The sequence below is a fragment of the Rheinheimera lutimaris genome (assembly GCF_013283795.1).
Lineage (GTDB): Bacteria > Pseudomonadota > Gammaproteobacteria > Enterobacterales > Alteromonadaceae > Alishewanella > Alishewanella lutimaris.
The window spans coordinates 55,828-171,170 of sequence record NZ_JABSOD010000006.1; the positions used below are offsets into that span (position 1 = coordinate 55,828).

Sequence of the window (115,343 nt, forward strand, 5' to 3'; positions counted from 1 at the left end):
ACACATTAGTGCGTTCTTGTTGCTCTAACACATAAATATTGCCGTTATTACCGCCGTGCAGGAGGACAGATTGGTTGGAATAGGCAGCTGCGATGACACCGGGAACCGCTTGCACCGCATCCAGTTGCCGGTTGAGTAATTCTTCCAGTGCCGGATAAACCCGTAATGCTGCAGTAGTAGGTTTAAGTTGTACCAGCAGAGTATTGTCCAGATCCAATCCGGTGGGTTGATTGAGTTGCTGCTGAGTTTGTTGTGCCAGCAGCAAGCTGTTTAGCAGTAGCGCCAGCGTCATGGCCAGTTGAAGTAACAACAGGGCTGTTACTACTTTACGGCTGAACAACACTTTACACAGTAAATATAATGACATAGCTATTATTCCTTAAGCTGCTGATTTAAAGTACCAAAAGAGGCGCGAAGCGACGGGTACAGCGTAACCAGGTAGCTGCAGATAAAAGCGACAGCCAGTAAGCTCAGTAACAGCGGCAGGTCCCACGAAGAGAACAGGCTGTTACGCGGCAACAGATGGTTCATCAGTTTTATACCGGCATAGCCGGTCAGCAGCGCGCCGGCGATAGTGAACACTGCCATCAATAATACGTCGGCCAGCATTTGCAACTGCAACTGACCGCGACTTGCACCCAAAGCGCGGCGCAGGCTAAATTCATACTGATTACCTAAATAGCGGTTTAAAGACAAATGGCTGGCATTAAATAAACACACCAGTAAAAACAACAATGTGACCAACGCGAAAGCTTTGATGTCGCTGCTTTCGCCGCCAAAATAGTTAACAATATTACGCATTGCTACTAACTGGTTATTGGGTTCCGACGGATGGCGACCGGCAACCTTTTCATCCTGTGCCAAATTGGCCATAAACTGCTTGTAAGCTTGTTGGGCGGTCGGGGTGTCCAGTTGCACCCAGTATTGCAGTTGGTTCAGAGCACCGGTGCGTCCCTGAGTACTTAACTTGCGGTAATCGGTATCATCAAAGGTTTGCGACTGCGTATTAGACAGATAATTCATGTCGTAACCGGTTTCCAATGGCAGGTAAATATCATCCGCAGGGCTCAAATGGTTACGGTTATTGGCGTCGTATAACCGCGGCAGCATTTGCCAGTCATCCAACACGGCCGTCACCGTTAAATGGCGGTCATCCAGTAACAGCTTTTCACCTACAGCATCGGTACGGCCAAAGAGTTTTTCAGCTGTGGCTTTGCTCAGAATGATTTCAAGCCTGGCACTGTTATCCGGCCAAACACTGCCATGCAGCAACGGTACGTCAAACATACTGAAAAAATCGCGCTGCGTAATGCGGATATTAACCGGCATAGGGGTCTGTTCAGCATTTTTGCGCAGATAACCATCGGCACTGTACATTGCTGTTTTGGCTGAGGGGATATCGCTCTGGCTGAGTTTTTCTATATTACTGTAACTAAGCACCGCGGGTGGTTTGCAGTCTGTGCACTCGTAAGGTGCCAACAGCATCATCGGGAAAAACAATTTACTGCTTTTATGCGGCAGCGGATCGGAATTCAGTTGGTAGTAAAACGTCGCATTGGCAAAAAAAATACCCAAGCCCACACTCAGAATAAAAATGGTTAAAGCATAGGGGAGTGGTGCACGCTTAATGCTGACAAAGCTGACTTTAAGATAGTAGATAAACTGTTCCATGCTCAGCTCCTTAAGCGCTCTGTGCCGCCAGGGGGTCGTATAACACCGCGTCACTTAGTTGGCCATCGATGATCTGAATATGTCGTCCGGCGCGGCGCGCCTGATCCGGATCATGCGTAACCATTAAAATGGTGCAGCCTTGCTGGTTTATCTGCTCCAGCAGTTCCATTACCTGGCGGGCCATCAATGAGTCGAGGTTACCGGTAGGTTCATCGGCGAGCAGAATACGCGGCTGACCGGCAATAGCTCGGGCGATAGCCACCCGCTGTTGTTGGCCGCCGGATAATTGCCCCGGCAGATAGTCGCGCCTGGCATGCAGGCCCACCAGCTCCAGCGCATGTTCAATGCGCTGTTTGCGCTCACTGGCTTTTAAACCACGATAGCGCAGTGGCAGCTCGATATTGTCATAAATGCTGAAATCTTTTATCAGGTTAAAACTTTGAAAGATAAAACCGATTTTTTCATTACGTAGTTTAGACAGCGCGGCATCTGATAAACCTTTTACCGATATGCCATCGAGCAGATAATCGCCGGCATCAAAGTTTTCCAGAGTGCCGAGAATATTCAGAAGCGTTGACTTACCTGAGCCGGACGGCCCGGTTAATGCAGCAAACTCACCTTCATTTACCTGCAGATTAATATCGCGCAGGGCATGAGTTTCAATTAACTCGGTGCGAAATATCTTGCTTAAATTAGTTAGCGTTATCATCTTCTTGTCCTTATTTTTATCCAATTAGTTCAAATTTACCCTGCTGTGATCTTCAAAATCACTGAGGTTGGAAATTACCCACTGCTCGCCTTCGGTAGCTCCGCTAAGTATTTCTACCCACTGCACCGACAGCGCACCCAGCTCGACATTTTTACGCAGCGCCTGATTATCCAACACCTGATAGGCCTGGCGGCCGCCGCCGGAACTGACAAAATCACCACGGGCAATTTTCAGTACATTTTCTTTGTGTTCCAGAATAACGCGGGCGGTTAAGCGTTGGCTTTGGCGCAACTGTGTGTTATCGGCCTGAACAAAACGTACCCGTGCGCTAACCTGGTTATTGCGCACTTCCGGAGCGATATAACTAATGGTGCCACTTAGTAGCTGGCTACCCAGGTTAACTTCTACCTGTTGGCCCGGCTGTAAATCACGGGCGTAACTTTCCGGCACCGCCAGTTCTGCTTCGTATTGGCTTAAATCGATTACGGTTAACAGCGCCTGGCCCGGCAACACATGGCTTTGTTGCTCTACCAACCAGTTGCCCAGTTGGCCGGTTACCGGGGCGGTGATATTTAACGCTGTAACTTTACGTTGCAGCTCATCGACCACTAATTGCTGACGGTGGATATCTTGCTTGCGCGAACTTTGTTCAAAGCTCAGCTTATCTTTTGCCAGCTCTACCTTGCGCTTGGCATGGTCAAACTCCAGCTCAGCTTTGGTCAGGTTGTCTGTTGCAATGTCAAAGTCCAGCTTGCGGATCACGCCCAGTTCAATGGACTGTGTGGCACGTTGCAGCTCGCGCCGCGCTGCCAATAAGTTAACCTGAGCTGCGTTCATAACTTGCTCCATATCCAGTTGTTGTTCGCGGGCATCCAATTCGGCGCGTTCAGCTTCGCTTTGCATGCCTGCTAACACCGCTTGTTGCTGTTGCAGGTCGTTTTGCAAGGCCGGGCTGGTAATGGTGGCCAGCAAATCACCCAGAGTTACCGCTTCGCCAGGTTGTTTAAACAGCTGCACCTGGCCGGTTTCCTGGCTATACAGGGTAGGGGCATTGGCTGCGACAATACGGCCCTGCACCGCGACATCACGCACTAAATCACCGCGTTGCACGGTAGCAAACTGCATTTGATTTCGTGGTAGAACCAGAGCGGCGCTTTCACCGACAGATTGGAAAAACGCTGCAGCCAGCAGCGAGATAAGGCCTGCCGTAGCAATGCCCGGCAGATAGCGGCGTAATGCATTTTTTTGTGGTCGTTGAATAATATTGTCTTGCTGCGCTGTACCCTGGATCATCTGAAGTCCCTGTTTATTGCTTGTATAACGTCATAGCAGCTTTAATGCCAACTATTAAGTTGTTGAAATAAAACAACTAAATATATCACTGCTGGTGGGGTGAGTGTCCGCGGACAATTTAACTGTCCGCGGCAAGGTTGCGGACAACTATTGCTAAAACAACTGCTTAACGTAGAATCGGCATAGAGAGAAAGCAGCCGGTAAACTAAAAATGGATGTATCAGCAGGGCAGTGTGATAACTGCTACACCCCGTTGCAAGGGGACTTTTGCCATCAGTGTGGCCAGGAAAAAAAGAGCTATATCCGCAATGTCAGCGGTGTGGTTACTGAATTTTTTGGCGAGTTCAGCAACTGGGATACCCGCGTTTGGCGCACGCTGCTGCCGCTGTGGTTCCGGCCCGGCTTTTTAAGCCGCCGTTATGTCGATGGCCACCGCGTACCTTATGTACCGCCGTTGCGGTTGTATTTGTTTACCTCGATTATCGCTTTTTTAATCTTCGCCAGGCTGCTGCCTGATACCAAGGTTAATACCATGATGCCGGAAGCTTCTGTAGTGCAACCCGGACAGCCGACGGAGCAAGGCCGGAAAATTTGGTCGGATGTAATAACAGAGGTTCAGCGGGACATAGAGCAAGAGCAACAGCAAACGCCGTTCGACAGTAAGCTATCTTTCTTGTCTGATCAGGGGCAAAAAGAGTTTGATGCTAAGCTGGACGCTATTATCGCTAATCCGAAATTGGCTATAAATAAGTTTTTCAGTCTGGCGCCGCAAATGATGTTTTTGTTGCTGCCATTGTTTGCTTTGCTATTAAAGCTGCTGTATATCCGCTCAAACCGCTACTACATGGAGCATTTAATTGTCGCATTGCACAGCCACAGTTTTATTCTGCAAATGTCGGTGTTTTATCTGGCCTTGTCGCTACTTCCTGCTTATATCAACTGGCCGAGGTTGGCAACAATAGTCAGCCGCCTGGCGGAGGTCGCGTTTTTATGGATGCCGTTGTATTTATTGTTATGCCAGAAATTTTACTATCGTCAGAGCTGGGGGAAAACGCTGCTTAAGTTCTGGTTAACCAGTTCGTTGTATATGGTGCTGGCAATGTCTGCTTTTACCGGTTTAATTATTCTCAGTATATTGTGGGCTTGACCAACAGTTATTAATTGACGTTACAATACAGGCAAAAACCGGCTTGCAGATAGTATAACAATGACTTCAGCATGCTTATTTTAAGCTGCTGAGATTGCAAAAGCAGTACTTTCTGGTTAGATTGATTAACAACGCAAGTGAACAAACAGGAAGTCATAATGAAAAAGTGGGCAAGTGCAGTGATTGCTGCAGCAGTGTTTTCAACCTCAGCTGCTGCCGATACACAGGATTATAAATTGGTAACCGTTGCCGGCTACCTGAACTTTTATTTACTTAATCTGAATGCCTGTGAAGATTTTCACCCGACAGTTCGCGCTGCAGCTTATGATGCTGAGAAAACCTTATATCCGTATTTAGATAAGCTATATAGCAAAATGGGTGGCGTTAAAGGCGAAAACCAGAAAATGGTGGCTGATATTGTGATGAAGCGCCGTAATATGCTCAATACGCAGATTGCTGAAGGCGATTTTACCATTGAACATTGCGAAGCTATCGTAAAAATTCTGAAAGAAGACGGGCTGGATAAAACGTTAATCAGTGCCTTAGATTAACAGCTAAGGTTTTTTAGCTTCGAACACGCCGGCGTAAGCCGGCGTTTTCATTTTGCTGCCCGAAATCTTTTTCTGTTACACTTGCCGGCGCTGAGGTGCGGGTGTATGCCCGCTGAAAAGGGAAGCAGGTTAAATGCCTGCACTGTACCCGCAACTGTAAAAAGTGCTGCAATCATTAACCACTGGCGATGTTATGCCGGGAAGGGGATTGTGGGTTATCACTTTAAGTCAGGAGACCTGCCTGAGCCTTATTACGCCTGCGTGCGGGAGTTCACAGCAGCGGGGTTCCCCCATTTACCGGCGGGCCTGCTGCATTTGTCAGGAGTGGGTTTTGCTTAAGCTTTCAGCCGTTTCATTGCAGCTTGGTACACAAACTGTGCTGCATAACATCAGCTTTTCCCAACAGCATGACGAGTTTATCGGCATTATCGGGCCTAATGGCGCCGGTAAGAGCTCATTGCTGCGGCTTATTCAGCGTGAATTGGCGCCCGATAGTGGCAATATTATGCTGCGCCAGCGGGCATTAGCACGCTATAGCAACCTGGAGTTGGCAAAAAGCCTGGCCGTGGTCAGCCAAACAGCGCCGCCTTTATTTAGTTTAACAGTAGAGCAAGTCGCTACGATGGGCTTATTACCGCATAAAAGCTGGTTTGAGCTGAGTAACAGCCATGATAAGCATCAGGTTGCGTTAGCCCTGCAACAGGTTGGCTTACTGCATAAGGCATCACAGCTTACGGATACGTTATCCGGCGGAGAATTGCAGCGGTTGTACATCGCCCGCGCCCTGGTCCAGCAACCGGCGTTGTTATTGCTGGACGAACCCACTAACCATTTGGATGTACAGTATCAGCATCAGATATTGCAGCTGACACGCAGTTTGGCTATTCCGGTACTGGCGTGTTTGCATGACTTAAATCTTGCTGCAATGTATTGTGACAAAATCTTGTTGCTGAATAAGGGTCGGCAGTGTGCATTTGGTGCGCCTGCTGAAGTGCTGCGACCCGATATGTTGCAGGAGGTATTTGGTCTGCCGTGTGAAGTGAATATGCAAAGCCGGCTACGAAAGTTGCAAGTTACGTTTATGCCGGAGCCGGTATGTTAAAAAAGCATTATGCCCTGGCAATGTTGTTGGCGGTGCTGTTACTGCTGTTTAGTATGCTGTTAAGCCTGAACGTCGGCAGTGCAACGCTTAGTGTCAGTGATATTGTTAAAGTATTAAGCGGGCAGGTGCCGCAATCTGCACTGGCAGAAACGATTATCTGGCAAATCCGTTTACCACGTTTGCTTTGTGCTGTGCTTGTTGGTGCCGGGTTGGCAATCAGCGGCGCTATTTTGCAAAATGCCAGCCGCAATCCACTGGCCGACCCTTATCTTTTTGGTCTAATGGCAGGCGCCGGACTGGGGGCGACCTTAGTCAGTGTGGTGCTGCCGCCTCAGATGGTAAGTATGGCGTTGGGCGCATTTTGCGGCGCTTTGTTTGCCGTAGCGCTGGTGTTTATGGTGTGTGCGGGGCAAAACTGGCGCAGGATAGAAATCACCTTACTTGCCGGGGTTGCAGTGTCTTTTATGCTCAGCGCAATCAGCAGCTTTATCTTATATTTTGCCGAGCCTTTTGCCGCTAACAGGGTGATTTTCTGGTTAATGGGTAGTTTAAGCCCAGTCAATTGGCACAGCGTATTGTTGCTGGCGCCGGTTACGCTTTTGGTATTGCTGCTGGCGTTGGCTTTGCGCCGGCAACTCGATGCATTATTACTCAGTGACGACAGTGCCCGTACTTTAGGTGTTAATACGCAACGTTTGCGGCTGGTGTTATTGCTGGCTACGGCGTTGCTTACGGCATGTATTGTTTCACAATGCGGCGGCATTGCTTTTGTCGGGTTAATGATCCCGCATATCGTGCGGCACTTTTTCGGTGTGACCTCAGTACGCTTATTGCTGGGGTGTGCTGTTGTTGGCGCGTTGTTTATGATCTGGGTAGATAATCTTGCCCGTACTGTGCTGCCGCAACAGGAAATTCCGCTGGGAGTGATTACGTCGTTGGCCGGCAGTATATTTTTCCTTTTAATTATGCGCCGGCAACGGCTATAGCGGTAGTTATGACAACAGATGAACAAAAGCAACAGCGTCACAAAGAGCGTCAGCAGCGTTTAAAAACTCAGGTTGATTCGGCAGTCGCTGCGGCAGTGGATGAAAAAGGTTTGCTGCTGGTGATCACCGGTAACGGTAAAGGTAAGTCGACTTCGGGTTTTGGTACTGTAGCCAGAGCGGTAGGCCATGGTTTACGTGCAGCGGTGGTGCAGTTTATTAAAGGTGGCTGGGACTGCGGCGAGCGTAATTTACTGCAGCAGCATGGCGTGCAGTTTGCGGTTATGGCCACCGGTTTTACCTGGGATACGCAAGATAAAGCCGCAGATATAGCTGCTGCTGAGCTGGTATGGCAGCAGGCTGAGCAATTTCTGGCTGACCCGGCTATCGATCTGGTGTTACTGGATGAACTGACGTACATGCTCAGTTACCATTATTTGCCGTTACAGCGTATTGAACAGGCGTTGCTGCAACGGCCGGCGACACAACATGTGGTGATCACCGGCCGCGCTTGTCACCGGCGCTTGATTGAGCTGGCGGACACGGTCAGTGAAGTACAAAATGTTAAACATGCGTTTGATAACGGTATTAAGGCACAGAGGGGGATTGATTGGTGAGATATGTACCGCTGTGCACGTTGTTACTGTTAGTGCTCTGCTGTTGTAAGGCAGTGCAGGCTGCACCACAGCGTATTGTTGCGCTGGCACCACATATCACAGAAATGTTGTTCGCTATCGGTGCCGGCGACCGGGTCGTCGGCGTTAGTGATTACAGTGATTATCCGGCTGAGGCGGCTGAGTTACCACGCATAGCCAGCTATGCAGCTATTAACCTGGAAGCGGTGCTGGCGTTACAACCGGATCTGGTTATTGCCTGGCGTAGCGGCAACCCTGCGTCAGACATCCTCCGTCTGCAGCAATTTGGTATCAATGTGGTATTTTCCGACCCGCTGCTGCTGGAAGATATCGCCAAAGAATTACGCTTACTGGGGCAGCTGACCGGTCAGGATAATCAAGCCAACGCGCTGGCTGCAGATTTCTCACAGCAATTGCAACAATTACGGGCTGAATATCAGCATAAGCGACAGGTGCCGGTGTTTTTCGCCATGGGTACCTTGCCCTTAAGCACCGTGGCAAATAATGCCTGGCCTCAGCAAATGTTAACCTTATGCGCAGCAGCCAACCCCTTTGCCGGTGCCAAAGGTGATTACCCGCAAGTAGGTATTGAGCAGGTTATAGCGGCGGCACCACAAGTGATTATCCAGCCGGTACGCACCGATTTTGTTGCAGATTTCAGTTATTGGCAGCGCTTTGATGCACTGCCGGCCGTAAAGAAAAAACAGTATTTAGCAGTGAACGCGGATCACTTATATCGTACTACACCACGCACATTATCGGGTATCAGACAGCTGTGCGAGGGAGTAGAGCGCTATCGTTAATCAGCTGTTTATACTGCTCATCAGCTCATTGGCGCGGCGCATCAAACGCTCTGCTGTACGTACCTGGTTCGTTTTTAACAATTCACCGGAAATACTCAGGTACTTATCAGCCAGTTTGCGCCGCATTGCCGAATGTAAGACAAAATCTGCCGGCACTAAAGCGTTGTAGTGCTGTAGCTTATCGTACACCGCATCAACTTCTGCTACTTCAGTGCTGCTGGCCAATTGTTGTTCCAACAGATTAAAGCTGTGTTGATAAAATAACTCTGCCGCCTGGTACGGAAAGGGCGCGTCAGCATTTTCTGCCGCTGCAGTGCTGTAGTCTGTCATGGCATCTACCGCAGCAGCCAACTGCCGGCCATGGGCAACTAACTCTGCTGTGTCGCTGTGCCTGGCAAAAATAAGTTGCCCGACATTAATAAGCTGCTGCAACTGTGGGGCGTTATTTTCCGCTACCGCTTGCTCAAAGGCAGCGACAAAAGCTGCTGTTTCGGCGCTGTCCGGTTGAGCTACATATTGAGCGTCGATACGCTGCAGCTCTGCAACAATTTTATACGGGTCCAGCGTGTCGCCTTGCAACCGCTGGTATTGGCGGTTTAATAACAATTGGTTCAATCTTGAACGCAGTACCTCGATCGCGGTTTGCTTGCTGCGCAGCATATTGCTGCGTATTTCTGCCAGGTAGTGCGAGTCAGGGTAGAGTGCCGAGGCCGTGGCCAGCAATTGCTCAATTTGCGGATAGTTTGGATAGTTAAAACTACGATCACTGATAATTTGATCAATTTGCTGCTCAAAATGTTGCAGTACGCTGTCCTGACGTAAGCGCAACAAAGCTTCGCGTTGCAGCGAGCCTTGCTCATCTGCACTCAAAGCACCAAGCAGGTCGGCAGGTGCTGCTTCCGCCAACTGTTGATACTGTTGTTGCTGTGCTGAGACAGCCTCCGCTTTTTGCTGCAGCGCCAGTAGTGCGGTTTGTTGCTGTTGTTGGTAATGCCAGCCACCCCAAGCCAGAGCAATCACTGCCGCTGTGGCCGCCACCGGCTGCCATACCGGTTGATTAAACCGCTTGATCAGCGCACTGATACTGGTTTTGCGCAAGTTATGGTCAAATTGCAAAGCTTGTTGCAGCGCGCGCCATTGCAACACATTTAAATGTGCTGGCTTAGCTGCCTGTTTCTTTTGCTGCGCAGCCTTATCTGCCGGTAGCCGTTCGAACGGATGTTTACTGGTCAGTAGCTCATAGCTGAGGCAGGCAAAAGAAAATACATCATCGGCGACACAGGGGGGGGCACCGGCCAGTAATTGCGGGCTGGCGTAAGCAGGCGTATAGCCACTTAACGGTGCCGTTTGGCTATGCGTTTCTGCAGCGTATATATCGTGGTTTAACTGTAGTTTTTGCGATACACCAAAATCCAGTACTTTAACGTCGCCGGCACGGTTTACCATAATATTTGCCGGTTTAAGATCGGCATGAACAATGCCGGTGCGGTGTGCAAAGTCTAATGCATCAGCAATTTGTTGCAGTAGTTTCAACGCTGATTTTAGCGGTAAACCTTTGGGTTTATAGCGCTTTATCACCTGCTCCAGGCTTTCACCATCAAGAAACTCCATCACAATAAAGTAATGCTGTTGATCAACATCAACGTCAAACACCCTGACGATATTCGGGTGTGACAGCAGTTGAGTTTTATGCGCTTCCTGCAGCAGCAACTGTAACGCTTCCGGTTGACTGACAAATTGCTGTTGCAATACTTTTATTGCCACAGTGTTATTAGCAACGCCGGCATCACGTAAAAAGATATCAGTTGCACGATATATGTCACTCATGCCGCCGGAGCCAATTTTGCTCTCCAGCAGGTAGCGTTCTTTGATCAGCATACCTTCTTGTATAGCAGGCACTGTTGCTGTGTTAGCCGCCGTAGCGGAGGGTTTTACCGCATAACGCGTTTTATCTGCATCAATAGCAGTATCGCTGGTTACGCCGCTAACGCCCGTGCTGTCCTGAACTGCCATAATTCACTCCTTGTTAATCAGGTACTGATCTTCGCCGCACTGGTATTTATAAACAAAACGCCGGCCAAATGTTAAATTAACGCGATTATTCCACATATTTTAGCTGCAGTCATCATCGCATTTTGCTTAGTTGTTAACTTATGCGCTATTGACGCAACAATAAATTTAACTTAATCTTTTGCGTCGATTTAAGGTAAATAAATTGTATTTTTAGTGTCAGGAACGGGAAGCGGGACGAAGGGATATGTTACTTGAGTTATCAGTACTGAGTTATCACAGGCTATCACCCCGACAGGTTGCCGTAAAACGCTTTGACAGCAGTGGCGGTACCTTGGGCCGCTCAGAGCAAGCTGATTGGTATCTGCCAGACCCGGAACGGGTAGTGTCATCAGAGCATGCCGTTATCCGTCATCAAGACGGCACCTTTATTATCACCGATAAATCAACCAACGGATTGTTTGTAAACCGCGCGGTGGACGCACTTGGCCAGGGTAACAGCCATACGCTGAAAAACGGCGATTTGCTCTGCATGGGTGATTACGAAATTCAGGTCGCGCTGATAGATGAATTGCAAACTGTTGCCGACTTGCAGCCAAAGCCATCGGCGATACCGGGCACTACTCCGGTAATGAGCCAATCGCAAAATATCACAGCGTCTGCCGGCAATGGCATGCTGATTTCTGATGTGTCTGCCAATAGCTTTAACGGACGCTCTGCCGATATGGCGCCACCACAACATCAAGCCGGTGCTGAGTTAGTAATGGATGACCATTTCTTAGCGCCTGCGGCATTAATACCGGATGACTGGGCATCAGCCTGGCAAACTAATGATAACGCCGTTGCAACACCGGCGGCTCCGGTTGCGGCCGCATTGCAAAGCAGCCACAAAGCGGTTGTGGATAAACCGGTAAAACAAAACATGCCGGCTGAAGAGCAGTCCTGCTTACAGGCCTTTCTCAAGGGATTAGGTGTTTCTGAAGCGAATCTGCAAGCCGCCGACTCTGCCGCCTGGTGGGAGCAATTGGGGCAGGCATTGCAACAGTCCTTACAGGGCGTGGTTAGCGTTATGCATGCGCGCTCGGAAGTAAAAAACAGTTTTCGGGTTAATCAAACTACTTTCCAGCAGCGGGAAAATAACCCGCTGAAATTTTCCGCCAATATCGATGACGCCTTTCATAACTTATTTAACCGCCGCGGCTCCAGTTTTATGCCGCCACGCCAGGCGATAGCCGAGGCGTTTGCCGATATCAGCCGGCATGAATCGGCCATTATTGCCGGTGCAGGTGGCGCTATGGCCGGCTTACTGACGCAGTTGGCGCCGCAACGAATAGAAGCCGGTGATTTTGGTGGCAGCTTTGTTGACAAGTTAAATCCGGCACAGCGCCAGGCACGGTTGTGGGCACGCTACAAAGCCTTGCATGCTGAGCTGGCAGCAGAACTGAATAATAAAGATAAACAGGGCGTTAATGATGATTTTATCAGCGCCTATGAAGCCTTTTTACGCAAAAAATAAACAGGTTGCGGTAGCTGTTTTAACGATACCTTAAGGAGTGGTAGAGATGAAAACAATAAAAATGCTGGTAGTGCTGTGGTTAAGCGTTAGCGTATTGGCAGGTTGTCAGGCGGTGTATGCAACGTTTCCGCCATCCACCAAGCTGCATTTTCGTGTGGCACAGGATATTAATCCGGATCTTGACGGTCGCCCGTCTCCGGTAATCATCAAGGTATACGAGTTGGCATCAAAAACGGTATTTGAAAATCAGGACTTTTTTGCCTTGTATGATAATCCGGACGCTATTTTACGCACCGACTTGCTGAAAAAAGATGAGCTGGTATTTGAACCGGGCCAACGCAGTGAGTACCGGATGGCGTTACAGCCGGCTACCCGTGCCGTGGCAGTGGTGGTTGCTTATCGCGACATTGAAGGTGCCAGGTGGCGTGCAGTGGTTGATGTAAAGCCCACCGGCTACGACGACTTTTATGTCTATGTTGATAAACTGGCGGTGTATATCCGTGAGCATGATTTAGAACGTAAGCGTTAAACTGTCTGCCCCGGAGATTTACAGCATGAGTGATTTTAGTCGTATCGCCTGGTCTGAGGGCTTGTTTCTCAGGCCGCAGCATTTTCAGCAGCAGGAACGTTATTTTGATTACAGCAGGCAGCAGCAGCTTAGTATGCAATTGCCTTATGGCTGGGGCGTGCGTCGTTGTGTTGTTGACCCGCAAAGCCTGAAGTTCGGCCAGTTTGCTTTGTCAGAACTGGAGGCCATTTTACCCGATGGCACTGTACTACAGTTACCGGCAGTTGAAGCATTGCCGGCAGCTATTCAGGTTGGCAAAAGCTGTCGCGATCAGCTGGTTTATCTGTGTTTGGCGATGGATAAAAGCAGCAGTCAGAATATCAGCAGCCACGACAGTTCACATATAAGCCGCTACGGCTATGCTGAACACAGTGTGGCAGATAACAGCCTGGCGGAAGAGGCTACCGAGTTGTTGCAACTGGCTAAGCTTAAACTGCTGTTTAAGCTGGAATCAGAAGACCGTGGTGGTTTTATTTGTATGCCGGTTGCACGGATCCGTGAGGTATCAGAGCAAGGCGAAGTTAAGCTGCTGAAAAAGTTTATTCCGCCGCTGGTAGATGTGCAGCAGGATGGTGAGCTGTCAGCGTTTATAAATGAAGCGCTTGGTATGTTGTGTCAGCGTGCTGATGCCTTAGCCGATCGCCTGGGCAAGGGGCAGGGTACAGCCAACTCCATCGCCGACTTTCTGATGTTGCAGGTGCTTAACCGCTATGAACCTTTGCTACGGCACTTGAAAACCGGCGTGCTGGAGCATCCGCACAGCCTGTATCGTTTAATGATTTCTATGTTGGGCGAACTTGCCACGTTTACGGCACGGCAAAAGCGTCCGCCGCAGTTTCCGGCTTATCAACATGATGATCTGACAACCGTTTTCGGCAACCTTAGCGTCATTATGAACCAAACACTCAGTGTGGTACTGGAACAAACAGCCCAAGCCTTGCCACTGGAACAAGCTAAGTTTGGCATCCTGGTGTCGCCGCTGACAGATAAATCTCTGCTGGAGTACGCTCAGTTTGTGTTGGCGGTTGCTGCAGACCTGCCGGCAGACGATATTCGTAAACATTTACCGGCGCGGTTAAAAATAGGCCCCGTGGAGCATATCCGTGAATTGGTAAATAACCAGTTGCCCGGTATTGGGGTAACCGGCTTACCGGTCGCGCCAAGACAAGTTCCTTATCATGCCGGTTATCACTATTTCCAACTGGACAAAGGCAGTATTTATTGGGAGCGGCTGGCAAACAGCGGCGGCTTAGCCCTGCATTTATCCGGTAACTATCCAGGCTTGAAAATTGAACTTTGGGCAATAAAGGCATAACCGCCTTACGGCGACTGATTAACATGGACGGTAAGCAATGTCTGATAAAACAGTGATGAAACCCAGACCCGGTGGGCGGGCGCCGGTAAAAAGTGCGGTAGCTGCAGTGGCAGCGGATAACACCGGCGACAATGATAAAACACGGATGTCTGCCAATGTGCGCTCGCCGGAGAGCGCACAAAAGCTGCAGGTATTGTCGATCAGCGACAACATACTCATTGATGAAGCCGGGGCGTTATTCTCCTTGGTTGCGCCTATTCGCAGTACAGTACAGCATGCTGATGTACCAGGGTTAAAAACGCGCTGTGTGCAACTGATTAACCAGTATGAACAACAACTTCGCTACAAAGGCATCAGCAGTGAGTTGATAGAAAAAGCCCGCTACTGCATGTGCTCGTTTCTTGATGAAACAGTACTTAATACCGGCTGGGGTGGCAACAGTGACTGGGCTACCGAGAGTTTATTGTCAACTTTCCATAATGAAACCTTCGGTGGAGAGTACTTTTTCACTTTGCTCGACAGCGCTATTGCCGCGCCGAAAGAGCATTTGCTGCTGTTAGAGCTGCAGTACCTTTGCTTGTCATTTGGTTTTGTCGGCAAGATGCGGATAGAAGAGCGCGGTTTTGAAAAACTGGAAGGTTTTCGTGAGCGTGCTTATAAAGCCATTCACAGCCAACGCGGCGAACCACCGCGTGAGCTCTCCCCCGGCTGGCGCAGTCAGGTTGTCGCTGCAAGTCAGCTACAGGCTGAGTTCCCGCTGTGGGTGTTGTGCTCGGTAGTGGGTGCCGCTTTGTTAGGTTGTTATATGTATCTGAATTATCAGATAAACAGTTACTCCGATCAGGTTCACCGCCAACTGAACACCCTGGTTAGCTGGGAACAAGACGCGCCGCAGCCGGCATCAGCCAAAGCTCGTCAGGATGCCATTCGCTTGCAGCAATTATTGCAAACTGAAATTCGCCGCGAGTTGCTGCAAGTGATCGAGCTACCGGACAGGGTGCGCATTCGCGTTGGTTTAGACCAATTATTCAGCCCGGGCAGTACCGGTATTAATGAAGGCTTTGCGCCGGTGGCGGCGAAGATCGCCAGAGCATTGGAAGGCACACAAGGCCGCATTCTGGTGAGTGGCTATACCGATAACCTGCCTATTTTTACCAGCAAATATCCGTCTAACTGGCATTTATCGTTGGCGCGGGCTAACGCTATGGCCGATGCCCTGGCGGCAGGCGCAGATTTGCGCGGCCGGTTATGGCCGGAGGGGCATGGTGATGCCAATCCGATAGCCGAAAACGACAGTGCTGCTAATCGCGCTTTGAACCGTCGCGTTGAAATAGACTTGCTACAGTAAGGCCTTAAACAAGGGAAGTGTTATGAAAGTTAAAACCGCGCTGCAATCGCTGGTCAGATTGCTGAAATCCAGCGTTTTTATTACTGTGCTGGGTTTATTGGCATTAGCGTTATTGATATGGTTTGGCGGGCCTTTGTTGGCAATTGCCGGGTACGAGCCGTTGGCCGGTGCCAGTGCAAGATTGGTGACCCTGCTGGTTATCGCACTATTTTGGGGCGGCACCCATTATATTAGAGGCCTGCGTGAAACGCGTTCGCACAAGCAAGCGGTTGATACCTTACTTAACGGTGATGAATTTCAGCAGCATGATGAGTTGGCTAAGCGTGACATCGACGTATTACGCGAACGGATGCAAAAAGCGCTGGATATTTTAAAGCATGCCCGCTTTGGCAAGGCACGCGACATCTATCAGTTACCCTGGTATATGCTGATTGGTCCGCCGGGATCGGGTAAAACTACCGCCTTACATAATTCTGGTTTGGAATTTCCACTGAAAGAACATATGGGTGCCGATGCGATTGAAGGTATCGGCGGCACCCGGCAGTGCGATTGGTGGTTTACCAATCAAGCCGTATTAATAGATACTGCCGGCCGCTATACCACTCAGGATAGCCATGCGGCACAAGACTCCACTGCCTGGCAGGGCTTTTTAGGTTTGTTACGTAAGCACCGCCCGCGCCGGCCGATTAATGGCGTTATAGTGTTCGTTAGCCTGGCGGATTTACTGAACCAAACCAGAACCGAACGTAACTTGCATGCACGCGCGATAAAACAGCGGGTGCAAGAGCTGCAAAACCAGTTAGGTATGAGTTTCCCGGTCTATGTCATGTTTACCAAGGCGGATTTAATTGCTGGCTTTACCGAGTTTTTTGACAACCTGACCGAAGAAGAGCGCGAGCAAGTATGGGGCATGACATTTGACGCCGCGCAGGATGACAGCGAAAAAGGCGTAGTTGCGCAGTTTAACAAAGAGTTTCACGCCATTATTAACCGCTTGACGCAACGCTTATTCAGCCGTCTGCAATTCGAACACGATGCAGAAAACCGCGCCGCTATTTACGAGTTTCCGCGCCAGTTGCGGCTGTTGCAAAGTGCAGCAGATGATTTTTTGAAAGAAATTTTTGCGCCGAATCCGTTTGAAAAAGCCACCATGTTGCGCGGTGTTTATATTGCCAGTGCAACCCAGGAGGGGGTGCCGATAGATCGCATTATGTCGCAGCTGGGCAGTAACTTTGGTTTGGCAGAGCCGCCACTGCGCCGGCAAACCGGCGAAGGTAAAGGCTACTTTATAAAACGTTTCTTTGAAGAAATTGTTATTCCTGAGCGCGAGCTGGCGTCGGTAAACTTGCAGCATAAAGCCAGGCACCGGCTGATCCGCCGCGGTGTGTTAGCCGCAACAGCGGTGTCAGCGGTGTGGTTAGTTGTCGCCTGGGCAGGTAGTTACAATTGGAACACCGGGTTGGTAGATGAAGTCAGTCGGTCTATTGCTGATTATCAGCAACTGACAGAGTCGGGCACGGATATTGAGGATGTTGTTGCATTAAACGCACAGTTAAATTTGTTACGTGATTTACCAGCCGGTTATGCCGGCGCGCTGCCGACCGACGGGCCGAAGAACCTCGGATTATATCAGGGTGATAAATTGGGGCAGGCGGCAAAAACAGCCTATCAAAGCGGTTTGTATCATAGCTTTGTGCCATTTTTACTCGACAGCCTTACCGCTGAAATGCAGCTTAATGCGCAACATCGTGATTATTTATATGAAACACTGAAAACCTATCTGATGGTGTTTAAACCACAGTATTTTAATGCGGAGCAAGTCAGTTCCTGGTTTTCTTTATATGTAGAGCGACGTTTCCCGGGCGACGTTAACTTACCGCTGCGCTTATCGTTGCAAAATCATCTGCAGGCATTGCTGGAAAATGGCATTAAGGGCGCATCCTACAACGATGACGTAGTGATTGCTGCCCGTGAACTGTTGCTTACCGTGCCTTTGGCTGAGCGGGCCTATCAGCGGATCCGTACCGAATTAGTGAGAAGCCATATTCCGGATTTTCGTCTGGTTGATGTACTGGGCACCGACGGGGTAAAAGTGGTGCAGCGTAAAAGCGGCTTACCGCTGCAGCAGGGGATCTCCGGTCTGTATACCTATCAGGGGTTTCACGGTTTGTTTAATGTGGAAAAACGCCGCATTATCCGCAGCCTGATGGAAGACAGCTGGGTATACGGCGAGCAAGCCGAAGGTGAGAACGGCCAGGCCGACAGCAGCTTATCGGAACAGGTGACGGAAAAGTACCTGCGTGATTATGTTTATCTGTGGCAGGAATTGCTGGATGACATCAGCATCAGATCGGTAGATGACGTTGAACAGGGTGTTTTTGTTACCAAGGTGCTGTCTGGCCCGGAACAGCCTATTCAGAATATTATTAAAGCGATACAGCAAAACGTGCGGCTAACCAGTTTACCGGAGTCGGCTGAAGCTAATATGGCGAAGGATGTCGCCGGTAAAGTGGCCGATACGCAGTTTTCCAGCCAAAAATCGCGCTTAAACCGGTTGTTGCCTGATGATATGTCTGCGCTGACGCAAAAGTTACCTGGTAAAGAAGTTGAACAGGCTTTTAGTCAGTTACTCAATATCGGTGATGCGCAGTTGGAACAAATCGCGCAAACCAGCCGTATGTACAATGAGTATCTCGAGCGGCTGTATATTCCGGGTGGCATGGCTCGTCAGGCTTACGCTAACCAGCTGAACGCTGAGGGCGGTAATGAGTTGAGCGTGGCATTGCGGCGGTTAAAAAGCGATGTTCCCGCACCGTTTTCAGTTTGGCTGGGTGAGTTGTCGGCAGATACCGGTAAGTTGTTCGCCAAAGGCAGCCGCCAACATATAAATGAAGCGTGGCAGGGCACTGTACTGGCGGAGTATAAACGGGCTATCGCCGGACGCTACCCGTTAAACCGCCGCAGCAAAGACGATATCAAGTTGCGTGATTTCGAACGGTTCTTTGGCTACGGCGGCACGTTAGACAGCTTCTTTAAAGATTATTTGCAACCATTTGTGAACACCAGTCGCTCCAGCTGGACCTTTAAAAAAGACATTGGTTTGGATAGCAGTGTGCTGAGGACTTTCCAAAATGCTGAGAAAATACGCGCAGCCTTCTTCGATGGCGGTAGTCAAAAGCTGAAAGTCGGCTTTAGTTTAAGGCCACTTTATTTAGATCGGCATATTACCCACTTGCTGTTAGAGCTGGATGGCCAGGAGTTATCTTATCGCCACGGCCCGACACGCTCACGGCAGTTTTTCTGGCCCGGCGATCGTAACAAGTTGCAAACGCGGCTGGTGTTTACCCCTGCTAATTCAGGCTTACCATCTAATATCAGCAAAGAGGGAGAATGGTCATGGTTCCGTTTTCTTGATGAGCTGACACAAGACCGGCCACAAACCCGCACAGACATGGTGTTGCATCTGGCAGTGCAGGGTAACAGCGCCAGGGTAGAGTTGGTACCGGATACCGTAAATAACCCGTTCTGGAGTAGTGCATTGGAGACGTTCAGTTGTCCGGCAAGCTTATAACCGACGTCGGCATGTGCGGTAAGATCCCGGGCCGTGGTGATTTTTTGGCTCAGGGATTGGCGCCGGACTTCGTTGACAGTTGGAACGAATGGCTGCAGGCAGTGTTAGCTGTCAGCCGCGAGCAGTTGGCGGATACCTGGCTTAGCACCTATTTAACCAGCCCTGTCTGGCACTTTGCTTTATCAGCCGGCGTGTGTGGTAAAGACGCAATGATGGGATGTTTGATGCCAAGTGTTGACCAGGTTGGCCGGCACTATCCGTTAACCCTGGCTAAAGTTATGCCATGTACACCGGTGCATGCCCGTGACAACAGTACATGGTCAGATGTGCTGGAACAGCAGGCACTATTGACTCTGGAAGATGATTTTAACTTTGACAGCTGGTTGGCGGCTATGGCTCAGGCGCAGTTTGACTGGCCACAGCCACAGCAAATCAGTACGGCGCAGATGGCATCGGCACAGGGGCGGCCGGCATGGGTGTTGCAGTCAAATTGCCCGCTGGACGCCGCTTTATTGCTGCATCACAGTTACCGGCAACAGTTTGGCCGCTATTGCCTGTGGTGGACAGCCGGCTCTGAGCAGGTGTCACCCTGTACTTTAGTAACGAATGGATTACCGCAGGTCAGCCAGTATGCTGCTATGTTGGCCGGTGATTGGCAGCGCTGGCACTGGCAGAGTGCAGACATTAACTGTAGTGGAACGGTATAACGATGAGACAGGTAGTATCCCATGCCCAAACACACAAGGGGCTGGTACGTAAATTAAATGAAGACGCCTGTTTGGATCTGGCTGACAGCGGTGTTTGGGTTGTCGCTGACGGCATGGGCGGACATGCTGCCGGAGATGTCGCCAGTCAGTTAGTTGTGGATGCGGTCAGAGTGGCGGTACAACGCAGTAATCAGCCATCGGTGCAATTGTTGACGGAAGCACTGCAGCAGGCAAACAGTGAACTATGCCGTTACAGCGAGCAACATTTACAGGGCAATACGGCCGGCTCTACCGTCGTGGTGTTGCTGATTGACAAGTTTTATTACCACCTGCTGTGGGCCGGTGACAGCCGTGGTTATTTGTTGCGGAATAACCAATTGCGGCAAATCACCCGCGATCACAGCCAGGTTAACGAGATGGTTGAGCAAGGTTTGCTACATCAAAACGAAGCAGAGCAACATGAATTGGCCAACGTTATTACCCGTGCCGTAGGGGTTGATACTGCGGTAACGATCGATGTCGTCAGCGGCGCCTGGCAGCCGGGGGATCTGTTTCTGCTGTGCAGCGATGGTCTGAATAAAGAGCTGACAGATCAAGAAATTTGCCAATACCTGGCGCATAACAATATTGCTGAAGCAAGCAGGGCATTACTGCATTCAACCCTGGTTGCCGGCGCACGCGACAATGTTACCTGTATTTTGGTAAAAGTTGACAATCAGGCTGGTTATGTTAATGAAAAGGATAAAACGATACCTGTTTATGCCAGACTGTAGAAAATAATAGTTAATTGTTGTCATCATTAAAACAATAAAGTAACATTATTCGCTGGATAACGTCTCATTTTGGTTGTTGTGATGGAATACAGTGAATTAATTGATTTTGAATTGTTAATTGAAGCGGTTGACCAAGCCAACCCTGCCGGCATTGATCCGCGTACTGATATCTCGCCGACGTCGCAGTATTACCAGTTTAAAGACAGCCGCGGTCAGGCCCGCGCTAATGAGCGGGCGTTATTGGCCGAGGAAGAAGACTTTCTCGCGCTGGCGTCAGACTGGCGGCCGTTAGCAGAGAAACTTCCCAATGTTTTGTGTACAGAAGTTAAAGATTTAGAGTATTCCGCCTGGTTAATTGAAGCATTGTGCCGAACTCATGGTTTTACAGGGCTGGCGGTGGGCTTTAAAACGACGCGTTTGTTAATAGAAAATTTTTGGCAACATCTGTATCCATTGCCTGATGAAGATGGCATGGAAGTTCGTATAGCACCTCTTATCGGCCTGAATGGTTATGAGGGGGATGGCGCGCTTATCACTCCTATTCTGAGTATTCCGCTGACAGAAGTTACTGCGTTTGGCCAATATGCTTGCTGGCAGTTTGAGCGTGCCTCTGACATCTCGCGTAAAGATGAAAAACGACAAAAGCAAAAAGCAGATGCCGGTATAGCCAGTTTGGAACAAATTAAAGATGCGGTAGCAGAATCTTCGCCGCCATTTTATCAACAGTTGAAACAACAAATTGAACAGGCAATTGCAGAGTTCTCGTTGTTGTCTCAAGCAATGGATAACGCCATGAATGGCGAACCGCAACCCACCAGTGCTATCAGCAAAACACTACAAAAATGCCTTGATGCCGTGAACTATCTGGCTGCTGATAAGTTGGCGCAGATGGCTAATCTAGTCAGCGATCACAGTGCAGAGCCGGCAGATGGGCAGCAGCTGCAGACGGATCCGGTACAGCAGCAGGTGCAAAGCCGGGAGCAGGTATTGAACAGTTTGAAGCAAGCGGCAGAGTTTTTTCGCAAAACAGAGCCGCATTCGCCTATTTCTTATGCGCTGGAGCAGGTAGTGCACTGGAGCGGGCTCACCTTACCCGAATTGCTGCAAGAGCTTATAGACGATAACAACAGCCGTAACCATTACTTCCGGCTGGCGGGGATCCCGCAACAGAAGTAGTGCCCGTTAAAGGGTATGAACTGCAACAAATAACAGCTGAGTAACAGGAGAGAGTCAATGGAAAGTATTCACAGTAAATTATCCAGGGTGCGTAAGCCCCGTGTGCATATTACTTATGACGTTGAAACAGAGGGAGCTGCGGTTAAAAAAGAGCTGCCTTTTGTTGTAGGCGTTATGGGTGATTTTGCCGGTCAGAACACTGAAGCCTTAAAGCCACTGAAAGACCGTCGTTTTGTCCAGATCGACCGCGATAACTTTGACGAAGTGTTAAAGCGGATGAATCCGAAACTGAGCTTTAAAGTGGATAACAAATTATCCGGTGATGGCAGTGAATTCAGTGTCGACCTCGAGTTTAAATCTATGCAGGACTTTGAGCCCGCAGCCATTGTTAAACAGGTTGAACCGTTAGATAAACTGATGGCCACGCGCAATAAATTACGCGACCTGATGACTAAAATTGACCGCTCAGAAGAGTTGGAGAATATTTTGGAGCGGGTACTGAACAACGATCAAGATCTGCAGAAGCTGGCGCAGGATCTGAGCATAGAGGACAAATAACATGAGTACGGAAGCGTTAGTAGAACAGCATGATAATGCTCAGGCGTCGGCCTCGTCTTTACTGGAGCAGGCTATCGGCGCAACGAAGCAAACTGATGCGTCGCGGGCAGAAGAGTTATTGCGTACCCTGACAGAAGAAGCGCTAAGCGGCACTGTCAGCTGGAACAAAAACTTAACTGTTACCTTTAATGAAGCCATTAACCGGCTGGATACCCTGATTTCAGATCAGTTAGCCGCTATTATGCACACGCCGGCGTTTCAAAAGCTGGAAGGCAGCTGGCGTGGCTTAAACCACCTGGTAATGAATTCTGAAACCAGTGCTTCGCTGAAAATCCGCATGATCAGCATGAGTAAGAAAGAGCTGTATAAAGATTTAAGCAAAGCGGTAGAGTTTGACCAGAGCCAAACCTTTAAAAAGGTCTATGAGTCTGAGTTTGGTACCCCGGGCGGTGAACCTTACGGCGCTATTATCGGCGATTACGAGTTTACCAACCATCCGGAAGACATCGAAACACTGACCTATATGTCGAATGTTTCTGCTGCCGGCTTTTGTCCGTTCCTGTCTGCTGCCTCACCGGCATTATTTGGCTTTGACGAATGGACCGAGTTGTCTAAACCGCGCGATCTGGAAAAAATCTTTGAATCGCTGGAATACACCAAATGGCGTTCATTCCGTGACAGTGACGACTCACGCTTTGTAACCTTAACTATGCCGCGCGTGCTGGCTCGTTTACCTTACGGCAGTGCTACCTGTCCGATAGAAGAGTTCGGTTTTGAAGAATTTGAACTTGACGGCCAAAAAGGTGTGGCAAAAACCACTGAGCATTCTGAGTATTGCTGGATGAACGCCGCTTATGTCATGGGCGCTAAACTGACCAATGCTTTTGCCCAATATGGCTTCTGTACCGCCATCCGTGGTGCTGAAGGCGGCGGTAAAGTAGAAGGCTTACCCAGCCACATCTTTATGAGTGATGATGGTGACCCTGATCTGAAATGCCCGACAGAAATTGGTATTACCGACCGGCGTGAAGCTGAGCTGGGTAAAATGGGCTTTTTACCGTTATGTCATTATAAAAACACGGATTACGCGGTGTTCTTTGGTGCCCAAACGGCACAGAAACCAAAGAAATACGACACACCTGAAGCCACTGCTAACGCAGCAATTTCTGCACGCTTACCTTACCTGATGGCAACCTCGCGTTTTGCGCATTACTTAAAGGTTTTGGCACGCGACAAAATCGGCAGCTTTATGGAAGCAGAAGATGTCGAAGTGTGGTTAAACCGCTGGATCTTAAGCTATGTCAATGCTTCTGAGGGCAGTGGTCAGGAAGTGCGTGCACGTTATCCACTGGCCGATGCCAAGGTGCAGGTACGTGAAATACCGGGCCGTCCGGGTTCTTATAATGCAGTGGCGTGGTTGCGGCCATGGTTACAATTGGAAGAACTGTCTACTTCGCTGCGTCTGGTAGCAAAAATCCCTGAAATGGGTGGTTAATAGCCGCTTTGCTGCCGGTTGAGATTATCCCCCTCAACCGGCGGCATAGCCGCATTATCCTACGCAGTTAAGTGGAAGAGAATGTCATGGCAGACGCAGTAAAATTTGTCTCACAGGATGTGTTTGACCAAGCCGCTGTTAGCAATACCCCGGCAGATGGTTTTAGCCAGCCGGCGTATACCCGGTTAGAACGCAGTGGTGTGTTGGCACGTTTTTTACGTGAGCCCGATCCGCTGGCGGCCATCTTGTATTGGCTGGAGCATGTTGCCGGCAGCAAAGTGTGCAGCAGTAATGTTGTCAGTGCTATGTTGTGTCGTGCTATCGCCGACATAGACCGACTGATTAACCTGCAACTCAATGACATTCTTCACCACAATCTGTTTCAGCAGCTTGAAGCCAGCTGGCGTGGTTTGCTGTATCTGACCGAGCAAACCGAGCGCCACGACCGTGGGCAAAAGGTTAAAGTAAAACTGCTGTCATTGTCATGGCCGGAACTGAGTAAAGATATCAGCCGGGCCATCGACTTTGACCAAAGTGATTTTTTCAAACTGATTTATGACAACGAATTCGATATGCCGGGCGGTGAGCCCTTTGGCGTATTAATCGGCGATTACCAAATCAGTCATAAGATCCGTCCAGGGCAACTGCATCATGATCTGGATACGCTAAAAGAAGTAGCCCGCACCGCTGCTGCTGCCTTTGCGCCCTTTATTTGTGCAGCGCATCCGTCGTTATTCGGAGTTGATCATTTCTCGGAACTTGGTCTGGTGTCAGACATTGGCAGTCAGTTTAAACAACCGGAATATGTGAAATGGCGTGCGCTCAGGGCAATGGAAGACGCGCGTTTTCTCGGCGTGGTATTGCCCCAGGTATTGATGCGCAGCCCCTATAAAGATGATGGCTCACGCACTGAAAGTTTTGTGTTTCGCGAGGCACTGGCGCGGCCGGAGCGCGATTATTTGTGGGGCAACGCAGCCTATGCATTTGCCGCTGTGTTAGTCAGAGCTTACAGCGAGTCCGGCTGGTTTGCGCAAATTCGCGGCATGAAAGCCGGCCAGCATAATTTTGGTTTAGTCAGTAATTTGCCGGCCAGCCGTTACGAAACCGAGAAATACCAGGCCACCAATAAACCGTCAGTTAATTTACTGGTTGGCCACAGATTTGAATCAGAGCTGTCAGATAACGGTTTTATTCCGTTATCTGTGGTGCCGTACAGCGACTATTTTGCCTTTTATAACAATGCATCGGTGCAACAAGCAAAAGTGTATGACGATAAGTTGTCCAGCGTAAACGCCAGATTGTCGGCGATGTTGCAATATATCTTATGTGTGGCGCGCTTTGCTCATTACATCAAAGTGATTGGCCGTGACAAAGTGGGTGGCTATCACTCAGCAGAGCAGTGCGAACAAGAATTACAGCGCTGGTTGCACAACTACACCACTGCATCTACGGATGCGTCAAACGATGTGCGGGCCCGTCACCCGCTGCGCGAAGCGCGTATCCAGGTACGGGAAAAACGCGGTGAGCCCGGTCGTTACTACTCCATTATTCAGCTGCAACCACATTTTCAGTTAGATCAAATGATTACTACTGTGAAGCTGGTTGCTGAACTGTCACCTAAACAAGCAGCTACTGCACGAGGTTAAACGTGAAATCATTACAGGCATTAATAAAACAAGGCGAACTGATTGCAGCTACCGAGCGTGCTGTGCAGTTATTGCGCGACGATCCTGCCAATGCAGATGTGCGCGCGGCTTTCATTGAACTGTTATGTATCCAGGGCGCTTTGGAAAAAGCCGATCAGCAACTGGATATGATGGTGCGCCAGCACCCGGATTATCTGGTAGGTGCGGTAAATCTGCGCCAGCTGATCCGCGCCGCATCGGCACGGCAGGATTTTTATCAAGGCGGCGTAACCGCTACTTTATTCGGACAGCCGGATGCCATGTTTGAAGCTCAATTGTCGCTGCGACTGGCACTGAAAGAGCAAGACAGCGCGGCGGCAGTTACCGCTGCGGCGTTGCTTGAGCAACTGCGTGACGCAACGGCTGTTGATGTTAACGGCGAAGCCTGTAATGACATCCGTGATTTAGATGACAGCCTGGCCGGTTATCTGGAGCTGTTTGGCACCGACGGACATTTCTATCTGGCGAAGTTCAGCGAAATAGACAGCCTGGACCTGAAAAAGCCTGAGTCGCTGCTTGATACCGTTTGGCGTCGTGCTGAAATCGTCATTAAAGACGGCCCGCAGGGGGAGGTTTTTGTACCGATGACCTATATCGGCAGTGTGCGCATTTCCGAGCGGATGGGCCGTGATACCGACTGGCAGCAGCATGATGAGAAGTTGGTTACCGGTGTAGGGCAAAAAATGTTATTGGCCGGCGAGCACGCACTGACTTTTTCTGAGCTGAAATCGCTGCGTCCGTCAGATACCGTGGTTACGCACTGATAGCGCGGAGCAACGTCGGTGAAACTGCATCAGAAACAGCCATTGCAACAGTCTTTGCTGGACCGGTTGATAGACGATACGCCGGGCCAAAAAGACAGTGGTCGCAGTCGGCGGGGGTTCGATTTAAAAGCATTGCGCCAAAGCGTGCGTCGCGATTTAGAGAATTTACTTAACAGCCGGGTGCAATGGCACACCTGGCCGGATAGCTACACCGAGTTGCCGCAAAGCTTGTTGAACTACGGCCTGCCGGATTTTTCGGTGATGGTTGTCGACTCCGACGAGGGGCGGCAGCAATTATGCCGCGCGGTAGAGCAAACCATCCGCCGTTTTGAGCCGCGTTTTGTCGATGTGGAAGTTACAGTGCCGGAGCAGGAGCATGATATGGAACGCGTATTGCGCCTGCGTATTCAGGCACTGCTGTACGCCGACCCTGAGCCGGAACACATTATGTTCGATTCGGAAGTGGAACCGGTGCATTTGGGGTTGACCATCAGAGATTATCAGGCATGAATGACGAGTTATTGAAGTATTACAATCGTGAACTGACTTATATCCGTCGAATGGGCGCCGAGTTTGCCGAGCAATACCCGAAAATTGCCGGTCGGCTGCGGATCAGCGAAGAAAATGTGGAAGATCCGCATGTGTCGCGCCTTATTGAAGGGTTTGCGTTGTTAACGGCGCAGATCCGGCAAAAGCTGGATGACAGTTTTCCGGAACTGACCGATGCTTTACTGGGCCAGCTGTATCCGGATTACCAGGCGCCAATACCGTCAACGTCGGTACTGAAACTGACCAGCCAGAACCTGTCAAATTCCGGCATTACGGTAAAGCGCGGCACAGAGTTTGAGACCCGCACCGACGGCCTTAAACCCTGTACATTTCAGGCATGCTACGACACAGATATCCTGCCGTTGGAAGTGGTAGCGGCCGAGTTTAAAAATGCGCCTTTTCATGCACCGCGCCCGCCGGTACAACAAAGTGCTAAAGCACTGTTAAAGTTGGATTTGGCCTGTGAATTTGAAAAAACGGCAATGCATGAGCTGGATGTCAGTAAGTTGCGGTTTTATCTTAATGGTCAGCGCCATCATGTGTATCGTTTGTATGAGCTGCTGCTGAGCAAATTGCTTGCGGTGGGTATAGCACCTGCCGGCAACCCTGAAGCTATCCGTTTTATGCCGGCCGGCCAGCTGCAGGCCATTGGTTTTGCCGATGAGCATCAGGTTGTGCCTTATAGCCAGCGAAGCTTTGCCGGCTACCGTTTATTGATAGAACAATTCTTATGTCCGGAAAAGTTTTTGTTTGTTGAATTACAACAACTGGACCCGGATTGGCCGCAAATAGCCGATAAGTTTGAATTGTATTTTTACCTTGCCGATGGTGCAGATGAACTGGAGCGGCATATTACCGCAGACAGTATGCTGCTTGGGTGTACACCGGTGATTAACTTATTCAGCCAAAAGCTGGAGCCGGTCAATCTGGATGCGTCACAGTACGAATACCGGCTGGTGCCACGTTATCTTGATGCCGATGTCTGCGAAGTGATCCGTATTGAGCAGGTGCAGGCTTTTGACCCTTTTGGCAATGAAGTAACGCTGAATCCGTATTACAGCCAGGGCCATCCGGACTACCTGCAGCAACAAGATATGTTCTGGCACAGCCGGCGTGAATTTGCCGACTGGGCCGGCGGCTATTCTGAAACCGGCACCGAGATGTATTTGTCGGTGGTGGACAGAAAGTTTCAGGGCGTAAACGCCGGAGATACAGGCAAAGATTGGGTTGTCCAGGTGCAGGCCTTGTGCAGTAACCGCAATTTGCCGGCTTACCTGCCGTTTGGCGGTGGTGAACCGCGTTTTAATATCAGCAAGCATGCGGATGTGATTAAAGAAGTGCGTTGTCTGTTAGCACCTACGGCCAGTGTAAGGCCGGCATTGCAGGAAGCCAGCCGTTGGCAGCTGGTTAATCATTTAACTTTGAATCATTTTACCGGCGATGATGCATTAAGCCGGTTAAAAGAAACACTGCAGTTATACGACTTTCGCTGCACGCCGGAATCTAAAGCGTTAATTGATGGTATTTGCAAATTACAGATCAGTTCCGGCAGCGCGCGGGTAAGCCATCAGGGGCGGGTTGCGGTGTGCAGTGGCAGCGAAATTCTGCTGGAGTTTACCCAATCATCTTATGCCGGCAGCGGTATTTACTTTTTCGCTAATATTCTGGATGTGTTTTTTGCCCAGTACGCCACGGTAAACAGTTATACGCGGTTAACCGTGAAACTAAAAGATCACGAGCAGTTATATCACCGCTGGCCGGCACGCTCCGGTACTAAGGTATTGCTGTGAAACCGGAATTATTAAAACAAAATCCGTCAGAGTTTGATTTTTATCAGGCGGTATATTCGCTGGAGCGTCAGTTTGGCAGCGAGCATAAACGCTGGCAGGGCGTTGGCCGTGACGGGTTTCCGAAGAAAGAACTGGTGCGGTTTAAAAGTGTGCAACATCTGGGTTTCCCGGGGCAGCCGGTGACAAAGGTAGAAAGTCGCACGGCACAAATGGAAAACCCGCAGCATGACGCCGTGGCAATGCATGTCAGTTTTATGGGTTTAACAGGGCCCAGCGGCGTGATGCCGCAGCATTACACTGAAATGGTGTTGCAGCGACTGAAGCAGCGCGACAAAACCATGCGCGACTTTTTTGATCTGTTTAATCACCGCTTGATCTCGCTGTATTACCGCGCATGGGAAAAGTACCGCTTTGCCTGCCAGTATGAAATTTCGGCTCCGGAGCAAGACAGTTTCAGTACGGTGTTAAAAACCCTGTCCGGTGCCCGCCAGGCATTAAGTCTGTATTACGCCGGGGCATTCAGTCAGCACAACCGCAGCGCGCAGCAATTGACGCAAATTCTGACCGAGTTGTTAAAAACGCAAGTGGCGCTGCAGCCATTGCAGGGGCGCTGGTTAACGCTGCAAAAAGATGAGCAAAGCCGGCTGGCAATGCGGCTGCTACCGCAGGGGCAACATGCCGGCCTGGGGATGTCTGCCATGCTGGGCGGTAGGGTGTGGGATATCAGCTCGGCAATTGAATTAGTTATTAATGTACCTGCCGGTCGTGGGGCGCAGTTGCTGCCCGGCAGTTATCAACACGCACTGATCAGTACCGTATTGGCAGATTTTCTGCCGGCTGCACTCAGAGTGCGCATTACATTGGTTGGCCAACGGCGGGATTTTCCCTCCGCGCAGTTGGGCAAACGTTCCTTAAGTCTTGGTCAGAGCGGCAGTTTGTCGGTCAGAACCGCAGTACAACATCAGCTTACCCGGCTCAGTTATCAATTGGCCCGGCCTTAGTTATTGCACAGGAAGCATATATGTCTACTACAACGTTAAAAAGTCTGGTTGAAAAATTAAACCCGGCCAGCCGCCAATCTTTGGAAGCGGCGACGGCGCGTTGCCAATCACGCAGCCACTACACTGTTGAAATTGAGCATTGGCTGGATGCCATGCTGGAACAAGCTGACGGCGATATGCAATTATTGCTGCGTAGTTTTGCTATTTCTGTTGATACCGTAAAGCAACAGTTGCAACAAGCGCTGGAGCAAATGAAAACCGGTAACAACGCTTTACCGGGGATCTCAGTGCAGCTGATTAACTTGCTGCGAACCAGTTGGTTAAGCACCACTATTGAATTTGCTGATCAGCAGATCCGCTCAGCCTATGTTATCTACACCTTGCTCAAAGATGACAGCATGGCAGCATTGCTTAGTCGTCGTGTACCGGCGTTGGATAAAATCGACACGGCAGAGCTGTTACGGGTGTGGCCACAATTAGCGCAGCAAAGTGCAGAGCAACAGGGCAGCGTAGCAGCAACAGCAAAAACTGCCGGCGGTAAAACGCCGTCGCTGGATCAATTTACCACTGATCTTACCGCACAGGCGCGATTGGGAAAGATAGATCCGATCGTTGGCCGCGATGACGAGATCCGCCAAATGATTGATATTCTGACGCGTCGGCGGCAGAACAACCCGATCCTGACCGGAGAAGCCGGCGTTGGTAAAACAGCCGTAGTGGAAGGTTTAGCGCTGAAAATTGTCGCCGGTGAAGTGCCGGACAAACTGAAAAATATCAGTTTGCGGGTGCTGGATTTGGCACTGCTGCAAGCAGGTGCCGGCATGAAAGGCGAGTTTGAAAACCGGCTGAAAAATGTCATCAAAGAAGTGAACAGCTCTGCCACACCGGTGATCCTGTTTATTGACGAAGCACACACCATGATTGGCAGTGGCGGCCAGGCCGGCCAAAATGATGCGGCCAATCTGTTAAAGCCTGCTTTAGCACGCGGTGAGCTGCGTACCATAGCGGCGACAACCTGGGCTGAGTATAAAAAATATTTTGAAAAAGATGCGGCGTTGGCCCGACGTTTTCAGGTCGTAAAAGTGGAAGAGCCAACGCCGGAATTGGCTGTGGTGATGATGCGTGGCTTATTACCGGTAATGGAGCAGCATCATTTGGTGTCAATAACCGGGGAAGCGTTACGTGCTGCGGTTAACTTGTCTCACCGCTATATTAATGGCCGCCAACTGCCGGATAAAGCCGTTGGTTTATTAGATACGGCTTGTGCCCGTGTCGCTATGAGTCAGGATGCGGTACCGGGCCCGGTAGAAGATCAACAGCGCAAAGTAACGCAACTGCAACAGGAAATCGATATTCTGCAGCGCGAGCAACGCCTCGGTGTTAATCATCATGAAGTGTTGCAGGAGTTAGCGCAGAAGTTAACTCAGGCAGTGCAGCTACTGGAAACCCTGCAACAACAATGGCAGCAGCAAAAAGCTCTGGTAGCAGAAGCCCGCGAATTGGCAACACAATTAACGGCAGAACAGCAAACAGCAGATTCGCCACTATTAGCACGTTTGCAGCAAATAAAAGCAGATTTTGCCGATATCGCCGATCCTATGGTGCATTGGCAGGTAACCGAAGAGCTGGTTGCTGAAGTAATTTCCGACTGGACCGGCATACCGCTGGGCAAAATGCAGGCCGACGAAATAAATACAGTACTGGCCTTAAATACCTTTTTACAGCAAAGAGTTATTGGCCAGGACCATGCGCTGGAACTGATTGCCCGCACGGTGCAAACCTCGCGGGCGCAGCTGGCTGATGAAAGCAAGCCAAATGGCATCTTCTTGTTAACCGGCCCCAGTGGGGTAGGTAAAACCGAGACTGCTCTTGCCCTGGCTGAGCAGGTATATGGCAGTGAAGAGCAGCTGACTATCATCAATATGTCAGAGTTTAAAGAAGAGCATAAAGTGTCGTTGTTGCTGGGCTCGCCACCAGGTTACGTTGGCTATGGCGAAGGAGGTGTGCTAACTGAAGCCGTGCGTCGTAAACCTTACAGCGTGATCTTATTAGACGAGATGGAAAAAGCGCATCCCGGGGTGCAGGACATTTTCTACCAGGTATTTGATAAGGGCACCATTAAAGATGGTGAAGGCCGCGATATCGACTTTAAAAACACCATTATCATCATGACGTCGAATGTGGGTACTGATACCACGATGCGTTTGTTTGAAGACCCGGAAACTGCACCGTCAACCACCGGGCTGGCAAAGGCGCTGAAAGACGACTTGTTAGCCGTATTTAAACCGGCTTTTCTTGGTCGTTTAAACCTGATCCCTTATTTACCGCTGGATAACGCTAAGTTAGCCATTATTGCCGGCTTGCAACTGGGCCGGATTGAAAAACGCCTCAGCCGTAATTACCGCGCAGGCTTCAGTTACAGCCCGCAAGTGACAGAGCTGATAGTCAGCCAATGTCTGGATGCCGGCTCGGGTGCCAGAACCATTCATAACATTTTGCAAAACCAGCTGTTGCCGGAGCTGTCAGTACGCATTTTACAACGTGTGGCTAAACAATTACCGGTTAGTGCTGTAGCGCTGGACGTGCAGGATGGCGCCTTTAGTTATGTTGTGCAGTGATGGAATTCTCACCTGCAAGGCGAAATAAGTGGTTGGAAAGAAAGAAAAGTAAAAAAATAGGCAGTTAAATAGTTAATAATGTGTTGTCAATGTTTTGTTTGGCGATATAATTTGTGAAGTTTAAAAACATACTGATATTTTATGTTTACGTAGTGGTTAAGTGATTAATGTATTGCTTTTATTATGTAAGCGTGGTGGTTTTTAACGTTTTGTCCTGGTTAACTAGTGACCCGGGCTAACCTTGATGTCCAATATCGGGCACCTGTTTAAATATGCAAAAGGAGCATAGCATGCAAGCAAATACCTACCTGAAATACGGCGCAATCAAAGGCGAAACGACCGCTGAAGAGTTCAAGGACATGATCACTGTGTTGTCATTGGACTGGGGTACTCAGCGTGAACTGAGCTCATTCACCGGCACCGCAATGGACCGTGAAGCCAGCGCTACCCGTTTAAACGATATCGTTATTACTAAGCTGCAGGACAAAGCGTCTCCGGACCTGTTCAAAGAAGCGACCATCGGTAAAGGTCAAAAAGCTGTGTTCCACATCACCAAACAAGGCGATAAAGTGGAAGAGATCATGAAAATCGAATTAACTGATGCGATGATCAGCAGCTATCAGATGTCAGTATCGGGCGACCGTCCGGTAGAAACTATCGTTATCAGCTACACCGAACTGATGATGACTGTTACACCTACAGATGACAAAAACAACGTTACTGCACCGTTGGTATACGGTTACAGCGGCGTTAAAGGTTCTAAGCTGTAAGCTAAACCGGTTAACTGGTGTGGCTTGCCACACCAGTTTTCTTTTGTATTACTTTTTTACCGATCATCTTACCAGTAATCAGTTGAGGCGAATGGATGCAACAGGCAACCCAGGACAAGAACAGCATCAAAATTGACACGCCGCTTGGCAAAGATGCATTGATTTTAACCCGGTTTGTATTTAGCGAGGGGCTGTCACAACTGTTCAGCGTTAAAGCTGAAGTGTATGGCAACGGTCGTGAAATCAAACCCGCTGAGCTGATCGGTAAAGAAGTAACCATTACGCTGGAGTTAGGTGGCAAAAAGCAGCGTTATATTCATGCTGTGGTAGCAGACGTAACAGCTTTAGGTGCCAGAGTAAGCAAAGAGGCGGCAGAAGCCGAGTACCGTGATTACAGCCTGCAGCTGGTAGCCAGTGCCTGGTATATGCAGCACAGAATTAACAGCCGTATTTTCCGTAAGAAAAATGTGCTGAAAATAGTGGAGCAGATAGCCGGTGAGCATGGTGTAAAAATTGACGTTGCGGCAAAAGTGCAGGGCAGTTACCCCGACTACGATTTTAAAGTGCAATATGAAGAAAATGATCTGGATTTTATTCAGCGTTTACTGCAACAAGAAGGCATATTTTACTACTTTGAACACACTAAGAGCGCACATAAACTGATACTGGCTGATAAAGCTACGGCTTATGAACCCTGCGCTGAAGCAAAAGTTAAATTTAATAACGGCAGTTTGGCAGAAGCGCATATTCATCACTGGCAAAAAGCGCTGGTTATGGCGCCGGGTAAATATGTACAACGTGGTTTTGATTTAAAAAAGCCTGCGTCTTTACCTACCGGCGAAGCGAACAAAGGCCGGTTAGTCAGTGGCCATGCTGATTATGAAGTGTTTCATTATGATGCTGAGTCTGAATTTCATCCACGTTCCAAGCATATTGCCGATATCCGGCTTGAAGCTTTGCAACGCGATATTGAGCGCCGTACCGGTGCAAGTAACTGCAGAAGCTTCAGCATCGGCAAAACCTTTACTTTAACTGAGCATGAAGATAAATCCGAAGCCGGCAAACAGTATGTCATTACTGAATTAGTGTTAACGGCGGCTATTGCCAGCCAAACCGGTGCGGCAAAAACGACCCAACAGCAGATCAGTAATACGTTCTACTGTGTACCGAAAGACGTTGCTTACCGGCCACATCTGAGTCTGGTAAAGCCATTAATTACCGGTGTGCAAAGTGCTACCGTTACCTGTAAAGGCAGCGAAGAAATTTCAGTCGATGAACTGGGCCGCGTTACGGTGAAGTTTCACTGGGACCGCAGCGATATTACAGATCACGAAAGCTCCTGCCCAATCCGCGTAAGTCAAAACTGGGCGGGTAAAAACTGGGGCGCGTTTTTCTTTCCGCGCCGCGACCAGGAGGTATTGGTTGAGTTCTTAAACGGCGATCCGGACCAGCCGGTAATTATCGGCGCTGTGTACAATTCCGACCATATGCCACCTTACAGTTTGCCTGATGAAAAAACACAAAGCGGTATTAAAACCCGCTCCAGTAAGGGCGGTGGCGCAGCTAATTTTAACGAAGTACGCTTTGAAGATAAAAAAGGCGAAGAGCTGCTTTATTTGCATGCCGAAAAAGATTTTGAGCTGCAGGTTGAAAACAATCAGACCGACATGGTGGGTAAAGATCGTCTTACCACAGTAAAAGGTAATGATACTGAAACGGTGAATAAAGACCGTAAAAACACCATTGATGGTAATGACAGTCTGAAGGTTGGCAAGAAACTGGTGATTGATGCCGGTGATGCAATCACCATTAAAACCGGTGCTGCGTCCATATCGATGAAGAGTGATGGCTCTATCGATATTAAAGGCGTCAATATCACCATTAAAGGCAGCAAAGTCAGTATTAATTAAGCGGTGTAAGCTCGCTTCAGGCAGACAGGATAAGTCAGAATGGCAAAACCCGCAGCAGTAATAGGTTGTATGCATGTTTGCCCAAAGGTTGACCCAGGGCCAAAGCCGCATGTAGGCGGGCCGGTAATACAGGGGTCGCCTAACGTGGCTATTTGCGGCATTCCGGCCGCACGTAAAGGCGATAAATTAGTGTGCATAGGCCCGCCGGATACGATCAGCGGCGGCTCTGCCACTGTATTCATTAATGGCAAAAATGCGGCCAGATTGGGCGACGATACCGCTCATGGCGGCAAAATTGTTGTTGGTGTGCCTACTGTATTTATTGGTGGGTAGACGCCATGCTGTTGGTTGAAAATGTACAGCAACAATTGCAATTATTAGTGCGCCAACGTTTAACGTTAATACATAACCGCTACAGCGGCTTTGCGCAATTACGCCAACATGATTACCGTTTGCTTGATTGTGTGCAGTTAGCGTCAGATTGTGCTGCCGACAGCACTGCACCGGGCTGGTTAAACTGGTTGCTGGCAGCAGATCGCTCAGTGCTGTTAAGGCCGGAAGCGTTAAGCGAATTTGAGCAGCAATCTGATATCTGGTTGTTGTTACATGAATTAAAAATTCGGCGCAGTCCCGGGCTTAAGCAAGCTGTTCTGGCGCAGTTGCAGGCTGAAAACACTGCTGAAACCGATCTCTATCTGAGGCTGGCTGCACGCTTACAGTTAACGTTCAACCCGTTTGATACAGCGCTTGCATCTACACCGGATGCCACTACACCGGAAGTATTGTGGTATGTAGCCTGCAGCGGGCAGTTGTCTTTATTGCCCGCACTTATAGCTTTTACACAGCAGCTGTCAGCAGATAATCCGCTGTTGCCATGTTGCCATCTGGCGATTTACCTGTTGAACGATAAAGCGCAGCAGAAAACAGATGAAGCAGAGCTTGCACTGGCATTAGCGGCTACAAGGCAGTTAAGCCATCAGACACTTATGTTGTTGATGGCCGGAGCATCCGATACGGTACAAAGCAGGGTTATTAATCAACTTAGCAATAATAGCGGTACTGCCAATATGGCAATAGCCGCTATGGGCTACAGCGGTCAGTTAAAGTTTGTGCCGTTGTTGCTTGAGTTGGCGCAGGCAGATGACAGCCGTGAAGTGGCAACAGACAGCCTGACAGTATTGTTGGGTAGTATTGAAGCCGACAGTTTGTTATCTGCACCACAACTTGTAACAGATTTTCAACTGCCGCCGGCCGGCGCGCGCCAACTTGGCGGTAGCCATATCAGTTCGGCGCAGTTGGCGGGGATATGGCAAGGTGGTAATACGCAGCAACGTCAACTGGTGGCGTGTTATCGCAGCCTTGCGACTGCCGGTACACCTCTTTCAGATGCCTGTGCGTTGACTACAGCATGATGAATATTGCGCAGCAAGCGGGGTTAGCGATCACGCAGGTAGCAATGACACTGGGCATTGCGCAGGACAGAGCGCAGGCATTAGCGTTGGACGTTATTACACCGCAGCCTGAGCTGATTGATTGGCAGGGTGTAAAGGTGCCGGTTGCCTTTGTTGCGCCGTTAGCGCCGGATGAGAGCCGCAATGAGCGGCTGTTAGTATTGTTGCAGCGCTTATTGGCGCAACCTTGTTGTCCGCAGCAGCACGATACCGTGTATCTGGTGTTGCCGGAGTATGCCGGCAGCGACAACAGCGAGCTTAATGCCTTGCTGCAAATGATTATGCGCCGTTTCCCGCAGTTACTGCAATCGGCAGATTGCCGGGTGTTTCCCTATGGCAGTGCCGGTGCGCTGATGGCATTGGCTGCTGCCGCTGCGCAGTTACAACAGGGCGCACAAAACGCAGTGTGGCTGTTAGCGGTCGATAGCATGGCAAGCTCAGCTGTATTGTCACATTATGCCGGCACTGATAGTTGGAATGGTGTGCTGTCTGAAGGTGCGGTGGCATTGTGTTTAACTGCTGACGGAGCGGGCAGCAGGCTGGTTTTCAGTGGCAGTGATGCGTCCCCCTTAGCAAAGGGCACGGATGACCCGGCCATGGCGGCGCTGTTTATGCAGGTGGCCGCCGCGGTCTCGCAACCGTTGCAGCAACTGTATTTGCCGGACAGCGGCGATGACGATGCTACTGCGCGTTGGCTGGGGCAATATCAGCATCTGCACGGTGCGGTACAACTGACAACAGAGTTTGTGTTTCCGTCTTACGCCACTGGTGAATTAGGCGCCTGCGGCGGTTTATACCGGCTGTGGCATTTGATGCAGGCACAGAAACAGGGGCGTCTTCAGGGGTTAACTTTGCAGTGTGAGCTGTCAAACCGGTTGTATCGTGCTGTTGCGATACTCACTCCGGCACCAGCGTTTTCTGACAACAAGGAAGTATAAACAGCATGGCCAGCTTCGAAATAAAAAACACCTTTGGTACTGTGGTGTGCTTTAGTCACACTGCGGCAGAAGCCAAAGGTACGGTGCAAACGTTTGTCTCTGTTGTGCAGGCAGAAGCGTTTTTGCGCAGTAACTTCCCGAATTTTAATACTGCCGACAGCAGCCTTTCACGGGTTTACACCTGGTTTAGCGGCAAAGCACACCATAGTACGGCTGTTGCAGCCAAAAGTCAGGTATACCGGGAATTGGCGCAAGCCATTGCCGGCGGAGAATTGTCGCTTAGTGTAAAACAAGCGAAGCAAGCGGAGATCATCAGCGAGCCTGCAGCGCCTGCTGCAAAGACACAGAGCAAGGCGGCAAACCCCGGTGGAAAAAGTGCTGAACAAGCCCCACAGAGCGGGCAGTCTGCAGCGAATATCAGCGCAGGTAGCAACGCCGCCGGCACCGTAAGCCCTGCCAGCAGCGATATCGCCTTTGAGGGCGATCCGGTGGCGATGTGTAGCGGTGAAGAAGTGCTGGAGTTAACCGATTTTGCCTTATCAGGGCCACTGCCATTGCAGTTTAAGCGCACCTATCGCTCCGGTCAAAGCCATGAAAATATTGGCCTGGGTTTTGGTTGGCGCAGTAATTTTCATTTACAGATTGTGGCAGAGCCTGAAGCACAAGGCACAACACAATTGGTGTTACATAATGAAGAAGGCCGCCGCTTGCTTTTTACGCCGGTTGCGGCCGGGCAAACCAGTTATCAACTGAGTGAAGGCCTGGCGCTACGCCATGAAGAAAATGGTAGCCAGGTGTTATTGCGACCGGATAACACCCACTGGGTGTTTGTGCCGGTAAAAGCCGATGTCAGGCAGCCGCAGCGCTGGGCACTGCATCAGATTTTTGACAGCCTGGGAAACTACCTGCAACTGTATTACGACCGTTTCGGCCGGCTTAGCCGCATAGATCATACCCGTAAGCGCGGTATAGAGCTGCACTACAACGCGGCGGGGCTACTCAGTCGGATTGACGCCGTTGAGCAAACCGCAGAAGGCCTTAAAGCGCTGGATGTGCTGTTGGCGCAATATCAATATGATGAACAGCGCGATTTAACAGCCGCCACTAATCTGGCCGGCCAAACAGAACAATATGCTTATCAGGGCCATTTATTAACCGGGCGTTGCCGTGCCAGTGGCTTTAAACATTATTTCAGCTGGCAAGGCGAAGGCCCGGCAGCCCGCTGCAGCCGCAATTGGGGTGATGACGGCTATTACGATTATAAGTTTGACTATGATGACAATCAGCGTTTAGCCATCAGCACCGACAGCCGTGGCCAACGCTGGCAGTATTTTCATAACGAGCGTAATCAACTGATTAAAAAAGTAGCCCCAGATGGTGCAACCTGGCTTTACAGTTGGAATAGTCTGGGAAAAAAGAGCGCGGAAACAGCACCGGATGGCAGCGTTACCCGCTACTACTTTAACGATGTGGGCCAGCTTATTACTGTAGAGCAGGCCGACGGTGCTATCAGCCACTTTCAATACAATGAACTGGGCCAACGCAGCGGTTTTACCGACGCAGAAGGCCGGCACTGGCAGCGTGAATACAGTGCCGGAGGTTTATTAAAAAGCGAAACGCGGCCTGATGGCAGTATCAACCGGTATCAGTACAATCAGGATGGGCAACTAACCCAACTGCAGCATGCCGATGGTCGCGTTGAACATTATTTATGGAATGAAGAAGGTCAGTTACTGGCCCGTAAACAAGGAGACGCTGTAAGCCGTTTCAGCTATGACAAGTTGGGCCGGTTAAACGGCGCGGTAGATGCTGCCGGCCTGGTAACGGAGTATCAGCGCGACGCCAGTGGCAATATTACTTCACAGCGCAGCTATAGCGCTGACGAGCCGCAACACGCCGTTACAGAGCAATTCAGTTATGACGCGGCCGGCCGTTTAACCGGGCGGCATAATGCGTTGGCGCAGCATACCCAATGGCTGTATGAAGGCTTAAGCCAGCCCGTTAAGCAGTTGCAGGCTGATGGCAGTGCACTGAATTACGAATATGATAAAGAGCGCAATCTTACTGCAATTATGCGCAGCGATGGTGCGCGCTACCAACTGGATTATGACGGCCTGGAGCGGCCGGTAAAGTTGCAGGGTTTCGATGGCCGCGTGCAGCAATATCAATATGACATTAACGGTAATGTCAGTGCGCTTAGCGATGGCAGTAAGCGTCAGCTCAGAGTAAAGCGTGACAACCGCGGCCGTATTATTGAACAAACCGCACTGTTTGGCCGGCAATTGGCCAGCAACCATTTCCACTATGACAAACTGGGCCGGCCATTGCGGGCCAGCAATGCCCAGCGCAAACTGCGCTTTGCCTATCACGCCAACGGTCAGCTGAGCGAGCAGTGGCAAGATGACTGGCGAACCTTGCACCATTATGATGGTGCCGGCCGGCGCCAATGCACCGTGCTGCCTGATGGCACAGCGTTGGATTATCGTTATAACGAACAAGGCTTATTATCGCAGTTAGCGTTGGATCAACAGCCGCTATTGTGGCGAAGTTTTGATGCCGCAGGGCGTGAAACGGCGCGTGAATACAGCAGCGGTTTGCAGCTGTCTCAAAAGTTTGATGCCTTTAATCGTTTAACCACTCAGCAATGGCAATACAACACAGAAGAGAGTGCTGCACAGCAGCTACGGCAGTATAGTTACAGCGCCTTGCATCAGTTGTTAAAGGTAACGGATAACCAGGCCGGTGACACGGAGTATCAGTACAACAGCCTTGATCAACTGGTACGCAAAACACACAGCAGCGATAACAAGCAAAGCGAGCAGCATCAGTGGGACAGCTTCGGTAATCCTGTCGGCGAGACAGTAGAAGTAAAGCAAGACCGCTTGCTGCGCTATCACGACAACCAGTACCAATATGATGACAGTGGCAATCAGTTAACTGCCATAGCGCCCGGCAAACGCCAGCAGCGCGAGTTTAACGGCTTTAACCAGCTAACGGCGCTAAGTGGCGGTGCCGGCAACAGTTCCGGTGATGTAACGCGTTACGAATATGACGCCTTTGGCCGGCGCAGTGCTAAGATAACCGGCTCAGGTCGCACCGATTATCTGTGGGAAGGCAACACCCTTATCGGTGAATATAGCCAGGGTGAATTCAGCTGGTATATCTATGAGCCAAGCAGTAATAAACCGCTGGCATTGGTTAAACAAGGCCGGGTGTATTTTTACCAGTTAGACCAGCTTGGTACACCACTTAGTTTAACCGACAGCGAAAACAACATCGTCTGGCAAGCGCATTACAGCGTGTTTGGTAAAGCCATGGTAACGGTGAATAAAATTGATAACCCCATCCGCTTTCAGGGCCAGTATTTTGATAACGAAAGTGGGCTACACTACAACCACTTCAGGTACTACGACCCGGAGACCGGCCGCTTTATCAGCCAGGACCCGATAGGGCTGTTAGGTGGTATAAACCACTACCAGTACGCACCGAATCATATTAACTGGATTGACCCATTGGGGCTGAGTTGCAAAGAGGCAGTTGCGGCTGCTCCCCAAGGGCCTTTCCAGACAATACCCGAGAATTATGATCCGTTAACTGACACTTATACTGGTGTCGATATTAACTTGTTTTCATCGAATGAAAATATTCATAATTACGCAAAGAAGGTTAACAATACTGCATCGGTGTTAAGGGTAGGGGCGCATGGAGATCCAACACAGATTGTTGACAGTATAGGGTTGACAGTTTCAGCTAAGAAACTTGCATCGATGATAAAAGCTCATCCAAAATATCAGGACGGTATGATGGTAGATCTGCTGTCTTGTAACACTGGTAAAGGAGAGAACAGTTATGCTCAACAGTTAGCCGAAGAGCTTGGTTCACCAGTGCGAGCGCCAGATGAATTTCTTTGGTATTACTCTGATGGAAAATTAGCTCCTATGGGTATGACTGATGCCGGTGACATGGATATGTCTAAACCAGGTAAAATTCATACTTTTACGCCGAAAGGTACTAAATAGAACTATTCAAATGAAGTTATTTTTTTTGATTATTTTAGTAACAACGATGACTGGATTTAACGCGAAAAGTCAAGAGGATATAAATGTGGCAACGTCTACAGGAAGTACTTTTTTTATTGATGCAGACGAACTCCCAAAACTGATCTCTGCAGCGCAAAATGGAGAGTTATTTGCAGCTGTAAGACTTCATAAACACTATAAGTTTTCTACAATGGATAGTGAAAAAGCCTTTATTTGGTTAACTAAGGCAGCAGAGCTCGGCGATATGGTAAGCCAATATAATCTGGCTCACTTTTATCTACAAAATGGTCAAGCAGAGCTCGCTGAAGAATGGGCTTTAAGAGCACTTGATAATGGCCTTGCAGAAGCATCCGAGTTGCTGAATGAAATAAATAATGAGCAAAGATAGTTAGCAATTTGGAGGTTCCGGTACAGCATCCAGCGCCTTTTAGCGAAAGGCATCGGAATTAGGCCCAAAGGGTCAGGTCTTGCCTTTTGTCTTTTCTGTATGATGCACTAAAGTTTAGTGCTAAAAAATGCCAGACGGAACGAATAGTATGGCAAGGCCATTGAGACTGGAATTTGCAGGCGCGCTTTACCATGTCACCAGTAGAGGCAATGAACGCAAAGCCATCTATTTTGACGATACGGATTTTAAGCTGTTTTTGGTTCTGCTTGGCAAGGTATGTGAGCAATGTAACTGGGTGGTACATGCGTATTGCCTGATGATGAACCATTACCATTTATTGGTGGAAACGCCGGATGCCAATCTGAGTATGGGCATGCGCCAACTTAACGGCAATTTTACCCAAGCGATTAACCGAAAATACAAACGGGTAGGGCATTTATTTCAGGGCAGATATAAAGCCATTCTGGTAGATAAAGATGCCTACTTACTGGAGTTAAGTCGGTATATTGTGCTAAACCCCATCAGGGCAAATATGGTGCAGTCGGTTGATAACTGGCCATGGAGCAACTGGCATGCGGTAATGGGGCTAACCGCTTCTCCTTCCTGGCTGGCGACAGATTTTTTACTGGGAATGTTTGCCAAAAACCGTAAAACAGCCAGAGAAAAATATGCAGATTTTGTGCAGCAAGGTAAAGGTTTGCCCGTTTGGGATAGGCTCCGCAATCAGATTTTTTTGGGTAACGATGACTTCGTGCAAACCCATTTAGCGCTTCTAAACGAACATGATGAGTTATTCGATATTCCCCAAAAGCAGTGGCGCGGAGCAACCCAATCACTCGCAAAGTATGAGCATGCAGCTGAAACGCGTAACGAGGCTATTATTGCAGCGTATTGTTCTGGCGGTTACACCCTTAAAGAGATTGGCAGTTATTTTGGCTTACATTACTCGCGGGTAAGTAAGATAGTGGCAAAAAGCAAGACCTGACCCTGAGGGTGACCCTGAGGGTTCAGTTTAACAGTGATAACTTTTCAGCGGGCTATTACTCGGGGATCCGTGCGGATGCTCGCGGTATATCAGGCTACCGGGGTTATTTAGGAACACCCGGTGGGTTATTTAAGATATTCAATCCGGAAGATGGAACTGTTTCGGTGTTAAAAGAATGAAAATTTTATCGTCTATTGCACTACTTATGCTTATGGAGAATTCCACATTGTCAGAGATTAAAGCGCCTGTAGAAGTATTATCAATTAAAGCGTCGCATTTTGATGTTATTAAGCTTGCTGGTGAGCGAGTTGACGAAGAGAGTCTGGGTATATCGGGTTACAACATCACGCTTATGGAAGATGATAATAACTGGATTGTTTATTACCAACCTGCTGACTACCCTGCAGGTCAAAGAGGAAGTATTGGTAAAAAGACTTATGTTGTTGAACTTAGAAAAACTGACCTGAAAATTGTCAACGCATATTATGGCAGGTGAAATATCTGGTTGTTAGTCATCATTAACCCCTGCAGGCTTGGTAGCATCTGTTTCTTCAGGATAGTCCGGCTTATGCGCCTCTACCCATTGCTCGTCCTGGCGCGGATCCATTTGTGCCAGTGATGCGCCTGAGGCTGCAGGCACGGCAACAAACACACTTAGCTGCTCATTGGCTATCCGCTCTGCGCTTAAGGCATAAACACCCAATAGCAGTGCAGCTACTGCTAAAACAGTAAAAAACAGACTACCCGATACACCTAAGATTGCGCCCAATACCAGCGGTGCTAAAAACGAGCCAATGCCATAGGCAAACAGCAAGCTGCGGCTAATTTCAACCAGATCTTTGCCGTGGTCTAATCTGTCGTTGGCGCGCGCCACGCTAAGCGGATAAATACTAAACAGGCTGGTACCAAGCAAAAAACCAAGTAAATAAAATAACCAAAGTTGCGTTGCCAGCAGCGCCAGTAGCAAGCAAATGGCCGCACTAAATAAACCGGCCCAGGCGAGTAACTTACGCCGGCCGTAGCGGTCGGATAAAGTGCCAACCGGCCATTGCGCCAGTAAACCGCCAAGTATCGAAAGTGCCATAAATGACGCAACAACTGATTGTTGTTGGTACATATTCAGCACAAATACCGGCATCATGGTGTAAAACCCGCCGACAAAAAAGCCGCCAATTATGCTGCCTACCAGTGCGAGCGGGGCGATATGTAATACCCTGGGTAAGCTGTAGCGCTCAAAAGGTTGCAACACAGGCTGACTGATGCGGGTAATCGCCACTAAAAACAGCGACGCCAGCACCAGCACTGACCCCAGTACAAACACCAGATGTGATGTTACGTTCAGGCTTAAAATCAGTTGACCCAGAGCGGTAGCCATAAAAAACACTACTGTGTATACCGCTAGAATCCGGCCCCGGTCATGCTGGCTGCTTTTTTCATTTAGCCAACTTTCCAGCACTATTAGCAGTGCGTAAAAGGCGAAGCCAGACAGTAAACGGAGTATGGCCCAAAACCAGGGGTCATAATGTAAAGTATGACCAAGGAAGGCCATTACCATGAGCGCAGAAAAGGCAGAAAAACTGCGGGCATGCCCGACATTTACTATCAGTTTCTGGCTAAAAACCGCTGCCAGCAGGGCACCGAGAAAAAAAGCTGAGTTAATTATACCAATGGCCATTTCCGACAGGCCGGCCTGCTTTAAATACAGCCCGATATAGGTCATCAGCATGCCGTAACCTGTGGCAAGAAAGGCAATGGAGATAAATAAAGATGAAATGGGTAACAACGCCTGCCTGAAAAACACCGGAGTACTCATGCTAAATGGAGCAATGCGCGTCCGGCAATACCAAACGCGGCCACTATACCGATAAGCCACATTAGCGAGCGGCTGGTGGCATAGTCTAACCAGTAGCAGGCTAAGTACGCGATGCGACTCATGATAAACACCCAGCCTAAAATTACCGTGGTTTGGTCTACCGCATTTAAACCCACCACACTGAGCACTGCACAGGCATATATTAACAGCGCTTCAAAGCTGTTGTAGTGAGCAGCATTGGCGCGCTGGCCAAAGCCTTGCAGCGCGCTTTGTTGCACCCGCGGGTTATGGTTGTCATAACCGCCGGATTTTTGCATGGCAAAGGCCAGCGGAGCCTTGGCTAAAAAGGGCAGTAACATCGCGATAAACAGCGTTAGCAGCAAAGAGGTTGTCATAATTCGCTCCGTTACAGGCCCGGCCTGAAATATTGTTAGCGCAGTATTTTGGCATAAGGTTGTTGTAACAACTGCAGTAATGGGTTTTGCGCTAATACTTTCTCTTTAAGTAATACACCAACCACTAAACCTGTCGCCAACCCACCTAAGTGTGCCCAGTACGCTACGCTTAAATCTTCTGACAGTAAACCAAAGATATTAAGTGCGGCCCAGATAGCAAAGTACCAGGCCGGGTTAAGTTTTTTCTGCCAGACCACAAACATAAAGGTCAGGCTGGCATGACGGAACCACAATAAATACATGCCGAATAAGCCGGCAACGGCGCCGCTGGCACCGACCATCAGTAAATCGCGGTCTACCAGATAACACATCAGCATTTCTACTACTGCAGCGGCTACGCCGCATAGCAGATAAACGGCAAGAAACTTCCACGGCCCCAGCGCATCTTCCAGGTTGTCACCGATGATCCAGAGGAAATACATATTGCCGGCTAAATGCAGCAAGCCACCGTGTAAAAACTGATAACTCAGCAGGCTCCACCATTGCTGTCCATCCAGTATAGAAACAGAGTCGAGTGCAAAATGGCTGAATACCCATTGCGTGGCATTGTCGTCAAAACCGTGCAGTAAATAGATAAGGATATTCAGTGCCAGTAAGGTCCAGGTCATAACCGGCGTGCGATGCGGCTTGATATTGTACTCTTTCGGCATCTGGGTGAAAAACTGAAACAGCCAGCTTTTTGCACAGACTTTTTTATTCAATTCGGTTAAAGCAGCTTGCAGCTTAGGTGCAGCAAGCACTTGCTCTGCTTCATCACCATCTACCCAAATTCCTTTGCAACTGCTGCATTTATCCAGCGTTACCTGGTAGTCTTTTAACAGATGAAATTGCTGCATTTGTTTATTACAGCGATGGCAATGATATTGATGTTGCTCGAGTTTTTCACCAAAGGCCTGCTTTACGCAATATGGATCTGTTAGCTCACTGCTGTGTGCTATGGCATCACTCAATTCTTTGTCATCAAACCAAAGACCATTGCATTTGCAACAGCGGTCTACTTGCTGGCCATGTAACTCAACAGTCTGTAGCGACTGATCCTGACAACAGGGGCAATATAATTGTACTTTGCTCACGTTACTCTACCTCTACTTCCTGCTGTGACAGGGCTTGTTTCAGCTGGCTGGTATCTGCCTCAAACATCGGCAGTACCACTGTTTCCATATGCTCTACTTGCGCCAATAATAGCGTGGTGCCGTAATGAGGACTGTAAAAGCTGCTTAGAATTTTGCCATGAATATCATTAACTTCGCGATAAAACTTGCGGCTTTCACTAAGTAATGCCGGCGGCGTTTCCAGGGTAGCAGGGGAGAATTTCATGCTCTCCCAAACAAAGGTATCCAGCGTCAGGGAATGGCGTTTGATATTGTGCGTGCCGACACCTTTAATTTGTTCGGTAAAGGTTTTAATCAGCTGCAGGTTGTCACTAAGCTCTTGCTGTAACGACTTACGCAAGTAGTAGTTACTTTTGTCGCTTTGAATTTGCTCAAACACAACAGCCTGGCGTAAGCCTTGTTGGGCCGCAAGATACACACCTAATATCGTGGCGATGATCATGGATATCTGACTTACCCAGAAGCTCAGGTTGGATATTTCGCCTTGTTGCAGTGGTAAAGCTTTAGTGAGTTTGCGTCTTTGGTTAGATTCAACCACACGCACGGTATTGGTTAACGGATCGCGGCCGGGCATAACTACGTCTTCTGCTGGTGAACTAAAAGTGACGCAAGTGTAACCTGAAAGAACCGGCCAGTTACAGCTGGTTAGTTAACCGGTACGGTTGAGTGCTTATTTTTTGTGCAAACTGGCTTATCATAATGCTTCAACATGAAAATTACCCTGCTTTAACGCAGTGGCCAGTTCATGCGAACGGGCTATGACCTCTTGCCAGTATGCAATTCTTATGTGGTCGGGCAGCTTAAAATCATTACGATCCGGTATTTTGCCAAACGGTAAAGACTTAACCCAACCGTCTGTCGGGCACAGCAGCACCACATTATGCAAATGTGCCGGGTTTACTTTGCGCCATTTCAGCGCCTTATCAAACCAGCCCGGTGTCAGGCGCGGATAAAAGTGCGGATATAGCACCAGGCCGTTGTCGCTGAACGGCAGGTCGAAGTGGTAGTCGGTAACGCCGCCGTCATAATATAAACCCGGACCGGCTCCGGCGATATTCTCTACCGCGTTTAACACCATAGGAATAGTACCGCTGGCCATTACTGCCTGGCGCAGGTTATCGCGGTTTAGGGCAACATGCTGAGTGGGTAACACACCGGCATAGTGAAACGGCGATGGCTCGCCGGCAACATGAAACAACACACGCTGAAAAAAATGTTGCAAATGTTTACGGCTAACCAGGTTAGCACCGGCGGCAAGTGTAAGGCCGCCGGCCTGCAATAACCTACTGCGCGCTGCGGATAAACGCCTGGCTTTGGCCACCACTAAATTCAGTTTTACTATCGGGTTGTCTAATACTTGCTGTAAATGCTGTTCAGTCGGAAAGACGTCATCGATAATAGCGGCAGAAATTTGCGTAATCAGCTGTGTGTCGGCGGCTTTTGGATAGGTAATGTGGGAGTAGGCCTGACAAAACCGCTGCGATGCAGCAGCCGGGTCTGCCTGAGCAAAACAGGCAAAGCGCCAGGCACCTGCCGAGCTGCCCAGAATGTGCAGCGGTTTGTTGCGGCCGGCAAAAAAATCACCAAATAAATACTGATCCAGACCAAATAAACAAAACCACTTCGGCCCGCCACTGGCGCCAACCATTACATTAAAATCAGCCTGTTGCAGACCATGTTGCTCAATATGCGCCAGAGCTGTTGGCCCGGCCAGTACGCGTAATGCTGTATGTGTCAAAAGCTGAAATACCTGTCAGTTAAATGTTAAACAGTGGCATAAAGCCGGCGATACATATGCTCGGCGTAATCATCGGTCATACCGGAAATATAATCACAAATTACCCGCACTTTAAGTTCGTCTGCTGCCTGTTGCCAGCGCTGTTGTGTATTGGCCGGTAACAAGCGGGCGGGGTCTGAACTAAAGGCATCAAACAGCGCCATCAGCATATTCTGACAGCGAAAGCGTGATTGCTGGATCTCCGGTTTTAAGATCACGCAGCGATACACCACCTGCTTTAAACAATGCAAAATAGCCAGCGGAGCCGCTGAGAGTGTCGCGTTATAGCGCACTAACGGCTCCTCTGCCTGCGGCAGCACTTCTGATAACGTTACTGCACTGATCAGCAGGTTTACCAGTGAGCCAATGGCGTCTTTACGCAGGTGATGTTGATTACTGAACAAAGCCGTGCTGATCTGCTGCATCAAAGGTTGCAACTCATGTGGCAGAGCAGCCCAGTCATCGGCGGTATGCTGTTGCCATTGGCTTTGGCTGATGTTGCCCAATACTATAGCGTCTTCCAAATCATGCACGCCATACGCAATATCGTCGGCTAACTCCATAATAGATGCATCCAGCGACTTATAACGCGACTTAATATAAGGCGACTTATCCAACTGCTCTGTGCTTTGAAATAAAGCACAGTCAGCCGCGCTAAGCGGTGCTAAAATCCACTGCAGAATATCGGCATCAGCAGCAAAAATTGCTTTTGCCGGCTGCCACGGCGTTAAATTCAGCGGGTTAGTTGCAGGTAGTGTTTGCCGGCTTAAATCCGGCTGTAACACCGGGTATTTTAATAAACCCAACAAAGTACGGCGCGATAAATCCATACCGTGCTGCAGGGTATAAGGTTCTAATTTGGCTACAATGCGCAGTGTTTGGCCATTACCCTCAAAACCACCGGCATGCAGCATTTTAAAATTAAGCGCGGTTTCGCCGCCGTGGCCAAAGGGCGGGTGGCCGATATCATGCGCCAGACATAACGCCTCCATCAGGCTGTCATCAGGCAAATAACTTAACTGTGTCTGGTTAACTTTGGCACGCAGCTGGCTGACTAAACCGGTACCAATTTGTGCCGCTTCCAATGAATGGGTCAGCCGTGTGCGGTAAAAATCATTTTGGCCGATACCGAGGATTTGCGTTTTGGCTTGTAAGCGGCGAAAAGCTGCAGAATGCAGAATACGGGCGCGGTCACGCTGCCAGGGACTGCGCTGATCGCCCGGTCTGCTGCTGGCTGCGCCGGACCGACGCTCTGACCAAAGTGGATGTGGCATAGTATTCCTTGTTAATTCAAACAGCTAAAACATAAAACGCGCTGGTCTGCTTATTTGCGTTATAGTACGCCAACTGCAGCGAAACTTCGAGCCCGACTATAGTGGCAAGCGTAATAAAGGCTGTTGCAAAAAGCATTCGACAAGCCGGTTTTTATACTGTATAAAATAACAGTAAATTAATCAGGGGAAAACGCCATGGCTGTTATTATTAAGTATGTAGTAGAAAGAAACGGAGCGGAAAAGATGACTTTTACTTCTAAAGCGGAAGCTGATGCTTATGACAAAATGCTTGATACCGCTGATGAGTTAACGCACTTTTTAGCTGCCAGCACATTAATAGCCGATGAGCAGTTGGCAGAAGCGTTGGCGCTGTATATGGCGCAACAAAAAGATAACTTACTGGTCGCTCTGGGAGCCAAAAAGCCTTCTGCCAAAGCAGACAAAGTTGATAAAGCTGAAAAGACCACTAAAACAAAAATTGCTGCAGTAGAGCAGGCCGCTTAACGGGCCTGCCGTTTTTGCCAATAGGCGTTCAGATCTGCTTTTACTTCGGGTAACAGCAGATACAACGCCAGAATATTCGGCACCGCCATTAAGAAAATCATTGAGTCGATAAAATCGAACACGGCCATAACATTAGGTACTGCGCCCATCGACACGATAAAACAAAACAGCACTTTGTATAGCCGGGTTAAATGTTTGTCTGTACCGACCAGATAACGCCAACCTGTCATGCCGTAATATGACCAGCTGATCACAGTGGAAAAACCAAACAGCAGCAACGCCACCATTAGTACCCACGGAAACCAGCTGAATACCGAGGCAAAAGCACCGGACGTAATTTGCACACCATCCAACCCCGGCGTTTGATAAGCGCCGGTTAAAATAATCACCAGGGCCGTAATGGTGCAGATAACCACGGTGTCAATAAATGGCTCCAGCAGGCCGACAAAACCCTGGCTTACCGGGTCTTTGGTTTGTGCCGCAGCATGAGCGATAGGCGAGGAGCCGATACCGGCTTCATTAGAATAAGCTGCCCGACGAAAGCCCTGAATAAGCACACCAATAAAGCCGCCATAGCCGGCCTCCGGTGTAAAGGCGCCCTGTATTATCAGCCACAGTGCCGCAGGAATGGCGCTGGCATGGGTTAGCATAACAATTAATGAGGCAAGTAAATAAATGCCGCACATCAGCGGTACTAATTTGCTGGTAACCCTGGCAATACTTTTTAAGCCGCCGATAATTACTGCACCGACTAAAAATGCGTAAACCGCACCAAACAACCAGGCATTATCAAAACCGGTAACGGTTTTTACCTGCACAAAGCCTTGATTAACATGCACAAAACCGGCTGAGCCGAAAATAACAAATACGGAAAATGCCATTGCTAATACGGTGCCGGTTAGCGGCAGGTTATATTTATCCAGCGCCGCTTTAATGTAATACATCGGGCCACCGGATACGCTGCCATCCGGATTAATTTGCCGGTATTTCACCGCTAAAGTACATTCAACAAATTTGGTCGACATGCCAAGCAGACCGGCAACAATCATCCAAAAGGTAGCGCCCGGCCCACCTAAGCTGATGGCAACAGCCACGCCGGCGATATTGCCGGTGCCAACAGTGCCTGACAGCGCTGTGCTGAGCGCCTGAAACGGTGTAATTTCGCCCGTTTCGCTGCTGCGTTTATTGTTTTTCAGCAAACCTATAGCGTGACTAAAACCACGCACATTGATAAAACCCAGGTAGCAGGTAAACACCAGCGCACCACTTATCAGCCATATCAGTACCATAGGAATGGCCACGCCATTAATGTCAAAGGCGTAAAATACTACAGCGGCCAGTTTTGTGGTCAGGCTTTCAAAAGCGTGTTGAAAAGAAAAGTCGCTAGTCATTCGTATGTTTCAGCAGTATGGACGGCTATTAATTGCAGCAAGGTTACTGCGTAATGGCAACAGAAACAAGAAATTATATTAACGTCGCCGATTGTTTCAAGGCGGCTTTACTCTTATGCTGGCAATGAAATAATTCAGGGGCCCGTTATGGCTACATCGCATCAGCACCAGCATTCAGGCCACAGTCATGGCCATCATCACAGTGAAAGCAGTAATATTGCGCTGGCGTTCTGGCTTAACTTCGGTTTTGCCCTGATTGAGATTGTCGGCGGCATTTTAACCAATAGCGTGGCAATTATTGCTGATGCCATTCATGATCTTGGCGATAGCTTGGCCATTGGCTTTGCCTGGATTGCCAGCAAAGTGGCGGCCAAAAAGCCGACAGAGCGTTACAGCTATGGTTTCCGGCGCTGGTCGTTACTCAGTGCTTTAATTAGCGGTATTATTTTATTAGCGGGTTCCGGCTGGGTGTTGGCAGAAGCTATTCCCAGATTGTGGCAGCCGCAATTGCCGCATGTTGGCGGAATGTTTGCGTTAGCTATTTTGGGCGTAGCCGTCAATGGTATTGCGGTATTGCGTTTGCGCACTGGTAAGACGCAAAATGAAAAAGTGCTGAGCTGGCATTTGCTGGAAGATGTATTGGGGTGGGTTGCGGTGCTGCTTGGTGCCGTACTGATGTACTTTACCGGCTGGGCCTGGCTCGACCCGGCCCTGTGTATTGGTTTTACGCTGTTTATTTTGTTTAATGTAGTCAGAAGCCTGCGCCAAACACTGGCGCTGTTTTTACAAGTTACCCCGGACCCGGCATTACAGCAGCAGATAAGTACAGAGCTGAAACAACTGGACTTTGTAAAATCTATCCACCATTTACATCTGTGGTCGCTGGATGGCGAGCAGCATGTGCTAACCATGCACGTTGAAATTGCGATGCCGCCAACACCTGAGCTGCAAATCAGTTATAAACAGCAGATAGCCAAAGTGTTGGCACCCTATCATTTAAGCCATACCACGGTAGAATTTGAAGTCAGCGGTGAAGGCTGTCGCGACGCTAAGTCATGTTGTTAAGTCTGACTTCAGTAAAGCCGTCTACACTCTGTCTGTAAATCTGAGTCTGTAAATCTCAGTCTGAATATCTGACAGGAGCATGTTATGTGGAAATTCATTTCAGCAGTAATCTTAAGCTCAGTATTTATGTTGCAAGGTTGCGCCGGCGGCTTAAATGCCAGCGCTGCTGAGCAAAAAAACGCGATCAACCAAATGCGTACTGAGGTGTTAGCGCAATTGTATCGTGAGAAATCCGCTGCCCGTGCTGAGCTGCAAAATGCTCCGGGCTATGCCACTTTCAGTAATGCTAATGTGAACCTGATTTTAGCCAGTTTTGGTGGTGGTTATGGTGTGGTGCGCGATAATCGCAGTGGTAAAGACAGCTACATGAAAATGGGAGAAGTCGGCGTTGGTTTAGGCGCCGGGGTAAAGGATTTCCGTTTGGTCATGGTGTTTCATACCGCAGATGCTATGCAACGTTTTATTGAGCAGGGCTGGGCGTTTGGTGCTCAGGCTGACGCTGCTGCTAAAGCCGGCGATAAAGGTGGTGCAGTGGGCGCTGAAGCCAGTGTTGATGACGTGACTATTTATCAATTCACTGAGGCAGGTTTAGCACTGCAGGCCACGTTAAAAGGCACCAAATTTTGGCTCGATAAAGACCTGAACTAATAGGTTTAAGAAATACAAAATAAAAAGGCAGCGAGGCTGCCTTTTTATTTTGATGTTACGGCCTGATACTATTGGCTGTAACCGGGTAGAAACTGTGCCAGTTTGCCAATTGCAGCCGCCAGCTGTTCTTTGTGCGGCAGAAATACAATGCGAAAATGATCTGGCTCCGGCCAGTTAAATGCGCGGCCATGCACCAGCAGAACTTTGTGTTGGCGCAGAAAATCCAGCACAAATAACTCGTCGTCTTTAATTCGGAATTTTTTCCGGTCAATTTTCGGAAATAAGTACATGGCGCCTTTGGGCCGCATGCAACTGATACCATCAATTTGCGTAACCAGCTTGTGCGCTAAGTCCATTTGCTCGTATAAACGCCCGCCCGGTACCACCAACTCATTAATGCTTTGGTAACCACCTAATGCAGTTTGTACAGCATGCTGGCAGGGCACATTGGCACATAACCGCATGGAGGCCAGCACGTTTAAGCCCTCAATGTAATGTCGCGCAAGATTCTTGGCGCCGGAAATAAACAGCCAGCCGACACGAAAGCCGGCGATACGGTAGTTTTTCGATAAGCCGCCAAAGGTTAGCATGATTAAATCATCGGCCAGCGAGGCGGTGCTGACATGCTCAGTACCGTCATACAGCACTTTGTCGTAAATTTCGTCGCTTAACACCACTAAGCGGTGTTCGCGGGCAATTTTCAGCAGCTCAAGTAAAAAGGCTTTATCGTACACAGCCCCGGTGGGGTTATTCGGATTAATCAGCACGATAGCTTTAGTTTTCTTGCTGATTTTTTCTTTAATGTCAGCCAGATCCGGGTACCAGTTCTGTTGCTCATCACAGCGGTAATGCAGTGCTTTACCACCGGCCAAATTAACCGCGGCTGTCCACAATGGATAGTCGGGGGAGGGAACCAGTACTTCATCGCCGTTATTCAACAGCGCCTGCAGCGACATTAAGATCAGCTCAGACACACCATTACCGATGTAGACATCATCGGCATCGGCACCCAAAATGCCGCGCTGTTGGTAATATTGCGCCACTGCTACTCTGGCCGGGTAAATGCCTTGCGAGTCTGAATAACCCTGGGCAGTAGGCAGGTTATGGATCACATGTTTCAAAATTTCATCCGGCGCTTCAAAACCAAAGGGGGCCGGATTGCCGATATTTAACTTGAGGATGCGGTGGCCTTCCTCTTCCATGCGTTTGGCTTCCTGGGCTACAGGGCCGCGAATGTCATAGCAGACACCGTCTAATTTGGTTGAGCGCTCAATGGGTTTCATAACAACGACCTTAATGTCTCCGTTTTTTATCCGTCCGGACAGCTATATAGCTGTAGCTACCTGTTTTCACATAACTGTCGGCGCTTTGCAATGGATGGCGCCGCGTTTTTGCAAAAAAACTAACCAAAAGCAGTTTTTGGTCGTATAAAGCGATGGGCGCAGGTAAAATGGCGCGTTATGTTGTAACAAACCGGTTACTGGTATCGCAAGGGTGCTATACAGGAAGAGTAACTTACAGGTGATAGATGTTATTGAAAAAAACCATTATTTCAGCTTTTTGGCTGCTGGTTGCGCTGGCTGCAATCAGCCCTTTTACCGAGCTGGAGCCGGTGCAACAGTTAGACTCGTTGGAGGACTGGCAAAAGCCGTCACGGATCACCGCACTAAATGAAGCTGATAAAAAAAAGGTATTGCAGCGACTGGCTTATACTTCTGCCGCACCACCGTTTGTTGCTTTACCGGACTTCAACCAATACAGCGATACCACAGCCAAAAAGCGGGCATTTTTTGATTATTTACGTCCCTATGTAAAACGCGAAAACGCACGGTTACGTTCATTGCGTCGTCAGTTAATTGAAATACAACAGAAAAAAGAAAAACAGCTGCGTATTTCGTTAGAAGAATATGCGTTTTTATACAGCTTATACGATGAGTTTCGCATGGAAGTGGCGGAAACTGACCAAAACATGTTGCGGGAGTTGCTGAAGCGGGTGGATATTATTCCCGATACGTTGGTGTTAATGCAGGCGGCGAATGAATCAGCCTGGGGCACCAGCCGTTTTGCGGTAGAAGGCTATAACTTTTTCGGCCAGTGGTGTTTTCGCACCGGCTGCGGTTTGGTGCCGCAGGAACGTGTTGAGGGCAGTTATCATGAGGTGGCAAAATTTGCCAACCCCGCAGCCAGTATAAAAAGCTACTTTTACAACTTAAATACCTTTCATACTTACGAGTCACTGCGGGTAATACGGGCCCATTTGCGCGCTGAGGGTAAACCTGTGAGTGGTGTGGCGCTGGCCGCAGGGCTTGGCTCTTACTCTGAACGCGGTGAAGACTATATCGCTGAAATAAGCGGCATGATCCGTTTTAACCGCAAATTACTGGAAGAATAATATGCGTTATGTCGCCCCTCTGGTGCTGTTACTGTCAGCACCGGTGTCTGCCGATTTGCTGCTGAACTACAACAGCTTTTATCAACGGATGAAGAAACTGCAGCAGCCGCAGTACAGTGATATTACGCTGGCGTTTGCTTTAACAGGCGAGCGCAGCGGCCAGGCCTGCAAATACTATGGTTTGGGCCTGAAAAGCGATCAGCATGATATCGCTCTGGATATTGCCGGTAACGGCGAAATCAGTTTACCGTACGATGAAGCGTTAAAAGACAGTAATGCTATTTTGCAGGTGTTGCTGGCTGACAATGCGGAACCTTGCCAGGTGCAGTTCAGGCTGCGTTCGCGTATGCGACTGGCAACAGAATTAACGCTGCAGGACGCACAGCATTACCGCAGTCAGTTTGATTTATTGCTGGATGATATGGCCGGCATCAGCAAGTATTGGTTGCCGGACGTTGCCGGAGTTATCGCCGAATTTGCTGATACCGTAACGCCACCACAGATGACAAGCGCAGCGGCCGCGGTAACTCAGTGCAGTGAAAAGCGCTGTATTATCCGGCTTAGCACAGATTTAGCGGCCGACACCAACTGGCAATTCAGCCAGCGACCGCTATATTTATTGCCGTTAATCGACAGCGCAACTGACTAAGTTGCGCTTTTTCTTTAGCCCAGAGCGATGATCTGAGGGCTGGTGTCTTGCTCTGCCGCTGCTTCATCATCGCCGGCCAAACCAACAGGAATAGCAGGTACGGCTTGTTTATCAAACGCCGTATCCCGCTCGCTAAGCTCAGTGTCTTTTGTCAGGCCGGCAAAATTAAACAGCGTTTTATCAATCATGTGCGACGGCACTATATTTTGCATGGCCTGAAACATGGTTTCTATTCTGCCCGGGAAGCGTTTATCCCAGTCCTGCAGCATTTCTTTTACGACCTGACGCTGCAAACCATCCTGTGAACCACACAGATTACACGGAATAATGGGGAATTCACGCGCGACAGCATATTTTTCAATATCCTTTTCTTTGCAGTATGCCAGCGGCCGGATCACGATATGCTCACCGTTATCGCTGACCAATTTCGGTGGCATCGACTTCATCTTGCCGCCGTAAAACATGTTCAGAAATAAGGTTTCCAGCATATCATCACGGTGGTGACCCAGGGCAATTTTGGTGGCGCCCAGCTCTTTAGCCGTACGGTACAAAATGCCGCGGCGTAAGCGGGAACACAATGAGCAGGTCGTTTTACCTTCGGGAATTTTATCTTTAACAATCGAATAAGTATCTTCGGTGACGATCTGAAAATCGACACCAATACCGCTCAGATATGCCGGTAGTACGTCGGCTGGAAAACCGGGTTGTTTTTGGTCCAGGTTAACCGCTACGATAGCAAAGTTGATTGGCGCAGATTGCTGTAAATTCAGCAGAATATCCAGCAGGGTGTAAGAGTCCTTGCCACCGGACAAGCACACCATAATTTTATCGCCTTCTTCAATCATATTGAAATCGGCAATCGCCTGTCCCACGCCGCGGCGCAGGCGCTTATGCAGTTTATTTAAATTGTATTGGGCTTTAGCTTGCGCTGCGTGAGTCATAACTACGGTTACCGGAAACAAAAATGGCGCACATTATAGCTAAGCGTGCGCCAATACCAAAGCAGTGCAGCAGTAAAACTCAGTCTTTCTGTAACGGGCAGACAAAATCTGCCGGTTTAACCGCTAATACATCGCAGTCCAGCCGGTCAATTACATGTTCAGCAGTGTTACCGATAATAGCCGCTGATAATCCTGTGCGACCGATGGTACCTATAATCACCATTTCAGCATCCAGCTCTGTGGCTACTGTCGGCAGCACATCTTCCGGCATACCTTCCTGCACATGGCAATGGCTGCTGTCGATATCAAACTGTTTTGCCAGATTGGTTATTGCATCAATATGATGGTGTTTCATTGTGCTGCTATATTCTTGCGGGTTAAACTCCGGTATTTCAATAGCAATATTGACCGGCGTGCCGGGGTAAGCATTAACCAGATGGGTATGAGCATTAAGCATCGCTGCCATCTGCCGGGCTTTGTTGATCACCCGCTGATTTAAGGATAAATGGTGGGCTTGCTCACTACCGGCATTTACGGCGGCGATAATGTTACCGCCCTGTGGCCAGTCATGGTCTTTTACCAGTAACACCGGGCAGGGGCATTTACGCAGAATATGCCAATCTGTTGGGGTGAAGATCATTGATTTAAGTACGTCGTGATCGTGGGTGCCTTTTATAACCAGGTCGTAATCGTCTTCAAGCACGGCGAGCACTACCGCTTCAAATGGCCGGTTATGCCACACCACCTTAATATCGATATTAATGCCACCGGCACGGGGAGCGGCCAGAAAATCACTGATCCACAGCTCACGATCTTTAATCACCGCCTGGCGCATTGACTCGCGCTCTTCGCCGGACAGCATGGTGGTCATCTCGTAAGAGAAATCATAGACAGATAAAAAAGCTGTTAATTTGCAGTGCTGCAGCCGTGCCAACTGCACAGCGCGATTAAGCGCTTTTTGTTGATCTACGGTAGGGTCAAGTACCACTAAGACATTGTTGTAAGCAGACATAACAGGCTCCACAGTAAAAAAGCTTTACTTAAGTGTAGCTAAACTAGCCTGGTTTGCCGGACTAAACCTTGCGCCAGCGCAAAGCAAAGTGGGTTAGCAGTGAGCCGTAAGCGAGCCCAGTTTACTCAGAGCCGCCTGGTCTTTTAACGTGATAAGTTTGCCATCTACCTGAATTAATTCTTCTTTATCAAGCTTGCTCAGTAAACGGCTGATGGTTTCGACCGTTAAGCCCAGATAATTACCGATATCACTACGGGTCATGGTTAACCGGAATTCTGTGGCGGAAAAGCCGCGGTTGGCAAAGCGCTGAGCCAGTTGCGACAGAAAAGTTGCCAGCTTTTGCTCGGCCGTTTTACGGTTTAGCAATAGCATCATTTGCTGATCGGCCTGAATATCCTGGCTCATCAGTCGCATCATTTGTTGGCGCAGGCGCGGTAACTGGTCAAGCAGTGTTTCCAGATTGGGCATCGGAATTTCGCATACCATAGCGGTTTCCAACGCTTCAGCGTAACTTGGATGCAACTGATTATGTAAACCATCAAAGCCGACAATATCACCGGGCAAATGAAAACCGGTAATTTGCTGTTCACCCTGGTCGGTCAGGGTAAAGGTTTTAAATGAACCGGTACGAATGGCAAACAACGATTTTTGTACGCCGCCGGCTTCGAATAACATATCACCTTTATGCAGCGGCCGTTTACGCTGGATAATATCATCCAATTTCGTCATTTCAGTGTCGTTTAATGAAAACGGCAAACACAGCTGGCTAAAGCCACAGTCCTGACAATTTATTGCAGAGCGTTGTGTCATGGTGAGGTAAACCTTTTCTAAGATGCCGACATGCAGTAGCTTAAAAAACCAGCCGGCGGATAGCAAGCCAAATCGTGTAGCCGGCGTAAATAGCTAACATAATGGCCGCACTGTAGCGCAACCAGGAGGTGTTTTTCAACTTCTGCAGCACACCGGCGGCGCTGCCGGTAAGTAGTATCGCCGGCAGCGTGCCGACGCCGAAACTCAACATCAGTAAGCCACCTTGTATTGCACTGCCGCTGGCCAGGCTCCAACCTAAGGTGCTGTATACCAGACCGCAAGGCAGCGCCCCCCAACACAGACCATAACTGTAAGCCTTAGTAGCAGAATTCAGTGGCAGCAATTTAGTGGCAAGCGGCTGCACATAGCGCCAGAGTTTTTGTCCCAGTTGCTCCAGCCGGATTAAACCAAACCATAACCGGCTGATATATAGCGCCATCATCAGCAGCAGCAATCCGGCTAACAGCCGTAACCATAACAGTGAGGCACCGGCCAGTTGCATAGCGCCGGCGCCAAAATAGCCGACCAGAGCGCCGAACAGTGCATAGGTGGTCAGCCGTCCGAGACTGAGCAGCAGTTGCAGTTGTAGCTTACGTGCACGGTTTTGTGCCGGCATGGATAATTGCAATGCGCCTGCAATGCCACCGCACATCACTAAGCAATGGCTGCTGCCGATAAAGCCAATTAACAGCGCTGCCAATAAATCTGTATTCATGGCGTTGTTTTATCGTCTTTTTCAGTATCGCCGGTGTTGTCTTCATCAAACAAGATGCTAAAGCCTTCCTTATCCAGGTCTTCAAATTGTTTGCTGCGCACTGCCCAGAAAAATACCGTAAGTCCAATCAGTACAAACAGAATGGCGATGGGGATCAGTACATAAATAATACTCATTTTTTCAGCAGCCTTAATGAATTAGATACCACCAGCAGTGAGCTGAATGACATACCCAGCACTGCTATATAAGGCGAGACAAAACCAGCCACGGCCAATGGTATAATCAGCAGATTATAACCCACCGACCAGCGCAGGTTTTGTTTAATAATCCGTTGCGCCCGGCTACTGCCGCTTAGCAGCTCAGCCAACAAGCCTATACTGGGTTGTAACAATACCACATCGGCCTGGTTTTTGGATAAATCGCTGCCGCTTTGTAAGGTTACCGAAACATGGGCGGCATGAAAGCCCGGGTTGTCATTAATACCATCGCCTAACATTAATACCTTTTGGCCGGCAGCAACCAGGCGGTTAATTTCTGTCACCTTTTGCTCCGGGCTGCAGCCCTTTACCATAGCGTCGAATTGCAACTGTCGTTGTAACTCATCAGCCTGTGCTGAGCTGTCACCGGTAAGCATCATCAGCCGGTAGCCTTGTTGGCGCAGCATCTGTAACAACCCCGGCACTTCCGGCCGCACGCCGTCTTGTAACTGAATAGCCGCGATATTTCGATCATTTACGCTTAAATACACCATGGCGTTATGCTGTTGTGTTACTGCGCAAAATGCCGCACTGCCAACTTTAATATGCTGGCCATTACAGATGGCACTAATGCCGGCGCCAATATGGATCTGAGTCTGTGCTAACGGCAGCGTGGAGGTACGATAGCTATTAAACGCCCGGGCAATAGGGTGTTCGGAATAAGCTTCTAAATTGGCTATCAGATCCAGAGCCTCTGCCTGACTATAATCATCAGCCAGTATTTCAACCGAGCTGACAGAAAAACGGCCTTCGGTCAGGGTGCCGGTTTTGTCAAATACCAGATAGCTTAATTGCGGCAGCACATCCAGCACGGCAGAGTTTTTAATCAGTACACCACGGCGGTTTAAACTGGCCAGCGCGCAGGTTACTGCCGTGGGTGCAGCCAGGCTGAGCGCACAGGGGCAGGTGGCAACCAACACTGACAAGGTCACCCAAAAGGCGCGGTCGGCATCGAGCCAAAAATACCACAGCACAAAAGTCGCGGCGGCGATAAGCAATAAGCGCTCAACAAAATATCGGGCCAGCGTATCCGTTTTTTGCAGTACCGCCGGTTTTTGGCTTAGTGTGCGCTGCTGCAGCTTAATAATTTGCCCCAAACGCGAGGCTTGCAGTGGCGTAGTGACCTTAATTTCTAATAAACCATCATGGTTAACACTGCCGGCCAGCACCTTATCGCCAATGCCCTTGGCAACCGGCCGGTATTCGCCGGTTAACATCGACTCATCAGCCGAGCTTTGGCCACTGCTAACTTCACCGTCGGCGGCAATGGTTTCGCCGGGTCTTAAGATAATAACATCGCCTTGCTTTAAGCGTCTGGCTGAGACAATTTGCGGTTGGCCATTCACCAGTAAAGTGGCACTGACCGGCATAATTTTCAGCAGGTTACCGGTGGCTTCCCTGGCGCGGGCGCGGGCGCGATACTCAAAAAACTTACCCAGTTGCAGCAAAAAAGTGAACATGCATACCGACTCAAAGTACACTTCGCCGGTGTTAAAAGCCGTAGCATAAGCTGAGGCAAAAAAAGTGTAGTAAATGGCCAGACTAACCGGCACATCCATATTCAGTTGCCGCGCTTTAATGCCGCGCCATGCACTGCTGACAAAGGGCAGGGCGGCGTACAGCACCACCGGCAAAGTTAAAAACAAACTTATCCAGCGCAGATAGCCCTGATGTGAGGCTTCAATACCGCTGTAGTCGCCAAAATACAGCGCTATGGCCAGCATCATTACCTGCATCGACATAATGCCGGATACAGCAAGGCGTTTTAAAAACCGGCTGAGTTCGGTTTTAAACAGCTGCTCTTCTTTATCGGCAACAAAAGGGCTGGCCTGATAACCAATGTTGGCCAGACTGTTCAGCAGATTACTCAGTGGCGTTTGCGCCGAATTCCACACCAGATGGCAGCGCGCCGTAGCAGAGTTAACATTAACCTGGTGTACTGCAGATGATTTACGCAGCTGTTTTTCAATTAACCAGGCGCAGGCAGCACAGCTGATACCGCTGACAGATAATTCAATTTCGGTAAGCTCACCTTGTTGATGGCTTACATTAGCCAGCACATCCGGTGCATCAAAGTTAGCCAGTTCTGCGCGCAAGCTGTCAGGCATAGCAGAGGCTTTACCGGCCGGCTCTGTACGAAAGCGATAATAATCGGCCAGATTGCTGCTGATTATGGTATCAGCCACGGCCAGGCAGCCGGCACAGCAGAAAGACCGCGCACGGCCATCAAAATTAAGACTAAAGTTGAAACCGTCCGGTACCGGCTCGTTGCAATGAAAACAGCGCTCTGTGTTCACTTCGCTGCCTTATCAGTAGCCGAGTTTAATTTCAGCAGTTGCCGGCAGTTGCAGCGTAGCCCGCAGCTTCCAGTCTTTTGAGGCATCAGATACCACCAGCTGCCATTTACCGTCCGGGGTTACCGGTAGAGTCGCGACATACAGCAGTTCACCACTGCGTTCTGCGTCCAATGCAAAATCACGATCAGCCAGGGTAGGGTGGTAAAAATCCAGATGTAAGGTTCCGTCGAGTACCGTGTTCTCTGCAAAGCGCACTATCGCACGGTTACCGGCTATTAATACATGGGCACTTAAATTACGCAGCTGAGCTTCCCGGTACTTGGCTAACTGCATATTAATCGCGCGCCCCTCTTTGTAGTAATCATCTACCACCAGGTCCGGGGTGTGTTGCTGCATTAAATAAACGGTATGAACGGCTTTAAGTGCTGTAAATACAGGAATAGCAATTAAAAGCCATGGCCAAAGCTGTTTGTACCAGGGTTTTGTATCGTGCTGCATTTACACCTCACAGAACAACATGGCGTTATTTATAACGCATAGAAAGAAGCCCCGAAACGGGGCTTATAAATTATCACACCAGCCGGATTACTGCGCCGCGGCGCTTTGCTCCGGATGTGCCAGCCGGTAAACATAGGCGGTAAGGATATGTACTTTATCTTCGCCCAGCGTTTGTTTAAACGCTGGCATTACGCCATTGCGACCTTTAGTCAGCGTTTCTGTTACTGCACCGGCAGAGCCACCGTATAACCAGATATTATCGGTCAGGTTTGGTGCGCCAAACGGCAGATTATGCGCCAGGCTGCCTTTGCCGTCAGCACCGTGACACGCGGCGCACAGGGCAAATTTTGCTTTGCCGGCTTCGGCTTCGCGATCGTTCACAGTGCGGCCGGATAAGCTCAGTACATAGGCGGTCATTTCTTTAATACCTTGCTCGCCTAAGGCATCAAACCAGCCCGGCATTGCCGCTTTACGGCCATGTAGCAGGGTTTCTTTGATTTTGTCCGGTGTACCACCATATAACCAGTCGTTATCCGTCAGGTTAGGGAAACCGTGTTGGCCGCGGGCATCTGAGCCATGGCAGACTGCGCAGTTTTGCAAAAACAAACGCTGACCAATTTTGATGGCGTCATCGTCGTAAGCCAAATCTAAAACATCGCGTTTGGCAAACTGCTGAAACACCGGGCCATACACTTCATTGGCACGCACAATTTCGCGATCCAGTTCAACGTTGCGGCCTTCTTCAACGGCTTTTGCTACCGCTAGACGCGACTCTTCCAGTGACTTAATGCCCTGGTTAGAGCTGCTCCAGCCTAAAAAGCCTTTAAAGTTGCCTAACCCGGGATACGCCGCTAAATAAAACACCGACCACACCAGGGTCAGGATGAACATATAGGTCCACCAACGCGGCAATGGGTTGTTAATCTCAGAAATACCGTCTACTTCGTGGCCGGTAGTTTGATCTTCAGGCACACCGACATAATTCTTCAGGTTCCACGTCAGCAGTATTGCACAGCCGATCAACACCGGAAGGGTTAACACTATGATCCAAGCACTCCAAAAGCTACTCATGATCCGACTCCTGTTTGGTTTTTTGTTGTGCTTTTTGTTCGTCGTCAAACACTAAGTTTGCTGCCTGGTCAAAATCGGTTTTGCGCTTTTTGCTGTATGCCCAAATTACGAAGGCAATAAAACCGACGAACAAAATGACGGTAAAAATACTGTGTATCGTTGCGTATTCCATCAGCGTTACTTCAGGTGCGTGCCAAGCGATTGCAGGTATGCAATTAACGCCTGAACTTCAGTTTTACCCTGAACAGCTGCTGCAGCCCCGGCAATATCTTCATCGCTGTAGGGGACGCCATAGCTTCTTAACACTTCCATTTTTCGCGCTGTATGTTTACCGTCCAGCACGTTTTTATCTAACCACGGATAGCCCGGCATATTTGATTGTGGCACCACAGAGCGTGGGTCCATTAAATGTGCATGATGCCACGCATCGCTGTAGCGCTCACCAACACGGGCCAAATCCGGGCCGGTGCGTTTAGAGCCCCACAGGAAAGGGTGATCCCACACGCTTTCGCCTGCAACAGAATAGTGGCCATAGCGCTCTACTTCTGCACGAAACGGCCTTACCATTTGGCTGTGACAGCCAACGCAGCCTTCGCGGATGTAGATATCGCGACCTTCCAGTTGCAATGCGGTGTAAGGCTTCATACCGTCAACCGGCTGTGTGGTTTCATCCATAAAAAACAGTGGAGTAATCAACACCAGAGTACCGAAGCTGATGGCAACGATGGTTAGAATGGCTAACAGGCCAACGCTTCTTTCAATTTTGTCATGATGATTCTTGTTCGACATGATTTACCTCTTACGCTGCTGCTGGCACAGGTTGTAGTGTTTCATCTTTAGCGCGCACCGTTTTATACACGTTGTACGCCATCAGCAACATACCGGCTACCACGAACACACCACCAATAAAGCGCATCAGGTAGAACGGCATCGACGCTTCAAGACTCTGCACGAAGCTGTAGGTTAAGGTGCCGTCGGTATTAACCGCGCGCCACATCATGCCTTGGGTAATACCGGAGATCCACATTGCAACGATATACAACACTACACCGATAGTATGCAGCCAGAAGTGAGTATTAATCAGAGCAATACTGTACATGCGGCCCTGGTTATACAACACCGGAATTAAATGATAGATCGCGCCGATAGAGATCATCGCTACCCAGCCCAGTGCGCCTGAATGCACATGGCCTATAGTCCAGTCAGTGTAGTGTGACAGCGCATTTACTGATTTTATTGCCATCATCGGACCTTCAAAGGTCGACATACCGTAGAATGACAGCGATACAATTAAGAAGCGCAGGATAGGGTCAGTTTTCAGCTTATGCCAGGCACCGGACAGTGTCATAATACCGTTGATCATGCCGCCCCAGCTCGGTACAAACAGTACAACCGACATCACCATACCTAAAGACTGAGTCCAGTCCGGCAGGGCGGTGTAGTGCAAGTGGTGCGGGCCCGCCCAGATATACAGTGCAATCAGTGCCCAAAAGTGCACGATAGATAAGCGGTATGAATACACCGGACGTCCGGCTTGCTTAGGTACAAAGTAGTACATCATGCCAAGGAAACCGGCAGTTAACAGAAAACCTACTGCGTTATGGCCGTACCACCATTGGATCATGGCATCTACGGCACCGGCATAAATAGAGTAAGATTTAAAAGCACTGACCGGAATGGCCATGCTGTTAACAATATGCAGTGCGGCAACGGTAAGAATAAAGCCACCAAGGAACCAGTTGGCCACATAAATATGGCTGGTTTTGCGCTTGACCAGGGTGCCGAAGAACACAATAGCGTATGACACCCACACCAGGGTTATCAAAATATCTATCGGCCATTCCAGCTCGGCATATTCTTTGCTGCTGCTTAAACCCATAGGCAGGGTAATTACAGCCGCAACGATAACCGCCTGCCAACCCCAAAAGGTGAACATGGCCAGCTTTTCGGCAAACAATCTTACCTGACAGGTGCGCTGTACAATATAATAACTGGTCGCGAACAACGCGCTGGTACCAAAGGCGAAAATTACCGCATTGGTATGTAAAGGACGAAGACGACTATAGGTCAACCATGGCGTATCGAAGTTTAATGCCGGCCAATATAATTGGGCCGCAATTAACACGCCCACCGCCATGCCGATAATCCCCCACAAAATGGTGGTTAAGGCAAAGAGGCGGACAACGCTATAGTTGTAGTCAACATTTAACGATTTGGTCTGGCTCATGTTGAGTCCCGCTGCAGTTAGTGCTGGTTACTGATACTGGCTGTTTGCGCAGCCATTCTTGTTATAGGCAGGGTAATACACCCACAGTCTGCAATGTTTTGCCCTGCCAATTTTGGGCTGCATATTAAGGGTTTTACCCCTGAAAAGATAGGTAAAACAGCCCGTTTTATGATTTAGAACAAAGTCATTGCTCACTAAATAACCAAGTGTAGCCGCAGTTTGAAGCTTTTCACTAAATCCGCGTACAATACAACGATATTCTGTCATCACTGGTTGGTTATGCGGCTATTTTACCTGTTTTTGTTAGCGTTTATCTGCCTTGCCGGCTGCCAGCCAACGGATAAAGCGCCCGCTTTATCTCTTATGTTATTAGATGATGCCGGGTTACAGCTACAGCTGACACCCGGCAATGCTCCGGTAGAAACGCCATTGCAGTTGCAGTTAACGGCAGAAAACCTGGCCGGTGTCAGCGCTCATATAAGCGGTGTGTCGATGTATATGGGGCAAATACCGCTTCGGTTCAGTCAGCAGGGCAACTCGTGGCAGGCAGAGTTTTTACTGGGTGCCTGTAGCGACCCGGATATGCAATGGCAACTGGAATTAGAGCTGACGTTTGTCAACGGAGAAAAACGCATGCTAATACAACAGTTTCAGTCTAGTTGGCGCTAAAAAGTGAAATTTTTGCTTGTGATTTGCTTAAAAAATGGCCACTATCAGGCGGCAAAAATAAGTTGGAGTTAAGCAAATGACCAGCGAGTTTGTACGTAATATTCACCTGGCTACCGCGCAACACCTGAAAGATCAAGGCGCTGATCTGTATGGCATTATTGAGCATTTTGAAAATGTGTTTATGCCGATGGATGAAGTACCTGAGCTGCTGGGGCAACTGGGTTACCCGCAGCAGGACTTAAAGCAATTTTTAAAAGGCGTGGATGGTTAAAGCGCTTTAATCTGTTGGCTTAGCGCCAGTGCCTTGCCGGCGCTATCTAACCTTGCTGTTTCAACACAAATAAACTGCCGGTAACTGTCTGCTGCCAGATCTGCTATCGCTTCGCTTTTAGCTTGCCACGGGTTCCACACTACTGTTGCATCGTGCCCCGATTGCGTCAGAGCCAACTGAAGGTTATCACTGTCTACTCTCAATTGTGCCGCACTGTCAGGATAGATGCGGTCAGTTTCGCTTGTTATCTGTGCTACCTTGCTGCTGTTTTGCTGCATGCTATCGCTGACTTTATCGTAGTAGCTGTGCGGTAATGGCCGCACTGCAACCTTGGCAATATCAGCCGTGGCAAAATAACTGTGCAGTGCAGCTTGCTGTGGTATCGGGCTGCTGCAGCTTAACGCTATGCTCAGGCTGTCAGTTAGGGTTAAACAAAGTTGCAACTTAACACTACCACTGTAGTACGGCAGTTTATCAAGCTCTGTCATCAGGGTTACGCTGGCTGCAGTTGCACCGGTATGTTGCTGTATGAGTTGCCACAGCCGGTTACGCACCAAACCATGATTTGGCAAGGCTTCCTGCGTTGGGTTAAACACTGCGCCTGCCGGGCCAAACCACGGCCAGCATACCGGTACACCGCCGCGAATAGCTGCCTGATTATGCCACTGTGCCTTAGGTGATAACCACAGCAACTCTTTGCCCGGCGCAGGTTGATAAGACAGCAGCTGTGCACCGTACAGCGATATAACTGCGCTGGCGGTACCGTACTGTAATTTAATGCAGGGCAGGTCGGTTAGATGCGCAAAACCGGTTTGGCTGCTGATAGCGGTCTGTTGCATAACACTTCTCCGGTAATTTTAAAGACAAAAGGGCCCGGACATTTTTTCTCCACCGCCTTCAACAGCACATCCCTGTGCTGTCTCAGCCTGCGCGGCATCCCTGCCGCTGTTACGAAAAAAATCCGACCCCTTTGCTATCGCAGCTGAATATTCGTATCGGCTGCAAAAACAAAACAGCCAGCATAAAGCTGGCTGTATCAGTGTGCAATATATTAGGCGTGTTTCATAAACTCAACGGTGTTATCCAGCATACGGTTGCTGAAGCCCCATTCGTTATCGTACCAGCTCATTACTTTTACCAAACGGCCGTTAACGCGCGTTTCGGTGGCGTCAAAAATAGACGATTTCGGGTTGTGATTAAAATCAACCGATACCAACGGTAAATCGTTTACTGCTAATACGTCAGCCATTACACCTGTTGAGGCGGCTTTGCGGATAATGTCGTTTACTTCGTCAATCGAGGTATTACGACCGGCAATAAAGGTTAAATCAACCAGGGATACATTCAATGTCGGCACGCGCACCGCTAAGCCATCAAATTTACCCATCAGCTCCGGTACTACTAAACCTACCGCAGCGGCGGCGCCGGTTTTGGTGGGGATCATCGACATGGCGGCAGCCCTGGCGCGGCGTAAGTCGGTGTGATACACATCACTTAAACGCTGATCATTGGTGTACGCATGAATAGTTGTCATCAGGCCTGACTCAATACCCAACACATCATTTAACGGCTTGGCAATCGGCGCCAGGCAGTTAGTGGTGCAGGAGGCATTTGAGATAATGTTCATTTGCGGCGTTAAGATATGCTGGTTTACGCCATACACTATAGTGGCATCAACATCTTTGGCCGGCGCCGAGATAATCACTTTTTTCGCTCCGGCTTCCAAATGCGCGCCGGCGCTTTTACGGTCGGTAAACAAACCGGTACATTCCAGTACCACATCTATGTTCAGCTGTTTCCACGGTAAGTTCGCCGGGTTACGCTCACTTAAGGTGATGATTTCGTCCTGATTAACATAAATTGCTTTGTCGTTGTGCTCAACGTTAGCGGCGAAAATGCCGTGGGCTGTGTCATACTTCAGCAGGTGTGAATTAATGGCAGCGTCACCCAAATCGTTGATTGCTACTACTTTAATATCGTAATTTTTGCTGCTTTCATACAAAGCACGCAATACATTACGGCCAATGCGGCCAAAGCCGTTAATCGCGACACGAATAGTCATATTAACCCCGTTAAATAGATGTTCTGAAAGTTTACCAACTAAGTTGTGTAGTAAAATTACATTATTGGCCGACTTTTTCAAGTTTAAAACGCTATAAAACCGTTATTTATGTAATTAAATGACATAAATGAACAATGACTTTAGCGCCGGTACGGCCTAAAATGAGCCTTAGCGCATTGACAATCCACTGACTATAAAAAGGAATTCCCATGGACGCCACCTTACTGGCTGAATTGATCGCATTTTGTGGTATTGAAACTGAATTTAACGATGCCTGGGGGAATCCGACGACTGTTAGCCAGCAACATCAGCTGGCACTGCTGCAGGCCCAGGGCTTTGATACCGAAGATGATGAAACCGCAGCACTGCAGCTACTGCAGCGACAACTGGATTTTTGGCAGCAACCGCTGCAGGCGGTATCGGTGCAGCGTCAGGACGAGCCGGTTCAGCTGTTATTGCAGGTAAACCTGGAGCAGGCTAACAGCGAACTTGCATTAATCCTGACTACCGAGCATGGCGATGAGCAGCATTTTAAGCTGATACCGGTAGAAGGCGAACTGGTGCAGGTGGTGGTGCTGGATGAGGTGGAATACCATCAATATCAGCATCGGCTGCCGCTGACTTTAACAGCCGGCTATCACCAACTGCATATAGCCGACACCGACATAAAGCAAAAGCTGATTATCACCCCGGGCCGCTGTTATCAGCCCGACGCGTTTACACAACGTAAGCAATGGGGTATTGCTTTGCAATTGTATGCGCTGCGCTCAGAACGCAACTGGGGCATCGGTGATTTTACCGATCTGGCCACTACAATAAAATATCTGGCCGGCGTCGGTGCTGATTTCGTCGGGCTAAACCCGATACATGCGCTGTACCCTGCGATGCCGGAAAGTGCCAGTCCTTACAGCCCCTCATCCAGACGTTGGCTGAATATCAGTTATATTGATGTTAGCGCTATGCCGGGCTTTGCCGCTTGTGCCCGTACGCAAAGCCTGGTTAATGCCCCGGTGTTTCGCACAGCGCTGCAAACGCAGCGCAGTAAAGATTATGTTGATTACAGCGGTGTTATGCAGTTAAAGCTGCCGGTAATGAAGAGCCTGTATCAATGGTTTACCGAGCAGGATAAAACCGGCAATAAGGCGCAGCTAAAGGCTTTTAAACAGTTTAAAGCTGACGGCGGCGCCAGCCTGCAGCAGTTAGCCTTGTATGATGCGCTGCATGCGTATTTATATCAGCAGGACAGTATGCACTGGGGCTGGCCGAATTGGCCGGAGCAATACCGCCAGCCGCAATCGGCCGCAGTGCAACAGTTTGCCAAACAACATAAGGCAGAGCTGGATTTTTATTGTTACCTGCAATTTATTGCTCAGCAGCAACTGGCTCAGGCGCAACAGGTCGCAAAAGATGCCGGCATGTTGCTGGGCTTGTACCGTGACTTAGCGGTGGGCGTCAGCGAAGCGTCTACCGAAATTTGGGCTAACCCCGACCTGTACTGTCGTGATGCCAGCGTTGGGGCGCCGCCGGATCCGTTAGGCCCGGCCGGACAAAACTGGGGCTTGCCCCCCATGTACCCGTATCAACTGTATAAGCAGGGCTATCAGCCGATAATCGACTTGTTGCGCGCCAATATGCAGGCTGCCGGTGCCTTACGTATTGACCATGTCATGGCGCTGCTACGGCTGTGGTGGGTACCGAAAACGGCTGAAAATGCCGGCGGTGGTGCCTATGTGTATTATCCGATCATGGATTTGCTCGGTATTCTGGCACTGGAAAGCCAGCGGCATCAGGCGGTGATTATCGGTGAAGACTTAGGCACAGTGCCGGACGGCATCCGCGAGTTGCTGGGTGAGTACGGCGTCTATTCATACCGGGTATTCTTTTTTGAAACCGCTGCTGATGGTGGTTACATCTCGCCGGCGCACTATCCGCAGCAAGCCATGGCGACATTGACTACGCACGATTTACCTACCTTAATCGGCTTTTGGCACTGCGATGATCTGCGCCTGGGTAAAGAATTAGGCTTGTACAAGGATGACGCCCAGTTGCAGAATCTGTATGCACAGCGCCATGCTAATAAACAGCGTATTCTGGATTCTCTGCATGGCCATGCTTTTAAGGGCCAAAGCATATTACCGCCGGATTATGAGCGCAGTGTCGATCATCTTGGCATGGACAGCACGTTAAATTACGCCATGCAGCGCCACTTAGCGGCAACCTCAAGCCAGTTATTGTGCTTGCAATTAGAAGATGCGTTGCAAATGACACAACCGGTAAATATTCCCGGTACCAGTACTGAATACCCGAACTGGCGGCGTAAACTCAGTCAGCCGATAGAGCAGTGGAGCCAAAACAGCGATATTTTACAGCTGTTTACCGACATCAGTGCCCGTCGCAACGGTTAAAGCCGCACATTGGCGTAAAATGCCATCGCTATTGCGGCGCCGGCTGTTAAGGTATCAGCATAAGCAACAGAAATAATAAAAGGGATCCGTTATGAGTTTAGCGCTATTGCAACAGGTACAGTGTGCAGAACCGTTTTCACTGCTGGGTTGGCAGCCGCTTAAGGCCGATAGTGCGGTTGGCTTGCTGCTAAGGGTGTATCTGCCACATGCTACTGCGGTTAGCGCTGTCTCGGCTAAAAGCGGCAAAGTGTTGGGGGAACTCAGTGCGCATGCTGATCACGCCGGGGTGTTTGAGCTGGTGCTGGCCAAAAAACGCAAAGCGGAAGCCTATATTCTGCAGGTGCACAGTAACGGTTATCAGTATCAGCTGTACGACCCGTACCAATTTACTGACGAAGCCTTTTATGCCGTGCATTATGTCGCTAACCAGCCGGAAAACCTGTACCGGCAGTTGGGTGCGCAGCTAATCACGCTGGATATCGGCGGCAAACGGGTTACTGCCACCAGGTTTGCGGTGTATGCGCCAAACGCGGCGAATGTCAGCTTAATTGGTGATATGAACAGCTGGGATGGCCGTATTCACCCGATGCAGCGCACGCACTGCGGCCACTGGGTGCTGGTAGTACCGGAGGTTGCCGCCGGCGTGCGCTATAAGTTTGAGATTAAAGACGCCCGCGGCTTGTTGTTACCGCATAAAGCTGACCCTATGGCATTTTATGCCGAACAATATCCCTCGCATGCGTCGCTGGTGTACGATCATAATCACTATCAGTGGCAAGACAGTGACTGGCGTAACCGCAAAGCCGTTAATCCGCTTAACAGCCCCATCAGTATCTATGAATTGCAGGCCGGCAGTTGGCGGCGCAGCAGTGACAACCAGCCGTTGAGCTATCGGCAACTTGCCGCTGAACTTATTCCTTACGTGTTGGATATGGGCTACAGCCATATTGAGCTGATGCCGGTAATGGAGCACCCGTTTGATGGTTCCTGGGGTTATCAACCGTTGGGGTTATTTGCGCCAACATCACGTTTTGGCACACCGGACGATTTTAAATACTTTGTTGATGCCTGCCACCAGGCCGGCATCGGCGTTATTCTGGATTGGGTGCCGGCGCATTTTCCGGAGGACGGCCATGGTCTGGCGCGGTTTGACGGCAGCCATTTATATGAATACGAAGATCCGCGCCGTGGTTGGCACCCCGATTGGAACTCCTGCATTTATGATTACGGCAAAGACTATGTGCGGCAGTTTTTGGTAGCCAGTGCCTTGTACTGGTTAGAGCATTTTCATATCGACGGCCTGCGTGTCGACGCGGTGGCCTCAATGTTGTATTGGGATTATTCGCGTAACGAAGGCGAGTGGATCCCCAATATCGATGGTGGTAATCATAATTACGAAGCCATCAGTTTATTCCGTTGGTTCAACACTGAAGTGTACAGCAAGTTTCCGCAGGCAATGACTATCGCTGAAGAGTCAACCTCATTCCCGATGGTATCGCGGCCGGTAGATATGGGCGGGCTGGGCTTTGGCTTTAAATGGAATATGGGTTGGATGAATGACAGCTTGCGTTATATCAGCAAAGACCCGGCGTACCGGCGTTACCATCATAACGACCTGACGTTTTCTATGGTGTACGCCTATAACGAAAACTTTATTTTGCCGCTGTCGCATGACGAAGTGGTGCACGGCAAAGGCAGTTTATTAAATAAAATGCCGGGCGATGAATGGCAGCAGGCGGCCAATTTACGCGCCTATTATGCCTTTATGTTTGCACACCCGGGCAAAAAGCTGAATTTTATGGGTAACGAGTTCGCGCAAAGCCGCGAGTGGAGCCATACACAAAGTCTGGACTGGCATTTACTTGATTACGACAAACACCGCGGCATGCAGCAACTGCTGCGCGATTTAAACCACACTTATCGTCGCTGTGCACCCTTGTACGAGCTGGATTACAGCCACGATGGTTTTCGTTGGCTGGATCACCAGGATGCCGATAACAGCACCTTAAGTTTTCTGCGCCGTGACAGCCATGGCAATGCAGTGTATGTGGTATGCAATTTTACGCCACTGCCGCGTAATAACTTTTTACTCGGGGTAGAGCAGGCCGGTGACTATGAGATTATCCTCAACACCGACAGTGCATATTATTGGGGCAGTAATTACGCCGCCGGCGATGCGCTTAACAGTGTGGCTTCGCCATACCATGGCCTGGCACAACATATTTGTTTGCAGCTACCGCCGCTGGCAACACTGTACTTACGCAAAAAAATTGCGTAAAAACGTAGCTAACACCATAGGGCACGATTAATTAAAAAGCGGTAGGCTATGAGTAACCATATTCCGGTATTAAAGTTAGCTGTGGGTAAAGCATCGCCGTTGGGGGCGTACAGCAGCCAGACACCGGATGGCGATACGGTATGGAATTTTGCCGTGTTCGCCCCGGATGCAACAGCGTTAATGCTGTGCTTGTATCAGCCCGATACGGAAGAGCTGCTGGGCGAGCTTAGCTTTAGTGCCCGCACCGGCGATATCTGGCATTTACAGGTTAGCGGTATTGAAACCGGCACTTTATACGCATTTAAAGCCGATGGGCCGCATAATCCGGATGCCGGCCTGGTGTTCGATGCCGGGCGCATTGTGCTGGACCCTTATGTTAAACAGCTTAACCGCAGTGTAAGTTTCAACGAGCGCTTATACGCAGCTAAAAGTCACTATATGTTAGCCAAAGGTGTGTTGTCAGAGCATGAATTTGACTGGCAAGGCAGTGTTAAGCCGGTAATAGCCCGCGAAAAAACCGTTATTTACGAAGCCCATGTTAAGGGCATGACCATGTTGCATCCGGACGTGCCGGACGAGCTGCGCGGTACTTATTTGGGGTTGTGCCATCCGGCGGTAATTAAACACCTGCAACAGTTAGGTATTACCAGTTTGCAGTTGTTACCGGTGGCCGCCTTTATGAGCGAGCCCCGGCTGAACAAACTGCAGCTGAGCAATTACTGGGGTTACAACCCGGTAAGTTTTTTTGCGCCGGAGCCGCGCTACCAGTACCGTGATGCGCTAACCGAGTTTAAAACCCTGGTGCGCAGCTATCATCAGGCCGGTATTGAAATCATTTTAGATGTGGTGTTTAACCACACTGCAGAGGCCGGTGAAGACGGGCCTTTGCTAAACTTACGCGGCCTGGCCAATAAACATTACTACTTGTTTGAAAGCCATGCCGATATTACCGATTTCAGCCAACACTGTAATTACACCGGCTGCGGCAATACCTTAAACGTGGCACACCCGGCAGGGCAAAAACTGGTGATGGATGCGCTGCGTTATTGGGTTACCGAGATGCAGGTAGACGGCTTTCGCTTTGATTTAGCCACTACTCTGGCGCGTGAGCATAAACGTTTTAATCCTTATGCTGCGTTTTTTCAAATTATTGCTCAGGACCCGGTGCTGTCGCAGGTTAAGCTGATTGCCGAACCCTGGGATGTCGGCCCGATGGGTTATCAACTGGGCCAGTTCCCGGCGCAGTGGTCAGAATTAAATGACAAATGCCGCGATACTTTTCGCGCCTTCTGGCGCGGTGATAAAGGCGTATTGCCGGAATTTACCACCCGGCTACTCGGCTCGCGCGATATTTTCCAGAAGCATCACAAGCCGGCCTGTTGCAGCGTCAATTATTTAACCTATCACGACGGTTTTACCCTGCATGATCTGGTGAGCTACAAAGATAAGCACAATTGGCTGAACGGCGAGGAAAACCGTGACGGCCACAGCCACAATTTAAGCTGTAACCATGGCATTGAAGGCGCGACTAAAGATGCAGCAATCCTGGCCAATCGTTATTTACATAAGCGCAATTTGGTGGCCAGCCTGCTGTTAAGTCAGGGCATGATCCATTGGTTAGGTGGCGACGAGCTAAGCCACAGCCAGCGCGGCAATAACAACGCCTATTGTCAGGATAATGACATCAGTTGGCTGGACTGGCACCTGGACAGCGATGAAGAAGATTTTCTTAACTTTGTGCGCCAGATGCTGCTGTTCCGGCGAAAATTCAGCTGTCTGCAGCAGTTGTCGCTGCTCGATGACAGTTATCAGCTGCATGGCGACAAACATCAGATCCAGTGGTATTTGCCTGACGGCACGGAAAAACAGCAACACGACTGGCATGATCCGGAGCGCTCCGGCTGTATGTTCCAAATCAGTAATAAGGCCGCCAAAGCCAGCTTGCTGTTTGTGTTTAACGCCTCAGACAAAACCGTAGCGCTAACGTTGCCGCAGCGGCCATGGCAGTTGTTGTTCGATACCAGTGTGGATAAAGGCCTGGCGCAAAGCCGTACAGTTAAATTGCAACAGTATCAGCAGAATGCGCACAGTATCTCGGTGTGGCAGTAGGTTTATCCGGCTCTTTTCAGTATAATGCGCGCCGTTCAGACGTTACCGCCCGGTAGTTTGGCGGCGCGTAAAATGAAAAATAATGAAGGAATGTCAGATGACAGACACAGCTGCACTTTGTGATATCGGTTTTGTCGGCGCCGGTGTAATGGGTAAAAACCTGATCCTGAACCTGGCAGACAATGGCTACCGCGTTGCCGCCTTTGACCTGGACCACCAGAAGCTGGAAGCCGTATTGGCGCAGGATAAAGCCGAGCGTGGTGACAAACCGGCCCGCGTTATCGCCTGCAGCTCTTACACCGAATTATTGTCACGTTTATCAGCACCGCATTTAATCGTGCTATCGGTGCCGGCCGGCAAGCCGGTCGATGATGTCTGCCATAAACTGATTGATGCCGGCATTCAGGCCGACGACATTATTGTCGATACCGGCAACAGCCTGTGGACAGACACTGTCGCCCGGGAAAAAGATTTTGAAGGTAAATTTATTTTCTTCTCTACCGCCGTATCCGGTGGTGAAGTAGGCGCCCGGTTTGGGCCATCGTTAATGCCAAGTGGCGACCCGTACGCCTGGACCCGCATTAAACCGCTGTGGCAGGCCATAGCCGCTAAAGTTGACCCGGCTACCGGTAAGCCGATAGAGCGCTTTGAGCCCGGCAACCCGGTTACCGAAGGCGAACCCTGCGCTACCTATATTGGCCCCAGCGGCTCCGGCCACTATGTAAAAATGGTGCACAACGGCATTGAATACGCTGATATGCAGCTGATTTGTGAAGCTTATCAGGTGATGCGTGACATTCTGGGCATGCCGGCAGCTGAAATTGCTGAGGTTTTTAAAGGCTGGAACGAAGGCAAACTGCACAGCTATTTAATTGGCATCAGTGCCGATGTATTGGCCACCAAAGACTCCGAAACCGGTTTGCCGCTGGTAGATGTGATCATGGATAAAGCCGGCCAAAAGGGCACAGGGCTTTGGACCGCAGTAAGCAGTTTGCAACTGGGCAGCCCGTCACCGACTATCGCAGAAGCGGTATATGCCCGTTCGTTATCAGCACTGAAACATGAGCGGGTAAAAGCCGCTACAGTGCTGGCGGGGCCGGCGCAAAATCTGATTTCGCCCGAGCAAAAAACTGAGATTATTCAGGCACTGCACGACGCGCTGTATTGCGCCAAAATTTGTGTTTACGCCCAGGGTTTCCATTTAATGAAAACCGCTGCCGACGAGCACGGCTGGCAGCTTAACTTTGCTGAAATTGCCAAAATTTGGCGCGCCGGCTGTATTATCCGTGCGGTGTTTTTGCAATCTATTACCGAAGCGTACGAGCGTAACGACGAGCTGGAAAACCTGTTGCTGGATCCATTCTTCGCCAAACAAATTTCGGTGTATCAGCAAAACTGGCGTAAAGCCGTGGCCAACGCCACCCTGGCCGGCATTCCGGTGGCAGCACTGAGTTCAGCCCTGAGTTACTACGACTCGTACCGCACCGCAGTACTGCCGGCAAACCTGTTACAGGGCCAGCGCGATTATTTCGGTGCGCATACCTTTGAGCGCACTGATAAAGCTAAAGGCAAGATGTTCCATGTTGACTGGAGCCATCCGCAGCGGCCAATGGTGAAAATAAAATGAGCCAACAGAACATCCAACATATAGGTACCCCGGGCACAGCAAGCAGCACTAAGGTGTTGTTATTAGGCGCCGGTGAACTGGGTAAAGAGCTGTGTATCGAACTTAAACGCTACGGCTGCGAAGTAATAGCCGTAGATCGTTACCCCAATGCACCGGCAATGCAGGTGGCCGACAAAGCCGTAGTGATGTCGATGCTGGATAATGCAGCGCTGCGCCAGTTAGTAATCAGCGAAAAACCGGCGTTAATCGTGCCGGAGCTGGAAGCCATTGCCACCTCAGTATTAATTGAGCTGGAAGATTGCGGTTTTAACGTGGTACCCAGCGCCAAAGCGGTAAACCTGACCATGAACCGCGAAGGTATCCGCCGCTTAGCGGCAGAAGAGCTGAAACTTGCTACCTCGCCGTTTCAGTTCGCCGGTGACAAAGACAGCTTTATCGCTGCCGTAAATGCTATCGGTTATCCTTGTGTGGTTAAGCCGATAATGTCATCCAGCGGCAAAGGCCAAAGCGTACTGCGCTCCGAAGCAGATCTGGACGCTGCCTGGCTGTATGCCCAGGAGGGCGGCCGTGCCGGCAAGGGCAGGGTTATTGTCGAAGGCTTTATCGACTTTGATTACGAAATTACGCTGTTAACGGTAAATTCGCTGTCCGGTATTCAGTATTGCGCGCCCATCGGCCATCGCCAGGAAAAAGGTGATTATCGCGAAAGCTGGCAGCCGCAGGCGATGAGTGACCAAGCCTTAGCCACAGCGAAAGATTATGCCAAAGCGGTAGTGCAGGCGTTAGGCGGGCGTGGCTTATTTGGTGTTGAGCTGTTTATTAAAGGTGATGCGGTGTATTTCTCTGAAGTATCACCACGGCCACACGATACCGGCATGGTCACGCTGATATCGCAGCAGCTGAGTGAGTTTGCGCTGCATGCCCGCGCTATTTTGGGTTTGCCCATTCCACAGATAAAACAATACGGCCCGGCAGCTTCGGCTGTGTTACTAGTGCCTGGTAACAGTGCCGATATTCAGTATCATGGTGTAGCAGAGGCTTTAGCTGAGCCGGATACCGAACTGCGTATTTTCGCTAAACCGGAAGTACAGGGCGAGCGCCGTATGGGCGTAGCATTAGCGTTAAGTGACAGCGTTGAGCTGGCTACGCAAAAGGCGCTGAACGTAATCAGCAAGCTTAAAGTGATACTGAAATAAAGTTGTTGGCTCATTTAGAAAAACCACCTGCGGGTGGTTTTTTTATGTTTGGTGTTTATCTAAGCGCCGGCAGTAACCGGGCATGTTGTTAAAGCGGTACTTTTCTTTGCCGGCCATTCACATTTTGATACCAAAAACCGCAGTAGCATTACTTATTCTATGCTAACGTTTCAGCAATAAATGCAATTAGCGCAGGGAGCTTGTTATGGCCATTGATGCCAGCGGAGTAAAAATTGAAGATCGGCCGTTTGCTCAGGTTCGTGAAGAAGCTATCGATCAGCTGATTATGAATTACAGCCATGGCATTATTTCGGCAGAAGCCTTTGAGCGGCGGCTGGATATAGCAACTGATGCAAAAAGCCATCAAGAGCTGATAGACGTTGTCGCCGATTTAACCTTGCTGCCGGACAACCAATACCAACAGCAGCGCCAGCGCAACTTTTCACCACGTTATCAGGCCGGCAATGATAACCGTAATGAAAAAATGTTGTGTGTGCTGTCTTCAAATCAACAGCGCGGCCAATGGCTGGTACCCGGCGAAATACACATCACCAATATTGTTGGTTCAGTAGAACTGGATTTCTCTGAAGCTGTTTTTCAGCACCAACACATTGTTATTAAAGTGCATAATTGGCTTGGCAGCCTGAATATTCTGGTGCCGCCGCAGGTTAACGTGGTGTCGAATATGACGAATGTCGTCAGTAGCTGCGATAACCAGGCGACAGCTTTGGGCGATCGTCAGGCGCCGCAGATTGTTATCGAGGGCTACTCCATCCTCGGTTCGCTTGAGATAAACCTGAAACGTACTATGAAAGAAAAATTCAATGATTTTGCCAACCAGTGCCGGTCAATGTTTGGTTTAAATAAACCGTGAAGCTTGCTGAAATCTGAGTTTATTCCGGCCTGATATTAATGCGTCGGCCATTGTTCACTTTGCAAATAAAATCTATTAGCATCAAAGCTTTATCGCAATAACTAAAACAGGCAAAGCGGTATGCAACAACAAAAACAACAGCGCATAAAAGACATAGATAAGCAGATCATAAAAATCAGCCTTATCGAAACCCCCGGCAGTATTTTGTTTGGTGTAGGGCTGTACAGTAAGTTTGTTGTCACTGATACACCAATACTACCGTTTTTGCAGGATCAGGCAGTCGTTAACTCTATCATTGTTATCGGCGCCGCCATTATGCTGTGGGGCACTTATAAAATATTGATGCTCAAGCTGGAGAAATCCCGTTTGCAAAAAGCGGCAGGGGTTTAACCATATGGCGCATATTGTAAAGCTTATCGCATTGGTCTTTGTTGTCAGCGCTCAAGCCGCTGATATTTCCGGTATTTGGAAGCATGCCGATAAACCGGCCTGGCTAAACATAAATATGCAAACCGGCCTTGTTACAGTGCAACGACATGATAATGCACCAGGCGCAGTAGGCCTGACGGTCATCAAAGATCTCAGCGCAGCAGCACCAATCTGGCATGGCAAAATGTACGCAGCAGAGGAGGGAGACTATATAGCGGTGTCGCTGGAGCTAAAAGATAATCAGACATTAATAGTCGTTGATTCCGATGTTGTTGAAATACTCAGATTAATAAGGCCGTAAGCAGAGCGGTTGTAGTGACAGGGATAGCAGATGCAGCAAATAACTATCAGCGATGATAAATCACGGCTGGATATTGACAAAATTCATCATTTTCTCAATACAGAAAGCACTTGGGCAAAAGGTATTCCGCTCGATATTGTGCGGCGCAGCATTGATCATTCAGTATGTCTGGGGGCTTATATAGAAAACCGGCAAGTCGGTTTTTGCCGCATTATTACCGATCAGGCTACCTTTGCGAACTTGGTGGATGTTATTGTCTGGCCGGAGTATCGCGCTCAGGGTATCGCCAAAAAGTTAATGGCGGCAGTCCTGCAGCACCCAAGCGTAGCGACTGTGCGCCGTTTTACCCTGGCGACATCGAATGCCCACGGTTTATATGCCAAATACGGTTTTACCGCGCTAAATAAACCCGAGACGTTTATGGAGATTTACCGGCCTGATGTTTATACCAGTTAAAAAATTATTATGCTGCAGGGCTTAAACCATATCACCATTGCTGTTAGTGACTTAGAACGCTCGCTGGCGTTTTACACTGAGCTGCTTGGTATGAAAGCGCATGTGCGTTGGGATGCCGGTGCCTATCTCAGCCTTGGTGATGTCTGGTTTTGTTTATCCTGCGATAAGCCTGCACCAAGCCTTGATTATTCCCATATTGCTTTAGATATCGCAGAGCAGGATTTCTCTGTCTTTGCAGAAAAACTGCGGCAGGCAGCGGTACCGGAGTGGCAGCAAAACAGCAGTGAAGGGCAGTCGGTTTATTTTCTCGACCCGGACGGGCATAAGCTGGAAGCCCATTGTGGTAATTTGCAAACACGGTTAGATGCACTGAAAAATAAGCCATATTCAGGCTTAATATGGTTATGAGTACTAAAAGAAGTATCGACAACAAGCGCTGATTGTCGCTGAATTAATAAACCCAAAGGAATGAATAACGTGCAAGATTCAATATCTAAAGCTTCGCTGCTGGCGTCAGCTTTGTTGTTATCGGCCTGTGCCACTAAGCCTGCAGCGCCGCAGCCGGTGGTGCAAGCAGTTGCACAAAGCCCTGCGCCGGCGAAGGTTATTAAGAAAACGGTATACACCGGCCAACCTTATACGCCGCAGTTATGGTCCGGCCATAAAGTGCTTAAATTGCCTGTAGAGCAGTGTGCTGCTAAAGGTAAGGCTGTACTTGAAACTATGCAGTTTGGTTCTGTGGTGCAAAATGGCAATTATGTATACGGTAACTATCTGCAAAACCGTGTCGCGGTTAAATGTGTGGCGCTCGATAGCGGCAGCTTTTTGTATGTTGCAGTAGCGGGCAAGCAGAAAGAAATAGTAGAACAGCTGCGTAACGAAGTTGTCCGGCAGTTTTAAATATTGGCCCGGTGCTTTTACATTACCACCTGAAACGCGGAGACTAACGTGAGCTTACTTAAACAAAACACGCTATACGCCGCCACGCTATGCACGATGCTGGCGCTGTTTTTATTGTTATCCGGTTGCACGGTAAAACTGATTAGCAGCTATGATGAAAAAACCGACAATGCGGTAAGCGCGCTGCAAAAAGATATAACGCTGTTTTTTATCACGGTGCAAAGCCAGGCCGGGTTGCCGGAGTGTGTTTACAGCAACCATCTTGGTTTTTATCAGCAGGCCAATGTCGATTTGAGCGCTATAGCGGTGCGAACTAAAGCTATTGCGGCTAATGATATAACCGTTGAGCAGGTCGCGCTGTTGCAAGATAGCTTAAGTATGTTAGAGCAATTACATCAACTGGGTTGTTTTTCGCCCGCTCAGGTGGCCAGCCTGCGTAGCAGTTTCGACAGCAGTATTACAGCCATTTTAAAACTTGAACTGGCGAAAAAGCGCGGCCAATAACCGGTTAGATAAAGGAAATAGCATGAGCTTAAATGTGGCAGAGTTAACTGCCGGAATGCTGCAGGCGTTCAACAGTGAGCTGGCAGATAAATGGCCGGATATTAAAGACTATGCTGCCGTTGAGGCAAAAAAGCTGGCCGAAAACCTGGTACTGATAGAGCGCATGCAACTGGCCGGAGATATTACGCCACAGCAAGCCAGGCTTCATCATCAGATCCAGCGCAATGCCACGCGCACTGTATTGCTTACTGTTACGGGGCTTAGCCGTGTGGCGGTAGAGCAAGCGATAAATGCGGCGATGGATGCGCTCAGAGACAGCGTCAACGGTGCGTTGAATTTCAGCTTACTTTAACAAATTCATTCAGTACTTTATCCGGGAGTAAATATGTATCAGGGTGCCTGTTTGATACCTAAGATCGTAACCGTTTGTTTTGTTATTTATTTCAGCATCAATTGCATACAACTAAATTAGCAGCTATAAAAGAACTACTCACTGAGTATTTAAGTTGTTAAGGTAGTAATACTGCTGTCATGGAGATGCAAAATGATAATAATGCGATGGATCCTGCTGCTGTGCTTTAGTTTAATATCATTGCCACTGTTGGCAAAAACCGGCATCAGTTTTAATACTGAACAGAACAAACTCTGTTGGCGCATGATAGAACAAAAAGCAGCGGGCCATTGTCGGCTACATTTTAGCGGTGGAGCGGCGCCAGCCGGCAATAATTTTGCTGATCGCGATGTGATATCCCGTGCATTCAGTGATTACCTTTCAGTGCGTAAAGATTTTCCAACCTCTTTTCAGCAGATAGAATTTGCACTGCAGTTTTTTTACTACAGCTTAGAACGCTTTGCGGTACGTGACAGTCTGAACTTTATCCGCAGCAATGATGGTACCATTCAGCTGAGTATGAGTATCCGTACCTCTGCTACTGGCGGTTACAGCTTTGTATTGGCCGATACCGACGCTCAGATCCGGCAAATAATGGCTACGCTGCAAAATGATAACGCGGCAAAAGCCAGCAATTATTATCGCACTATCGGCAAATTGTTTGCTGACTAAGCCTTGGCTCAACAGCATTAAACAAGCCGGTGTTAAATACCGGCTTGTTTGTTTTACGTCATCAATTACTTAAGGTTAACCTTGGCGCTGTGTCGTTGAAGACTACTGTAGCCCGCTGTTGCCGCTGCGGTAACAGCGCTGCCGTGCTGTGTTTTATGCCATCAACGTAGAACCAGTCGCAGTGCAGCTCTGTTTGGCTGAAGGTTAGCAACATAAAACCTCTGTCGTACAAATTGGCATATTGCAGCGCCGGCACTAATTGCACTAAGCCGGCTTCAGTTGCCGCGGCGGCCTCTCTGTCAGGCAGATTAATATATTGCTCAAGCCCTGGCGAGGTTACCGACGAAGTGGCCAGCTCAACGCCAACTGCAGTATCGTCGCTAAGGTTCAGGTTGCTGGCCCAGCTGTTATGGGTATCGCCGGCCAGTACCACCAGCTTTTTACCTTGAGCCAGCGCGTGGGCAAGGATTTGTTCGCGCTCGGCCGTGTAACCATCCCAGGCATCCAGGTTGTAAGGAATAGCCGGCAGTTGCAGCAAAGCGACAACCTCCGGTGTCAGCCGTTGCTGGTTCGCTTGTAAGTAGGCCAGTTCATTGGCTGTCAGTGTCGGGTCGCCGGCTTGGGCCCGTGCCGCCAGTTGCGCCAGCGCTGCCAACTCTGCAAAGTCATTAATGCTCAGTTGTTGCAGTGCTATGGCTGCCGGCAGCTGCATACGGCCCATTAATACCTGTTGCCCTAACACCTGCCATTTGCTGTCTGACTGTTGCAGTTTATCCAGCAGCCATTGTAATTGCTCAGTACCAAGCAGGGTGCGGTTGGGTTGATTAAGATCACTGCTAAAGCGGGCGGCATCTAACTGGCCGCTTACCGGGTCAATATAATCAGCATATGCCAGTTGCTCGTCACGGCCGATAACGCGGGTATCCAGCATTAACAAGTCAACCAGAGAGCCAAAGCGGAACTGGCGATAGATAATTTCCTCGTCGCTGGCACTGACAGGGCGAATCGGCATCCATTCAAAATAAGCCCGCAGTGCCGCTAATTTACGCGCGGTAAAGTCGCCTTCATCGCTTTGATGGTTTTCAGCACCATCGCGCCAGGTGTCGTTGGTAATTTCATGGTCGTCCCACACGGCAATAAAAGGCGCGGCGGCGTGTATTTGCTGCAGCTGGGTATCGGTGCGGTATTGGGCATAACGCCGGCGATAGTCGCTAAGGCTGAGTATTTCGTTGTCCGGCTGCACCACGCGATTAAGCGCAGCCGCATCTTCAGAGGCATAGCCGTCGGCAGCATATTCATAGATGTAATCGCCAAGGTGAAGGGCGGCATCTAAATCAGTGATTTCTGCCGCTTTAGCATAAACATGAAAATAACCGGCCGGATAATTTGAGCAGGAAAATACCGCCAATTTCACGGAGCTGACATCGCCTTGCGGCAGGGTTTTGCCGCGGCCAACCGGTGAGATAACCGTACCGGCGATAAAGCGGTAAAAATACTCTGTGCCGGCGCTTAGATCACGCACGTCTATTTTTATGGTGTAATCGCTGTCTGCCGAGGTTTGCGTGTCGCCACTGCGCACCAGGTTGGCAAAACCGGCGTCTGTCGCTACCTGCCACGTTACCGGCACTTGCTCAGCATCGGCGCTGATTCTGGTCCAGAGAATTAACGCATCAGTGCCGGGATCGCCACTGGCGACGCCATGTAAAAACTGGACGCGGTACGGCAGCGGCTGTGGCGCGCGGGTGTCACTGCTGCAGCCTAACAGGCTGGTTGATATCACCACGCTGCCAAAGCCGGCAGCGGAAGCTTTAATAAAATCACGTCGGGTAAGGGTTGGCATTATTATTCTCCGTAAATATCCGGCGCCAGCTAACCAAACTTAGATGACGTTTGTGTGAAGAAATAATAATCGTCGTGTTACATCAGGCTGTTGCAGCATGGCTGGAGAAAAAACTACTGACACACTTTGTCAGTAGCATGGGGTAAACTGCAGTACCTGCCACCGCTTAACAGTAAATACAATGGATAAAACCGCACGGTTATTTCGTTTAATGGACAAGTTACGCCATTACCGACACCCGGTAACGGCAGCGGTGCTGGCAGAGCAATTACAGGTGTCGGTACGTACGGTATATCGCGATATTCAAACGTTGATCACCCTCGGGGCTGGCATCGACGGAGAAGCCGGTATTGGTTATATCCTCAGAAGCGGCTTTTTTCTGCCGCCCTTGATGTTTGACGAAGCCGAGCTGGAGGCGTTGGCATTAGGTTTACGTTGGGTTGAAGGTCAGGGCGACGATGAATTGGTTGCCGCGGCCCGCAATGTGTTGGCAAAAGTAGCCGCATCGGCACCAACCGATTTACGTGACCGGATCCATGATATCGGGCTGCTGGCTTTTCCGGCCCGCGATGATAAAGGGGCGGCGTTTTTGCGCCAGGTGCGGGAGGCCATCCGCCGTGAGCGCAGGTTGCAAATCAGCTATATCCGCGAAGACGGCACCGCCAGTGAGCGTATGGTATGGCCGATTATGCTGGCGTTTTTCGATCGCAGCCGTATGCTGGTTGCCTGGTGTGAACTGCGCAATCAGTTTCGCCATTTCCGGCTGGACCGGATTGGCCAACTTGTCGTAGCTAAAGAGTGCTATCCGCGCCGGCGTATGCAGCTTACCCGTGAATGGCGGCTGGAAATGAAACATCAACATCAGGGGGCATCCTAATGAAATCAACCGGACAACTTACGGAACAACTTACCGAACAACAATGGCGTGAACGCTTAACCGACGAGCAATACCGTGTCACCCGGCTTAAGGGCACCGAGCATCCGTTTAGCGGCGAGTTGCTGCATAACGAACAAACCGGCACTTATCACTGTGTCTGTTGCGGTGCAGAGCTGTTTAGCTCGACAACCAAATTTGATGCCGGTTGCGGCTGGCCCAGTTTTTATCAGGCAGTAGAGGGCAGGGTAAAATACCAGAAAGACAGCAGCCACGGCATGATCCGCACCGAAATCCTCTGTGCCAACTGTGACGCCCATTTGGGTCATGTGTTTGATGATGGCCCGGCACCCACCGGCCAGCGTTATTGCGTTAACTCAGTGTCGTTAAGCTTTAACGGCAAGGCAGAATAAAATTGTTGTAACTGTTGTCGTAGGCTTTCAACTTCTATTACAATACGCGCCGTTGGAGCAACAGCGGCGCAGACCGTGCTTTAGCATCACCGATTAATTCATTTTACTGAAGTAAAAGGCCTCTACACATGACCCTATCGCACGCAGAGCAGTACCAGAAAAGCTGGCAGGAACGCCAGGAATACGCCGAAAACATGCAGCCCATTATCGGCCGCTTATATCGTAACAAAGGGATTGAAGTGGTGGTGTATGGTCGTCCGCTGGTAAATGCTACCACTATCGACATTATCAAAGCCCACAAGAGTGTTGAACGCTTTGAAGGCCAAAAGCTGCGCCTGCGCGAGAGTTTTCCGGTACTGGAAGCCATCAGCAAAATGAATTTAGCGCCGGGCCGCGTCGATATCGGCAAGCTGGCATACGGCTATATTTATAAAAATGCGGCTAACGGCACTGAGCTGGAGCAGTATTTAGCGCGTGAACTGGCGGAACTACTGGATCATGAAGATCAGGTAAAACCGGTAGACGTGGTGTTATACGGTTTTGGCCGCATTGGTCGTTTGTTAGCCCGCTTAATGCTGGAACGCTCCGGCCCTAGCAGCAAACTGCGGTTACGTGCCATCGTGGTGCGTGGCGGCAAAAAAGGTGACCTGGAAAAACGCGCCAGCTTACTGCGTCGTGATTCTATTCACGGCCCTTTTAACGGCAGCATCACCGTAGATGAAGAAAACCAGGGCATTAAAGCCAACGGTACCTTTATCAAAGTCATCTATGCCAACTCACCGGAACTGGTCGATTACACCCAATACGGCATCAGCGATGCGCTGGTGGTAGATAACACCGGTATCTGGAAAGACGACAAAGAGCTGAGCATCCACTTTAAGAGCAAAGGTTCAGCTAAGGTGCTGTTAACTGCGCCGGCCAAAGGCGATGTGCCGAATATCGTGTATGGTGTAAACCAGCATATGATTTTAGCGGAGCATAAAATTGTTTCGGCCGCCAGCTGCACCACCAATGCGATTACCCCGGTATTAAAGGCGTTGGAAGATGAGTTTGGCATCCGCAACGGCCACGTTGAAACCGTGCACTCGTACACCAACGATCAAAACCTGATTGATAACTTCCACAGTGCCGAGCGTCGTGGCCGTGCAGCACCGCTGAATATGGTATTAACCTCTACCGGTGCTGCCAGTGCCGTGGCCAAAGCCTTACCACAATTAAAAGGTAAGTTAACCGGTAATGCTATTCGTGTACCGACGCCCAACGTGTCGATGGCGATTTTGTCACTGAATTTAAACCGCGAAACCAGCCGTGACGAGATGAACGATTTCCTGCAGCGCACCTCGCTGTTTTCAGAATTGCAGGATCAAATCGACTTTACCGCGTCCACCGAAATCGTGTCGTCAGATCTGGTCGGTTCACGCTACGCCGGTGTAGTCGACTCGCAAGCCACTATTGTTGATGGCGATCGCTGTGTGTTGTACGTATGGTATGACAACGAGTTTGGTTACAGCACCCAGGTTATCCGCGTTATGAACGACATGGCCGGCATTAAGTACCCGACACTGCCGGTAGCGCGTTAAAACGTTACTTTACCGAAAAGCCGCTTTTAAGCGGCTTTTTCTTTGGCGCTAACCTGTTAGAATCCGTTTTAACAATTTCAGCGCCGGCGGCGGTTGCGTAGCTGCCGGCTTATGTTAGTCTTTTCACAGTTTCAATTAATGGATCCGATTATGAAAATCAGCAGCAATTTTGACAGCGGCAATATTGAAGTATTACAGGCCGACTCTCCGGACAACATTCAACTGGCCATCCGCAAAGACAATCAATCTGACTTTTACCAGTGGTTCCACTTTCGCTTAAGCACTGAACATGCCCAGTTGCATACGCTAACCATCACCAATGCCGGTGGTTCTGCTTACCCTGACGGCTGGAAAAATTATCAGGCTGTTGCCTCTTATGACCGGCAAACCTGGTTCCGTGTTGATACGGAATTTGATGGCAAAAACCTGACCATCAAGCATTTCCCTGAAGCCAACTCAGTGTATTTCGCTTACTTTGCGCCTTACAGCTACGAGCGCCATATGGATTTACTGCACCAGGCACAGTCTGACTACAACTGTCAGCTGGTTGAACTGGGCGAAACTTTAGATGGCCGTGATATGAGCCTGTTAATTGTTGGCGAGCCGGAAGAAGGTAAAAAGAAAATCTGGATCACCGCACGCCAGCACCCGGGTGAAAGCATGGCGGAGTGGTTAGTAGAAGGCTTACTGGACCGTCTGTTGGATGAAGATGACGGTGTGGCGCGGGCACTTTTGGACAAAGCGGTATTTTACATAGTGCCGAATATGAACCCGGACGGCTCGGTACGCGGTCATTTACGCACCAACGCTGCCGGCATGAACTTAAACCGCGAATGGCTTAATCCGTCGCTGGAGAAAAGCCCGGAAGTGTATTTAGTGCGGCAAAAAATGCTGGAAACCGGCGTTGACTTGTTCCTTGATATGCATGGCGATGAAAACCTGCCGTATAACTTTGTCGCCGGCAGCGAAGGCGTGCCGTCATACAATGAGCGCATTAAAACGCTGGAAAACCTGTTTAAGCAAACCCTGTTGGCGGTAACTCCGGAGTTCCAAACCGAATTTGGTTACGATTTAGACGAACCGGGCAAAGCCAATATGACAGTTGCTACCGCCTGGGTAGGCGAGCAATTTAACTGCCTGGCGTACACGGTAGAAATGCCATTTAAAGACAACGCCAACCTGGCGGATGACGCCTATGGCTGGTCAGATATCCGTTCAATGAAGCTGGGCCAGGATATGCTGCCGGCCGTATTGGCCGTGGTTGATAAACTGCGCTGAGAGCTGTAGATGCCAACACCTGTTAAAGCCTTGCTGGTAGCGTCGGTATTACTGACGCTAAGCAGCTGCGCCGCGCTACAACATTGGTTGGCAGTTTCCCCCGTGCCTGTGGCACGCCAGGGGGAGGCTCAGCAGCTGGCGCTGCAAAGCGGCACAGCGGTGGGGCAACTGGATGTGCGCTGGCCGGAGACTAACAGTAAGCGGGCTTTGGTGAATAACCGGCGCAGTTTTACCGCCTATCGTCAGCAGGGACAGTTGTTGGTTGATTTGGGCAGCACGCAATCTTTTACCTTAAGTATTAATGGTACTGTGCTGCCGATATCTGCGCCGGCAGCGCTTGGTCGCTACCTGACGCTGGATATCAGCAAGGTAACGCGTGACGGCATTAATCAACTGGAATTGCTTGATATTCAGCCGCTTGGCGCACAGCTGCGTATTGTGGTGCCTTATCCGCAGCTGATACAAGGTACGGTAGAAGATGCCGGGATGTCTGCCGGCATTTTGTCACAGTTGGACGAGTTAATCAGCCGGGAAGTGGCGCAGGGTTTCCCGGGCGCCGTGTTGCTGATTGCCAAAGACGGCAAGATTGTTAAACACAGCGCCTACGGCTATGCCAGCCGTTATGACACTACCGGTAAAGCGTTGGCACAACCCGAGCCGATGCAACTTGATACCTTGTTTGATCTGGCGTCTAACAGCAAAATGTATGCGACTAACTACGCCATTATGCAGTTGGTACAGCGCGGGCAATTGGATATTAATCTGCCGCTGCAACATTATTTGCCGGAGTATCAGGGCGATGGCCGCGAGCAGCGGCTGGTAAGGGATTTATTGCAGCACAATGCCGGTTACGAGCCCGAGGTGCATTTTCATAAACCGGATAACCACCTTGGCGCGGCGTTTTACTCTACCGACCGTGCCCGCAGTATGCAATTGATTGCCACACAGGTGCCGTTTGTGCGCGAGCGCGGCGGTAAGGCGGTATACAGTGATATCGACTATATGTTGCTGGGGTTGCTAATTGAGCGCATCAGCGGTATGGCGCAAGATGACTATCTGGAGCAGCAACTGTACCGGCCAATGGGGCTTAACCACACCCTGTTTAATCCGCTGCGCAAAGGCATCGCGGTAACACAAATTGCCGCTACCGAGTTAAACGGCAACAGCCGCGGTGGTCGGGTGCAGTTTCCGGCCGATCAGGGCGGGGTAGTACGCGGTACCGTGCACGACGAAAAAGCCCGCTATGCCTTTGATGGTGTAGCAGGCCATGCCGGTTTATTTTCTACCGCCTTTGAAACCGCCAGCCTTGCTATGCTGGCACTGCACGGCGGTTATGACTTAACCCCCGTATTCAGCCAGGGCATTATTCAGCAGTTTGTCCGGCCGTCGGTAAGCGACCATACCGTGGGCCTGGGCTGGCGCACGGCGGTGCAGGGCGAGCTAAACTGGCACTTTGGCCCTTATGCCAGTGCTTATGCTTTTGGCCATACCGGTTGGACCGGAACCGCTACGCTGATTGATCCGTATTACGGTTTAATCGTGGTATTGCTGACCAATAAAAAGCACAGTCCGATTTTGGCAGAAGGTGAAGACAGTTATTATTTTGCCGGCGACCGGTTTGAAACTGGTATGTATGGCAGCATCATGAGTAAAATATACCAGGCAATGCAGTAGGCGGGCGCAAGCCGCCGCAATTTAGATTGGAGTACCATGGCTATTATTTCCTGTCCGTTTTGCGGACAAAGAATTTCTGACAAAAGCCCGCAATGCAGCGGCTGTAACCAAGACTTAAGCAATCTGTCGGCAGAAAAACTGGAGTCGCTGGCCCGCGATAAGCGTCTGAGCAAATCACAAAGCCTGATGAACCATGGCATGTTGTCTATGCTGTTGTTTTTAGGCGGCTTTGGCTCCATATACTGGTTTTCACCAGCTCAGGGCAGCTTGCAGCAAATAGCCTTTATGGGGCTGAGCGCAGTGGGTTTTTGCTGGTATATTATTACCCGCATCCGCATTATGTTGTTGAAAAAAGGGCGCAAATAAATGGCGTTTAATGCCTTGGTGCAGGCAATGACACCTGACACTTATGAAAAACTGGCAGAAGCTGTGGCCACCGGCCGTTGGGCGGACGGTAATGCCATGACAGAAGCACAACGGGCGCACAGTTTGCAGTTGGTGATGGCCTATCAGGCGCAGGTATTAAAGTCAGATGAACTCTTTACCATTGGTGCCGATGGCCAAATGATACAAAAATCCAAAGCCGAACTAAAAAAACAATTCGAAACTCAGCCGTCCATTGCAAGGTTCTCGCACGATGATCTTTAAACGTTTTTTCAAACCGAAATGGCAACATCCTGATGCCGCTGTGCGTCAACTGGCTATAGCCGAACTGAACAGCAATGATCAGGCACAAAAATCTGTACTGCATGAGCTGGCATTTAATGATGGCGCCGAAGCTGTGCGCAAAGCGGCACTGCTGAAATTGAACGACTTTTCACTATGGTGGCAGGCGAGTAAACAAGACAGCGCCGTACGTCTGCAGCAGCTGGCTGAGCAAACACTGATTACCCAACTGGTGCAAAATCAGGTAGAGCTTAAGCTGAAACAGCAATTTATTGCTCAGTGTAACCGCAGCAGTATTCTGGAGCAGTTAGCACAAACCGAAACCGATGCCGGCATTAAATTCAGCTTATTGCAGCGCTTAAACAAAACCGAATTGCATATTAAAGCGCTGCAGGACCCGGTATTACAGTTAGCGCAGAAACAGCAATTGCTGGCGCAGATTGATGATGAAAAACTGCTGGAAAAATTAGCCAAACAGCTCGACGGTGAACTACTGGCCGGCGTTCAGCACAAACTGGCACAGCTACAGGAACAAAAACAAAAACCACAGCTGCTGCGAAAACAGCTTACGCTGTTGCTGGCCAAACTAAACGCTGCCCGCGAGCGGGTTGATGTGGCGCAGTTACCGGCGCAATTGGCAGAATATCAAACGCAGTGGCAGGCCTTAGCGGCAGATCTGCACTGTTTGGGCTCTGAAGCGGCAGAGTTCAGCGCCAGGTACGACAAAATCGTCGGCCAAATTAATCAGTGGTTAGCACCGCGTTTAGACGAGTTAAGCAGACAACAAGCCGAACAGGCCGCAGCCACTGCCAAAGCAGAAATACAGTCGGCGTTACAGCAACGTATCGACAGCTTAGAGCAGGCATTGCAGCAAGCCTTATTATCTACCGATATCAGTGCGGCGCAGCAATTGGAGCAGCAGCTTAACAGTCTGGCCGATGAGCTTGGCGCAGCTGATGTACCGGCTAAAGCAGTGCTGCACAAGCGTATTGCGCAATTGCAGCAGCAACTAACCCGCTTACCTGAGCTGGCAGAGCAACTAACCGGTTTAACCCGCATAGTGGCAGACTGGGCGGCGCAGCCGTTGCCGGACACTGCTGAAGCCTATGCCATCACCTCAGAGCAGGTACAGCAATGGCAACAGCAGTGGCGTCAGCTGAGCAAAGCGATGATGATAGCCGTGCCGGCCAGTTTACTGCAGGCGAAAAATGCCCTGGCACAGCAGTGGCAGCAGGCAGAAAAAGGCTTTAATCAACAGGCAGAAAAAACACAACGCCAGTGCCGTAGCAAGTTAGCGCAATACCGGCGGTTATATGCTGCCGGTAAGTACAAAGTATTATTCGGTTTATTTAAAGGCATTGAGCAGGATTATCAGCAGCTGACTGCGGCACAGCAGGCACAGTTGAGTAAAGACTACGACTTTGCCCGCGATAAAATGGCTGAGCTGGCCGATTGGCAGGAATATATTGCCACACCGCGTAAGCAGCAGTTACTGCAGCAAATGCAGCAATTAAGCACTGAGTTGGCAGAAAGCCAGATGCGCCAACGCGCTGACGAAGTTAAACAGGCCCGAGCGCAGTGGAACAGTTTGGGTAAAGCCGACCCTGCGTTAGAGGCAGAACTTAATACCGCCTTTGACGTTGCTTGTGAACAGGCATTTGCGCCGTGCCGTGCCTACTTTGCCGCTCAGGATGCGCTGCGCGCTGAACATGTGCTGCAACGTCAGCAGATCATCGCGCAAGTACAGCAGTTTGCCCTGAGCCAGCCGGATGCCAAAGCACTGGATACCGGCCTGCAACAGCTAAAGCAAGCCTGGCAGCAAGCCGGTGCCGTTGATAAACAGCAGTTTGCGGCGCTGAACGAGCAATTTAATCAGGCGCTTATGCCACTGCGGGCACAGTTAACTGCGCTGCAGCAGCAAGCGGCCGCCGCCAAGCAACAATTAATTGAGCAGGCCAGCGCGGCGCTTAATCTGGCAGAGCCGAACCAAACCGCCAAGGTGCTGAAGGAATGTCAGCAGCAATGGAAAACCGCCGGCAATGCGGCCCGCAAACAGGATCAAGCGCTGTGGCAGCAATTTCGTGCGCTGTGTGACGGCTTTTTTAATGCCCGCTCTGAGCAGTTTGAACAGCAAAAACAAGCTGAACAAACCCAGCTGAAACAGCTTGAGGCAGAACTGGCCGCATTAACAGCAGCGTTGGATGCAGCAGACGAACCTGATGCGCTGGCTCAGGTACAGCAGCAATTGCAGACGCTGCAGGCTGATGGTGGCGCTGCGCAACAGGCAGTGCGCCGCTTGCAGGATAAACTGCAACAGAAACAGCAAACATGGCAGCAACACCAGCAGCAACGCGAATTTGCCCGCATGTTTGACGTGCTTGCATCTGCGGATGTCAGCGCCGGGCAATTACCGGCCGGCTACAGAGAATGTTTTAACAATCAGCAGGAACAGCAATTTAACCGCGCGCAACTTACCCTGGCGTTAGAGCTGATAGCCGATATGCGATCACCGGCAGCTGAGCAAAGCGCACGCCAACAAGTACAGTTGCTGTTGTTATCGGATAAACATAATCAGGGCAGTGCGCTGGATAAACACAGCCTGTTAAAACGCTGGTTGCAGTTTGGCGCGGTAACGCAAGCGGAATTGCCGTTGCTGGCGCGGGTTAAAGCAATATTTGTTTGATATTCAGCTACTGTCTTACCCACGCTGACAGCTAAAGTTAGCCGTACAGCGTGGGTAAAGTGAGCCTCTTTAATTTTTAGTCAGCAGTAAGCTCTCCGCGTAAGTTTTGCTGCATCTGCTGTCGTACCTGCTCCGGGCTAAGTGGCTTACTCAGCAGGTAATGCAGCTTGGTTAGCGCCGCTTCTAATGTCATATCGTAACCGCTTATTACGCCGCTTTGTTGCAATGCATTGCCGGTGGCATAGCCCTGCATATTTACTGTGCCTTTAAAACACTGGGTGCAATTTACAATAATTAAGCCACGCTCTGTGGCGTCGCGCAGTATTTGTAACAACTCCGGCCGCTGCGGTGCATTGCCGACACCAAAAGACTTAATAATTAACGCCCGTGCCGGTGCCGCTGTCATATTGCGGAACATATCGGTGTTAATACCCGGATACAGTGTTACCACACTGATAGGCTGCGGCACTACAGAAGCCAGGTTCAACGGCGCGGCCACGCTACTTTGGCTTAATTTACCGGCCAGCAAATTGATATGAATGCCGGCTTCGAGCAGTGGCGGAAAGTTCGGCGAGGCAAAGGCATTAAAACCGTTGGCGTCGGCTTTGGTAGCGCGGTTGCCACGAAACAGTTGGTTATTAAAAAACAGCGCTACTTCGGCGATAGGGTAATTCGCTGCCAGATACAAGGCGTTAAGTAAGTTCACCTGACCGTCTGAGCGCATTTGTGCCAATGGAATTTGTGAGCCGGTAATAATCACCGGCTTTTCCAGGTTTTCCAGCATAAAAGACAGCGCTGAGGCGGTATACGCCATGGTGTCAGTGCCGTGCAGCACAACAAAGCCGTCGTAGTGCTGGTATTGCTGCTGAATATCTTCAGCAATATGGCGCCAGTGCTCCGGTGTCATATCAGATGAGTCAATTACCGGGTGGTATTCATGAATATCAAATTCCGGCATTTCAGCGCGGTAGAATTCCGGCATGCGTTTTACCGTATCGGTTAAAAAGCCCGGTACCGGCACATAGCCCTGGTCGGAGTGTTGCATACCTATAGTGCCGCCGGTGTAGGCGACATAAATGCGTTTTCTGCTCATATTGGAGTTCAAATAAAAATGCCCGGTAGATGCCGGGCATTGTAATAGACTTTATTGCTGCTGTCAGTCAGCGCGCGGTGTTAACAGCTCAGTTAACGCTGCAGCTGACACAGTAGGAGTAAACGCCATTGGGATCGTTAAACTGGTTCAGCAGTACAAAGTCCTGTTTCAGCTGTTGGGTTAATTTGCCAAGCAGTTTTTGCTCTGCGCTGATACCGCTGTGCGGTAACCAACCCTGTGCTTTGGCTTCGCCGAGAAAGTCTTTGATCATCTGCTCGGCAGGGGTCAGCTGATGCTGCACCACTTTTACATCGTAGTTGCTCAGGCCGGCTTTATCTGCCGCAGCTTTTATCGCATCATCAATAGTGCCGAGTTTATCGACCAGGCCCAATTCCTGCGCTTTACGTCCGGTCCAGACACGGCCCTGGGCTACACTGTCTACTTCAGCATTGGTCATATTACGGTTTTCACCTACCATGCTTAAAAACTCGGTATAACCGCGTTCGATCAGCAATTGAAACAAGTCTTTCGCTTTTGGCTCCAGGCCTTTAAACAGTGGCAATCCGGCAGATAAACCGGCCAGCTCGGTAGTGCCGACACCGTCCACGTTCAGGCCCAGCGTAGGCATAGCTTGCTCGGCAGTGTGCAGCAAACCAAAGATGCCGATAGAGCCGGTAATGGTGGTAGGTGCTGCCCAAATTTCATTGGCCGGCGCCGCTATCCAGTAGCCGCCGGATGCAGCAACAGCGCCCATCGAAGCAATAACCGGTTTGCCGGCTTCGCGCAGTAAGCTGATTTCCTGGCCAATCACTTCAGAGGCATAAGCACTGCCGCCAGGGCTGTCAATGCGCAGTACCACGGCTTTTACTTTGTCATCATGCCGTGCCTGGCGCAGCAGAGCAGCGGTAGTGTCGCCGCCGATAGTGCCGGCCTTGGCACTGCCATCAACAATTACACCCCGCGCCACTACTATGGCCACTTTATCGGTTAGCGGGTTATCAAACTGCTGTGCCGGGATCACTAAATCGGCGTAATCCGCAAACGTAACGTGGTTGTAGGTGTGGTCGTCATTTTCACCGACAATCGCTATCAGGTCGCGGCGAAAGGCTTCACGGGTTTTTATCTGATCAACCAGGCCGGCGTTTACCGCATACTGGCTTAAATCGCCTTCAGCAGCGGTCAGTTTTTCCAGCAGGGCAGCATAGGTTTCGTCAAAGTTATCTACCGCAAAGCCACGACGCTCAGCTACCTGCTGCTTATAATCAGCCCACAACTCATTTAACCAGGCAATGTTGGCTTCTTTGGCTGCATCTGACATGTCATTGCGCAGGAACGGCTCAACAGCAGATTTGTAGGTGCCGACACGAAACACATGGGTGTTAATCTTCAGCTTTTCCAGTGCATTTTTGTAATACATCGGGTAGCTGCCATAGCCTTCGAGGATCACGGCACCCATCGGGCTTAAACTAATCTCATCAGCGTAGCTGGCCAGGTAATACTGGTTTTGGCCATAGTAACCGCCGTAGGCCAGTACTTTTTTGCCACTGGCTTTAAAGCCTTCAATAGCGGCACCAATCAGCTGCATTTTGTCCAGCGAGCCACGGCCCAGCATGGATAAGTCCAGCACCAGCGCCTGAATGCGGTTATCTTTGGTCGCTTTATTAATTACCGTGACAACGTCACTTACCAGTACTTCAGGAGACTCTTCCTGGCCGCCTAAGCTTTCATTAACGGCCGTGGCGATAGGGTCGGTCCAGCGTTTTTCTTCTACCAAATCACCGGTAAGATCTAATACCAGCGCGGCAGTTTGCGGTACCTGCACTTTATCTTCACCGCTGAATATCGATACAGCGATTAACGCCACTATACTGATAAACAGCAAATTGAGGATAACGGAACGAAAACCGCGGTAAACCCGCGCAATGGCACTAAATAACCGGCGAATAAGGCCGGGGCGTCTGTCTGTCATGGCTAATTCCTGTTTAAATATCACAACTTGTGCATAATGCTATGCTAACCAATTTAGCGTTAAAGGCTAAGCGGAATTTGTAAGTAAATGTGTTGCAACGGCTAAGGCTGTTTGTGCAACTTGCTATACGTTGGCAAAGCAGCTAAAGTCTGCCCCAAACAACAGGTACGACCAGAGAGGGTGATGTGGCATACCAAAAATTATTACAACCACTGGACTTGGGTTTCACCACGCTGAGAAACCGCGTCATTATGGGCTCGATGCATACGGGTCTGGAAGAAGAAAAGCAGGGCTTTGCTAAACTGGCCGCTTTTTATGCCGAGCGCGCCAAAGGTGGTGTCGGTTTAATTATTACCGGCGGGATCAGCCCGAATTTTCGCGGCAACCTGGTGCCCTTTGGCAGTCAGCTGAGCTTTTGGTGGCAAACCGGTAAACATAAGCAGGTTACCCAAGCGGTGCACCAGCACGGCGCGAAGATTTGCTTACAGTTACTGCATGCCGGCCGTTACGGTTATCATCCGTTTAGTGTGGCGCCAAGTAAAATTAAATCGCCTATTACGCCGTTTAAGCCCTCGCAAATGTCGGCCAGGCAAGTAAAGGGCACCATTAAAGACTTTGCCCATGCCGCTGCGTTGGCCAAAAAAGCCGGTTATGACGGCGTAGAAGTGATGGGCTCGGAAGGCTATTTAATTAACCAGTTTATTTGTTCGCGTACCAACCAACGTACCGACGACTGGGGCGGCAGCTTTGAAAAGCGCTGTCGCTTTGCCATTGAAACGGTAAAGGCGGTGCGTGAGCGCTGCGGCAACGACTTTATTATTATTTATCGCCTGTCGATGCTGGATTTAGTCGAAGACGGTAACAGTTACGATGAGGTAGTCGCATTAGCCAAAGCGATAGAGCAGGCCGGTGCTACCTTAATTAATACCGGTATCGGCTGGCATGAAGCACGGGTGCCCACCATCGGTACTATGGTACCGCGCGCGGCTTTCAGCTGGATCACCGAAAGGGTTAAAACCCAGCTGACTATTCCGGTAATTGCCACTAACCGTATTAACGATCCCCAGGTGGCAGAAGACATTCTCGCCAACGGCCAGGCCGATATGGTGTGTATGGCGCGGCCGTTTTTAGCCGATGCTGACTTTGTGAATAAAGCGGCGGCCAACCAGGCCGAGCTGATCAATACCTGTATTGCCTGTAACCAGGCTTGTTTGGATCACGTGTTTCAGAATAAACGCGCCAGCTGTTTGGTGAACCCGCGCGCTTGTTATGAAACCGAACTGAATTTTAGCGCCGCAGCCAAGCGGAAAAAAATTGCGGTAGTCGGTGCCGGCCCGGCCGGGTTGGCCTTCAGCGTTTATGCAGCACAGCGCGGCCATGAAGTGCATTTATTTGATAAATCGCACCAAATCGGCGGCCAGTTTAACTACGCCAAGCAAATTCCGGGTAAAGAAGAGTTCCATGAAACGCTGCGCTATTTCGGCCGTATGCTGGAGCTGCACGCGGTAAAACTGTTTTTAAACAGCGAGCAAACTGCAGACAGTTTAGCCGCTGCCGGCTTTGATGAAGTGGTGCTGGCCAGTGGCATAGTGCCGCGCGATATCGGCCTGGCCGGCGGTGACCATGCCAAAGTACTCAGTTATATTGATGTATTGCGTGATCACAAAGCCGTAGGCAAAAACGTGGCAATTATCGGCGCCGGCGGTATCGGCTTCGATGTTGCTGAATACCTTACCGAGCCGCACTCGTTAACTTTGCAGCCAAAGGCCTGGTTAAAAGATTGGGGTATTGATCACAGCTATCAGGGCCGCGGTGCCTTGCTGCCGGACGAGCTGCCGCAACCGGCAGAGCGTAAAGTGTTCTTGCTGCAACGTAAAAGCAGTAAAGTGGGCGCAGGCCTGGGTAAAACCACCGGCTGGATCCATCGTGCCTCGCTGAAGAAAAAAGGCGTTGAGATGATAGCCGGGGTTAATTATCTGAAAGTCGATGACAACGGCTTATGGGTTGAGATTGCCGGTGAAGAGCGTTGTTTAAATGTCGATAACGTGATTATCTGTGCCGGCCAGGAGCCATTGCGCGCGCTGGTGGCCGGGTTAACACAGCATGGCATTACACCACACCTGATTGGCGGTGCTGATGTCGCGGCAGAGTTAGATGCCAAGCGGGCTATCCGCCAGGGCGCTGAACTGGCCGCCGCTATCTGATCCAAGGCACCGCCCTGGTGCCTTGCTCTGCACTATATTAGTGAAGCTTACCAATAAAGGCACCATTTTGGTGCCTTTGTCATGCTAAAGACATTTATGGCTTTTATCTTGTGCCGGCGCAAACTGTTATGCATATTGACTGCTGGCCTTTTCGCCATTCAGGCTGCTATTCTGGTATCAGCTTTGCAAACTGCTTATAAAACACACACAGCAAGCACAACAGGGAGTTTCTATGTCCGGGGTATTAACCATGATACTGGCAGGCGGTGAGGGCACGCGCTTAGCCCCGTTAACCGGTGTCAGAGCAAAACCTGCAGTACCGTTTGGCGGTAACTACCGCATTATCGATTTCGTGTTAAATAATTTTGTAAACTCGGATTTGCTGCAAATCTTTGTTATTACACAATTTAAATCGCACTCCTTAATGAAGCATTTAAGCCGCGCCTGGCGGGTTACCGGCTTAACCAACCGCTTTATTGACCCGATCCCGGCGCAAATGCAAACCGGTAAACACTGGTACCTGGGCACGGCAGATGCCATCTATCAAAACCTGCATTTAATCCACGGCCTGGACCCGGAGCATGTTTGTGTGTTCGGTGGCGATCATATTTACAAGATGGATGTACGCCAGATGCTGGATTATCACCGCCACAAGCAAGCCGTGCTTACCGTAGCCGCTATTCCGGTGCCGGTAGAGCAGGCGCACGAATTCGGTGTAATTGAAGTTGATGCTGATGGCAAAATGATTGGCTTTGAAGAAAAGCCGAAAACCAATCCGAAAACCATCCCCGGCCGGCCGGGCTTTGTGCTGGCCTCAATGGGTAATTACATTTTTGAAGCCAAAACTCTGGTGAGTGTGCTGGAAGAGGATGCTAAACAGGCCGATTCAAAACATGACTTCGGCCATAATATTATTCCAAAGCTGTATCCGGCGGGCGAGGTGTATGTCTATGATTTCTCTTCTAACAGCATCCGTGGTGAAAGCGAGCGCAGCAGTGGTTACTGGCGTGATGTCGGCACCATAGACTCCTATTACGACGCTAACATGGACCTGATTTCAGTAGAGCCACCGTTTGATTTATATAACAAATACTGGCCGCTGCGTGGCTACACGCCGCCGGTGCCGCCGGCCAAGTTTGTCCACGATGAAGCCAACCGCACCGGCCAGGCGATTAGTTCCATGGTGGCGTCCGGCTGTATTGTCAGCGGCTCTATTGTGTATCAATCTATTTTGGGTTTTAACGTGCATGTGCACAGCCACAGCTATATTGAAAAATGCGTGCTGATGGGCAATAACGATATTGGCCGTGGTTGTCGTATCCGCCGCGCCATTATTGATAAAGACGTTAAAATTGCACCGGGTACTATTATCGGTGAAGATCCGGTGCTGGATAAACAACGCTTTCATGTGTCGGCCAGCGGTGTGATTGTGATCCCCAAAGGCGCAATGATTGGCTTTGACTAAGCCGGCAGTGTCAGCGTAAGCATAACGATTAGCAAAGGGCGGGGCCGTAGTGCGGATATTGTTTATATGTAGTGAGTATGAAGGCCTGGTTAAAACCGGCGGCCTGGCCGATGCCTGTCGCGGCCTGGCACAAAGCCTGTTGGCTGCCGGCCACCAGGTCACGGTAATGTTGCCGCGCTATGGCGTATTGTATCAACACAGCACGGCTGAGTGGCAATCGGTGTATTTTAATCTGGCCGGGCGTGACTTTGGTTGTGCTGTACGCCACTTTAACCTGGATGGTGTGGATATCGCCCTGATTGAGCATGATGATTTTTTCCGGCGTGAGCGGCCGTATGATGACGGCGAACATGGCTACAGTGATAACCCGCTGCGCTTCGCGTTTTTTTGTAAAGCGGCACTGGAGTGGGCGCAGCAGTGCGAACAGCCGTTTGATCTGATCCACGGTCACGACTGGCAAAGCGCCGCTGCAGCGTATTATTTAAAGCAGCATTATGGCAACAGCAGCCTGGCGCAGGTGCCCTTTGTGTTCAGTATCCATAACGGTGCCTATCAGGAAAAGTGCGCGCCGCATTGGCGTCACGAGCTGGATATCGAACCGCAGCGGCATGATGACTTAAACTTTCTGGCCACGGCGCTAAGCTACGCCGATAAACTGAACACCGTAAGTGCCGGTTATCGCGATGAGTTAATGCACGAGCCGCAGGCAGCCGGCCTGGCGGCGTTATATCAGCAGCGCGCAGCCGATTTCAGCGGCATTTTAAACGGCTGCGACTACGCTATCTGGCACCCGGCAAAAGATCCCTACCTTAGCGCGAATTTTGATGCCGCCGATTTAAGCGGCAAAGCGCTGTGCAAAGCGGCAGTGCGTGAGCAGTTACAGCTTAGTGATACCAAATTGCCGTTGGATACCAAAGTGCCGTTATTTGTCGGCGTAAGCCGGTTAACCGGGCAAAAAGGCTATGACTATTTGCTGCCGGCATTAACGCTGTGGTTGGCTCATACTACAGCGCAAGTAGTTATTATGGGCACCGGCGAGGCCCGTTATTGCAACGCGCTTAATACCTTGCAACAGCAATTTCCTGCGCAGTTTCGCTTTGTGCACGGCTTTAGCGAAGCCATGGCGCATCAACTGGAAGCGGCCGGTGATTTTTTCCTGATGCCATCCTTATTTGAACCCTGCGGTTTAAACCAGTTATACAGCCTGCGTTATGGCACTGTGCCGCTGGTACGTTTAACCGGCGGCTTAAAAGATACGGTAAAACCCTGGCCCGGCCGCGGCGCTACCGGTATCGGTTTTTACGAACCGGACATCAGCGCTACGCTGCAGGCGTTAAAACAAGCTGAAGAGTTATACAGTAAGCCGCGCAGTTACCGCACTGTGCAACAAAACGGTATGGCACAAAATTTCAGCTGGCCCAAAGCGGCTGAGCACTATGTAGCGCTGTATAAACAAGCACTCTGGATAAAAGCGCATTAAAAAACAGCAAACAGATTGCAAGCCCGAAGACCGGGCGTTACCTTGCCATAATCTGATGTTAAGCTTACTGTTAATTTGCAAGGCGGCATGCCGCTCACTTCATCGGGGTTTTTTATGGATGCATTGACGTTACTTACCGGTCGTTTTTCTTCTGCGCGTTTAACCGAACCGGCACCGTCCGGCGAGGTGCTGGAAAACATCAAACGTGCGGCACTGCAGGTGCCGGATCACGGCAATTTACGGCCATGGCGTTTTGTTATCGCCGAAGGGCGTCAGGCACTGTGCCGCCTCGGTGATATTTTTGCTGAAGCGGCGGTAGAGGACGATCCGGTTATTGCCACTGAACTGTTAGAGCGGGCGCGGCAATTACCGCTGCGCGCACCTATGGTCATTATCTGTATCGCCAAAGCGGTAGAGCACGCTAAAGTGCCGTTAATTGAGCAGCAACACTCAGCCGCCTGTGCTGTTATGGCGATGCAACAAGCCGCCTTTGCTCAGGGCTTTGGTGGCATCTGGCGCACCGGCGCTTATGCTCAGCTGGATTTTGTCAAACAAGCATTAGAACTGGGCGAAGACGATGAGATTGTCGGTTTCCTGTATTTGGGCACGCCCAACAGCGAACCGGCCAAGCGCCACACGCCGGACCCGGCAGAGTATTTCTCCTACCTGTAACGCCTTTGCAGCAAATCCAAAGAGCCGCAACGCTCTTTGGATGCAGCGCTCTTTGGATGCCCTGACAATTTCCAGCCCTTACTTGCGGCAATCTGCCGTACAGGTCTATACTTAGCACGTTTTTTATACAACAGAGGTTGTTATGGCCGCAGAGCTTCGTGAACGCATTGAAATGCGTGTAGATGCAGAAACCAAACAGCTGGCCGAACGTGCTGCAGCGGCTTTGGGTTGTGCTTCTTTAACCGAGTTTATGGTGCGTCTTATCCGCGACAATGCGCCTGGCATCCTGCAGGCACAAACCGCAATTAAGTTAACGTCAGCACAGTTTGATCAGTTCATCCAGGTGTGTGAATCCGCTCCTGCTCCTTATGCACGGCTGAAAGCCGCTGCCGATTTGTTGGATAAAGAGGGCTTTTAATTGGCTCTGGCGCCGGCATTTGTGCAGGCTGATGCCCGGTTGCATGCTTTAAAAGCGTTTGATTGCGGCAAAGCCAGCCTGAATACCTATCTGAGTCGTTACGCTATTCGCAACAGTGAGTTGGGGTTAAGCCGCACTTGGGTGCTGGCAGAGCAAAGCCCGCAGCCAAAAGCAGCGATAGCCGCGTATTTTACCCTGGCCGGCAGTACAGTGTTACGCGCTGATTTACCAAAGACAGCCAGTTCGTTACCGGCTTATCCGGTACCTGTAGTCATACTGGCACGCCTTGGCGTGTCGCTAACGCACCAGGGGCAGCAGTTAGGTGCTAAAACCTTAGTGCAGGCTCTGCGCACCGCTCGTGAGTTGTCAGAACGGGGTTTACCGGCATTCGGTGTGATTCTGGATGTACTGGATGATGACGCACTGCAGTTCTATCAACATATGGGTATGTTTGCACCTTTAACTGACCAGCCCAGGCGCTTGTTTGTAGCTATGGAAACTATTCGTCAGCTTTAGATTTAAACCAAACTAACACTGCATATATGTTGTGTATGCGAAATACTTTCGCTAAGTTAAATGCTTAATGTGGCGAGTACGGAGATATAACGCACACTTGTTTTTTATGGTGCGTGGTAATTGGTTGGTATTTTATTGCTTTTATTCAATAAGTTAACAGCCATTGTCTGTATTGTATGATATGAAAAAACAGTAATGCTAAAAATAAAATTTTAGCCTCATAGGTCAGCGAGGACTATAGGAAATATGGATAATTATGTTGATGCCTTGAATGCTATTTCAAAAGCGTGTGCTAATGCTTCAAAAACATATGAAGATGAAGGTTTTGGTGATTTATTAGCTAAGTTAGAAGAAGCAATTCGAACAATTGGACGGGCATCTTCAAACTCATGGATTGGTTATCAGTCATGTGTTTACTATAAAAATTTTAAGACTCCTAAACCTGGAGATCATTTTAGTTCTGAGTGGGGGTTCCAAAGTTCATTTGTTCAACCTGTCTCTGAAAATTGGGTAGAGTACAGTCCGGAGGACGTAAAGCGACTGATATTTGATATGGCAGAAGTCCCAGAAGATTCAGACTATGTACAAAAATCTATAAAGGTTGGAGAGAAATTTTCTAGCTTAAAAGATGAACTGGTGACATTGTTAACAGTAATAGTTGAGAGCACAAAATCTGAGTCCATTGAAGAAATTAGAGATGCGGCAAAAAAACTAAAATCACATTACACGCAAGAGCAGCTAATCTCAGTTCGAAGTCCCAAAGGTCAATTTATCACAAGAGACTCATTAGCTATGTCTCAGGGAGTAATTGCTCCCCCACATATTGCAGTTCAATGCTGGCTATTGTCTTTTCAGTCGTATTTCACTCAAATTGAGGAGTTGGGAAAGCTTGCAGATCGTGTCGCGACATATTTGCGTCAAAAATATAGAAACACAACAAATCACAAAAGCATAGTTGATGGAAAGGTGTTTATTGGGCACGGTAGAAGTTCAGTCTGGAAAGACCTGTCTCATTTTCTTTCAGATCGGCTTAAATTGGAATGGGACGAGTTCAACCGAGAGTCTTCGGCAGGAATTTCGATAAAGGACCGTTTGGAAGCAATGTTGGATCAAGCTTCGTTTGCCTTCTTAATAATGACTGCTGAAGATGAGCACATTGATTCCACGATTCATGCTCGGGAGAATGTGATACATGAAGTCGGTTTATTTCAAGGTAGGCTTACATTCAAACGAGCAATTATCTTGCTGGAGGATGGTTGTGAAGAGTTTTCAAATATTCATGGCGTTGGTCAAATACGATTTCCTAAAGGAAACGTTCGTGCTGCTTTTGAAGATATACGGATGGTTTTGGAACGTGAAGGGCTTATTCCTGAATAAATAATACTAACAAGCAATTATATTGGTCATTGCTGCGGCATCAACCCGTTGTGCGGCTTTCCGTACTGAATTTTTGCTGTAGGTTTGAATAGGAGAATGCAGCTTGAGTAGAGAATCTTATGAAATGGAGCGTCGATGTGTTGATAGACACAACGATTTGGCCCGCAATATAAACAGAATGGGACAAGAACAAGCCAGAATGATGACGAACGAGAATATAAATGTAGCAAAAGAAGTTGTGGCTCATGCTTATGGAAAAGCTAACTCATATACCAATGTGATTATCGCTGCGGGTTACGTTGGGTTTTTCACGCTATGGGGAAGTTTAAAGAACGATTTACCTTTGTGGGCGATTCTAGTATCAGGGGCACTTATTTTAATCTCGCTTCTAATATTTATAGGATTTGAGATATATAAAATGATTAGCAGTTCAGTGCAAATGCATAGGATATCTAAACGGTTACAGACTCCAGATATGGGAACACTGGCAGCAATTCAACAAATTGAACGGGAAAGCTCATTACGTAACGCCAAAGTATGGGTATTCGCAGTTATACCAACAGTAGTAACTGGCTTTGGGGCTGGTTTGGTGTTGCTTTTTTGTTTTCTAATTGAGTTTTTATCACCTTATTTACAGCAAAACTAGCATATAAAAAGCAGTCAGACGCACATTGCGTCTCTGTTTTCAGAGGGGGCTTTGAAATCATGGAAGGATGCAATGGATTCTAGTGTGGACGTTATAGCATCATTTTGGGCAATGGTTGGCATAGCCTTTGCTGCCATTTTAAGCGCTATTGGTTACTGGTATAGGGGCTGGGTTGAATCAAAGCGCAGCGCCAGGCAGGTGCTGTATCTCTTGCTTGAAATCAGACATGCACTTTCTGCATCTATTTTCGATTCAAGTAAAGCAGCAAAAGAGTACCTTATTCATTACGCTGATCGATTAAGCACCCATGGGTTTGATATACAGTTAGAGGAAGTCGAAACCAAAGTAGGCGAGATCGTCAAGGATTACTTTAGCCGTGTCGCCGAGATTTCTAAGACCGATATAAATGAAAGACTGCTTCAGCCATTCGAAGATTCACTATCCAGGTTGTCTCAGGACTCGCCTGTACTAGCATATAGATTGCGAGGAAAGGAGAAGCTGGAGCTTTTGGCGAAGCTCAATGCTACGCACATTTCCAAAAGTGAGCACGGAATCATTACTGAGATAGGCGAACAGTGGGCAAAAGAAGCAATGTTGAAATTCACGAAAGAGATGGAAAAGAGCGCATTGCAAAAGATTTCAAATCACCTAGATGAAGAAATCCTGACGCTCTCGTTTCACTGCGGCTGTCTAGAGTATGTTAGATGCAAAAAGATTCTATCGGTAAAGTTCGGAGCCTTTGATAAAAAGCTATTTTCGGAGCTAGACAAACTTATAGATGAGTTTGTTTCTAAAATTATGGAAGAAGCTAACAAATCGATACAGCCAACAAACGGCTGATCTTAGATATCTGTGGTGAAATCAAGGGCGTGAGATGGAAACTGAATACTATTGGTGGGATTTAGAAGAATCTACATTCAAAGGTGTCCTTTACGATTCTATAAATACGTACTTCTTGCATGATCACCCCTACAAAGACTGGGAAGAATTTTCTACCGCAGATCCTCATATGGCGTATGCTCATTTAACCTATGTTAGATTTGACGCTCTCGAACAACAATTTGTCGACCTGAGAGTTATTCCTCAAATGCTAGGTGCGAAAGCGGTACCTTTGCCGTCATTGGTTCAAGATATAAATAGGTATGATTGGTTAAAATCTATCGTTGATCTGGCTTTGTTTCGCTTTGCTAGTTTGAGAGACATTGCATATCACTTTGTGAACGAAGTTCTGGAAATTAATCTACCGGACCATAAGCTTAATATTAAACAACTGGGTAAAGTTCTGAAGGATAAATATCCTGAAATTTTAGAACATTTAAAAACATTAGATAAAACAGGGATGCCCCTGCGGCAAGACCGTAATGAACGAGCACACAAAGGTTTTTGTAATCTATATACCGAAGACGATCAAATGTTTAAAAATATGGCATGGTCAGAATCCCATAGCATGTGCATTACAGGTTATGACTTGGTGGCAACTTATGAAAAATCGCGAGACGAGATATACAACATCGTAGTGAAAGAGGTCAAGGAAGCTCTTCAGGCGTGTGTAGAGTTATCAGATGATCTTTATGTCTATTACCGTGATAGGCATGACGCTCTATCAAAAAACTCTAGATGTGGTGTCTCGCATCACTTTCATGGTTACCATAGAGAAAGGTAGCTAATAAACTACTAGCTACTACAGCAAATTCTTATAAAACAAGGAGATGTAAATGGGTACTTGTAATCAACAGCATCGTCATTGGCCTTTTTTAGAATCATTACCACATGACCAAGGCGGCTATGGACGTCATAAATGTGCAGGTTGTGCTTACGAACTTGGTTATCAAGCCGGAGCTCGCAGGGATGAGCGATTACATATTGATTTGGATTCTTTACCTGAAAGCCAAGCTGGGACTGTTCGCCATAGAAGTCCACATGCTGCTTTTGCTAAAGGTTACTATGACGGTGTGCATTCAGCCTACAATCGTAGCTAACAAATAGTTTGATTTCATTTCAGCCATACACAACGTGGCCTCCTCGGGACTGTCTACACTGCGCTGCGGCATCCCATTATTAAAATGTTCTCTTAGGTTTCTTATGTTGAATAAGCTATATAAATATACTGCCTTGCGGTTAGAATTTTTTGATAATTTAATGATCAGAGCAAGTCAAAAATATGCTTTAAATGATCCGTTTGAGTTAATGCCAACCCAAAGTCATAAAAATAAAAATTTTTCTGATGATTCATATTTTGACTATGCAGTTGCATCGTTATCCGAAACTAATAATAACCTATTAATGTGGTCACATTATGCGGATCAACATCAGGGGATTGTAATTGAATTCTATCCTAACAAGCCACTATTTGACTCATATAAAAGCTTTGCTAAAACGAAATATGACTCTAATGTTGAAGGGGAGGTGATAGATGAAGAAGAAACAGAAAAAAGAAAAATTATTAATGCAGGTGTTGTTCAGCGTGTACGTTATAGCTCGATGCGGCCTAAATTAAATAAATATGAAACTCTATTAGAGCACTTTCTAGTCAAGAGTGAGGAATGGATTTATGAAAAAGAGCATAGAGTTATCCTTCCTTTAGTTGCTGCAGATAAAGTGATAGTGCATGAAAAACACTTAGCAGAAATTGAAGAGTTGTCATACAGTGAAGAAGTGTTGGAAAAAACATATTTAGGGAAAAATATGTTTATGGTTAATTTCAAAGGTCCATTACTTGATGAATATAGAGCTCTATATAGCTATAACTCAGACTATTTACCAGATGAAATAATGGAAGGGGCTTTTGTAGAAAGTATTATATACAGCTACTTGCAAAAAATATCTAAGGACTCATCTACAGTTTTCTTGTATAAAGTTCCACCTGATGCTATTAAGGCTATTTACATCGGATGTAGAGTTGCTGAAAGTGAAAGGCAAATGGTTTTAGATAAAATAAAGAGTAAAAAAGACTTGTCACATATTTCTGTTTTTCAAGCCGAAACAAGTTCAAATCGTTTTGAGCTTAAGTTTAAGAAGGTGGCAAAGAATTTAATCGGAACTAAAAAATCATTTAACAATAAACGGGGTTAGATAAAGATAAAGGTAAGCTGCTGGAAGATATCATGTTTAATTTTTATCTGACCTTGATAATTTAAACTGGAAAAATGAGTTAGAAAGGATAATTCCAATTGGTACTTCTAGGGAGCAGGCTATTAAATTACTGCAAGCTGTAGACCATAATGCTGCTGAAAATATGCTTTCAGGTAAATATTGATTCAACATTAGAAACCATAGAAAGTAACGATCTTCCATGCAAGAGTTATGTGATTAAAGGTACAACAGAACTAACTAATTCTCTTGTCTCAGGGCATTCAATAGCAATGGCAGGGCGTTGTTTATAGATGTCACCTGACAAGCAAAATGGATTATCTCGGTAAGACGTTCGCGTAAGAGTGAGGTAGAGTTGTATGAAAACTAAAGAGTTTGACACAAAATTCGATGAGGCGGCAGAGGACATCATTGATGACCTTGATATCACGACGGCACGCCGGGTAAATCAGGAAGCAAAGCGCATTAACGTTGATTTTCCTGCTTGGGTAGTTGAGTCGCTCGACCGTGAAGCTGCCCGAATAGGGGTCACTAGCCAATCCATTATTAATGGTTTGGCTAGTTGAGCGTTTGCGTGCCGAAGCGGCTAACAAACCGCTGAAAAGTGACACCGCAAGCGGCACACTGTAAGCGTAACACTATAGATACATCATCGAATAAACAGCAGGATTATGTTTAAACTAAAACTTATTGCTGCAGCAATCAGCATCTTGGGCTTGCTGGTTTTCGCTTTTTTCGCCAACGAAGCCCGAAAGGAAGTGTATTATCTTTGCGGCAATTTTAGTAAAGGCACTGCTTACTCAAGTGTGATCCGGCAATTAAATACGGTTAATTTGTCAGAATACAAGGTGGAAAACCTGCAGCAGGGTAAACGTGTTGTTCACAGCAGCGCACTGCATTTTCACTTGCTTAGCTGCGATATAGAATTTAACCCGCAAGAAAAGGTGGTTTTTGTTTCGTATGGTTAAGCATAACAAGAGCAGTAAAATACGCCGACAGCGCGGCCTGAAACTCAACCTTTGCGCTGATTTCGGCCTGTGCTGCGGTTGTTAGGAGTATTTATGATAAACGGGCGTCCGGGTGATCATCCCCTGACAGACATTTTGCACTACGAAACATCAGAGTTCGGAAGTGATGTACGAATGTTGGTAAAACGAATGGCGATACACCAGAAATTTCCTCAGGTGCGTATAGACGTCACGAAAGTACTTATGGAGTGCTCTCCCTATGGAAATAGCAAAGATCCAAAGTCTCTCGACGCGGAGGCAATGCAACGATTGCTGGCAATAGAAACTCAAATGACTGGTGCATCATCGTGAGCATGCAGCCCATAGACAAAGCTTAGTAATCGCGGTTTTCTGCTGCAGGGACAGCCAACATCTGCGTCTTTGTATGGCGTTGGCTGGTCATGCAGATGGTCTTGTGCAATAGTTGGTTATATATGTGACAGGGAATTATGAGTTATGGACTTTTCGCTTCATAGTTACGTAGATTTAGCGCTAATTCTGTTGGTAGCTTTTGTGTTAATGCTTCCGCGCTCAAGTAATTCATACGAGGATGTCGCTATCCCCACTCAGTCTGGTGCTATATGTAAATGTGCACGGCGATATGACCTAATTTTGCACGACGATCAAACAGTTACATTCGGAAGAACAAACCAAAGTTTTTCTGTTTCGGACATAGCGGCAATAACTGACTATTTATACGGGCCATTTATGAATTTTAGCCCTGTATATGGTGTTGTTACTGTAAGAGCTAACAAAAACGTTAGTTTTAGCACTTTATTCACGTTGACGGAGCAGCTGAAAAACAACGGTGCAGAGATCGTTGCGTGGAGCAGGTTGCAGTAATTGATGAGGCTTAACTTTATGAGTAAGAACACTCCTTAATTTATGATTACAGTCGGATCTGTCCTCTCTATGCCTACACGTCCTTGTGATCACTCTTTGGGATTGCAGGACGACAGCGTTTTTATTGATTTGAATATAGATAACAAAAAATGCTTCTATTTAGTTCGTATATCTTTTGATGGTTATGGTTGCTGCAGGCTAAGTGAGTCAGAGCAAAGACAAAGTGTTATGAACCTTCAAGACTCTCAGCGGCTTAAATTACTCTTAGACTCAAGAGATTTTAAGAATCCATCTATTGGCGTGATAATTGGTCGTTTTCTTCATGAAATTAAAGATCTTGTTTGGGAGGATGCTCTTATAGAGCACAACCTCATATAAGCATACAGCAAATAAAGCGTTCAAATTTGCCCACTTTACCAGCTGTGCAAGCAACTTGAATAATCCTCACTTTGAGCAATAAAAAAGGCGCTGTTTAAAGCGCCTTTTTTTGTATTTTGTGCATCGGGAGTTATTAAAACTCAGCGTTGCCCGGTGTACGCGGGAAGGCGATTACGTCGCGCACGTTACCTACACCGGTAACGTAAGATACTAAACGCTCAAAGCCTAAACCAAAACCGGCGTGTGGCACTGTGCCGTAACGGCGCAGGTCGCGGTACCAGCTGTAGTCTTCTTTATCCAGGCCCATTTCCGCTAAACGCTTATCAAACTCTTCCAGACGCTCTTCACGCTGGCTGCCACCGATAATTTCACCGATACCCGGTGCTAATACGTCCATCGCCGCTACGGTTTTGCCGTCGGCATTTAAGCGCATATAAAAGGCTTTAATGTCTTTCGGGTAGTTTTGCATAATGATCGGTGCGCCGATGTGCTCTTCAGCCAGATAGCGCTCGTGCTCAGATTGCAAATCGACACCCCATTCCACAGGGTATTCGAATTTCTTACCGCAGGTTTTTAAAATCTCGATAGCGTCGGTGTAATCCATCCGCACAAAAGACGAGTCAACCAACTGCTGTAACCGGGTTACGGCGGTAGGGTCGATACGCTCGGCAAAAAAGGCCATATCATCAGCGCGCTCGGTCAGTACGGCTTTACAGACGTATTTGAGCATATCTTCTGCCAGCTGGGCGATGTCTTTTAATTCAGCAAAGGCCACTTCCGGTTCAATCATCCAAAACTCGGCTAAGTGACGGCTGGTGTTGGAGTTCTCGGCACGGAAAGTCGGGCCGAAGGTGTAAATTTTTGACATGGCACAAGCATAGGTTTCGCCGTTTAACTGGCCGGATACGGTTAAGAAGGTTTCTTTACCGAAGAAATCTTTGCTGTAATCAATATTGCCTTTATCAGTGCGCGGCAGGTTTTCCAGATCCAGCGTGCTGATGCGGAACATCTCACCGGCGCCCTCGGCGTCTGAGCCGGTAATAATAGGCGTGCTGATCCAGTAATAGCCTTGCTCATGGAAAAAGCGGTGTACCGCCTGAGCTAAACAATGCCTAACCCGGGTAACTGCACCCATAATGTTGGTGCGGGCGCGCAGGTGCGCGTGTTCACGCAGGTATTCCATACTGTGACGTTTGGGCGCCATAGGGTAGGTGTCCGGATTTTCAACCCAGCCTAATACGTCAACCACAGTGGCCTGCAGTTCAAATGCCTGGCCCTGGCCTTCAGAACGTGCCACAGTGCCGGTTACCGCCACTGAGCATGAAGTGGTCAGGCGTTTTACTTCCGCTTCGTAATTAGGTAAGTCAGAAGGGGCTACGGCCTGTACCGCATCGAAGCAGCTGCCATCATGAATAGCTAAAAAGGAAATACCGGCTTTTGAATCGCGGCGGGTGCGGATCCAGCCTTTAACGGTGATTGATTCACCAACGGCATAGCGACCAGCTAAAACATCTTTAATAACGGCGTGCGTCATGCAACAAACTCCAGAGGGTGTAAACTTAGACAACTGCGTAAAGCGGTAATGATACTGAGCCAGGCGCACAAAACAAGTAAAAGTTATCAGGACTTTAAAATTGACCACAGAGCAGGAAAAACCGGAAAAATATGAGCGTCGCCAGGGGCCGGATCTGTTATGCCGCGCCTTTAGCTGGCTGGCTATATTGGGCTGGGTATTATTTATTGCCGGCATGGTGCTGGCACATTATGCCAGGCCGGAGCTGGATACCGGGCTGGTGCGCTATTGGGGCATTGAAATCCGCAGTGACTGGCACCCTAAGTTAACCGTGTATCTGCAGTATTTGCTGTGGGCGGTGGCACTGGTCAGTGCTTTGAGCTTATCGCTTAACCGGTTGCGTTTGCGCCGCAGGGGCGATCATCTGCATGTTAATATTGTTATGCTGTTACTCAGCAGCATTGGCTTGCTGCTGTACCTGTACCGGCAGGTCTGATTTTTAAGGTATGAGTTGTGAGTTTTAAGGGATGAGTTTTGAGTTTATACTCCGCTTACCTTGCGCATGGCTGAGGTAAGTTGGCTTAGCTGCTCCGGGCGGATAATAAACGGCGGCATTACGTAAATAAGCTTGTTAAACGGCCGGATCCACACCCCCAGCTCAACAAACTGCTGCTGCAGTGCACCCACATCGACCTTGTTATGCATCTCCAGCACCCCTATAGCCCCCAGCACCCGCACGTCTTTTACCAGCGGTGATTGGCGGCAAGCGGCCAGTTCCTGTTTTAACTGTTGCTCAATAGCAGTTACCTGCTGTCGCCAGTCGCCTTGTGCAATCAGCGCTAAACTGGCACAGGCCACCGCACACGCCAGCGGGTTGGCCATAAACGTAGGGCCGTGCATTAAACCGCCGGCCTGGCTTAGGCTGATACCACGGGCCACTTCATCTGTGCACAGTGTAGCCGCCAGCGTGATATAACCACCGCTGAGTGCTTTACCCACGCACATAATATCCGGCTGAATAACGGCATGTTCACAAGCAAACAGCTTGCCGCTGCGGCCAAAGCCGGTGGCAATTTCGTCGGCAATTAACAGCACCTGGTATTGATCGCACAGGGCGCGGGCGCGGCGTAAATACTCCGGGTGATAAAAGCGCATACCGCCGTAGCCCTGTACTATGGGTTCTAAAATCAGCGCGGCGATTTCAGAGTGGTTTTCTGCCAGCAATTGCTGCAGCGGCGCGATGTCACTTTCCAAAAACTCACCGTTAAAGCGGCTTTGCGGTGCCGGTAAAAAATAATGCTGTGGCAGCAGGGCGGCGAACATATCGTGCATGCCGTCTACCGGGTCACATACCGCCATGGCGGCAAAGGTATCGCCGTGATAGCCCTTGCGCAGGCTAATCAGCTTTTGTTTTTGCGGTGTGCTGCTTGCCAGCCAGTACTGCAGCGCCATTTTTATCGCCACTTCTACCGCAATAGAGCCGCTGTCGGCCAAAAATACCTTGGTTAAATTTTGCGGCACCATACTCAACAGCTGCTTGCATAGCTCAACGGCCGGCTGGTGGGTAATGCCGCCAAACATTACATGCGCCATTTTGGCCAGCTGCGCTGTAACTGCAGCGTTAAGAGCAGGGTGGTTGTAGCCATGCACCGCCGACCACCAGGATGCGGTGCCGTCGATTAAACGCTGACCATTTTCCAGCACCAGCTCGCAGCCATCAGCGGCTACCACCGGATACACCGGCAACGGCTCTTGCATCGAGGTGTAGGGGTGCCAGATATGGGCGCGATCAAAAGCCAAATCAATGCTCATTATTTAACCTGCAGTAAAGTTTTAATTCTGGTCAGCGTTGACAACGCCAAGGTGGCGGTTAGACTAGCCGAAAACACCTTTAACCTCAATTTAAACAGGGATTTTTATGCAGGCTGTTGTCCGCCACGATTGGACCCTCGCGCAGGTCAATGCACTTTATGCGCTGCCGTTTAACGATTTATTGTTTCAGGCGCAAACCGTGCACCGCCAGCACTTTAAACCGAATGAAGTTCAGGTGAGTACCTTATTGTCGATTAAAACCGGCGCCTGTGCCGAAGACTGCAAATATTGCCCGCAAAGCGGCCACTACAATACCGGGCTGGAGCGTGAGCGCCTGTTAGAGGTAGAAAAAGTATTAACCCAGGCTAAAGCGGCAAAAGAAAAAGGCGCCAGCCGCTTTTGTATGGGCGCAGCCTGGACTAACCCGAAGCAGCGCGATATGCCGTACATTATTGAAATGGTGCAGGGCGTAAAAGCGTTGGGGCTGGAAACCTGTATGACACTGGGCATGTTAACCGGTGAGCAGGCGACAACCCTGGCTGGCGCCGGGCTGGATTACTACAACCACAACCTGGATACCTCACCGGAGTTTTACGGTGAAATTATTACCACCCGTACCTATCAGGACCGGTTAGATACTTTAACCCATGTGCGCGATGCCGGTATGAAAGTCTGCTGCGGCGGTATTTTGGGTATGGGCGAGAGCGCGAACGATCGCTCAGCACTGTTGATGCAACTGGCTAATTTACCCGAGCACCCGCAAAGTGTGCCGATTAATATGCTGGTAAAGGTAGCCGGTACACCGCTTGAGAACGTTGATGATTTAGACGCCTTTGAGTTTATCCGTACCATAGCAGTGGCGCGTATTATGTTGCCGCAAAGCCATGTGCGCTTATCGGCCGGCCGTGCACGGATGAACGAGCAAATGCAGGCACTGTGTTTCTTTGCCGGTGCTAACTCGATTTTCTACGGCGATAAAC

The 115,343-nt window shown here is 49.2% G+C and carries 106 protein-coding genes, 1 pseudogene and 1 riboswitch (2 of these 108 only partly in view); of the genes and pseudogenes, 76 read left to right on the forward strand and 31 right to left on the reverse strand.

The genetic code is table 11. The features are described from left to right. The 4 genes in view from HRH59_RS07630 to HRH59_RS07645 are tightly spaced (at most 24 nt apart) and all read right to left on the reverse strand, a layout consistent with a single transcriptional unit that may run on beyond the window. Positions 1-367, reverse strand: partial view of an FtsX-like permease family protein gene (locus tag HRH59_RS07630; protein ID WP_173500685.1) — the start only. The gene continues 827 nt to the left of window position 1, outside the view; the window shows 367 of its 1,194 coding nt (coding positions 1-367); the start codon lies at positions 365-367; its stop codon lies off the left edge, out of view. Positions 368-372: 5 nt separating this feature from the next. After that, the gene (locus HRH59_RS07635) at positions 373-1,671 is read right to left on the reverse strand and encodes an ABC transporter permease (RefSeq protein ID WP_173500686.1); all 1,299 of its coding nucleotides are present in this window, start codon (positions 1,669-1,671) and stop codon (positions 373-375) included. Between the two features lie 10 nt (positions 1,672-1,681). Continuing rightward, complete coding sequence (locus HRH59_RS07640; RefSeq protein ID WP_173500687.1) at positions 1,682-2,380, reverse strand: ABC transporter ATP-binding protein; 699 nt, start codon at positions 2,378-2,380, stop codon at positions 1,682-1,684. A 24-nt stretch (positions 2,381-2,404) separates the two neighbouring features. Continuing rightward, positions 2,405-3,673 carry an efflux RND transporter periplasmic adaptor subunit gene (locus HRH59_RS07645; RefSeq protein ID WP_173500688.1) on the reverse strand — a complete coding sequence of 423 codons (1,269 nt, stop codon included), beginning with the start codon at positions 3,671-3,673 and terminating at the stop codon, positions 2,405-2,407. A gap of 211 nt (positions 3,674-3,884) precedes the next feature. Here HRH59_RS07645 and HRH59_RS07650 point away from each other — a divergent pair, with 211 nt between their 5' ends. From HRH59_RS07650 to HRH59_RS07675, 6 genes are all read left to right on the forward strand, one after another. Beyond that, positions 3,885-4,820 (forward strand): DUF3667 domain-containing protein, encoded by a 936-nt coding sequence (locus tag HRH59_RS07650; protein WP_173500689.1) that lies wholly within the window; start codon positions 3,885-3,887, stop codon positions 4,818-4,820. Positions 4,821-4,978: 158 nt separating this feature from the next. Further along, a complete protein-coding gene (locus tag HRH59_RS07655; RefSeq protein WP_173500690.1) occupies positions 4,979-5,371 on the forward strand; it encodes a hypothetical protein in 393 nt (130 codons plus the stop codon). 76 nt (positions 5,372-5,447) lie between these two features. After that, positions 5,448-5,630, forward strand: a riboswitch (cobalamin riboswitch). 72 nt (positions 5,631-5,702) lie between these two features. Further along, on the forward strand, positions 5,703-6,473 hold the full coding sequence (locus HRH59_RS07660; RefSeq protein WP_173500691.1) for an ABC transporter ATP-binding protein: 771 nt from the start codon (positions 5,703-5,705) through the stop codon (positions 6,471-6,473). Beyond that, positions 6,467-7,459, forward strand: coding sequence for a FecCD family ABC transporter permease (locus HRH59_RS07665; RefSeq protein ID WP_173500692.1), 993 nt, complete (start codon positions 6,467-6,469; stop codon positions 7,457-7,459). The genes HRH59_RS07660 and HRH59_RS07665 overlap by 7 nt, the downstream gene beginning before the upstream one ends. An 8-nt stretch (positions 7,460-7,467) precedes the next feature. Further along, complete coding sequence (gene cobO, locus HRH59_RS07670; protein WP_173500693.1) at positions 7,468-8,073, forward strand: cob(I)yrinic acid a,c-diamide adenosyltransferase; 606 nt, start codon at positions 7,468-7,470, stop codon at positions 8,071-8,073. Next, the gene (locus HRH59_RS07675; protein WP_331460160.1) at positions 8,070-8,894 is read left to right on the forward strand and encodes a cobalamin-binding protein; all 825 of its coding nucleotides are present in this window, start codon (positions 8,070-8,072) and stop codon (positions 8,892-8,894) included. Before cobO ends, HRH59_RS07675 begins: the two co-directional genes overlap by 4 nt. On the opposite strand, the gene HRH59_RS07680 is transcribed toward HRH59_RS07675, so the two are convergent. After that, positions 8,895-10,907: a serine/threonine-protein kinase gene (locus tag HRH59_RS07680; protein WP_173500694.1), complete on the reverse strand. Its 2,013-nt coding sequence runs from the start codon at positions 10,905-10,907 to the stop codon at positions 8,895-8,897. Between the two features lie 244 nt (positions 10,908-11,151). Here HRH59_RS07680 and tagH point away from each other — a divergent pair, with 244 nt between their 5' ends. The 25 genes from tagH to HRH59_RS07805 all read left to right on the forward strand — a co-directional run bounded on the left by tagH (position 11,152) and on the right by HRH59_RS07805 (position 43,316). Beyond that, entirely contained in the window at positions 11,152-12,420 is a 1,269-nt protein-coding gene (gene tagH, locus HRH59_RS07685; protein WP_173500695.1) for a type VI secretion system-associated FHA domain protein TagH, read from the forward strand. Positions 12,421-12,466: 46 nt separating this feature from the next. Further along, entirely contained in the window at positions 12,467-12,949 is a 483-nt protein-coding gene (gene tssJ / locus HRH59_RS07690) for a type VI secretion system lipoprotein TssJ (RefSeq protein WP_173500696.1), read from the forward strand. 25 nt (positions 12,950-12,974) lie between these two features. Further along, positions 12,975-14,303 carry a type VI secretion system baseplate subunit TssK gene (tssK, locus tag HRH59_RS07695; RefSeq protein ID WP_173500697.1) on the forward strand — a complete coding sequence of 443 codons (1,329 nt, stop codon included), beginning with the start codon at positions 12,975-12,977 and terminating at the stop codon, positions 14,301-14,303. A 37-nt stretch (positions 14,304-14,340) separates the two neighbouring features. After that, the gene (tssL, locus tag HRH59_RS07700) at positions 14,341-15,651 is read left to right on the forward strand and encodes a type VI secretion system protein TssL, long form (RefSeq protein WP_173500698.1); all 1,311 of its coding nucleotides are present in this window, start codon (positions 14,341-14,343) and stop codon (positions 15,649-15,651) included. Between the two features lie 22 nt (positions 15,652-15,673). Continuing rightward, entirely contained in the window at positions 15,674-19,222 is a 3,549-nt protein-coding gene (gene tssM / locus HRH59_RS07705; protein WP_173500699.1) for a type VI secretion system membrane subunit TssM, read from the forward strand. Then, on the forward strand, positions 19,204-19,929 hold the full coding sequence (tagF, locus tag HRH59_RS07710) for a type VI secretion system-associated protein TagF (protein ID WP_173500700.1): 726 nt from the start codon (positions 19,204-19,206) through the stop codon (positions 19,927-19,929). The genes tssM and tagF overlap by 19 nt, the downstream gene beginning before the upstream one ends. Positions 19,930-19,931: 2 nt before the next feature. After that, complete coding sequence (locus HRH59_RS07715) at positions 19,932-20,702, forward strand: PP2C family protein-serine/threonine phosphatase (protein WP_173500701.1); 771 nt, start codon at positions 19,932-19,934, stop codon at positions 20,700-20,702. An 81-nt stretch (positions 20,703-20,783) separates the two neighbouring features. Next, positions 20,784-21,878 (forward strand): type VI secretion system protein TssA, encoded by a 1,095-nt coding sequence (gene tssA, locus HRH59_RS07720; RefSeq protein ID WP_173500702.1) that lies wholly within the window; start codon positions 20,784-20,786, stop codon positions 21,876-21,878. Between the two features lie 57 nt (positions 21,879-21,935). Continuing rightward, on the forward strand, positions 21,936-22,436 hold the full coding sequence (gene tssB / locus HRH59_RS07725) for a type VI secretion system contractile sheath small subunit (protein ID WP_173500703.1): 501 nt from the start codon (positions 21,936-21,938) through the stop codon (positions 22,434-22,436). 1 nt (position 22,437) lies between these two features. Continuing rightward, positions 22,438-23,931: a type VI secretion system contractile sheath large subunit gene (tssC, locus tag HRH59_RS07730; RefSeq protein WP_173500704.1), complete on the forward strand. Its 1,494-nt coding sequence runs from the start codon at positions 22,438-22,440 to the stop codon at positions 23,929-23,931. 86 nt (positions 23,932-24,017) lie between these two features. Further along, positions 24,018-25,577 (forward strand): type VI secretion system contractile sheath large subunit, encoded by a 1,560-nt coding sequence (gene tssC, locus HRH59_RS07735; protein ID WP_173500705.1) that lies wholly within the window; start codon positions 24,018-24,020, stop codon positions 25,575-25,577. A 2-nt stretch (positions 25,578-25,579) separates the two neighbouring features. After that, complete coding sequence (locus tag HRH59_RS07740; protein WP_173500706.1) at positions 25,580-26,380, forward strand: type VI secretion system accessory protein TagJ; 801 nt, start codon at positions 25,580-25,582, stop codon at positions 26,378-26,380. A gap of 18 nt (positions 26,381-26,398) precedes the next feature. Next, positions 26,399-26,890, forward strand: coding sequence for a type VI secretion system baseplate subunit TssE (gene tssE, locus HRH59_RS07745; protein WP_173500707.1), 492 nt, complete (start codon positions 26,399-26,401; stop codon positions 26,888-26,890). Continuing rightward, on the forward strand, positions 26,887-28,719 hold the full coding sequence (gene tssF, locus HRH59_RS07750) for a type VI secretion system baseplate subunit TssF (protein WP_173500708.1): 1,833 nt from the start codon (positions 26,887-26,889) through the stop codon (positions 28,717-28,719). Before tssE ends, tssF begins: the two co-directional genes overlap by 4 nt. After that, complete coding sequence (gene tssG / locus HRH59_RS07755) at positions 28,716-29,720, forward strand: type VI secretion system baseplate subunit TssG (protein WP_173500709.1); 1,005 nt, start codon at positions 28,716-28,718, stop codon at positions 29,718-29,720. Before tssF ends, tssG begins: the two co-directional genes overlap by 4 nt. A 20-nt stretch (positions 29,721-29,740) precedes the next feature. Then, positions 29,741-32,338, forward strand: coding sequence for a type VI secretion system ATPase TssH (gene tssH / locus HRH59_RS07760; protein ID WP_173500710.1), 2,598 nt, complete (start codon positions 29,741-29,743; stop codon positions 32,336-32,338). Positions 32,339-32,628: 290 nt separating this feature from the next. Next, positions 32,629-33,108 carry an Hcp family type VI secretion system effector gene (locus tag HRH59_RS07765; RefSeq protein ID WP_173500711.1) on the forward strand — a complete coding sequence of 160 codons (480 nt, stop codon included), beginning with the start codon at positions 32,629-32,631 and terminating at the stop codon, positions 33,106-33,108. Positions 33,109-33,203: 95 nt separating this feature from the next. Further along, positions 33,204-35,018 carry a type VI secretion system tip protein TssI/VgrG gene (tssI, locus tag HRH59_RS07770; protein ID WP_173500712.1) on the forward strand — a complete coding sequence of 605 codons (1,815 nt, stop codon included), beginning with the start codon at positions 33,204-33,206 and terminating at the stop codon, positions 35,016-35,018. Positions 35,019-35,057: 39 nt separating this feature from the next. Further along, on the forward strand, positions 35,058-35,351 hold the full coding sequence (locus tag HRH59_RS07775) for a PAAR domain-containing protein (protein ID WP_173500713.1): 294 nt from the start codon (positions 35,058-35,060) through the stop codon (positions 35,349-35,351). Positions 35,352-35,356: 5 nt separating this feature from the next. Beyond that, positions 35,357-36,430 carry a hypothetical protein gene (locus HRH59_RS07780; protein WP_173500714.1) on the forward strand — a complete coding sequence of 358 codons (1,074 nt, stop codon included), beginning with the start codon at positions 35,357-35,359 and terminating at the stop codon, positions 36,428-36,430. Next, positions 36,427-37,407: a hypothetical protein gene (locus HRH59_RS07785; RefSeq protein ID WP_173500715.1), complete on the forward strand. Its 981-nt coding sequence runs from the start codon at positions 36,427-36,429 to the stop codon at positions 37,405-37,407. Before HRH59_RS07780 ends, HRH59_RS07785 begins: the two co-directional genes overlap by 4 nt. A 5-nt stretch (positions 37,408-37,412) precedes the next feature. Beyond that, complete coding sequence (locus HRH59_RS07790) at positions 37,413-41,426, forward strand: RHS repeat-associated core domain-containing protein (RefSeq protein ID WP_173500716.1); 4,014 nt, start codon at positions 37,413-37,415, stop codon at positions 41,424-41,426. 10 nt (positions 41,427-41,436) lie between these two features. Next, the gene (locus HRH59_RS07795; protein ID WP_173500717.1) at positions 41,437-41,835 is read left to right on the forward strand and encodes a sel1 repeat family protein; all 399 of its coding nucleotides are present in this window, start codon (positions 41,437-41,439) and stop codon (positions 41,833-41,835) included. Positions 41,836-41,983: 148 nt separating this feature from the next. After that, on the forward strand, positions 41,984-42,820 hold the full coding sequence (locus tag HRH59_RS07800; protein WP_173500718.1) for an REP-associated tyrosine transposase: 837 nt from the start codon (positions 41,984-41,986) through the stop codon (positions 42,818-42,820). 175 nt (positions 42,821-42,995) lie between these two features. Next, a complete protein-coding gene (locus tag HRH59_RS07805) occupies positions 42,996-43,316 on the forward strand; it encodes a hypothetical protein (RefSeq protein WP_173500719.1) in 321 nt (106 codons plus the stop codon). Between the two features lie 12 nt (positions 43,317-43,328). On the opposite strand, the gene HRH59_RS07810 is transcribed toward HRH59_RS07805, so the two are convergent. From HRH59_RS07810 to HRH59_RS07835, 6 genes are all read right to left on the reverse strand, one after another. Next, on the reverse strand, positions 43,329-44,621 hold the full coding sequence (locus tag HRH59_RS07810; protein ID WP_173500720.1) for an MFS transporter: 1,293 nt from the start codon (positions 44,619-44,621) through the stop codon (positions 43,329-43,331). 8 nt (positions 44,622-44,629) lie between these two features. Next, on the reverse strand, positions 44,630-45,028 hold the full coding sequence (locus HRH59_RS07815; RefSeq protein ID WP_173500721.1) for an MAPEG family protein: 399 nt from the start codon (positions 45,026-45,028) through the stop codon (positions 44,630-44,632). A 35-nt stretch (positions 45,029-45,063) separates the two neighbouring features. Then, positions 45,064-46,161 carry a rhomboid family intramembrane serine protease gene (locus tag HRH59_RS19535; protein WP_173500722.1) on the reverse strand — a complete coding sequence of 366 codons (1,098 nt, stop codon included), beginning with the start codon at positions 46,159-46,161 and terminating at the stop codon, positions 45,064-45,066. A gap of 1 nt (position 46,162) precedes the next feature. Then, a complete protein-coding gene (locus tag HRH59_RS07825) occupies positions 46,163-46,774 on the reverse strand; it encodes a hypothetical protein (RefSeq protein ID WP_173500723.1) in 612 nt (203 codons plus the stop codon). Between the two features lie 120 nt (positions 46,775-46,894). Next, positions 46,895-47,938, reverse strand: a complete 1,044-nt coding sequence (locus HRH59_RS07830; protein ID WP_173500724.1) for a patatin-like phospholipase family protein — start codon at positions 47,936-47,938, stop codon at positions 46,895-46,897. Between the two features lie 26 nt (positions 47,939-47,964). Beyond that, positions 47,965-49,251, reverse strand: a complete 1,287-nt coding sequence (locus tag HRH59_RS07835; protein WP_173500725.1) for an anti-phage deoxyguanosine triphosphatase — start codon at positions 49,249-49,251, stop codon at positions 47,965-47,967. Between the two features lie 195 nt (positions 49,252-49,446). On the opposite strand from HRH59_RS07835, the gene HRH59_RS07840 reads away from it, so the two are divergent. Beyond that, entirely contained in the window at positions 49,447-49,755 is a 309-nt protein-coding gene (locus HRH59_RS07840) for a YebG family protein (RefSeq protein WP_173500726.1), read from the forward strand. Here the strand turns inward: HRH59_RS07840 and HRH59_RS07845 are convergent. Next, the gene (locus tag HRH59_RS07845; protein WP_173500727.1) at positions 49,752-51,146 is read right to left on the reverse strand and encodes an alanine/glycine:cation symporter family protein; all 1,395 of its coding nucleotides are present in this window, start codon (positions 51,144-51,146) and stop codon (positions 49,752-49,754) included. The two genes, HRH59_RS07840 and HRH59_RS07845, sit on opposite strands and share 4 nt — an antisense overlap. 147 nt (positions 51,147-51,293) lie before the next feature. Here HRH59_RS07845 and HRH59_RS07850 point away from each other — a divergent pair, with 147 nt between their 5' ends. Together HRH59_RS07850 and HRH59_RS07855 are read left to right on the forward strand one after the other, a co-directional pair. Further along, a complete protein-coding gene (locus tag HRH59_RS07850; protein WP_173500728.1) occupies positions 51,294-52,211 on the forward strand; it encodes a cation diffusion facilitator family transporter in 918 nt (305 codons plus the stop codon). An 84-nt stretch (positions 52,212-52,295) separates the two neighbouring features. Beyond that, positions 52,296-52,859 (forward strand): lipid-binding SYLF domain-containing protein, encoded by a 564-nt coding sequence (locus tag HRH59_RS07855; protein ID WP_173500729.1) that lies wholly within the window; start codon positions 52,296-52,298, stop codon positions 52,857-52,859. Between the two features lie 68 nt (positions 52,860-52,927). Here HRH59_RS07855 and HRH59_RS07860 read toward each other — a convergent pair whose 3' ends face one another. Beyond that, positions 52,928-54,142, reverse strand: coding sequence for a pyridoxal phosphate-dependent aminotransferase (locus HRH59_RS07860; protein ID WP_173500730.1), 1,215 nt, complete (start codon positions 54,140-54,142; stop codon positions 52,928-52,930). A 245-nt stretch (positions 54,143-54,387) separates the two neighbouring features. On the opposite strand from HRH59_RS07860, the gene HRH59_RS07865 reads away from it, so the two are divergent. After that, positions 54,388-55,251 (forward strand): glucosaminidase domain-containing protein, encoded by an 864-nt coding sequence (locus HRH59_RS07865; RefSeq protein WP_173500731.1) that lies wholly within the window; start codon positions 54,388-54,390, stop codon positions 55,249-55,251. Position 55,252: 1 nt separating this feature from the next. Continuing rightward, positions 55,253-55,900 carry a DUF2987 domain-containing protein gene (locus HRH59_RS07870; RefSeq protein ID WP_173500732.1) on the forward strand — a complete coding sequence of 216 codons (648 nt, stop codon included), beginning with the start codon at positions 55,253-55,255 and terminating at the stop codon, positions 55,898-55,900. Positions 55,901-55,914: 14 nt separating this feature from the next. Here HRH59_RS07870 and ttcA read toward each other — a convergent pair whose 3' ends face one another. From ttcA to ccoN, 11 genes are all read right to left on the reverse strand, one after another. Then, entirely contained in the window at positions 55,915-56,841 is a 927-nt protein-coding gene (ttcA, locus tag HRH59_RS07875) for a tRNA 2-thiocytidine(32) synthetase TtcA (RefSeq protein ID WP_173500733.1), read from the reverse strand. Positions 56,842-56,920: 79 nt separating this feature from the next. Then, positions 56,921-57,853, reverse strand: a complete 933-nt coding sequence (gene uspE / locus HRH59_RS07880; RefSeq protein ID WP_173500734.1) for a universal stress protein UspE — start codon at positions 57,851-57,853, stop codon at positions 56,921-56,923. 93 nt (positions 57,854-57,946) lie between these two features. Beyond that, positions 57,947-58,663 carry a fumarate/nitrate reduction transcriptional regulator Fnr gene (fnr, locus tag HRH59_RS07885; protein ID WP_173500735.1) on the reverse strand — a complete coding sequence of 239 codons (717 nt, stop codon included), beginning with the start codon at positions 58,661-58,663 and terminating at the stop codon, positions 57,947-57,949. Between the two features lie 40 nt (positions 58,664-58,703). Then, a complete protein-coding gene (locus HRH59_RS07890; protein ID WP_173500736.1) occupies positions 58,704-59,378 on the reverse strand; it encodes a sulfite exporter TauE/SafE family protein in 675 nt (224 codons plus the stop codon). Next, positions 59,375-59,554, reverse strand: coding sequence for a cbb3-type cytochrome oxidase assembly protein CcoS (gene ccoS, locus HRH59_RS07895; RefSeq protein WP_173500737.1), 180 nt, complete (start codon positions 59,552-59,554; stop codon positions 59,375-59,377). The genes HRH59_RS07890 and ccoS overlap by 4 nt, the downstream gene beginning before the upstream one ends. Then, positions 59,551-61,932, reverse strand: a complete 2,382-nt coding sequence (locus HRH59_RS07900; RefSeq protein ID WP_173500738.1) for a heavy metal translocating P-type ATPase — start codon at positions 61,930-61,932, stop codon at positions 59,551-59,553. Before HRH59_RS07900 ends, ccoS begins: the two co-directional genes overlap by 4 nt. A gap of 12 nt (positions 61,933-61,944) precedes the next feature. Then, complete coding sequence (locus tag HRH59_RS07905; protein ID WP_173500739.1) at positions 61,945-62,430, reverse strand: FixH family protein; 486 nt, start codon at positions 62,428-62,430, stop codon at positions 61,945-61,947. Positions 62,431-62,517: 87 nt separating this feature from the next. Then, positions 62,518-63,501, reverse strand: coding sequence for a cytochrome-c oxidase, cbb3-type subunit III (gene ccoP, locus HRH59_RS07910; RefSeq protein ID WP_173500740.1), 984 nt, complete (start codon positions 63,499-63,501; stop codon positions 62,518-62,520). Then, a complete protein-coding gene (locus HRH59_RS07915; RefSeq protein ID WP_173500741.1) occupies positions 63,494-63,673 on the reverse strand; it encodes a cbb3-type cytochrome oxidase subunit 3 in 180 nt (59 codons plus the stop codon). Before HRH59_RS07915 ends, ccoP begins: the two co-directional genes overlap by 8 nt. 5 nt (positions 63,674-63,678) lie before the next feature. After that, positions 63,679-64,290: a cytochrome-c oxidase, cbb3-type subunit II gene (gene ccoO, locus HRH59_RS07920; RefSeq protein ID WP_173500742.1), complete on the reverse strand. Its 612-nt coding sequence runs from the start codon at positions 64,288-64,290 to the stop codon at positions 63,679-63,681. Positions 64,291-64,300: 10 nt separating this feature from the next. Further along, positions 64,301-65,728 (reverse strand): cytochrome-c oxidase, cbb3-type subunit I, encoded by a 1,428-nt coding sequence (ccoN, locus tag HRH59_RS07925; protein WP_173500743.1) that lies wholly within the window; start codon positions 65,726-65,728, stop codon positions 64,301-64,303. Positions 65,729-66,091: 363 nt separating this feature from the next. Here ccoN and HRH59_RS07930 point away from each other — a divergent pair, with 363 nt between their 5' ends. Together HRH59_RS07930 and HRH59_RS07935 are read left to right on the forward strand one after the other, a co-directional pair. Continuing rightward, positions 66,092-66,397 (forward strand): hypothetical protein, encoded by a 306-nt coding sequence (locus tag HRH59_RS07930; RefSeq protein WP_173500744.1) that lies wholly within the window; start codon positions 66,092-66,094, stop codon positions 66,395-66,397. Between the two features lie 76 nt (positions 66,398-66,473). After that, entirely contained in the window at positions 66,474-66,668 is a 195-nt protein-coding gene (locus HRH59_RS07935; RefSeq protein WP_173500745.1) for a hypothetical protein, read from the forward strand. Here the strand turns inward: HRH59_RS07935 and HRH59_RS07940 are convergent. Both HRH59_RS07940 and gap read right to left on the reverse strand, forming a co-directional pair. Beyond that, the gene (locus tag HRH59_RS07940) at positions 66,665-67,507 is read right to left on the reverse strand and encodes a D-hexose-6-phosphate mutarotase (protein WP_173500746.1); all 843 of its coding nucleotides are present in this window, start codon (positions 67,505-67,507) and stop codon (positions 66,665-66,667) included. The two genes, HRH59_RS07935 and HRH59_RS07940, sit on opposite strands and share 4 nt — an antisense overlap. A 212-nt stretch (positions 67,508-67,719) precedes the next feature. Continuing rightward, a complete protein-coding gene (gene gap, locus HRH59_RS07945) occupies positions 67,720-68,730 on the reverse strand; it encodes a type I glyceraldehyde-3-phosphate dehydrogenase (protein ID WP_173500747.1) in 1,011 nt (336 codons plus the stop codon). 209 nt (positions 68,731-68,939) lie between these two features. On the opposite strand from gap, the gene malQ reads away from it, so the two are divergent. The 14 genes from malQ (at position 68,940) to HRH59_RS08015 (ending at position 82,872) form a co-directional block, all read left to right on the forward strand. Continuing rightward, complete coding sequence (gene malQ, locus HRH59_RS07950) at positions 68,940-71,135, forward strand: 4-alpha-glucanotransferase (RefSeq protein ID WP_173500748.1); 2,196 nt, start codon at positions 68,940-68,942, stop codon at positions 71,133-71,135. A gap of 91 nt (positions 71,136-71,226) precedes the next feature. Next, entirely contained in the window at positions 71,227-73,413 is a 2,187-nt protein-coding gene (glgB, locus tag HRH59_RS07955; protein ID WP_173500749.1) for a 1,4-alpha-glucan branching protein GlgB, read from the forward strand. 48 nt (positions 73,414-73,461) lie between these two features. After that, positions 73,462-75,522 (forward strand): glycogen debranching protein GlgX, encoded by a 2,061-nt coding sequence (gene glgX / locus HRH59_RS07960; RefSeq protein WP_173500750.1) that lies wholly within the window; start codon positions 73,462-73,464, stop codon positions 75,520-75,522. A 97-nt stretch (positions 75,523-75,619) separates the two neighbouring features. After that, positions 75,620-77,149 carry an NADP-dependent phosphogluconate dehydrogenase gene (gndA, locus tag HRH59_RS07965; protein WP_173500751.1) on the forward strand — a complete coding sequence of 510 codons (1,530 nt, stop codon included), beginning with the start codon at positions 75,620-75,622 and terminating at the stop codon, positions 77,147-77,149. Then, positions 77,146-78,345, forward strand: a complete 1,200-nt coding sequence (purT, locus tag HRH59_RS07970; protein WP_178089509.1) for a formate-dependent phosphoribosylglycinamide formyltransferase — start codon at positions 77,146-77,148, stop codon at positions 78,343-78,345. Before gndA ends, purT begins: the two co-directional genes overlap by 4 nt. Positions 78,346-78,550: 205 nt before the next feature. After that, positions 78,551-79,219: a DUF1707 SHOCT-like domain-containing protein gene (locus HRH59_RS07975; RefSeq protein WP_173500752.1), complete on the forward strand. Its 669-nt coding sequence runs from the start codon at positions 78,551-78,553 to the stop codon at positions 79,217-79,219. A gap of 120 nt (positions 79,220-79,339) precedes the next feature. Beyond that, entirely contained in the window at positions 79,340-79,609 is a 270-nt protein-coding gene (locus HRH59_RS07980; RefSeq protein WP_173500753.1) for a hypothetical protein, read from the forward strand. A 4-nt stretch (positions 79,610-79,613) separates the two neighbouring features. Then, entirely contained in the window at positions 79,614-79,949 is a 336-nt protein-coding gene (locus HRH59_RS07985; protein ID WP_173500754.1) for a DUF2147 domain-containing protein, read from the forward strand. Between the two features lie 30 nt (positions 79,950-79,979). Then, a complete protein-coding gene (locus HRH59_RS07990; RefSeq protein ID WP_173500755.1) occupies positions 79,980-80,405 on the forward strand; it encodes a GNAT family N-acetyltransferase in 426 nt (141 codons plus the stop codon). A gap of 9 nt (positions 80,406-80,414) precedes the next feature. Then, the gene (gene fos, locus HRH59_RS07995; RefSeq protein WP_173500756.1) at positions 80,415-80,813 is read left to right on the forward strand and encodes a fosfomycin resistance glutathione transferase; all 399 of its coding nucleotides are present in this window, start codon (positions 80,415-80,417) and stop codon (positions 80,811-80,813) included. 69 nt (positions 80,814-80,882) lie between these two features. Next, a complete protein-coding gene (locus HRH59_RS08000; RefSeq protein WP_173500757.1) occupies positions 80,883-81,305 on the forward strand; it encodes a hypothetical protein in 423 nt (140 codons plus the stop codon). Between the two features lie 48 nt (positions 81,306-81,353). Continuing rightward, entirely contained in the window at positions 81,354-81,809 is a 456-nt protein-coding gene (locus tag HRH59_RS08005; protein WP_173500758.1) for a hypothetical protein, read from the forward strand. 22 nt (positions 81,810-81,831) lie between these two features. Continuing rightward, positions 81,832-82,161, forward strand: coding sequence for a hypothetical protein (locus tag HRH59_RS08010; RefSeq protein WP_173500759.1), 330 nt, complete (start codon positions 81,832-81,834; stop codon positions 82,159-82,161). Positions 82,162-82,353: 192 nt separating this feature from the next. After that, positions 82,354-82,872: a hypothetical protein gene (locus HRH59_RS08015; RefSeq protein ID WP_173500760.1), complete on the forward strand. Its 519-nt coding sequence runs from the start codon at positions 82,354-82,356 to the stop codon at positions 82,870-82,872. Positions 82,873-82,933: 61 nt separating this feature from the next. On the opposite strand, the gene HRH59_RS08020 is transcribed toward HRH59_RS08015, so the two are convergent. After that, positions 82,934-84,712, reverse strand: coding sequence for an alkaline phosphatase D family protein (locus tag HRH59_RS08020; protein ID WP_178089510.1), 1,779 nt, complete (start codon positions 84,710-84,712; stop codon positions 82,934-82,936). Positions 84,713-84,893: 181 nt separating this feature from the next. Between HRH59_RS08020 and HRH59_RS08025 the strand changes: the two genes are divergently transcribed. The 8 genes from HRH59_RS08025 (at position 84,894) to HRH59_RS08060 (ending at position 93,880) form a co-directional block, all read left to right on the forward strand. Further along, positions 84,894-85,589, forward strand: a complete 696-nt coding sequence (locus HRH59_RS08025) for a helix-turn-helix transcriptional regulator (RefSeq protein WP_173500761.1) — start codon at positions 84,894-84,896, stop codon at positions 85,587-85,589. Then, complete coding sequence (gene msrB, locus HRH59_RS08030) at positions 85,589-85,999, forward strand: peptide-methionine (R)-S-oxide reductase MsrB (RefSeq protein WP_173500762.1); 411 nt, start codon at positions 85,589-85,591, stop codon at positions 85,997-85,999. The genes HRH59_RS08025 and msrB overlap by 1 nt, the downstream gene beginning before the upstream one ends. A gap of 128 nt (positions 86,000-86,127) precedes the next feature. Next, entirely contained in the window at positions 86,128-87,579 is a 1,452-nt protein-coding gene (locus tag HRH59_RS08035) for a glyceraldehyde-3-phosphate dehydrogenase (protein WP_173500763.1), read from the forward strand. 150 nt (positions 87,580-87,729) lie between these two features. After that, positions 87,730-88,857, forward strand: coding sequence for a M14 family metallopeptidase (locus HRH59_RS08040; protein ID WP_173500764.1), 1,128 nt, complete (start codon positions 87,730-87,732; stop codon positions 88,855-88,857). Positions 88,858-88,866: 9 nt separating this feature from the next. Continuing rightward, positions 88,867-90,531, forward strand: a complete 1,665-nt coding sequence (pbp4b, locus tag HRH59_RS08045; protein WP_173500765.1) for a penicillin binding protein PBP4B — start codon at positions 88,867-88,869, stop codon at positions 90,529-90,531. A gap of 36 nt (positions 90,532-90,567) precedes the next feature. Further along, positions 90,568-90,897: a zinc ribbon domain-containing protein gene (locus HRH59_RS08050; protein WP_173500766.1), complete on the forward strand. Its 330-nt coding sequence runs from the start codon at positions 90,568-90,570 to the stop codon at positions 90,895-90,897. After that, positions 90,898-91,179 carry a YeaC family protein gene (locus HRH59_RS08055; protein ID WP_173500767.1) on the forward strand — a complete coding sequence of 94 codons (282 nt, stop codon included), beginning with the start codon at positions 90,898-90,900 and terminating at the stop codon, positions 91,177-91,179. Beyond that, positions 91,169-93,880 (forward strand): DUF349 domain-containing protein, encoded by a 2,712-nt coding sequence (locus HRH59_RS08060; RefSeq protein WP_173500768.1) that lies wholly within the window; start codon positions 91,169-91,171, stop codon positions 93,878-93,880. The genes HRH59_RS08055 and HRH59_RS08060 overlap by 11 nt, the downstream gene beginning before the upstream one ends. A 76-nt stretch (positions 93,881-93,956) precedes the next feature. Here the strand turns inward: HRH59_RS08060 and ansA are convergent, their stop codons facing one another. Both ansA and sppA read right to left on the reverse strand, forming a co-directional pair. After that, a complete protein-coding gene (gene ansA / locus HRH59_RS08065) occupies positions 93,957-94,973 on the reverse strand; it encodes an asparaginase (protein ID WP_173500769.1) in 1,017 nt (338 codons plus the stop codon). 88 nt (positions 94,974-95,061) lie between these two features. Next, positions 95,062-96,942 carry a signal peptide peptidase SppA gene (gene sppA, locus HRH59_RS08070; RefSeq protein WP_173500770.1) on the reverse strand — a complete coding sequence of 627 codons (1,881 nt, stop codon included), beginning with the start codon at positions 96,940-96,942 and terminating at the stop codon, positions 95,062-95,064. Positions 96,943-97,127: 185 nt separating this feature from the next. On the opposite strand from sppA, the gene HRH59_RS08075 reads away from it, so the two are divergent. The 14 genes and pseudogenes from HRH59_RS08075 to HRH59_RS08140 all read left to right on the forward strand — a co-directional run bounded on the left by HRH59_RS08075 (position 97,128) and on the right by HRH59_RS08140 (position 109,778). Beyond that, positions 97,128-99,146: an oxidoreductase gene (locus HRH59_RS08075; protein WP_173500771.1), complete on the forward strand. Its 2,019-nt coding sequence runs from the start codon at positions 97,128-97,130 to the stop codon at positions 99,144-99,146. Positions 99,147-99,378: 232 nt separating this feature from the next. Further along, complete coding sequence (gene glgC / locus HRH59_RS08080) at positions 99,379-100,611, forward strand: glucose-1-phosphate adenylyltransferase (RefSeq protein ID WP_173500772.1); 1,233 nt, start codon at positions 99,379-99,381, stop codon at positions 100,609-100,611. Positions 100,612-100,660: 49 nt separating this feature from the next. Next, complete coding sequence (locus tag HRH59_RS08085; protein WP_173500773.1) at positions 100,661-102,091, forward strand: glycogen synthase; 1,431 nt, start codon at positions 100,661-100,663, stop codon at positions 102,089-102,091. A 114-nt stretch (positions 102,092-102,205) separates the two neighbouring features. Beyond that, positions 102,206-102,763 (forward strand): NAD(P)H nitroreductase, encoded by a 558-nt coding sequence (locus tag HRH59_RS08090; protein ID WP_173500774.1) that lies wholly within the window; start codon positions 102,206-102,208, stop codon positions 102,761-102,763. Between the two features lie 142 nt (positions 102,764-102,905). Continuing rightward, entirely contained in the window at positions 102,906-103,181 is a 276-nt protein-coding gene (locus HRH59_RS08095; protein WP_173500775.1) for a type II toxin-antitoxin system TacA family antitoxin, read from the forward strand. Then, entirely contained in the window at positions 103,182-103,697 is a 516-nt protein-coding gene (locus HRH59_RS08100; protein WP_173500776.1) for a GNAT family N-acetyltransferase, read from the forward strand. It abuts the gene before it with no gap. 246 nt (positions 103,698-103,943) lie between these two features. Then, on the forward strand, positions 103,944-105,074 hold the full coding sequence (locus tag HRH59_RS08105) for a TIR domain-containing protein (protein ID WP_173500777.1): 1,131 nt from the start codon (positions 103,944-103,946) through the stop codon (positions 105,072-105,074). Positions 105,075-105,177: 103 nt separating this feature from the next. After that, positions 105,178-105,720, forward strand: coding sequence for a hypothetical protein (locus HRH59_RS08110; RefSeq protein WP_173500778.1), 543 nt, complete (start codon positions 105,178-105,180; stop codon positions 105,718-105,720). A gap of 72 nt (positions 105,721-105,792) precedes the next feature. Continuing rightward, the gene (locus HRH59_RS08115) at positions 105,793-106,560 is read left to right on the forward strand and encodes a hypothetical protein (protein WP_173500779.1); all 768 of its coding nucleotides are present in this window, start codon (positions 105,793-105,795) and stop codon (positions 106,558-106,560) included. Between the two features lie 34 nt (positions 106,561-106,594). After that, entirely contained in the window at positions 106,595-107,383 is a 789-nt protein-coding gene (locus HRH59_RS08120) for a Cthe_2314 family HEPN domain-containing protein (protein ID WP_173500780.1), read from the forward strand. Positions 107,384-107,435: 52 nt separating this feature from the next. Then, complete coding sequence (locus HRH59_RS08125) at positions 107,436-107,699, forward strand: hypothetical protein (RefSeq protein WP_173500781.1); 264 nt, start codon at positions 107,436-107,438, stop codon at positions 107,697-107,699. A 103-nt stretch (positions 107,700-107,802) separates the two neighbouring features. Further along, positions 107,803-108,792, forward strand: a complete 990-nt coding sequence (locus tag HRH59_RS08130) for a DUF2971 domain-containing protein (protein ID WP_173500782.1) — start codon at positions 107,803-107,805, stop codon at positions 108,790-108,792. A 377-nt stretch (positions 108,793-109,169) separates the two neighbouring features. Continuing rightward, a pseudogene (brnA, locus tag HRH59_RS08135) lies at positions 109,170-109,440 on the forward strand (type II toxin-antitoxin system BrnA family antitoxin). A gap of 41 nt (positions 109,441-109,481) precedes the next feature. Further along, on the forward strand, positions 109,482-109,778 hold the full coding sequence (locus tag HRH59_RS08140) for a hypothetical protein (protein ID WP_173500783.1): 297 nt from the start codon (positions 109,482-109,484) through the stop codon (positions 109,776-109,778). Between the two features lie 1,393 nt (positions 109,779-111,171). Here HRH59_RS08140 and asnS read toward each other — a convergent pair. Continuing rightward, positions 111,172-112,572, reverse strand: coding sequence for an asparagine--tRNA ligase (asnS, locus tag HRH59_RS08145; RefSeq protein WP_173500784.1), 1,401 nt, complete (start codon positions 112,570-112,572; stop codon positions 111,172-111,174). A 100-nt stretch (positions 112,573-112,672) separates the two neighbouring features. Here asnS and HRH59_RS08150 point away from each other — a divergent pair, with 100 nt between their 5' ends. Further along, complete coding sequence (locus HRH59_RS08150; protein WP_173500785.1) at positions 112,673-113,047, forward strand: hypothetical protein; 375 nt, start codon at positions 112,673-112,675, stop codon at positions 113,045-113,047. 44 nt (positions 113,048-113,091) lie between these two features. Here the strand turns inward: HRH59_RS08150 and bioA are convergent, their stop codons facing one another. Then, positions 113,092-114,363 carry an adenosylmethionine--8-amino-7-oxononanoate transaminase gene (gene bioA / locus HRH59_RS08155; protein ID WP_173500786.1) on the reverse strand — a complete coding sequence of 424 codons (1,272 nt, stop codon included), beginning with the start codon at positions 114,361-114,363 and terminating at the stop codon, positions 113,092-113,094. 106 nt (positions 114,364-114,469) lie between these two features. On the opposite strand from bioA, the gene bioB reads away from it, so the two are divergent. Then, positions 114,470-115,343, forward strand: the 5' portion of a protein-coding gene (gene bioB / locus HRH59_RS08160) for a biotin synthase BioB (RefSeq protein ID WP_173500787.1). Its footprint extends 167 nt past the window's final position; 874 of the gene's 1,041 nt are visible here — the first part of the coding sequence; its start codon is at positions 114,470-114,472; its stop codon lies off the right edge, out of view.

What these genes read in the sequence shown, in the direction of transcription:
- tssI (WP_173500712.1), top strand. Translation starts at nt 33,204, where the DNA reads ATGCAACAGGCAACCCAGGACAAGAACAGCATCAAAATTGACACGCCG.
- HRH59_RS07935 (WP_173500745.1), top strand. Translation starts at nt 66,474, where the DNA reads ATGACCAGCGAGTTTGTACGTAATATTCACCTGGCTACCGCGCAACAC.
- HRH59_RS07775 (WP_173500713.1), top strand. Translation starts at nt 35,058, where the DNA reads ATGGCAAAACCCGCAGCAGTAATAGGTTGTATGCATGTTTGCCCAAAG.
- HRH59_RS07715 (WP_173500701.1), top strand. Translation starts at nt 19,932, where the DNA reads ATGAGACAGGTAGTATCCCATGCCCAAACACACAAGGGGCTGGTACGT.
- HRH59_RS08020 (WP_178089510.1), bottom strand. Translation starts at nt 84,712, where the DNA reads ATGCCAACCCTTACCCGACGTGATTTTATTAAAGCTTCCGCTGCCGGC.
- tssL (WP_173500698.1), top strand. Translation starts at nt 14,341, where the DNA reads ATGTCTGATAAAACAGTGATGAAACCCAGACCCGGTGGGCGGGCGCCG.
- HRH59_RS07650 (WP_173500689.1), top strand. Translation starts at nt 3,885, where the DNA reads ATGGATGTATCAGCAGGGCAGTGTGATAACTGCTACACCCCGTTGCAA.
- HRH59_RS07975 (WP_173500752.1), top strand. Translation starts at nt 78,551, where the DNA reads ATGGCCATTGATGCCAGCGGAGTAAAAATTGAAGATCGGCCGTTTGCT.
- HRH59_RS08050 (WP_173500766.1), top strand. Translation starts at nt 90,568, where the DNA reads ATGGCTATTATTTCCTGTCCGTTTTGCGGACAAAGAATTTCTGACAAA.
- HRH59_RS07940 (WP_173500746.1), bottom strand. Translation starts at nt 67,507, where the DNA reads ATGCAACAGACCGCTATCAGCAGCCAAACCGGTTTTGCGCATCTAACC.
- HRH59_RS07985 (WP_173500754.1), top strand. Translation starts at nt 79,614, where the DNA reads ATGGCGCATATTGTAAAGCTTATCGCATTGGTCTTTGTTGTCAGCGCT.
- HRH59_RS07795 (WP_173500717.1), top strand. Translation starts at nt 41,437, where the DNA reads ATGAAGTTATTTTTTTTGATTATTTTAGTAACAACGATGACTGGATTT.
- HRH59_RS07855 (WP_173500729.1), top strand. Translation starts at nt 52,296, where the DNA reads ATGTGGAAATTCATTTCAGCAGTAATCTTAAGCTCAGTATTTATGTTG.
- HRH59_RS08140 (WP_173500783.1), top strand. Translation starts at nt 109,482, where the DNA reads ATGTTTAAACTAAAACTTATTGCTGCAGCAATCAGCATCTTGGGCTTG.
- tssB (WP_173500703.1), top strand. Translation starts at nt 21,936, where the DNA reads ATGGAAAGTATTCACAGTAAATTATCCAGGGTGCGTAAGCCCCGTGTG.
- gndA (WP_173500751.1), top strand. Translation starts at nt 75,620, where the DNA reads ATGACAGACACAGCTGCACTTTGTGATATCGGTTTTGTCGGCGCCGGT.
- HRH59_RS07680 (WP_173500694.1), bottom strand. Translation starts at nt 10,907, where the DNA reads ATGGCAGTTCAGGACAGCACGGGCGTTAGCGGCGTAACCAGCGATACT.
- HRH59_RS08125 (WP_173500781.1), top strand. Translation starts at nt 107,436, where the DNA reads ATGGGTACTTGTAATCAACAGCATCGTCATTGGCCTTTTTTAGAATCA.
- HRH59_RS07840 (WP_173500726.1), top strand. Translation starts at nt 49,447, where the DNA reads ATGGCTGTTATTATTAAGTATGTAGTAGAAAGAAACGGAGCGGAAAAG.
- HRH59_RS07860 (WP_173500730.1), bottom strand. Translation starts at nt 54,142, where the DNA reads ATGAAACCCATTGAGCGCTCAACCAAATTAGACGGTGTCTGCTATGAC.
- HRH59_RS08055 (WP_173500767.1), top strand. Translation starts at nt 90,898, where the DNA reads ATGGCGTTTAATGCCTTGGTGCAGGCAATGACACCTGACACTTATGAA.
- HRH59_RS07870 (WP_173500732.1), top strand. Translation starts at nt 55,253, where the DNA reads ATGCGTTATGTCGCCCCTCTGGTGCTGTTACTGTCAGCACCGGTGTCT.
- HRH59_RS07905 (WP_173500739.1), bottom strand. Translation starts at nt 62,430, where the DNA reads ATGCAGCACGATACAAAACCCTGGTACAAACAGCTTTGGCCATGGCTT.
- HRH59_RS07665 (WP_173500692.1), top strand. Translation starts at nt 6,467, where the DNA reads ATGTTAAAAAAGCATTATGCCCTGGCAATGTTGTTGGCGGTGCTGTTA.
- ccoO (WP_173500742.1), bottom strand. Translation starts at nt 64,290, where the DNA reads ATGTCGAACAAGAATCATCATGACAAAATTGAAAGAAGCGTTGGCCTG.
- HRH59_RS08095 (WP_173500775.1), top strand. Translation starts at nt 102,906, where the DNA reads ATGGCCGCAGAGCTTCGTGAACGCATTGAAATGCGTGTAGATGCAGAA.
- ansA (WP_173500769.1), bottom strand. Translation starts at nt 94,973, where the DNA reads ATGAGCAGAAAACGCATTTATGTCGCCTACACCGGCGGCACTATAGGT.
- HRH59_RS08040 (WP_173500764.1), top strand. Translation starts at nt 87,730, where the DNA reads ATGAAAATCAGCAGCAATTTTGACAGCGGCAATATTGAAGTATTACAG.
- fos (WP_173500756.1), top strand. Translation starts at nt 80,415, where the DNA reads ATGCTGCAGGGCTTAAACCATATCACCATTGCTGTTAGTGACTTAGAA.
- tssC (WP_173500705.1), top strand. Translation starts at nt 24,018, where the DNA reads ATGGCAGACGCAGTAAAATTTGTCTCACAGGATGTGTTTGACCAAGCC.
- HRH59_RS07930 (WP_173500744.1), top strand. Translation starts at nt 66,092, where the DNA reads ATGTTATTAGATGATGCCGGGTTACAGCTACAGCTGACACCCGGCAAT.
- HRH59_RS07815 (WP_173500721.1), bottom strand. Translation starts at nt 45,028, where the DNA reads ATGACAACCTCTTTGCTGCTAACGCTGTTTATCGCGATGTTACTGCCC.
- tagH (WP_173500695.1), top strand. Translation starts at nt 11,152, where the DNA reads ATGTTACTTGAGTTATCAGTACTGAGTTATCACAGGCTATCACCCCGA.
- HRH59_RS07785 (WP_173500715.1), top strand. Translation starts at nt 36,427, where the DNA reads ATGATGAATATTGCGCAGCAAGCGGGGTTAGCGATCACGCAGGTAGCA.
- HRH59_RS07780 (WP_173500714.1), top strand. Translation starts at nt 35,357, where the DNA reads ATGCTGTTGGTTGAAAATGTACAGCAACAATTGCAATTATTAGTGCGC.
- HRH59_RS07980 (WP_173500753.1), top strand. Translation starts at nt 79,340, where the DNA reads ATGCAACAACAAAAACAACAGCGCATAAAAGACATAGATAAGCAGATC.
- cobO (WP_173500693.1), top strand. Translation starts at nt 7,468, where the DNA reads ATGACAACAGATGAACAAAAGCAACAGCGTCACAAAGAGCGTCAGCAG.
- HRH59_RS08025 (WP_173500761.1), top strand. Translation starts at nt 84,894, where the DNA reads ATGGATAAAACCGCACGGTTATTTCGTTTAATGGACAAGTTACGCCAT.
- uspE (WP_173500734.1), bottom strand. Translation starts at nt 57,853, where the DNA reads ATGTCTGCTTACAACAATGTCTTAGTGGTACTTGACCCTACCGTAGAT.
- HRH59_RS07805 (WP_173500719.1), top strand. Translation starts at nt 42,996, where the DNA reads ATGAAAATTTTATCGTCTATTGCACTACTTATGCTTATGGAGAATTCC.
- HRH59_RS08130 (WP_173500782.1), top strand. Translation starts at nt 107,803, where the DNA reads ATGTTGAATAAGCTATATAAATATACTGCCTTGCGGTTAGAATTTTTT.
- HRH59_RS07640 (WP_173500687.1), bottom strand. Translation starts at nt 2,380, where the DNA reads ATGATAACGCTAACTAATTTAAGCAAGATATTTCGCACCGAGTTAATT.
- HRH59_RS08120 (WP_173500780.1), top strand. Translation starts at nt 106,595, where the DNA reads ATGGAAACTGAATACTATTGGTGGGATTTAGAAGAATCTACATTCAAA.
- sppA (WP_173500770.1), bottom strand. Translation starts at nt 96,942, where the DNA reads ATGACAGACAGACGCCCCGGCCTTATTCGCCGGTTATTTAGTGCCATT.
- HRH59_RS08060 (WP_173500768.1), top strand. Translation starts at nt 91,169, where the DNA reads ATGATCTTTAAACGTTTTTTCAAACCGAAATGGCAACATCCTGATGCC.
- HRH59_RS07990 (WP_173500755.1), top strand. Translation starts at nt 79,980, where the DNA reads ATGCAGCAAATAACTATCAGCGATGATAAATCACGGCTGGATATTGAC.
- HRH59_RS08115 (WP_173500779.1), top strand. Translation starts at nt 105,793, where the DNA reads ATGGATTCTAGTGTGGACGTTATAGCATCATTTTGGGCAATGGTTGGC.
- HRH59_RS07835 (WP_173500725.1), bottom strand. Translation starts at nt 49,251, where the DNA reads ATGCCACATCCACTTTGGTCAGAGCGTCGGTCCGGCGCAGCCAGCAGC.
- HRH59_RS07790 (WP_173500716.1), top strand. Translation starts at nt 37,413, where the DNA reads ATGGCCAGCTTCGAAATAAAAAACACCTTTGGTACTGTGGTGTGCTTT.
- tssM (WP_173500699.1), top strand. Translation starts at nt 15,674, where the DNA reads ATGAAAGTTAAAACCGCGCTGCAATCGCTGGTCAGATTGCTGAAATCC.
- tssF (WP_173500708.1), top strand. Translation starts at nt 26,887, where the DNA reads ATGAATGACGAGTTATTGAAGTATTACAATCGTGAACTGACTTATATC.
- tssC (WP_173500704.1), top strand. Translation starts at nt 22,438, where the DNA reads ATGAGTACGGAAGCGTTAGTAGAACAGCATGATAATGCTCAGGCGTCG.
- purT (WP_178089509.1), top strand. Translation starts at nt 77,146, where the DNA reads ATGAGCCAACAGAACATCCAACATATAGGTACCCCGGGCACAGCAAGC.
- HRH59_RS07800 (WP_173500718.1), top strand. Translation starts at nt 41,984, where the DNA reads ATGGCAAGGCCATTGAGACTGGAATTTGCAGGCGCGCTTTACCATGTC.
- glgC (WP_173500772.1), top strand. Translation starts at nt 99,379, where the DNA reads ATGTCCGGGGTATTAACCATGATACTGGCAGGCGGTGAGGGCACGCGC.
- tssA (WP_173500702.1), top strand. Translation starts at nt 20,784, where the DNA reads ATGGAATACAGTGAATTAATTGATTTTGAATTGTTAATTGAAGCGGTT.
- gap (WP_173500747.1), bottom strand. Translation starts at nt 68,730, where the DNA reads ATGACTATTCGTGTCGCGATTAACGGCTTTGGCCGCATTGGCCGTAAT.
- msrB (WP_173500762.1), top strand. Translation starts at nt 85,589, where the DNA reads ATGAAATCAACCGGACAACTTACGGAACAACTTACCGAACAACAATGG.
- tssK (WP_173500697.1), top strand. Translation starts at nt 12,975, where the DNA reads ATGAGTGATTTTAGTCGTATCGCCTGGTCTGAGGGCTTGTTTCTCAGG.
- bioA (WP_173500786.1), bottom strand. Translation starts at nt 114,363, where the DNA reads ATGAGCATTGATTTGGCTTTTGATCGCGCCCATATCTGGCACCCCTAC.
- asnS (WP_173500784.1), bottom strand. Translation starts at nt 112,572, where the DNA reads ATGACGCACGCCGTTATTAAAGATGTTTTAGCTGGTCGCTATGCCGTT.
- glgB (WP_173500749.1), top strand. Translation starts at nt 71,227, where the DNA reads ATGAGTTTAGCGCTATTGCAACAGGTACAGTGTGCAGAACCGTTTTCA.
- HRH59_RS08035 (WP_173500763.1), top strand. Translation starts at nt 86,128, where the DNA reads ATGACCCTATCGCACGCAGAGCAGTACCAGAAAAGCTGGCAGGAACGC.
- HRH59_RS08015 (WP_173500760.1), top strand. Translation starts at nt 82,354, where the DNA reads ATGATAATAATGCGATGGATCCTGCTGCTGTGCTTTAGTTTAATATCA.
- HRH59_RS07655 (WP_173500690.1), top strand. Translation starts at nt 4,979, where the DNA reads ATGAAAAAGTGGGCAAGTGCAGTGATTGCTGCAGCAGTGTTTTCAACC.
- HRH59_RS08105 (WP_173500777.1), top strand. Translation starts at nt 103,944, where the DNA reads ATGGATAATTATGTTGATGCCTTGAATGCTATTTCAAAAGCGTGTGCT.
- ccoN (WP_173500743.1), bottom strand. Translation starts at nt 65,728, where the DNA reads ATGAGCCAGACCAAATCGTTAAATGTTGACTACAACTATAGCGTTGTC.
- glgX (WP_173500750.1), top strand. Translation starts at nt 73,462, where the DNA reads ATGAGTAACCATATTCCGGTATTAAAGTTAGCTGTGGGTAAAGCATCG.
- HRH59_RS07765 (WP_173500711.1), top strand. Translation starts at nt 32,629, where the DNA reads ATGCAAGCAAATACCTACCTGAAATACGGCGCAATCAAAGGCGAAACG.
- HRH59_RS08010 (WP_173500759.1), top strand. Translation starts at nt 81,832, where the DNA reads ATGAGCTTAAATGTGGCAGAGTTAACTGCCGGAATGCTGCAGGCGTTC.
- HRH59_RS07915 (WP_173500741.1), bottom strand. Translation starts at nt 63,673, where the DNA reads ATGGAATACGCAACGATACACAGTATTTTTACCGTCATTTTGTTCGTC.
- ccoS (WP_173500737.1), bottom strand. Translation starts at nt 59,554, where the DNA reads ATGAGTATTATTTATGTACTGATCCCCATCGCCATTCTGTTTGTACTG.
- pbp4b (WP_173500765.1), top strand. Translation starts at nt 88,867, where the DNA reads ATGCCAACACCTGTTAAAGCCTTGCTGGTAGCGTCGGTATTACTGACG.
- tssJ (WP_173500696.1), top strand. Translation starts at nt 12,467, where the DNA reads ATGAAAACAATAAAAATGCTGGTAGTGCTGTGGTTAAGCGTTAGCGTA.
- fnr (WP_173500735.1), bottom strand. Translation starts at nt 58,663, where the DNA reads ATGACACAACGCTCTGCAATAAATTGTCAGGACTGTGGCTTTAGCCAG.
- HRH59_RS08090 (WP_173500774.1), top strand. Translation starts at nt 102,206, where the DNA reads ATGGATGCATTGACGTTACTTACCGGTCGTTTTTCTTCTGCGCGTTTA.
- HRH59_RS07845 (WP_173500727.1), bottom strand. Translation starts at nt 51,146, where the DNA reads ATGACTAGCGACTTTTCTTTTCAACACGCTTTTGAAAGCCTGACCACA.
- HRH59_RS07850 (WP_173500728.1), top strand. Translation starts at nt 51,294, where the DNA reads ATGGCTACATCGCATCAGCACCAGCATTCAGGCCACAGTCATGGCCAT.
- HRH59_RS07825 (WP_173500723.1), bottom strand. Translation starts at nt 46,774, where the DNA reads ATGCCCGGCCGCGATCCGTTAACCAATACCGTGCGTGTGGTTGAATCT.
- HRH59_RS07645 (WP_173500688.1), bottom strand. Translation starts at nt 3,673, where the DNA reads ATGATCCAGGGTACAGCGCAGCAAGACAATATTATTCAACGACCACAA.
- HRH59_RS07635 (WP_173500686.1), bottom strand. Translation starts at nt 1,671, where the DNA reads ATGGAACAGTTTATCTACTATCTTAAAGTCAGCTTTGTCAGCATTAAG.
- HRH59_RS07890 (WP_173500736.1), bottom strand. Translation starts at nt 59,378, where the DNA reads ATGAATACAGATTTATTGGCAGCGCTGTTAATTGGCTTTATCGGCAGC.
- ttcA (WP_173500733.1), bottom strand. Translation starts at nt 56,841, where the DNA reads ATGACTCACGCAGCGCAAGCTAAAGCCCAATACAATTTAAATAAACTG.
- tssH (WP_173500710.1), top strand. Translation starts at nt 29,741, where the DNA reads ATGTCTACTACAACGTTAAAAAGTCTGGTTGAAAAATTAAACCCGGCC.
- ccoP (WP_173500740.1), bottom strand. Translation starts at nt 63,501, where the DNA reads ATGAGTAGCTTTTGGAGTGCTTGGATCATAGTGTTAACCCTTCCGGTG.
- HRH59_RS07865 (WP_173500731.1), top strand. Translation starts at nt 54,388, where the DNA reads ATGTTATTGAAAAAAACCATTATTTCAGCTTTTTGGCTGCTGGTTGCG.
- malQ (WP_173500748.1), top strand. Translation starts at nt 68,940, where the DNA reads ATGGACGCCACCTTACTGGCTGAATTGATCGCATTTTGTGGTATTGAA.